Annotated in this window: 115 protein-coding genes and 3 tRNA genes (1 of these 118 only partly in view); 41 read left to right on the top strand and 77 right to left on the bottom strand. The window is 71.4% G+C overall.

From position 1 onward, the window contains the following. The 5 genes in view from xseA to BGO91_RS21805 are tightly spaced (at most 37 nt apart) and all read left to right on the top strand, a layout consistent with a single transcriptional unit that may run on beyond the window. Positions 1-36, top strand: partial view of an exodeoxyribonuclease VII large subunit gene (gene xseA / locus BGO91_RS21825; protein ID WP_290474833.1) — the final stretch only. It extends 1,254 nt beyond the left edge of the window; 36 of the gene's 1,290 nt are visible here — the last part of the coding sequence; its start codon lies beyond the left edge, outside the window; it ends in the stop codon at positions 34-36. Positions 37-46: 10 nt separating this feature from the next. Then, positions 47-298 carry an exodeoxyribonuclease VII small subunit gene (locus BGO91_RS21820; RefSeq protein ID WP_039922461.1) on the top strand — a complete coding sequence of 84 codons (252 nt, stop codon included), beginning with the start codon at positions 47-49 and terminating at the stop codon, positions 296-298. Next, positions 295-951: a DUF4245 domain-containing protein gene (locus tag BGO91_RS21815; protein ID WP_290474832.1), complete on the top strand. Its 657-nt coding sequence runs from the start codon at positions 295-297 to the stop codon at positions 949-951. Before BGO91_RS21820 ends, BGO91_RS21815 begins: the two co-directional genes overlap by 4 nt. Next, entirely contained in the window at positions 952-1,620 is a 669-nt protein-coding gene (locus BGO91_RS21810) for a carbonic anhydrase (protein WP_290474831.1), read from the top strand. Positions 1,621-1,657: 37 nt separating this feature from the next. Beyond that, positions 1,658-3,064: an aspartate ammonia-lyase gene (locus tag BGO91_RS21805; RefSeq protein ID WP_290474830.1), complete on the top strand. Its 1,407-nt coding sequence runs from the start codon at positions 1,658-1,660 to the stop codon at positions 3,062-3,064. Between the two features lie 101 nt (positions 3,065-3,165). Here the strand turns inward: BGO91_RS21805 and BGO91_RS21800 are convergent, their stop codons facing one another. The 4 genes from BGO91_RS21800 to BGO91_RS21785 form a co-directional block, all read right to left on the bottom strand. Then, entirely contained in the window at positions 3,166-3,963 is a 798-nt protein-coding gene (locus BGO91_RS21800; protein WP_290474829.1) for a hypothetical protein, read from the bottom strand. 113 nt (positions 3,964-4,076) lie between these two features. After that, entirely contained in the window at positions 4,077-5,420 is a 1,344-nt protein-coding gene (locus BGO91_RS21795) for a PhoH family protein (RefSeq protein ID WP_290474828.1), read from the bottom strand. A gap of 229 nt (positions 5,421-5,649) precedes the next feature. Further along, the gene (locus BGO91_RS21790) at positions 5,650-6,765 is read right to left on the bottom strand and encodes an aminotransferase class V-fold PLP-dependent enzyme (RefSeq protein ID WP_290474827.1); all 1,116 of its coding nucleotides are present in this window, start codon (positions 6,763-6,765) and stop codon (positions 5,650-5,652) included. A 347-nt stretch (positions 6,766-7,112) separates the two neighbouring features. Further along, on the bottom strand, positions 7,113-7,907 hold the full coding sequence (locus BGO91_RS21785) for an isoprenyl transferase (RefSeq protein ID WP_290474826.1): 795 nt from the start codon (positions 7,905-7,907) through the stop codon (positions 7,113-7,115). Between the two features lie 72 nt (positions 7,908-7,979). On the opposite strand from BGO91_RS21785, the gene BGO91_RS21780 reads away from it, so the two are divergent. Then, entirely contained in the window at positions 7,980-8,798 is an 819-nt protein-coding gene (locus BGO91_RS21780; RefSeq protein WP_290474825.1) for a hemolysin III family protein, read from the top strand. 33 nt (positions 8,799-8,831) lie between these two features. Here the strand turns inward: BGO91_RS21780 and BGO91_RS21775 are convergent, their stop codons facing one another. Further along, a complete protein-coding gene (locus tag BGO91_RS21775; protein ID WP_290474824.1) occupies positions 8,832-9,107 on the bottom strand; it encodes a hypothetical protein in 276 nt (91 codons plus the stop codon). A gap of 135 nt (positions 9,108-9,242) precedes the next feature. On the opposite strand from BGO91_RS21775, the gene BGO91_RS21770 reads away from it, so the two are divergent. After that, complete coding sequence (locus BGO91_RS21770) at positions 9,243-9,638, top strand: DUF4307 domain-containing protein (protein WP_290474823.1); 396 nt, start codon at positions 9,243-9,245, stop codon at positions 9,636-9,638. Positions 9,639-9,746: 108 nt separating this feature from the next. Then, a complete protein-coding gene (gene greA, locus BGO91_RS21765) occupies positions 9,747-10,238 on the top strand; it encodes a transcription elongation factor GreA (protein ID WP_290474822.1) in 492 nt (163 codons plus the stop codon). Positions 10,239-10,304: 66 nt separating this feature from the next. Here the strand turns inward: greA and BGO91_RS21760 are convergent, their stop codons facing one another. Next, a complete protein-coding gene (locus BGO91_RS21760; RefSeq protein ID WP_290474821.1) occupies positions 10,305-10,904 on the bottom strand; it encodes a TetR/AcrR family transcriptional regulator in 600 nt (199 codons plus the stop codon). A gap of 106 nt (positions 10,905-11,010) precedes the next feature. Between BGO91_RS21760 and BGO91_RS21755 the strand changes: the two genes are divergently transcribed. Next, the gene (locus tag BGO91_RS21755) at positions 11,011-11,973 is read left to right on the top strand and encodes a zinc-dependent alcohol dehydrogenase family protein (protein ID WP_290474820.1); all 963 of its coding nucleotides are present in this window, start codon (positions 11,011-11,013) and stop codon (positions 11,971-11,973) included. Positions 11,974-12,000: 27 nt separating this feature from the next. Here the strand turns inward: BGO91_RS21755 and ilvA are convergent, their stop codons facing one another. Together ilvA and BGO91_RS21745 are read right to left on the bottom strand one after the other, a co-directional pair. Beyond that, a complete protein-coding gene (ilvA, locus tag BGO91_RS21750; RefSeq protein ID WP_290474819.1) occupies positions 12,001-13,260 on the bottom strand; it encodes a threonine ammonia-lyase in 1,260 nt (419 codons plus the stop codon). Between the two features lie 56 nt (positions 13,261-13,316). Further along, a complete protein-coding gene (locus tag BGO91_RS21745) occupies positions 13,317-14,561 on the bottom strand; it encodes an AI-2E family transporter (protein WP_290474818.1) in 1,245 nt (414 codons plus the stop codon). 199 nt (positions 14,562-14,760) lie between these two features. On the opposite strand from BGO91_RS21745, the gene BGO91_RS21740 reads away from it, so the two are divergent. Then, positions 14,761-16,029, top strand: a complete 1,269-nt coding sequence (locus BGO91_RS21740) for a putative peptidoglycan glycosyltransferase FtsW (RefSeq protein WP_290474817.1) — start codon at positions 14,761-14,763, stop codon at positions 16,027-16,029. Here the strand turns inward: BGO91_RS21740 and BGO91_RS21735 are convergent. From BGO91_RS21735 to BGO91_RS21720, 4 genes are read right to left on the bottom strand one after another with little or no spacing between them, the layout of a single operon-like run. Then, entirely contained in the window at positions 15,992-17,071 is a 1,080-nt protein-coding gene (locus tag BGO91_RS21735; RefSeq protein WP_290474816.1) for an ABC transporter ATP-binding protein, read from the bottom strand. The genes BGO91_RS21740 and BGO91_RS21735 overlap by 38 nt on opposite strands. Positions 17,072-17,073: 2 nt before the next feature. After that, positions 17,074-17,898: an ABC transporter permease gene (locus BGO91_RS21730; protein ID WP_290474815.1), complete on the bottom strand. Its 825-nt coding sequence runs from the start codon at positions 17,896-17,898 to the stop codon at positions 17,074-17,076. After that, positions 17,886-18,866, bottom strand: a complete 981-nt coding sequence (locus BGO91_RS21725; RefSeq protein ID WP_290474871.1) for an ABC transporter permease — start codon at positions 18,864-18,866, stop codon at positions 17,886-17,888. The genes BGO91_RS21730 and BGO91_RS21725 overlap by 13 nt, the downstream gene beginning before the upstream one ends. Beyond that, positions 18,845-19,984: an ABC transporter substrate-binding protein gene (locus BGO91_RS21720; RefSeq protein WP_290474814.1), complete on the bottom strand. Its 1,140-nt coding sequence runs from the start codon at positions 19,982-19,984 to the stop codon at positions 18,845-18,847. The genes BGO91_RS21725 and BGO91_RS21720 overlap by 22 nt, the downstream gene beginning before the upstream one ends. 151 nt (positions 19,985-20,135) lie before the next feature. Between BGO91_RS21720 and BGO91_RS21715 the strand changes: the two genes are divergently transcribed. Beyond that, complete coding sequence (locus BGO91_RS21715) at positions 20,136-21,362, top strand: crosslink repair DNA glycosylase YcaQ family protein (RefSeq protein WP_290474870.1); 1,227 nt, start codon at positions 20,136-20,138, stop codon at positions 21,360-21,362. A 29-nt stretch (positions 21,363-21,391) separates the two neighbouring features. Here the strand turns inward: BGO91_RS21715 and BGO91_RS21710 are convergent, their stop codons facing one another. Both BGO91_RS21710 and BGO91_RS21705 read right to left on the bottom strand, forming a co-directional pair. After that, positions 21,392-22,303, bottom strand: a complete 912-nt coding sequence (locus BGO91_RS21710) for a M48 family metalloprotease (protein ID WP_290474813.1) — start codon at positions 22,301-22,303, stop codon at positions 21,392-21,394. 7 nt (positions 22,304-22,310) lie between these two features. Further along, positions 22,311-22,877, bottom strand: a complete 567-nt coding sequence (locus tag BGO91_RS21705; RefSeq protein ID WP_025158674.1) for a LemA family protein — start codon at positions 22,875-22,877, stop codon at positions 22,311-22,313. 162 nt (positions 22,878-23,039) lie between these two features. Between BGO91_RS21705 and BGO91_RS21700 the strand changes: the two genes are divergently transcribed. From BGO91_RS21700 to BGO91_RS21665, 8 genes are read left to right on the top strand one after another with little or no spacing between them, the layout of a single operon-like run. Further along, entirely contained in the window at positions 23,040-23,660 is a 621-nt protein-coding gene (locus BGO91_RS21700; RefSeq protein WP_290474812.1) for a TetR family transcriptional regulator, read from the top strand. Between the two features lie 46 nt (positions 23,661-23,706). Next, on the top strand, positions 23,707-24,483 hold the full coding sequence (locus tag BGO91_RS21695; RefSeq protein ID WP_290474811.1) for an ABC transporter ATP-binding protein: 777 nt from the start codon (positions 23,707-23,709) through the stop codon (positions 24,481-24,483). Then, positions 24,480-25,214, top strand: a complete 735-nt coding sequence (locus BGO91_RS21690; protein WP_290474810.1) for an ABC transporter permease — start codon at positions 24,480-24,482, stop codon at positions 25,212-25,214. The genes BGO91_RS21695 and BGO91_RS21690 overlap by 4 nt, the downstream gene beginning before the upstream one ends. Before the next feature lie 53 nt (positions 25,215-25,267). Then, positions 25,268-25,558 (top strand): WXG100 family type VII secretion target, encoded by a 291-nt coding sequence (locus BGO91_RS21685; protein ID WP_290474809.1) that lies wholly within the window; start codon positions 25,268-25,270, stop codon positions 25,556-25,558. Beyond that, complete coding sequence (locus BGO91_RS21680) at positions 25,549-26,088, top strand: hypothetical protein (RefSeq protein ID WP_290474808.1); 540 nt, start codon at positions 25,549-25,551, stop codon at positions 26,086-26,088. The genes BGO91_RS21685 and BGO91_RS21680 overlap by 10 nt, the downstream gene beginning before the upstream one ends. Continuing rightward, entirely contained in the window at positions 26,085-26,408 is a 324-nt protein-coding gene (locus tag BGO91_RS21675) for a hypothetical protein (protein ID WP_290474807.1), read from the top strand. The genes BGO91_RS21680 and BGO91_RS21675 overlap by 4 nt, the downstream gene beginning before the upstream one ends. Continuing rightward, positions 26,405-27,166 carry a hypothetical protein gene (locus BGO91_RS21670; RefSeq protein ID WP_290474806.1) on the top strand — a complete coding sequence of 254 codons (762 nt, stop codon included), beginning with the start codon at positions 26,405-26,407 and terminating at the stop codon, positions 27,164-27,166. Before BGO91_RS21675 ends, BGO91_RS21670 begins: the two co-directional genes overlap by 4 nt. 42 nt (positions 27,167-27,208) lie before the next feature. After that, a complete protein-coding gene (locus BGO91_RS21665) occupies positions 27,209-27,649 on the top strand; it encodes a hypothetical protein (RefSeq protein WP_290474805.1) in 441 nt (146 codons plus the stop codon). Positions 27,650-27,652: 3 nt separating this feature from the next. Here BGO91_RS21665 and BGO91_RS21660 read toward each other — a convergent pair whose 3' ends face one another. The 4 genes from BGO91_RS21660 to BGO91_RS21645 are packed head-to-tail and all read right to left on the bottom strand — an operon-like array spanning position 27,653 to position 32,173. Continuing rightward, entirely contained in the window at positions 27,653-28,975 is a 1,323-nt protein-coding gene (locus BGO91_RS21660; protein WP_290474804.1) for a D-arabinono-1,4-lactone oxidase, read from the bottom strand. Then, complete coding sequence (locus tag BGO91_RS21655) at positions 28,972-30,237, bottom strand: amino acid deaminase/aldolase (RefSeq protein WP_290474803.1); 1,266 nt, start codon at positions 30,235-30,237, stop codon at positions 28,972-28,974. The genes BGO91_RS21660 and BGO91_RS21655 overlap by 4 nt, the downstream gene beginning before the upstream one ends. Beyond that, a complete protein-coding gene (locus BGO91_RS21650; protein ID WP_290474802.1) occupies positions 30,237-31,493 on the bottom strand; it encodes an MFS transporter in 1,257 nt (418 codons plus the stop codon). Before BGO91_RS21650 ends, BGO91_RS21655 begins: the two co-directional genes overlap by 1 nt. Continuing rightward, a complete protein-coding gene (locus BGO91_RS21645; RefSeq protein WP_290474801.1) occupies positions 31,490-32,173 on the bottom strand; it encodes a TetR family transcriptional regulator in 684 nt (227 codons plus the stop codon). The genes BGO91_RS21650 and BGO91_RS21645 overlap by 4 nt, the downstream gene beginning before the upstream one ends. 130 nt (positions 32,174-32,303) lie before the next feature. On the opposite strand from BGO91_RS21645, the gene BGO91_RS21640 reads away from it, so the two are divergent. After that, positions 32,304-34,493 (top strand): hypothetical protein, encoded by a 2,190-nt coding sequence (locus BGO91_RS21640; protein ID WP_290474800.1) that lies wholly within the window; start codon positions 32,304-32,306, stop codon positions 34,491-34,493. 9 nt (positions 34,494-34,502) lie between these two features. On the opposite strand, the gene BGO91_RS21635 is transcribed toward BGO91_RS21640, so the two are convergent. The 3 genes from BGO91_RS21635 to BGO91_RS21625 all read right to left on the bottom strand — a co-directional run bounded on the left by BGO91_RS21635 (position 34,503) and on the right by BGO91_RS21625 (position 35,940). Continuing rightward, positions 34,503-34,973 (bottom strand): hemerythrin domain-containing protein, encoded by a 471-nt coding sequence (locus BGO91_RS21635; RefSeq protein WP_290474799.1) that lies wholly within the window; start codon positions 34,971-34,973, stop codon positions 34,503-34,505. Position 34,974: 1 nt separating this feature from the next. After that, positions 34,975-35,346 carry a YchJ family protein gene (locus BGO91_RS21630; RefSeq protein WP_290474798.1) on the bottom strand — a complete coding sequence of 124 codons (372 nt, stop codon included), beginning with the start codon at positions 35,344-35,346 and terminating at the stop codon, positions 34,975-34,977. A gap of 222 nt (positions 35,347-35,568) precedes the next feature. Next, positions 35,569-35,940 carry a VOC family protein gene (locus BGO91_RS21625; protein ID WP_290474797.1) on the bottom strand — a complete coding sequence of 124 codons (372 nt, stop codon included), beginning with the start codon at positions 35,938-35,940 and terminating at the stop codon, positions 35,569-35,571. 227 nt (positions 35,941-36,167) lie between these two features. Here BGO91_RS21625 and BGO91_RS21620 point away from each other — a divergent pair. The 3 genes from BGO91_RS21620 to BGO91_RS21610 all read left to right on the top strand — a co-directional run bounded on the left by BGO91_RS21620 (position 36,168) and on the right by BGO91_RS21610 (position 36,971). After that, a tRNA-Leu gene (locus BGO91_RS21620) sits at positions 36,168-36,241 on the top strand. 256 nt (positions 36,242-36,497) lie between these two features. Continuing rightward, positions 36,498-36,574: transfer RNA gene (locus BGO91_RS21615), tRNA-Asp, on the top strand. Between the two features lie 214 nt (positions 36,575-36,788). After that, positions 36,789-36,971 (top strand): hypothetical protein, encoded by a 183-nt coding sequence (locus BGO91_RS21610; protein WP_290474796.1) that lies wholly within the window; start codon positions 36,789-36,791, stop codon positions 36,969-36,971. Here the strand turns inward: BGO91_RS21610 and BGO91_RS21605 are convergent. From BGO91_RS21605 to BGO91_RS21585, 5 genes are all read right to left on the bottom strand, one after another. Beyond that, positions 36,968-37,600, bottom strand: a complete 633-nt coding sequence (locus BGO91_RS21605; protein WP_290474795.1) for a hypothetical protein — start codon at positions 37,598-37,600, stop codon at positions 36,968-36,970. The two genes, BGO91_RS21610 and BGO91_RS21605, sit on opposite strands and share 4 nt — an antisense overlap. Before the next feature lie 134 nt (positions 37,601-37,734). After that, positions 37,735-37,998 (bottom strand): hypothetical protein, encoded by a 264-nt coding sequence (locus BGO91_RS21600; RefSeq protein ID WP_290474794.1) that lies wholly within the window; start codon positions 37,996-37,998, stop codon positions 37,735-37,737. Between the two features lie 500 nt (positions 37,999-38,498). Beyond that, positions 38,499-38,660 (bottom strand): hypothetical protein, encoded by a 162-nt coding sequence (locus BGO91_RS21595; protein WP_290474793.1) that lies wholly within the window; start codon positions 38,658-38,660, stop codon positions 38,499-38,501. A 73-nt stretch (positions 38,661-38,733) separates the two neighbouring features. Beyond that, entirely contained in the window at positions 38,734-39,237 is a 504-nt protein-coding gene (locus tag BGO91_RS21590) for a hypothetical protein (RefSeq protein ID WP_290474792.1), read from the bottom strand. Between the two features lie 9 nt (positions 39,238-39,246). Continuing rightward, positions 39,247-39,759 (bottom strand): hypothetical protein, encoded by a 513-nt coding sequence (locus BGO91_RS21585; protein ID WP_290474791.1) that lies wholly within the window; start codon positions 39,757-39,759, stop codon positions 39,247-39,249. Between BGO91_RS21585 and BGO91_RS21580 the strand changes: the two genes are divergently transcribed. Together BGO91_RS21580 and BGO91_RS21575 are read left to right on the top strand one after the other, a co-directional pair. Further along, positions 39,758-40,177: a hypothetical protein gene (locus BGO91_RS21580; protein WP_290474790.1), complete on the top strand. Its 420-nt coding sequence runs from the start codon at positions 39,758-39,760 to the stop codon at positions 40,175-40,177. The two genes, BGO91_RS21585 and BGO91_RS21580, sit on opposite strands and share 2 nt — an antisense overlap. A gap of 214 nt (positions 40,178-40,391) precedes the next feature. After that, entirely contained in the window at positions 40,392-41,225 is an 834-nt protein-coding gene (locus BGO91_RS21575) for a M55 family metallopeptidase (protein ID WP_290474789.1), read from the top strand. Between the two features lie 38 nt (positions 41,226-41,263). Here the strand turns inward: BGO91_RS21575 and BGO91_RS21570 are convergent, their stop codons facing one another. Beyond that, positions 41,264-42,679 (bottom strand): MFS transporter, encoded by a 1,416-nt coding sequence (locus BGO91_RS21570; RefSeq protein ID WP_290474788.1) that lies wholly within the window; start codon positions 42,677-42,679, stop codon positions 41,264-41,266. Positions 42,680-42,719: 40 nt separating this feature from the next. Here BGO91_RS21570 and BGO91_RS21565 point away from each other — a divergent pair, with 40 nt between their 5' ends. Next, positions 42,720-43,163: a MarR family transcriptional regulator gene (locus tag BGO91_RS21565; protein ID WP_290474787.1), complete on the top strand. Its 444-nt coding sequence runs from the start codon at positions 42,720-42,722 to the stop codon at positions 43,161-43,163. A 29-nt stretch (positions 43,164-43,192) separates the two neighbouring features. Then, positions 43,193-43,777, top strand: coding sequence for a YigZ family protein (locus tag BGO91_RS21560; RefSeq protein ID WP_290474786.1), 585 nt, complete (start codon positions 43,193-43,195; stop codon positions 43,775-43,777). Between the two features lie 68 nt (positions 43,778-43,845). Here BGO91_RS21560 and BGO91_RS21555 read toward each other — a convergent pair whose 3' ends face one another. The 12 genes from BGO91_RS21555 to BGO91_RS21500 all read right to left on the bottom strand — a co-directional run bounded on the left by BGO91_RS21555 (position 43,846) and on the right by BGO91_RS21500 (position 56,359). Further along, a complete protein-coding gene (locus tag BGO91_RS21555) occupies positions 43,846-45,249 on the bottom strand; it encodes an FAD-dependent oxidoreductase (RefSeq protein WP_290474785.1) in 1,404 nt (467 codons plus the stop codon). Between the two features lie 39 nt (positions 45,250-45,288). Then, a complete protein-coding gene (locus BGO91_RS21550) occupies positions 45,289-46,611 on the bottom strand; it encodes a S8 family serine peptidase (protein ID WP_290474784.1) in 1,323 nt (440 codons plus the stop codon). Continuing rightward, positions 46,608-47,123, bottom strand: a complete 516-nt coding sequence (locus BGO91_RS21545) for a DUF501 domain-containing protein (protein WP_290474783.1) — start codon at positions 47,121-47,123, stop codon at positions 46,608-46,610. Before BGO91_RS21545 ends, BGO91_RS21550 begins: the two co-directional genes overlap by 4 nt. A gap of 10 nt (positions 47,124-47,133) precedes the next feature. Then, entirely contained in the window at positions 47,134-47,616 is a 483-nt protein-coding gene (locus tag BGO91_RS21540; RefSeq protein ID WP_290474782.1) for a septum formation initiator family protein, read from the bottom strand. A gap of 400 nt (positions 47,617-48,016) precedes the next feature. Next, positions 48,017-49,297 carry a phosphopyruvate hydratase gene (gene eno, locus BGO91_RS21535; protein WP_021762363.1) on the bottom strand — a complete coding sequence of 427 codons (1,281 nt, stop codon included), beginning with the start codon at positions 49,295-49,297 and terminating at the stop codon, positions 48,017-48,019. 128 nt (positions 49,298-49,425) lie between these two features. Beyond that, positions 49,426-50,037 (bottom strand): DUF1349 domain-containing protein, encoded by a 612-nt coding sequence (locus BGO91_RS21530; RefSeq protein ID WP_290474781.1) that lies wholly within the window; start codon positions 50,035-50,037, stop codon positions 49,426-49,428. Further along, on the bottom strand, positions 50,034-51,326 hold the full coding sequence (hisS, locus tag BGO91_RS21525) for a histidine--tRNA ligase (RefSeq protein WP_290474780.1): 1,293 nt from the start codon (positions 51,324-51,326) through the stop codon (positions 50,034-50,036). Before hisS ends, BGO91_RS21530 begins: the two co-directional genes overlap by 4 nt. 329 nt (positions 51,327-51,655) lie before the next feature. Continuing rightward, complete coding sequence (locus BGO91_RS21520; RefSeq protein WP_290474779.1) at positions 51,656-52,456, bottom strand: ABC transporter ATP-binding protein; 801 nt, start codon at positions 52,454-52,456, stop codon at positions 51,656-51,658. A 1-nt stretch (position 52,457) separates the two neighbouring features. Beyond that, positions 52,458-53,480 (bottom strand): iron chelate uptake ABC transporter family permease subunit, encoded by a 1,023-nt coding sequence (locus tag BGO91_RS21515; RefSeq protein WP_290474778.1) that lies wholly within the window; start codon positions 53,478-53,480, stop codon positions 52,458-52,460. Continuing rightward, positions 53,477-54,538 (bottom strand): iron chelate uptake ABC transporter family permease subunit, encoded by a 1,062-nt coding sequence (locus BGO91_RS21510; protein WP_290474777.1) that lies wholly within the window; start codon positions 54,536-54,538, stop codon positions 53,477-53,479. Before BGO91_RS21510 ends, BGO91_RS21515 begins: the two co-directional genes overlap by 4 nt. A gap of 4 nt (positions 54,539-54,542) precedes the next feature. Then, complete coding sequence (locus BGO91_RS21505) at positions 54,543-55,598, bottom strand: iron-siderophore ABC transporter substrate-binding protein (RefSeq protein ID WP_290474776.1); 1,056 nt, start codon at positions 55,596-55,598, stop codon at positions 54,543-54,545. 98 nt (positions 55,599-55,696) lie between these two features. Continuing rightward, a complete protein-coding gene (locus BGO91_RS21500; RefSeq protein WP_290474775.1) occupies positions 55,697-56,359 on the bottom strand; it encodes a MazG family protein in 663 nt (220 codons plus the stop codon). 61 nt (positions 56,360-56,420) lie between these two features. On the opposite strand from BGO91_RS21500, the gene BGO91_RS21495 reads away from it, so the two are divergent. Then, positions 56,421-56,789 (top strand): VOC family protein, encoded by a 369-nt coding sequence (locus BGO91_RS21495; protein WP_290474774.1) that lies wholly within the window; start codon positions 56,421-56,423, stop codon positions 56,787-56,789. Between the two features lie 104 nt (positions 56,790-56,893). Further along, complete coding sequence (locus tag BGO91_RS21490; RefSeq protein WP_290474773.1) at positions 56,894-58,039, top strand: Na+/H+ antiporter NhaA; 1,146 nt, start codon at positions 56,894-56,896, stop codon at positions 58,037-58,039. Positions 58,040-58,401: 362 nt separating this feature from the next. Here the strand turns inward: BGO91_RS21490 and mfd are convergent, their stop codons facing one another. Genes mfd through BGO91_RS21475 form a run of 3 tightly spaced genes read right to left on the bottom strand, consistent with a single transcriptional unit; the run spans position 58,402 to position 63,450 of the window. Beyond that, positions 58,402-62,019 carry a transcription-repair coupling factor gene (mfd, locus tag BGO91_RS21485; RefSeq protein ID WP_290474772.1) on the bottom strand — a complete coding sequence of 1,206 codons (3,618 nt, stop codon included), beginning with the start codon at positions 62,017-62,019 and terminating at the stop codon, positions 58,402-58,404. A gap of 10 nt (positions 62,020-62,029) precedes the next feature. Continuing rightward, on the bottom strand, positions 62,030-62,725 hold the full coding sequence (locus BGO91_RS21480; protein WP_290474771.1) for a 4'-phosphopantetheinyl transferase superfamily protein: 696 nt from the start codon (positions 62,723-62,725) through the stop codon (positions 62,030-62,032). Positions 62,726-62,745: 20 nt separating this feature from the next. Next, positions 62,746-63,450 carry an alpha/beta fold hydrolase gene (locus BGO91_RS21475; RefSeq protein WP_290474770.1) on the bottom strand — a complete coding sequence of 235 codons (705 nt, stop codon included), beginning with the start codon at positions 63,448-63,450 and terminating at the stop codon, positions 62,746-62,748. Between the two features lie 142 nt (positions 63,451-63,592). Between BGO91_RS21475 and BGO91_RS21470 the strand changes: the two genes are divergently transcribed. Further along, positions 63,593-64,210 carry a hypothetical protein gene (locus BGO91_RS21470; protein ID WP_290474769.1) on the top strand — a complete coding sequence of 206 codons (618 nt, stop codon included), beginning with the start codon at positions 63,593-63,595 and terminating at the stop codon, positions 64,208-64,210. 81 nt (positions 64,211-64,291) lie between these two features. On the opposite strand, the gene pth is transcribed toward BGO91_RS21470, so the two are convergent. From pth to BGO91_RS21425, 9 genes are all read right to left on the bottom strand, one after another. Next, the gene (gene pth, locus BGO91_RS21465) at positions 64,292-64,891 is read right to left on the bottom strand and encodes an aminoacyl-tRNA hydrolase (protein ID WP_290474768.1); all 600 of its coding nucleotides are present in this window, start codon (positions 64,889-64,891) and stop codon (positions 64,292-64,294) included. Positions 64,892-64,900: 9 nt separating this feature from the next. Next, the gene (locus BGO91_RS21460) at positions 64,901-65,512 is read right to left on the bottom strand and encodes a 50S ribosomal protein L25/general stress protein Ctc (protein WP_290474767.1); all 612 of its coding nucleotides are present in this window, start codon (positions 65,510-65,512) and stop codon (positions 64,901-64,903) included. A 178-nt stretch (positions 65,513-65,690) separates the two neighbouring features. Beyond that, complete coding sequence (locus tag BGO91_RS21455; RefSeq protein WP_290474766.1) at positions 65,691-66,260, bottom strand: gluconokinase; 570 nt, start codon at positions 66,258-66,260, stop codon at positions 65,691-65,693. Continuing rightward, entirely contained in the window at positions 66,257-67,336 is a 1,080-nt protein-coding gene (locus tag BGO91_RS21450; RefSeq protein ID WP_290474765.1) for a zinc-binding dehydrogenase, read from the bottom strand. Before BGO91_RS21450 ends, BGO91_RS21455 begins: the two co-directional genes overlap by 4 nt. Continuing rightward, on the bottom strand, positions 67,333-68,103 hold the full coding sequence (locus BGO91_RS21445; RefSeq protein WP_290474764.1) for an SDR family oxidoreductase: 771 nt from the start codon (positions 68,101-68,103) through the stop codon (positions 67,333-67,335). The genes BGO91_RS21450 and BGO91_RS21445 overlap by 4 nt, the downstream gene beginning before the upstream one ends. Continuing rightward, entirely contained in the window at positions 68,100-68,858 is a 759-nt protein-coding gene (locus BGO91_RS21440; protein WP_290474763.1) for a fumarylacetoacetate hydrolase family protein, read from the bottom strand. The genes BGO91_RS21445 and BGO91_RS21440 overlap by 4 nt, the downstream gene beginning before the upstream one ends. Next, on the bottom strand, positions 68,858-70,288 hold the full coding sequence (locus tag BGO91_RS21435; RefSeq protein ID WP_290474762.1) for an MFS transporter: 1,431 nt from the start codon (positions 70,286-70,288) through the stop codon (positions 68,858-68,860). The genes BGO91_RS21440 and BGO91_RS21435 overlap by 1 nt, the downstream gene beginning before the upstream one ends. Before the next feature lie 172 nt (positions 70,289-70,460). After that, positions 70,461-71,261, bottom strand: a complete 801-nt coding sequence (locus tag BGO91_RS21430; protein WP_290474761.1) for an IclR family transcriptional regulator — start codon at positions 71,259-71,261, stop codon at positions 70,461-70,463. A gap of 27 nt (positions 71,262-71,288) precedes the next feature. After that, entirely contained in the window at positions 71,289-72,341 is a 1,053-nt protein-coding gene (locus tag BGO91_RS21425; RefSeq protein WP_290474760.1) for a D-2-hydroxyacid dehydrogenase, read from the bottom strand. Between the two features lie 92 nt (positions 72,342-72,433). On the opposite strand from BGO91_RS21425, the gene BGO91_RS21420 reads away from it, so the two are divergent. The 3 genes from BGO91_RS21420 to BGO91_RS21410 all read left to right on the top strand — a co-directional run bounded on the left by BGO91_RS21420 (position 72,434) and on the right by BGO91_RS21410 (position 75,317). Beyond that, positions 72,434-73,357, top strand: coding sequence for an NAD(P)-dependent oxidoreductase (locus BGO91_RS21420; protein WP_290474759.1), 924 nt, complete (start codon positions 72,434-72,436; stop codon positions 73,355-73,357). A gap of 53 nt (positions 73,358-73,410) precedes the next feature. Further along, complete coding sequence (gene gndA / locus BGO91_RS21415; protein ID WP_290474758.1) at positions 73,411-74,868, top strand: NADP-dependent phosphogluconate dehydrogenase; 1,458 nt, start codon at positions 73,411-73,413, stop codon at positions 74,866-74,868. A gap of 104 nt (positions 74,869-74,972) precedes the next feature. After that, entirely contained in the window at positions 74,973-75,317 is a 345-nt protein-coding gene (locus BGO91_RS21410) for a hypothetical protein (RefSeq protein WP_290474757.1), read from the top strand. Here the strand turns inward: BGO91_RS21410 and BGO91_RS21405 are convergent. Further along, the gene (locus BGO91_RS21405; protein ID WP_290474756.1) at positions 75,286-75,957 is read right to left on the bottom strand and encodes a TetR family transcriptional regulator; all 672 of its coding nucleotides are present in this window, start codon (positions 75,955-75,957) and stop codon (positions 75,286-75,288) included. The genes BGO91_RS21410 and BGO91_RS21405 overlap by 32 nt on opposite strands. A gap of 71 nt (positions 75,958-76,028) precedes the next feature. Here BGO91_RS21405 and BGO91_RS21400 point away from each other — a divergent pair, with 71 nt between their 5' ends. Further along, the gene (locus BGO91_RS21400; RefSeq protein ID WP_290474755.1) at positions 76,029-77,354 is read left to right on the top strand and encodes a nucleotide disphospho-sugar-binding domain-containing protein; all 1,326 of its coding nucleotides are present in this window, start codon (positions 76,029-76,031) and stop codon (positions 77,352-77,354) included. On the opposite strand, the gene BGO91_RS21395 is transcribed toward BGO91_RS21400, so the two are convergent. The 3 genes from BGO91_RS21395 to BGO91_RS21385 all read right to left on the bottom strand — a co-directional run bounded on the left by BGO91_RS21395 (position 77,311) and on the right by BGO91_RS21385 (position 79,816). Further along, positions 77,311-78,288: a ribose-phosphate diphosphokinase gene (locus tag BGO91_RS21395; RefSeq protein WP_290474754.1), complete on the bottom strand. Its 978-nt coding sequence runs from the start codon at positions 78,286-78,288 to the stop codon at positions 77,311-77,313. The two genes, BGO91_RS21400 and BGO91_RS21395, sit on opposite strands and share 44 nt — an antisense overlap. Next, positions 78,289-79,713, bottom strand: a complete 1,425-nt coding sequence (glmU, locus tag BGO91_RS21390; protein ID WP_290474753.1) for a bifunctional UDP-N-acetylglucosamine diphosphorylase/glucosamine-1-phosphate N-acetyltransferase GlmU — start codon at positions 79,711-79,713, stop codon at positions 78,289-78,291. A 31-nt stretch (positions 79,714-79,744) separates the two neighbouring features. Then, positions 79,745-79,816, bottom strand: a tRNA-Gln gene (locus tag BGO91_RS21385). An 85-nt stretch (positions 79,817-79,901) separates the two neighbouring features. On the opposite strand from BGO91_RS21385, the gene BGO91_RS21380 reads away from it, so the two are divergent. Both BGO91_RS21380 and BGO91_RS21375 read left to right on the top strand, forming a co-directional pair. Further along, on the top strand, positions 79,902-80,414 hold the full coding sequence (locus BGO91_RS21380; protein ID WP_021757010.1) for a MarR family transcriptional regulator: 513 nt from the start codon (positions 79,902-79,904) through the stop codon (positions 80,412-80,414). A 139-nt stretch (positions 80,415-80,553) separates the two neighbouring features. Beyond that, positions 80,554-83,070, top strand: a complete 2,517-nt coding sequence (locus BGO91_RS21375) for a glycosyltransferase (protein WP_290474752.1) — start codon at positions 80,554-80,556, stop codon at positions 83,068-83,070. A 76-nt stretch (positions 83,071-83,146) separates the two neighbouring features. Here BGO91_RS21375 and BGO91_RS21370 read toward each other — a convergent pair whose 3' ends face one another. Continuing rightward, the gene (locus BGO91_RS21370; RefSeq protein ID WP_290474751.1) at positions 83,147-84,748 is read right to left on the bottom strand and encodes an acyl-CoA dehydrogenase family protein; all 1,602 of its coding nucleotides are present in this window, start codon (positions 84,746-84,748) and stop codon (positions 83,147-83,149) included. A gap of 37 nt (positions 84,749-84,785) precedes the next feature. Here BGO91_RS21370 and BGO91_RS21365 point away from each other — a divergent pair, with 37 nt between their 5' ends. Both BGO91_RS21365 and BGO91_RS21360 read left to right on the top strand, forming a co-directional pair. After that, entirely contained in the window at positions 84,786-85,322 is a 537-nt protein-coding gene (locus BGO91_RS21365; protein ID WP_290474750.1) for a GNAT family N-acetyltransferase, read from the top strand. A 29-nt stretch (positions 85,323-85,351) separates the two neighbouring features. Beyond that, a complete protein-coding gene (locus BGO91_RS21360; RefSeq protein WP_290474749.1) occupies positions 85,352-87,163 on the top strand; it encodes an ABC-F family ATP-binding cassette domain-containing protein in 1,812 nt (603 codons plus the stop codon). Between the two features lie 9 nt (positions 87,164-87,172). On the opposite strand, the gene BGO91_RS21355 is transcribed toward BGO91_RS21360, so the two are convergent. From BGO91_RS21355 to BGO91_RS21325, 7 genes are all read right to left on the bottom strand, one after another. After that, positions 87,173-88,195: an SIS domain-containing protein gene (locus tag BGO91_RS21355; protein WP_290474748.1), complete on the bottom strand. Its 1,023-nt coding sequence runs from the start codon at positions 88,193-88,195 to the stop codon at positions 87,173-87,175. Positions 88,196-88,209: 14 nt separating this feature from the next. Continuing rightward, positions 88,210-88,950, bottom strand: a complete 741-nt coding sequence (locus BGO91_RS21350) for an ATP-binding cassette domain-containing protein (RefSeq protein WP_021764311.1) — start codon at positions 88,948-88,950, stop codon at positions 88,210-88,212. After that, positions 88,947-90,173, bottom strand: a complete 1,227-nt coding sequence (locus BGO91_RS21345) for an alanine racemase (protein ID WP_290474747.1) — start codon at positions 90,171-90,173, stop codon at positions 88,947-88,949. The genes BGO91_RS21350 and BGO91_RS21345 overlap by 4 nt, the downstream gene beginning before the upstream one ends. A gap of 9 nt (positions 90,174-90,182) precedes the next feature. Further along, positions 90,183-91,163, bottom strand: a complete 981-nt coding sequence (locus BGO91_RS21340) for an ABC transporter permease (protein WP_290474746.1) — start codon at positions 91,161-91,163, stop codon at positions 90,183-90,185. Next, on the bottom strand, positions 91,160-92,095 hold the full coding sequence (locus BGO91_RS21335; protein ID WP_290474745.1) for an ROK family protein: 936 nt from the start codon (positions 92,093-92,095) through the stop codon (positions 91,160-91,162). The genes BGO91_RS21340 and BGO91_RS21335 overlap by 4 nt, the downstream gene beginning before the upstream one ends. After that, complete coding sequence (locus BGO91_RS21330) at positions 92,092-93,096, bottom strand: hypothetical protein (protein WP_290474744.1); 1,005 nt, start codon at positions 93,094-93,096, stop codon at positions 92,092-92,094. The genes BGO91_RS21335 and BGO91_RS21330 overlap by 4 nt, the downstream gene beginning before the upstream one ends. An 85-nt stretch (positions 93,097-93,181) precedes the next feature. Further along, the gene (locus BGO91_RS21325) at positions 93,182-94,306 is read right to left on the bottom strand and encodes a substrate-binding domain-containing protein (protein WP_290474743.1); all 1,125 of its coding nucleotides are present in this window, start codon (positions 94,304-94,306) and stop codon (positions 93,182-93,184) included. A gap of 228 nt (positions 94,307-94,534) precedes the next feature. Here BGO91_RS21325 and BGO91_RS21320 point away from each other — a divergent pair, with 228 nt between their 5' ends. Together BGO91_RS21320 and BGO91_RS21315 are read left to right on the top strand one after the other, a co-directional pair. Next, a complete protein-coding gene (locus BGO91_RS21320) occupies positions 94,535-95,707 on the top strand; it encodes an ROK family transcriptional regulator (RefSeq protein ID WP_290474742.1) in 1,173 nt (390 codons plus the stop codon). A gap of 111 nt (positions 95,708-95,818) precedes the next feature. Continuing rightward, a complete protein-coding gene (locus tag BGO91_RS21315; protein ID WP_290474741.1) occupies positions 95,819-98,671 on the top strand; it encodes a LuxR C-terminal-related transcriptional regulator in 2,853 nt (950 codons plus the stop codon). Positions 98,672-98,856: 185 nt separating this feature from the next. Here BGO91_RS21315 and BGO91_RS21310 read toward each other — a convergent pair whose 3' ends face one another. From BGO91_RS21310 to metG, 4 genes are read right to left on the bottom strand one after another with little or no spacing between them, the layout of a single operon-like run. Beyond that, complete coding sequence (locus BGO91_RS21310; protein ID WP_290474740.1) at positions 98,857-99,801, bottom strand: 4-(cytidine 5'-diphospho)-2-C-methyl-D-erythritol kinase; 945 nt, start codon at positions 99,799-99,801, stop codon at positions 98,857-98,859. A gap of 56 nt (positions 99,802-99,857) precedes the next feature. Then, positions 99,858-100,706: a 16S rRNA (adenine(1518)-N(6)/adenine(1519)-N(6))-dimethyltransferase RsmA gene (gene rsmA, locus BGO91_RS21305; RefSeq protein WP_290474739.1), complete on the bottom strand. Its 849-nt coding sequence runs from the start codon at positions 100,704-100,706 to the stop codon at positions 99,858-99,860. Further along, entirely contained in the window at positions 100,703-101,632 is a 930-nt protein-coding gene (locus BGO91_RS21300; RefSeq protein WP_290474738.1) for a TatD family hydrolase, read from the bottom strand. The genes rsmA and BGO91_RS21300 overlap by 4 nt, the downstream gene beginning before the upstream one ends. Beyond that, a complete protein-coding gene (metG, locus tag BGO91_RS21295; RefSeq protein ID WP_290474737.1) occupies positions 101,629-103,218 on the bottom strand; it encodes a methionine--tRNA ligase in 1,590 nt (529 codons plus the stop codon). The genes BGO91_RS21300 and metG overlap by 4 nt, the downstream gene beginning before the upstream one ends. Positions 103,219-103,451: 233 nt before the next feature. Between metG and BGO91_RS21290 the strand changes: the two genes are divergently transcribed. Further along, a complete protein-coding gene (locus tag BGO91_RS21290; RefSeq protein WP_290474736.1) occupies positions 103,452-104,048 on the top strand; it encodes a hypothetical protein in 597 nt (198 codons plus the stop codon). 43 nt (positions 104,049-104,091) lie between these two features. Here the strand turns inward: BGO91_RS21290 and BGO91_RS21285 are convergent, their stop codons facing one another. The 10 genes from BGO91_RS21285 to BGO91_RS21240 form a co-directional block, all read right to left on the bottom strand. Then, positions 104,092-104,367, bottom strand: a complete 276-nt coding sequence (locus BGO91_RS21285; protein WP_290474735.1) for a hypothetical protein — start codon at positions 104,365-104,367, stop codon at positions 104,092-104,094. Continuing rightward, positions 104,367-105,014: a hypothetical protein gene (locus BGO91_RS21280; protein WP_290474734.1), complete on the bottom strand. Its 648-nt coding sequence runs from the start codon at positions 105,012-105,014 to the stop codon at positions 104,367-104,369. Before BGO91_RS21280 ends, BGO91_RS21285 begins: the two co-directional genes overlap by 1 nt. After that, the gene (locus BGO91_RS21275) at positions 105,011-105,826 is read right to left on the bottom strand and encodes a hypothetical protein (protein ID WP_290474733.1); all 816 of its coding nucleotides are present in this window, start codon (positions 105,824-105,826) and stop codon (positions 105,011-105,013) included. The genes BGO91_RS21280 and BGO91_RS21275 overlap by 4 nt, the downstream gene beginning before the upstream one ends. A gap of 55 nt (positions 105,827-105,881) precedes the next feature. After that, positions 105,882-106,127: a hypothetical protein gene (locus BGO91_RS21270; protein WP_290474732.1), complete on the bottom strand. Its 246-nt coding sequence runs from the start codon at positions 106,125-106,127 to the stop codon at positions 105,882-105,884. 61 nt (positions 106,128-106,188) lie between these two features. Then, on the bottom strand, positions 106,189-106,575 hold the full coding sequence (locus tag BGO91_RS21265; protein WP_290474731.1) for a hypothetical protein: 387 nt from the start codon (positions 106,573-106,575) through the stop codon (positions 106,189-106,191). Beyond that, positions 106,572-107,459 (bottom strand): hypothetical protein, encoded by an 888-nt coding sequence (locus BGO91_RS21260; RefSeq protein WP_290474730.1) that lies wholly within the window; start codon positions 107,457-107,459, stop codon positions 106,572-106,574. Before BGO91_RS21260 ends, BGO91_RS21265 begins: the two co-directional genes overlap by 4 nt. Continuing rightward, positions 107,456-107,656, bottom strand: coding sequence for a hypothetical protein (locus BGO91_RS21255; protein ID WP_290474729.1), 201 nt, complete (start codon positions 107,654-107,656; stop codon positions 107,456-107,458). The genes BGO91_RS21260 and BGO91_RS21255 overlap by 4 nt, the downstream gene beginning before the upstream one ends. Positions 107,657-108,390: 734 nt before the next feature. Further along, positions 108,391-108,807 carry a hypothetical protein gene (locus BGO91_RS21250; RefSeq protein ID WP_290474728.1) on the bottom strand — a complete coding sequence of 139 codons (417 nt, stop codon included), beginning with the start codon at positions 108,805-108,807 and terminating at the stop codon, positions 108,391-108,393. A gap of 12 nt (positions 108,808-108,819) precedes the next feature. Beyond that, on the bottom strand, positions 108,820-110,145 hold the full coding sequence (locus BGO91_RS21245) for a TNT domain-containing protein (RefSeq protein WP_290474727.1): 1,326 nt from the start codon (positions 110,143-110,145) through the stop codon (positions 108,820-108,822). 7 nt (positions 110,146-110,152) lie between these two features. Next, a partial coding sequence (locus BGO91_RS21240; RefSeq protein WP_290474726.1) for a hypothetical protein occupies positions 110,153-110,565 on the bottom strand: 413 nt, incomplete at its 5' end.

Genomic DNA, 110,565 nt, shown 5'->3' with positions numbered 1-110,565 from the left:
GACGCGGACTCAGCGGGCACTCGGCCGGGCAAATAGAATGGATGCCATGCCGACCTCCCAGACCACCTCCGGCGTGGACCCCCTCAGCGATCTCAGCTACGAGGAGGCGCGCGACGAGCTGGTCCGTGTCGTCACCGAGCTCGAGCAGGGATCCGCGACGCTCGAGGAGTCGATCGCGCTCTGGGAGCGCGGCGAGGCGCTGGCCCGGCACTGCGAGGAGTGGCTGATCGGGGCGAAGGCTCGCCTGGACGCCGCGCGCGCCGGGTCCGCCGCAGCGGGAGCCGCTGACAGCGAATGAGCCCCCGAGAGAAGCCGCCGGCGGTCGTCGCCGAGCTCGGCCGCCCCGAGACGCCCGAGGAGACCGCCGCCCGCAAGGCGCAGAACTCCGCGAACCACCGCAACCGGCAGACGATCAACAACCTCGTCTACTCGCTGATCGCGACGGTCGCACTGGTCGTCGTGATCGTGCTGGTCGTGCCGCGCGGCAACCCCACGGCCTCGCAGCCTCCCGTCGACTACGCCAGCGTCGCCCAGGAGGCCCAGGGCAGCCAGGCGGACCGCCTCCTCGTGCCCAAGCTCCCCGCCGACTGGAAGTCGAACAGCGCCGAGCTGCGCACCAAGACGGCGGACGGCGTCGACTCCTGGTACATCGGGCTGATCACGCCGAAGGGCGAGTACATCGGCATCACGCAGGGCTTCAACGCCAACGACAGCTGGGTGGCTGACCAGGTGAACAAGTCCCGCATCGCCGGCACGCGCGACATCGACGGCGTCCGCTGGGACGTCTACGACAACCGGAAGTCCTCCTCCGACGTCGGCGACGTCGAGTACGGGCTCACCACGAACGCCGGCCACAGTTCCATCGTCGTCGTCGGCACCGCCGACGACGCCGAGTTCCGCACCCTGGCCGCGTCGCTCGCCGACCAGATCACCGCATTGAAAGGCGAATAGATGCCCACGACCCGCCCCGGACGTATCTGGAACGCCATGCTCGCGGGCAACGAGCGCTTCATCGCCGGCGCCCCGCAGCATCCCCGCCAGGACGTGGAGCGGCGCGAATCGCTCTCGAACGGCCAGACGCCGGTCGCCGCCATCTTCGGCTGCGCCGACTCGCGGCTCGCCGCCGAGATCATCTTCGACATGGGCCTCGGCGACGCGTTCGTCGTGCGGAACGCCGGCCAGGTGGCGTCGGAGTCGGTCATCGGCTCGCTGGAGTACGCCGTCGCCGTCCTCAAGGTGCCGCTGATCCTCGTGCTCGGCCACGACTCGTGCGGCGCGGTCGCGTCGGCGATCGCCTCGCAGGCGCCGGACGCCGAGCCGCTGCCGCCGCACATCGCCAACCTCATCGCGCCGATCGTCCCCGCCGTCCACCGCGTCAGCGGCACCCGAGACGCCGAGCCGGTCGCACCCGGCGCCGCCGACCCGATGGAGGTCGGCCGCGAGCACCTGCGCGACACCGTCGCCGAGCTGCTCGCCCGCTCGGAGATCATCAGCACCGCCGTGGCCGACAACGTCCTCGCCATCGTCGGGGCGAACTACCGTCTCCAGGAAGGTCGGGTCGTCCCCGACATCGTCGTCGGCATGACCGATCCGGTCGCCGAACAGCAGCCCGAACGCTGACCGCAGCGTCTTCGGCATCAGAAAGGAAGAACACACCGTGGTGGACACCCAGGCGGACGCCGAGTACCGCATCGAGCACGACACGATGGGCGAGGTCCGCGTTCCCGCGGCCGCGCTCTACAGCGCGCAGACGCAGCGAGCCGTCGAGAACTTCCCCATCTCGGGATCGGTGCTCGAGCCGACCCAGATCGCGGCGCTGGCCCGCATCAAGAAGTCCGCGGCCCTCGCCAACGCGCGCCTCGGCGTCCTCGACCAGGAGATCGCCGACGCCATCGCCGCCGCGGCCGACGAGGTCGTGAGCGGAGCGCACGACGCCGAGTTCCCGATCGACGTCTACCAAACCGGGTCGGGCACCTCGTCGAACATGAACATGAACGAGGTCCTGGCGACGCTCGCGTCGCGTCGCCTGGGCAAGCCGGTGCACCCGAACGACCACGTCAACGCGTCGCAGTCGTCGAACGACGTCTTCCCGACCTCGGTGCACATCGCCGTCACCGGCGCGCTCATCGACGACCTCATCCCCGCGCTCGACCACCTCGCGGTGTCGCTGGAGGCCAAGGCCGCCGCGTGGGCGACCGCCGTGAAGTCGGGCCGCACCCACCTCATGGACGCCACCCCCGTGACCCTCGGCCAGGAGTTCGGCGGCTACGCCGCGCAGATCCGCTACGGCATCGAGCGCGTGCGGTCGGCTCTCCCCCGCGTCGCCGAGGTCCCGCTCGGCGGCACCGCCGTCGGCACCGGCATCAACACCCCGCTCGGCTTCCCGCAGCTGGTCATCGAGCTGCTCACCGCCGAGACCGAGCTGCCGATCACGGAGGCCCGCGACCACTTCGAGGCGCAGGCCAACCGCGACGCGCTCGTCGAGGCCTCCGGCGCCCTGCGGACCATCGCCGTCAGCCTGACCAAGATCTGCAACGACCTGCGCTGGATGGGCTCCGGCCCGAACACCGGTCTCGGCGAGATCCACATCCCGGACCTGCAGCCCGGCTCGTCGATCATGCCCGGCAAGGTCAACCCGGTCATCCCGGAGGCCGTGCTCATGGTCGCCAGCCGCGTCGTCGGCAACGACGCCACCATCGCGTGGAGCGGCGCATCGGGTCTCTTCGAGCTGAACGTCGCCATCCCCGTCATGGGCACCGCGCTGCTCGAGTCGATCCGTCTGCTCACGCAGGCGAGCCGTGTGCTCGCCGACAAGACCGTCGACGGTCTCGAGGCCAACCTCGACCGCGCCCGCGCGTTCGCCGAGTCGAGCCCGTCCATCGTCACGCCGCTGAACCGCGTGATCGGCTACGAGGCCGCCGCCAAGGTCGCCAAGCACTCGGTCGCCCAGGGCATCACGGTGCGCGAGGCCGTCATCGACCTCGGCTTCGTCGACCGCGGCGAGGTCACGCTGGAGCAGCTGGACACCGCCCTCGACGTGCTGAGCATGACCCACCCGGGCTGAGCCCGCCACCGCACCACCCGCACCACCCAGTTGTCGCAACACGCCGCGCCCGGCACCTCCGGCGCGGCGTGTTGTGACGACCAGTTCGGTCGCCGCGCCCTCTACACGGCGATCACCACCATCCAGAACGCCCCGAGCATCGCCGGCCCGAAGGCGACCTCCCGCCGCCGGCTCCCCGGGCCCTCACTCCCCGGTGCCTCGTTCCCCAGGGCCTCACTCCCCCGGCTCTCACGCCCCAGGGCCTCACGCCCCAGGGCCTCACGCCCCCGGCTCCAGCGCCGCACCACGCCCTCGATGACGCCGTGCAGTGCGGCCGCGAGGAACACCGCCACCACCCACACCAGCACCGGCACCGCCATGCCCAGCGGCACCACCGCGTCCAGCGGACCCGCTGGCACCGCAGCCCCCGCCACGCCCACCGCACCCAACGCGCCCGCCGGCACCGCAGCCCCCGCCGCGCCCACCGGCGCCACCGCCCCCAGCGCGATCGCGAGCAGCCCGGCGAGCTTCGCATCCCCCATCCCGAGCCCGCCGGTCCACGCGAGCAGCACGAACAGCCCGAGCACGCCCACTCCCACGGCGACCACGGCAACCACGGCAACCGCCCCCGGCCCCGCGGCGACCACGGGCACCACGCCGACCACCGCCGCCCCCGCGTCAGCCCCCGGCGAGCCGCGCGCCAGCGCGTCCCACGCGAGCCCGAGCGCGGCGAACGCGTACCCTGGCAGCACGAGCGCGTTCGGCAACCTCTGCTCGCGCACGTCCGTGACGACCAGCGGCACCGTCACGGCGGCCACGTAGAACGCGGCCACCGCGGCCGGGCCGACTCCCCGCACTCCCCCCAGTGCGACGGCCAGCCCGACCGCGGTCAGGATCCGGATCCCTGTGTTTCCCCCCATGCCTCCACGCTAGGAGGCGGCCACTCTCACGGGAGAAACGCACAGAACATCTCGGTATCCCGCGACGATCCACACGCTGGGACGAGCGGCGTGCTCAGCGGGCGCCGGTCCGCTCACGCCAGCTCGTTGGCCTCCAGCATCTCCGTCACGAGCGCCGCGATCGCCGAGCGCTCGGAACGGGTCAGGGTCACGTGGGCGAACAGCGGGTGCCCCTTGAGCGTCTCGATCACCGAGGCGACGCCGTCGTGGCGGCCCACCCGGAGGTTGTCGCGCTGGGCGACGTCGTGGGTGAGGACCACGCGCGAGTTCTGCCCGATGCGGCTGAGCACCGTGAGAAGCACATTGCGCTCCAGGGACTGCGCCTCGTCGACGATCACGAACGCGTCATGCAGCGAGCGGCCGCGGATGTGCGTGAGCGGCAGCACCTCGAGGATGCCGCGGTCGAGCACCTCGTCGAGCACGTTCTGCGAGACGAGCGCGCCGAGGGTGTCGAAGACCGCCTGACCCCACGGGTTCATCTTCTCGCCCTGGTCGCCCGGCAGGTAGCCGAGCTCCTGGCCGCCGACCGCGTACAGCGGGCGGAACACCATGATCTTCTTGTGCTGCTGCCGCTCGAGCACGGCCTCGAGGCCGGCGCACAGCGCGAGCGCCGACTTGCCGGTTCCGGCGCGCCCGCCGAGGGAGAGGATGCCGATCTCGGGGTCGAGCAGCAGGTCGATGGCGAGCCGCTGCTCCGCCGAGCGGCCGTGGAGGCCGAAGACGTCGCGGTCGCCGCGGACGAGCTTGACCTCGCCCTTCGCCACCACGCGGCCGAGCGCCGAACCGCGGTCCGAGTGGATGACGAGACCGGTGTTGACGGGGAGGGCGTCGACGAGAGGGGTGCGCATCCCCTCCTCCTCGTAGAGGTCGCTCATCTGGTCGCTGCCGAGGGAGATATCGGCGAGCCCGGTCCAGCCGGAGTCGACGACCTGCTCGTGCCGGTACTCCTCGGCGGCGAGGCCGACCGAGGCGGCCTTGACGCGCAGCGGGAGGTCCTTGGAGACGACCGTGACGTCGAGTCCGTCGTTCGCCAGGTTGAGGGCGACCGCGAGGATGCGGGAGTCGTTGTCGCCGAGCTGCAGCCCGCTCGGGAGCACCGCCATGCTGGAGTGGTTCAGCTCCACCCGCAGCGAGCCGCCCTCCCCGATCGGGATCGGGAAGTCGAGCCGTTCGTGCTCCACCCGCAGGTCGTCCAGGTTGCGCAGCGCCTGCCGTGCGAAGTACCCGAGTTCCGGGTCGTTCCGCTTGCCCTCGAGTTCGCTGACGACGACCACCGGGATGACCACGGAATGCTCCGCGAACCGGTGGATCGCCTTGGGATCCGACAGGAGGACCGAGGTGTCGAGCACGTACGTGCGCTCGGCCTGCTTCGTTCCGTCGGGTGCCGCCTCGAACTGCCGGGTCTTTGATTCAGCCACGACCACTCCCACCCCGCCGCCCCCGCGAGGGCTGCGGATCAACTTGGCGAGTCGGCCGCTGGGTTCCGAAACGAACTTATGTGGCCGTCTCGACCGGGCGCCATGCCCGATGCCTTGAACCTACGCCGCACCTCCGACACGAAACGCCGGACGACCCGCGTGTCGCGTTTCCATCAGGTGAACAATCGCCCCCAGTAGTGGAGGCTGGACGCGCGCCTGAACGCGCGCGTCAGATCGCCGACGCGTACGAGGTGAAGGCCGCGCGCAGCATCCCGAGCGTCTCCTCCGTGGTCCCCGCGTGCACGCTGAACCGCACGGACGTCGGGCGCACGGACGCGGTCACGCCGTGGTTGAACAGGGAGGCGCTCAGCGCGGTCAGGCTCTCCGGCGGCTCCACGACGACGATCCCGGCGCGCTCGGCCGGGTTGCGCGGGGAGATGACCGGCAGGGCGAACTCGTCCGCCAGATCGATGACCCGCTCCACACCGTCCGCGACGGCGTCGGAGATCGCGGGCACGCCCGCCGCCGCGATGTCCTCGAGGGCGGCCGCGAAACGGGACTGCGCCACCGGGTCCGGGTTGGAAATGGAGAACGCCTTCGCACCGTGCGCCGGCTCGACGACCTCGTCCCAGGTGAGTCCCTCCGTCGTGCCCGTCCAGCCGCTGAACACCGGCGTGAGGTGGTCGATCGCCCGCTCGCTCAGCGCGAGGAAGCCGGTCCCCCAGCCCGCGCGCGCCCACTTCTGACCGCCGGCGAGCACGACGTCGGCGACCTCGTACGGCGCATCCACCACGCCGAAGCCCTGGATGGCGTCGACGATGAGCAGGCGATCGCCGATGACCTGCCGGATGCCGTCGATGTCGGCCAGGTAGCCGGTGCGGGAGTCGACGAGGCTCACCATCACGGCGCTCGTCGCCGGGGTGATCTGCTCGCGGATCTGCGCGGGCGTGACCCGGCCGTGGTCGGTCTCGAGCCAGGTCGGCGTGATGACGCGCATCGCCTGCGCGGCCCGGACGGCGGCGTAGGTGACCGAGGGGAACTCCGCGCGGGAGAGCAGGACCTCGCCTCCGGTGAGCCCGAACGCGGCGTGCATCAGGCCGATGGATGCGTTCGGCTGGAAGGCGATCCGGTCGGCGGGGAACCCGGTGAGGGCGGAGACGGCGTCGCGCACGCGGACGTCCTCGGCGTGCAGCCGGTCGACGGTCCCGTAGCGCGCCCGCGCGAGGAGCTCGTACTGGGCGGACGCCTCCACGCGCACCGCCTGCGAGATCGGGCCCACCCGGCCGTAGTCCAGGTAACCCGGCTCCTCGCCGAACCCGTGCGCGAACTCTTCGACAGACGTCATCCGAACCTCCCGTACGATTCTGCCGGTCGACGGGGCCCGCGGCGAGTCCGGCGGCGGCGCGCCGTCGGCCACGCGCCGTCGAGAGCGGAGGACCTGTCCGCGCGAGCGCCGGCCGCATCCTCCGTTCCCTGCTCGTTCACGGCGTGGCGGGGTGGATCTCCGCCCCTCGCCACCGGGCGGCCGGCCTGTCGGCAACGGAGGAGTTTCGGGGCTGCGCGCGGCGTGGCGGCAGGGAAGGGAGGGGAGTCCCGGATGGGAGCCGCGAATCTCCTCCGGTGGCGACAGCGCCCGGACATCGGCGCCCGGGATATCGGTGCCCGGGACATCGGTGCCCGGGACGATCTCGCTCAGCCGCCGAAGCGGCGCTGGCGGCGGGAGTAGTCGCGCACGGCGCGCAGGAAGTCGACCTCGCGCAGGTCCGGCCCGAGGGCCTCCACGAAGTAGAACTCGGAGTGGGCGCTCTGCCAGAGCATGAAGTCGCTGAGCCGCTGCTCGCCCGAAGTGCGGATGACGAGGTCGGGATCGGGCTGGCCGCCGGTGTAGAGGTGCTCGCCGATCATGTCCGGGGTCAGGAGGTCGGCCAGCGTCTCGAGGCTGCCGCCGTCGGCGTGGTGGGCGGCGACGATGCTGCGCATCGCGTCCGTGATCTCCTTGCGTCCGCCGTAGCCGACCGCGAGGTTGATGTGCATGCCGGTGTTGCCGGCCGTGCGCTGCTCGGCGGCCACGAGGGCGGCGACGAGGGGCTCCGGGAGGCCGGCGGTCGAGCCGACGTGTTGGACGCGCCAGTCGCGGTAGCGGGAGAGGTCGTCGGCCAGTTCGGCGATGATCTCGATGAGCGCGGACAGCTCCGTGCTCTCGCGGTTGGTGAGGTTGTCGCTCGACAGCAGGTACAGCGTGGCGACGGAGACGCCCAGGTCGTCGCACCATTCCAGGAACTCGCGCATCTTCGCGGCTCCGGCGCGGTGCCCGTGGGCCACGGTGGTGAGCCCGGCCTGCCGCGCCCAGCGCCGATTGCCGTCGATGATCATGGCGACATGCTTCGGGAGTGCCTGCTCGCCCAGTCCCGCCAGCTCACGGCGCAGCCGCTTCTGGTAGAGCCCGTAGAGCAGCCCGCTCCCCGGGACGGTACTGCGTTTGCTCACGGGGATACGTTAGCGCCCCGCACTTGGTGCGGCTCTCAGCATCCCGCCACCGGATTCCCCTACGCTTGGGCCATGTCGCCCCGTAACCGCCACGAACCCGAGGATGTCGCCGAGCTGCTGCACGAGCCCGCCTCGTCGCTCGACGCGTCGGACGCGGCCGTCCAGGCGGACGACGCCGCGGCGCGCGATCAGGGACGAGACCTGCCGAACATCCCGCTGCTGGATGCCTCCCCGGCCAATCCGGGCGAGATCAAGCCGACCTGGCGCGGCTGGATCCACGCGGGCACCTTCCCGTTCACCATCGCTGCGGGCATCGTGCTCATCTGCCTCGCGCAGGGCGCTCCCGCCAAGTGGGCGTCGGCCGTCTTCGTGCTCACCTCGATGCTGCTCTTCGGCAACTCGGCGCTGTACCACCGCTTCAATTGGAAGCCGCGCACCAAGGTCATCCTGAAGCGCATCGACCACGCCAACATCTTTCTGCTGATCGCCGGCACCTACACGCCGCTCGCGGTGCTCGCGCTCCCGCCGGCGAAGGGGGTCCTGCTGCTCTGCTTCGTCTGGGGCGGCGCCCTGCTCGGGATCGGCTTCCGGGTGTTCTGGATCAACGCCCCGCGCTGGCTGTACGTGCCGATCTACCTGCTGCTGGGCTGGGCGGCGATGATGTACATCGTCGACCTGGTGAACGCCAACGTCGCCATGATGGTGCTCGTGCTCGTCGGCGGCGTGTTCTACACGGTCGGCGCCGTCATCTACGGCGTGAAGCGGCCCAACCCGTTCCCGGGAAAGTTCGGCTTCCACGAGATCTTCCACACGCTGACCGTGCTGGCGTTCCTCTGCCACTGGACGGCCACGCTGCTGATCGCCCTGCACCCGGCCTACAACGTCGGCTGAGCGGAGCGGGCTGAGCGGAGCCGGCTGAGCGGGCTACGCCCGGTCGTCGTCCTCGGCGGCCTGCGCGGCACTCTGCTCGCCCGCCTGCTCGGCGTCGAGCTTCGCGGCGATCTCGGCGCGGTAGCGCACGCGGCGGATGCGGCGGACCATGTCGATCACCAGGAGCACCACGGCGACCGCGACGAGGAAGGTGACGACGAATCCGACGACGCCCGGGGTGACCTGATCCTCACTGGGGCCGCTCGACGGGGTCGGGGTCGGCGTCGCGGCCAGCCAGACGGAGGCGTGCAGGAGGGCGTCGGCGATCATCGTTCGGGGATCTCTTCTCTCGAGTCGGGAGGAAGCCGCGATTCTCAGCTTCGTCTCCTAGTCTTGACTCAGCCTACCGCCGCCCCGACGGCAGGCCTGAACGTGTACCGAGAGGCGGAACCGGCGAGCATGGCCGTGACGGAGACCATCGATCGCCGATACGGGCGTACCCCGCAGCGCAAGCGCCGCGACCGCTGGTTCCTCATCGGCGGGGCGGTCGCCGTGCTCGTGGTCGTCGTCGCCTGGGTCTTCTGGGCCGGCTGGGACAACAACCAGTCCGATCTGGAGGCCACCGACACCGCGTACACCATCACCGACGCCCACCACGTCGACATCAGCTTCACGATCAACGCGCCGAAGGGGACGCCCGTCACCTGCGCCATCCAGGCGCTCAACGAAGACTTCGCGATCGTCGGCTGGCGCATCGTCAGCTACCCGGGCTCCGACCTCCGGGTCACCCAGCACACCGAGACGATCCGCACCATCCAGCAGAGCAACACAGGTTTGATTAACACCTGCTGGCTGACCTAGCATTCTGTGGATACGCCCCGACCGAGGTCGGGGCGTCTACTTTACCCACCGGCCCCGGCCGGCCTATCTGCCCACGCGGCCATCGCCGCGGGCGCAAAGGAGCTCACCATGGCCCAGGAGACACCGGTCACCTTTCTGACCCAGGATGCCTACGACCGCCTCGCGGCGGAACTCGAGGAGCTCAGCATCAACGGCCGCAACGAGATCGCGAAGCGCATCGAGGCGGCCCGCGAGGAGGGCGACCTCAAGGAGAACGGCGGCTACCACGCCGCCAAGGACGAGCAGGGCAAGATCGAGGCCCGCATCGTGCAGCTGACCAACCTGCTGCGCTCCGCCACCGTCGGCGACGCACCGGAGAGCCACGGCGTCGTGGAGCCGGGCACGGTCGTGACCGCGACCATCGCGGGGGACGAGAGCGTCTTCCTCATCGGCAACCGCGAGATCGCGGCCGGCAGCGAGCTGCCCGTGTACAGCGAGCAGAGCCCGCTCGGTGCGGCCATCCTCGGCCTCAACATCGGCGACAAGACCGAGTACACGGCCCCGAACGGCCGTCAGATCGCGGTGGAGATCACCCAGGTCGAGACCTACGCCGGACAGTAACGACGTCTCAGCATCACGACGGGCCCGCGAGAGATCGCGGGCCCGTCGTCGTTTCGCCCGCGCGGCTCAGAGCGCGCCCTGCAGCCGTGGACGCGGCGGCAGCGGCCGATGCGCATCCGAGGCGCGGAACGCGTCGATGGCCAGAGCGGCGAAGCGCCGGGCGGCGGCCGCGCGGCCCTCGACCGGCGTGGTCGACAAGGCCCGACCGGTGAGCAGCACCAGCACGAGGTCGTCGAGAACGAAGTCGGGTCGCAGACTCCCTGCCGCCTGCGCCCGGAGTGCCAGGTCGGAGAGCATCTGGAGGAGGGCCGTCCGGTGGCCGGTGAAGCTCTGGTCCGCGGGGCTCGCGGAGAGGAACGCCTCGACGAAACCGTGGTTGCGACCGTTGAGCACGCTGATGCTCTCGATGATGGTGCAGAACCCGCGCCACGGGTCGGGATCGGCGCAGCCGTCGATCACGATCCCCCGGCACGCGCGGAGTTCCTCCGCGAACGCCTCGTCGACGAGGATCTGCTTGGTCGGGAACCGCCGGTAGAGGGTGGCCGGGCCCACGCCGGCGTGCCGGGCGACCTCCCGCATCGTCACGTCGATGCCGCGCTCGGCGAAGAGCCGGCGCGCCGCCTCCAGCACCCGGTCGCGATTGTCCTGGGCGTCGGCTCGGAGCATCTGAGGCAATCGTCCCGTCCTCGTTCTCACTTCGGGTAAGTGGACGGGGGCGTCCATTACCGTGGCTCTCAGTATCGCAGAGCGCGAGCAGGACGAGGAGACCACGATGCGAGCAGTGTCCATCCGCCGATTCGGAGACCCGAGCGGGATGGAGGTCGTCGAGGCGCCGTCACCGGTGGCCGCGCCCGGGCAGGTCGTGCTGCGCACCGAGGCGATCGGCGTCGGCGGGGTGGATGCCGTCATCCGACGCGGCACGCTCGGCGGTTTCGGGTTCCGGGAGGGGTTGATCCCCGGCAGCGAGGTCGCGGGCGTCGTGACGGCGACGGGCGACGGCGTGGCGGCGTCGTGGGTCGGTCGGCGCGTCTGGGCGTTCACGGGAACGGGCGGCGGCTACGTCGAGGAGGCGGTCGCGCAGGTCGATGACATCGTCGCCCTGCCCGACGGGCTCACGTCGATCGACGCGGTCACCCTCGGCAGCGCCGGCCCGGTCGCGCAGTTCGCGCTCGCCCACGCGCACCTGGCGCCCGGCGAGTCCCTGCTCGTCCGCGGCGCCGCCGGCAGCATCGGCATCGCCGCCGTGGAGCTCGCGGCGCGCGACGGCGCCCCGGCGATCGCCGTCACCACCTCCTCCCCCGCGCGCGGGGAACGGCTGCGCGAGCTCGGTGCGACGCACGTGCTGGATCGCAGCGGCGCGGGCGACGCCACCGCACCCGCGGCGTTCGACGTGATCGTCGACATCGTCGGCGGCGAGGACCTCCCCCTGTTCCTCGACCGGCTCGCCCCCAACGGCCGTCTGGTGCTCGTCGGGGCGGTCGCGGGGTTCCCGCCCGCCGACTTCGGCGCGCACCTCCTGCGCTCGTTCCAGCAGTCCCGCTCGTTCGCGACCTTCAGCCTCGACTCGGTGCCGCGGGATGCGCTGCGCACCGCGCGCACGGAGCTCTTCGCGGCCGCGACGCAGGGCGCCCTGCACCCGGTGGTGGAGGCCGTGCTGCCCCTGGATCAGGCGGCGGAGGCCCACCGGCTGATGGATGCCGGGCGGGTGTTCGGGCGGATCGTGCTGACCCCCTGATGGCCGACCGGCGGCGTCCCTGACCGTCTACTCGTAGTCGACGACGGCGTCGTAGCCCGCCGTGCGGAGCGCCTCGATGACCTGCTGACGGTGCTCGGTGCCGCGGGTCTCGACGCTCACGTCGAGACCGACCTGGCTGATCTGCAGGCCGCGGCCGTGCCGGGTGTGCAGCACCTCCACGACGTTCGCGTTGACGCCGGCGAGGATCTCGGCGATGCGCGCGAGCTGGCCGGGGCGGTCGGGCATCATGATCGAGAGCTTGAGGTAGCGGTCGGAGGCGGCGAGGCCGTGCCCGATGACGCGCTGCATGAGCAGCGGGTCGATGTTGCCGCCCGAGAGGATGGCCACCGTGGTGCCGTCGGCGGCGACCTTGTCGGCGAGGATGGCGGCGACCGCTGCCGCTCCGGCGGGCTCGACGACGAGCTTGGCGCGCTCGAGGAGCACCAGCATCGCTCGGGCGATGTCGTCCTCGGTGACGGTGACGACCTCGTCGACCGCGTCGCGGATGATCGAGAAGTTCAGGAGGCCCGGCTTGCTGACCGCGATGCCGTCGGCGATCGTCGGCACCAGTGAGATCTCGGTGGGCTCGCCGGCGGCGAGCGAGACCGGGTAGGCCGCCGCATTCGCCGCCTGCACACCGATCACGCGGATCGTGCGTCCCTCCAGCAGTGCCCGCTGCTTGACCGCGCTGGCGACGCCGGAGATGAGGCCGCCTCCGCCGATCGGGATGACGATGGTCGTCGCCTCCGGAGCCTCGTCCAGGATCTCGAGGCCGAGCGTGCCCTGCCCGGCGACGACGTCGCGGTGGTCGAACGGCGGGATCAGGACGGCGCCGGTCTCGGCGGCGAAGTCGGCCGCGGCGCGCAGCGTCTCGTCGACGATGCTGCCGCTCAGCACCACGTCCGCGCCGTACGCGCGGGTGGCCTGGAACTTGGGGATGGCGACGCCCACCGGCATGAAGATCGTGGCGTGGATGCCGAGCTCGCGGGCGGCGAAGGCGACGCCCTGCGCGTGGTTGCCCGCGGACGCGGCGACGACGCCGCGGGCGCGCTCCTCCGCGTCGAGCTTCGACATCCGGTTGTACGCTCCGCGGATCTTGTACGACCCGGTGCGCTGCAGGTTCTCGCACTTGAGCAGCACGGGGGCGCCGAGCACGTCGGTCAGGTAGCGCGAGCTCTCCATCGGCGTCGGCTGCGCCACGCGCGAGACGATGGCGCGCGCGGCTTCGATCTCGTCCAGGCCGGGGCCGGCGAAAGGAGTGCGCGTGGAGTCGGTCACGGTAGCCACTCGCACAGCCTACTCGCCGCCATATTCCGCACGGTGTATGCGGTGGAGCCGGGCGTTCAGGCCCGCGGGCGGCGCACCGCGCGCGGGACGGTCTCCCAGATCGCGCCGGCCGGCGGACTGTATTCGGCCCGCTCTTCACCGCGCCACGTCCCGCTGGAGATGTAGTGCACCATCACGTTCAGCACGGCGACGAACGGCACGGCGAAGAGGGCGCCCGGGATGCCCGCGAGCAGCGAGCCGCCGGCCACCGCCAGCACCACCGCGAGCGGGTGGACCTTCACCGCGGTGCCCATGATGAGCGGCTGCAGCACGTGCCCCTCCACCTGCTGCACCAGCAGGACGACGCCGAGCATGATGAGCGCGAACACCCAGCCCTTGAAGACCAGGGCGATGAAGACGGCGAGCGCACCGGTGACCACGGCACCGACGATCGGAATGAACGAGCCGAGGAAGACGAGCACGCTGATCGGGATGACCAGCGGCAGGCCGAGGAAGAACGCGCCGAGCCCGATGCCCAGGGCGTCGATCGAGGCGACCAGGATCTGCACCTTGGCGAAGTTGCGGAGCGTGACCCAGCCGGCCTGGCCGGCGCCGTCGAGCGCGGCGCGGGCGTTGCGCGGGAAGATGCGCACGATCCAGCCCCAGATGCTCTTGCCGTCGATCAGGATGAACAGGACGCTGAAGATCGTCAGCAGGGCGCCCGCGAGCACGTGGCCCAGCGTCGAGCCCAGGGACAGCGCGCCCGAGATGAAGACCTGGCTGTCCTGCTGGATCGAGGTCCAGAGCGACTGGAAGGCGCCGTCGATCTGACCCTCGCTGAGGCCGAGCGGGCCGGTCGTGAGCCAGGAGCGGAACTGGTCGAACGCGGCGACCGACTGCGTCCGGAGTTCGTGGCTCTCGCGGCTGACCTGCCAGATCGCCAGGTAGAGCAGGCCGCCGACCACGATCACGAGGGCGATCAGCGCGGCGACGATCGCCAGCCAGCGCGGCCAGCCGTGCCGGTGCAGGAAGTCCTTGAACGGCACGAGCAGGGCGGCGAGCAGCACCGCGATCAGCACCGGGATGACGATCAGGCGCAGCTGGACGATCAGGAAGACGACGACGGCGATGACGGCGCCGATGACGAGCAGGCGCCATGACCAGGCCCCGGCGAGCCGCACCCCGCGGGGCAGGGACGCGTCGACGGGTTCGAGGGTCTCGAGCGATTCCCCGAGCTCGCGCCGTCTGCGGAGGAACCAGGACCGCGCGGGTGCGCGATTCTCACCGGCGGGAGGGGGGACGGAGGTCTCGCTGTCGGCCATGCCCGCCAGTCTAAGCGGGGCCTTCCCGCTTCCTCAGGGTGCTCTCAGGAGGCGTCGTCGAAATCACAGGAAGCGCCCAGAGTGCCGCCTCCGCATCCCGTGAGATGGCTGGGGGCGCGGAGGGTCGCCCGGCGCGGCCGCGCTGCTCCTCTACCGTCGGAGGACAGCGACCGCCCTCGATCACAGCGAACAGCACCACATGACAGCACCTCCCTCCCCCGCGCCCGCGAACGGCGCCGGGCCCCGCCGCGTCCTCATCCGCCTGAAGGAGAGCGTCGCCCTGCCCTCCGCGTTCGGCACGCTGCTCGCCGCCGTCGTGCTCTTCCTCGTCGTGTTCGGCCTCGTGATGGTGCTGTCGGCCTCCTCGGTCGAGTCGTACACCGACGGCAACGGCTTCTTCGGGCGGTTCGGCTCGCAGGGCGGCTACGCGGTGTTGGGCGTCGTGCTCATGGTGATCGTCGCGCGCCTGCCGCGGCGGACGGTGCAGCGGGTCGCCGTCGTCGTGCTGGTGCTCTCGTGCGTGCTGCAGATCCTCGCCCTCGCGACACCGCTGGGGGTGAAGATCGGCGACAACACCAACTGGATCCGGATCGGCCCGATCGCCGGTCAGCCCTCGGAGGGCATCAAGCTCGGCCTCGTGATCTGGCTCGGGATGGTGCTCGGCCGCCGGCCGGAGGAGCTCCAGGACTGGCGCCTCCTCGCGCGCCGGATCGTCCCCGTCGCCGGCCCCTCCATGCTGCTCGTCGTGCTCGGCGGCGACCTGGGCACGACCGTGGTGATGGCGGCGTTCACGCTGGGCGCCCTCTACTTCGCGGGCGTCCGACTCAAGCACCTGGGCGTCGTGCTGGGCGCCGGCGCGTTCGCCGCCATCCTGATCGCCCTCTCCAGCGCCACGCGCCGCGGCCGGATCTCCGCCTTCTTCGGCGGGACCAGCGCGGTCAACCCCGATGTGAACTGGCAGGTCGACAACGCGCACTACGCGCTGGCGTCGGGAGGCCTGTGGGGCGTCGGGCTCGGCAACTCGCACGCGAAGTGGTCGTGGCTGCCCTCGGCCGACACGGACTTCATCTTCGCCGTGATCGGCGAGGAGCTCGGGCTGCTCGGCGCGTGCGTCGTGCTGCTGCTGTTCGCGATGCTGGCGGTGCTGATGGTGCGCCTCGTGCGGTCGACGCCGGATCCGGTCGTGCGCATCACCACCGGCACGGTGCTCGTCTGGCTGATCTTCCAGGCGTTCGTGAACATCGGGGTGGTGCTCGGGCTGATCCCGACCCTGGGCGTGCCGCTGCCGTTCATCTCGGCCGGCGGCACGGCGCTCATCGCGTCGCTGGTCGCGATGGGCGTCGTGCTGTCGTACACCCGGCGTCCGCCTCGGCAGCTCGACGGAGTGCACGTCGCCGCGTCGCGCGCGGGCGGCGACGTGCCCCCGTCGCTCAGGCGCTCGGGGAGACGGTGGCCGGCGCGCCGCTGAGCGCGATGCCCACCCGGTCGCCGAGGGCGAGCACGTCGCCCGCGGCGTGCTGCACGGCTAGTTCGGTGCCGTCGGCCAGCCGCACGGTGGTGCGGCGGAGCGCGCCGAGGAAGCTGGAGGTCAGCACCTCGCCGGGCAGCCCGGTCGCGGCGAACACGACGTCCTCGGGACGGATGTAGGCGGTGACCGGTCCGTCGGCGGCGGCCGACGCGAGCGGGACCTCCTGGCCGAGGACGGTGAGCCTCCCGCCCGCGACCGTGGCGGGGAGGCGGTTGGTGAGGCCGACGAACTCGGCGACGAACGCGGAGGCGGGCCGGCGGTAGAGCTCCTCCGGCCGGCCGATCTGCTCGATGCCGCCCGCGCGCATGACCGCGACGCGATCGGCGACCGCGAGCGCCTCCTCCTGGTCGTGCGTCACGAAGAACGTGGTGATGCCGAGCTCGGTCTGGATGCGGCGGATCTCCTCCCGCAGCTGCACCCGCACCTTGGCGTCGAGCGCCGAGAGAGGCTCGTCGAGCAGCAGCACGCGCGGCCGGGTGACGAGGGCGCGGGCGAGGGCCACACGCTGCTGCTGGCCGCCGGAGAGCTGGTGCGCGTAGCGCTGGCCGTGCTGGCCGAGCCCGACCAGTTCGAGCGCCTCGGCAGCGCGGCGGCGGCGTTCCGCGGCGGGGACCTTGCGCATCCGGAGCCCGAACTCGACGTTCTGGCCCGAGGTGAGGTGCGGGAAGAGCGAGTACGACTGGAACACCATGCCGAGGTCGCGCCGGTTCGCGGGTTCGTCGGTGACGTCGCGGCCGTCGACGAGGATGCTCCCCGCGTCGACGCGCTCGAGCCCGGCGAGCGCACGCAGGGCGGTGGTCTTGCCGCAGCCGCTCGGGCCGAGCAGGGCGATGAGCTCGCCGGGCTCGGCGGCGAGGTCGAACCCGTTCAGGCCGGCGCCGCCGCCGAAGTCGCGGACGAGGCCGCGCAGCTCGACGGTGCTGCCGTGCCCGGCGGCGAGGGTGGGGGCGACCGCCTCGACGGTCGACGGGAGTGCGGACATGGCTACCCTTTCGCGGTGCGCCGGCGGGCCGCCACCAGGCGGTCGACGACGACGAGGAGGACGAAGGCGAACACCAGCGCGAGGAGCGCGAAGATGACCGCGACGAACGGATCGGACTGCGAGACCAGGAGCAACGAGGTCTGCAGGTTCACGCGGCTGAGCAGCGACGCGATGGTGAACTCGCCGAGCACGACGGCGACCGAGAGGGCGGAGGCGGCGAGGATGCCGCGGCGCAGGTTGGGGACGATCGCGCGCCAGAACACGGTCCCCCAGCCGGCGCCGAGCGACCGCGCGGCCTCGCTTAGGGTGATGAGGTCGACGGCCGCGACGTTGCTCTGGATCGCCCGGTAGGCGTAGGGCAGCACCGTGATCCCGTAGGCGAACGCCAGCGTCCACGTGCCCGAGCCGAAGAGCTGCGTGACCACCGCGTAGGTCGGGGCCAGGCCGACGACCATCACGATCGCCGGGATCATGATCGGCAGCAGGCAGACGGCCTCCAGCACCCTCCGGAGCCGGGCGAACCGCAGCTCGACCAGCACCATCGTGGGTAGGAGGACGAGGAGCACGATCGCGACCGTCACGACCGCGAGCACCAGCGAGTTGCCGAGGCCCTGGTAGACGCGGTCGTAGCGGGTGGTCTCGCCGCTGAAGACGGCCTCCCAGCGGTCGAAGCTGTAGACACCGGGCTTCGCGGTGCGGAGGGTGAACTCCAGCATCGAGAGCAGGGGGATGAGGAAGAAGAGGCCCAGCAGGGTCCAGATGATCGTGCGCGCGACGGGGCCGGGGCCGAGCCGCAGCTGCGCGGCGCGCCGGCTCACCGCTGCCACCGGGCGGTCCGGCGCACGAGCGCCGAGTACGCGAGCATGACGACGACCATGACGATCAGCATCCCGAGCGCCATCGCACCGGCGAGATTGGACCGGCCGAGAACGGTCTCGCTGATGAGCGCCTGGCGGATCTGCAGGGACACGATGTTGTTCGCCTGGCCGACGAGCGCCGCCGCCGTCGCGTACGACGAGAAGGCGTTGGCGAACAAGAGCAGCAGGCTGCCCAGGAACGACGGCAGCAGGATCGGGCCGCCGACGCGGAGCCAGTAGGTCCAGCGGCTGCCGCCGAGCGTGGCGGTCGCCTCCAGCCACTGCGGGCGCAGCCCCTCCAGCGCCGGGAGGAACGTGATGACCATGAGCGGGATCTGGAAGTAGAGGTACGGGAGGATCAGGCCGGGCACCGTGTAGAGCCACACGCCGTTCTCGTAGATGTTGATGTGGAACTGGTTGCGGAGCAGCACCGTGACGAGGCCCTGGGCGCCGATCGTCGCGATGAACGCGAACGCGAGCATGACGCCGCCGAACTGGGCGAGGACGCTGCTGGCCGAGTCGACCAGGGAGCGGCCGAAGCCGCCTGGGCGCGAACCGAGGAGCGCGAAGCAGAGCGCGGCGCCGGCGATCGCGCCGACCACGGCGGTCACGGCGGAGAGCCAGAAGGCGCCGAAGAACGAGCCGGCGATGGCGGGCTCGGCGAGGCCGCTGAGGTTGGCCCAGGTGAACCGGCCCTCCCCGTCCACGAAGCCGCTGCCCACCGCGACGAGGGTCGGCACGGCGAGGAAGATCACGACGTAGAACGCGAAGGGGGTGAGCCCGAGCGCCGCGACGAGGCCGCGCGGCCGGCGGCGGGGACGCTCGGGCCGGGGGCCGGACGGCGGCTGCCGCCGGGTCGCCCCGGCGGCAGCGCTGTCGACCGCCGACGCCGGGGCGTCAGCGAGGGTGCGGGTCATCAGCCGACCGCGTTGGCCCAGGTGGAGTTGAGGAGCGTGCCGGCGTCGGTGGCCTGCTTCTCCGTCATCACGGCGACCTCGTCGAGCTTGCCGGGGAACTCCTTGGTGTCGAGCGTCTTGGCCTTCTCCATGGCGTCGACGCGGGCCGGGTACGCGCCGCCCTTCAGCCACGCGTTCTGAGCGGCGTCGCTGTAGAGGTACTCCTCCCACAGGCGCGCGGCCGCCGGGTGCGGGGCGTCCTTGTTGATGGCCTGGTTGTAGTAGCCGACGTACGCCTTGCCCGGGAGGACGACGTACTTCCAGTCGATGCCGCCCGACTTGATCGTGTCGGAGGTGGTGTAGCCCTTCTGGTTGAACGACCAGTCGAGCAGGACCGGGGTCTCGCCCGAGGCGATGGTGTTCGGCTTGCCGTCGGCGGCGTTCCAGTTGCCCGCGGCCTTCAGCTTGGAGAACCAGTCGACGCCCGTCTTCAGGTCGTCGAGGCTGCCGCCGGCCTGGAGGGTCGCCCACGCGACCGCACCGGCCGCGGCGGCCGCCTGGGTCGGGTTGCCGTTGAGCGCGACGGCGCCCTTGAACTCGGGCTTGAGGAGATCGTCGAACGACTTCGGCGGGGTCTTGATCTTGTTGGCGTCGTAGCCGACCGCCATCACGCCATAGTAGCCGACCTTCCAGAGGCCGTCCTTCTCCTTCTGGTCGGCGGGGATGTCGTCCCAGCCGGTGGGCTTGTACGGCGCGAAGTACTCGGTGTTGGCGAGCGCGACGGACGAGCCGATGTCGAAGGTGTCGGGCGCGGTGTCCTGGCCCTTGAGCTTCTTGGCGGCGTCGATCTCCTCCTGGCTGGAGGCGCTGTCCTGGCTCGGGTTGATCGTGATGCCGTACTTCTTGGTGAAGCCGTCGAAGATCTCCTGGTAGTTCGCCCAGTCGCCGGGAGTCGCGATGATGTTGAGGCTCCCCTCCTTCTTCGCGGCGGCGACGAGTGCGTCCATGCCGCCCGCGGAGGCGACGTCGGTGGCGGTGGCCGCCTTGTTGCTGTCGGCGGTGCTGCTTGCGTCCGCTCCGCCCGAGCAGGCGGCGAGCGAGAGGGCGACCACGGTGGCCGCGGCCGCGAGGCCGGCGACGCGTGCGCGCTTGTTGATCACGGAATATCCTCCAGTGCACGGGTTCGACCGGGCGTGCGCCCGGACCGACTGTCACGGTATGCAGCGCGGGAGACGCGCCGGCCAGCGAGCGGTGACGCGCAGGTGAACTCATGGTGTCGGCCGTCCTCGATAGGGTCGACCCGTGGTCGCACTGGTCTCCGCCGAACTCCGTTCCCCCGACGTCGTCTCCCCCGCCCTCGCGCGGCGGATCGCGCTCGGCGCCCAGGGCTTCGGGCGTCCCCGACCGGCCGTGGTCGGCACCCGGCAGCTGAACGGCCTCGTCGACCGGCTCAACCTGCTGCAGATCGACTCGGTGAACGTCTTCGAGCGCAGCCACTACCTCCCCGCCTTCGCCCGGCTCGGCGCCTACGACCGTTCGCTGCTCGACCGGCTGACGTTCGACGCCCGCGGCCCGCACACGGAGTACTGGGCGCACGAGGCCGCGTTCCTGCGCAAGGAGGACTGGCCGCTGTTCCGCTGGCGGATGGAGGCGTACCGCCGGCGGTACGGCGCCGCCGACGGCTGGTTCGAGGCCAACCGCGAGACGGTCGAGTGGCTGCGGCGGGAGCTGGCGGCGAACGGCCCCCTCGCCGCGAGCGAGATCGAGCACGACGCCAACACCCGCACCGGGCCGTGGTGGGGCTGGTCGGCGGTGAAGCGCGCGCTCGAGTACCTCTTCCTCTTCGGCGAGGTCGCCATCGCGGGCCGCACCCGCTTCCAGCGCCGGTACGGGCTCGTCGAGGATGTGCTCGACGCGCGCGTGCTCGACCGGTCCGTCCCGACCGAGGACGCGGTGCGCGAGCTCATCCGCCGCTCCGCCGTCGCGCACGGCATCGGCACCGCCAAGGACTTCGCCGACTACTACCGCATCAAGGTCGCGCCGGCGATGGCGGCGATCCACGACCTGGAGGACGCCGGCGAGCTGATCCCCGTCCGCGTGCCGGGGTGGGAGTCGACCGGCCGGCCCGCGGCGGCGTGGATGCACCGGGACGCGCGCAAGCCTCGGCACGTGGAGGCCGCGGCCCTGCTCTCCCCGTTCGACCCGGTGGTCTGGTACCGCGACCGCGCGCTGCGGATGTTCGGCTTCCACTACCGCATCGAGATCTACACGCCCGCGCCGCAGCGGGTCTTCGGCTACTACTCGCTGCCGATCCTGCTGGACGACGCCCTCGTCGGGCGCATCGACCTCAAGAGCGACCGTCAGGCCGGCGTGCTGCGCGTGCAGTCCGCGTGGACCGAGCCGGGAGCCCCGGAGGCCACGGTGGAGCGGCTCGCGCCGCTGCTCGCCGAGACCGCGGCCTGGCAGGGGCTCGGCGGCGTGGAGATCTCCACGGAGGCGCGCGGCGATCTCGTCCCCGCGCTCGCGACGGCGCTCTGACGCGTGACTCGCGCCGAATGTCGGCGGAGTTAGAAGCCGGCGCCCATCTTCTCGAGGCGCTCGACGCGCTCCGGGATCGGCGGGTGGGTGCTGAACAGGCGGCTCATCAGGCTCGGCTTGAGCGGCTCGGCGATCCACAGGTGCGCCATCGAGGTGTTCTGCTTGCGCATCGGCTGCGCGTACGTCTCCAGCTTGAGCAGGGCGCTGGCGAGGGCGTCCGGGTGACGGGTGGTCATCGCTCCCGTCGCGTCGGCCAGGTACTCGCGCTGACGCGAGACGGCGAGCTGGATGAGCGTGGCGAGCAGCGGCGCGACGATCGCGGCGATGAGGCCGAAGACGAGGATGACCGGGTTGCCGCCTCCCCCGCCGCCGTTGTTGTTGTTGCCGCCCCGGTTGTTGCCGCCGATGGCGCCGAAGAACGCCATGCGCATGAAGATGTCCGCGACGAGGCCGATCGCGACGGTCAGCCCGAAGACGATCATCGAGAGCCGGATGTCGTAGTTGCGCACGTGCCCGAGCTCGTGCGCCATGACGCCCTCGAGCTCGGCGTCGGTCATGATGTCGAGCAGCCCGGTGGTCGCCGCGACGGAGGCGTGCGCCGGGTCGCGGCCGGTGGCGAAGGCGTTCGGTGCCGGGTCGTTGACGATGTAGACCGCCGGCATCGGCGTGCCCGTCGTGATCGACAGGTTCTCGACGACGTTCCACAGGCGCGGGTTGTCGGCCTTCGTGATCTGCACGGCCCCGGACATGCTGAGGGCCTGGCTGCTCGCCATGAAGTACTGGAACACCGAGAACAGCACGGCGACGATCACGATGACGATGAAGATCGTCCAGCTGTTGTAGAGATAGGCGGCCAGCCAGCCGAGCGCGCCGATGATGATCAGGAACAGCAGGATGATGAAGACGGTGTTGCGCTTGTTCCTGGCGATCGCCCTGTACATCGAGACCCTAGAACTGGACGCGCGGAGGTTCGGCGATCGCGGCGAGGTTCTCCACCTCGAAGAAGTCGCGCTCGCTGAAGCCCAGGCGGCGGGCGAAGAGGTTGTTCGGGAACACCTTGATCTTCGTGTTGAACTCGCGCACGCCGCCGTTGTAGAACCGGCGGGACGCCTGGATCTTGTCCTCGGTGTCGACCAGGTCGGCCTGCAGTCGGAGGAAGTTCTGGCTCGCCTGCAGCTGCGGGTACGCCTCGGCGACCGCGAAGATGCTCTTCAGCGCGGACTGCATGTGACCCTCGGCCACGGATGCGTCGGCCGGTCCCTGGGCGGACAGCGTCTCGGCACGCGCCTGCGTGACCGCCTCGAAGACGCCCTTCTCGTGCGCCGCGTAGCCCTTGACCGTCTCGATGAGGTTCGGGATGAGGTCGGCACGACGCTTGAGCTGCACCGTGATATCGCTCCACGCCTCGTCGACGCGCACCTTGAGGGTCACGAGGGAGTTGTACGTGGCCCACAGGTAGATCCCGATGATCGCGACGATCACGACGACGATGATGACCGGAATGAGCCATTCCATTTTCGGGTACTCCTTGCGTGGGGGCGCGGACGGTTCAAGCGCACGATCATCCTAACGGCGCTCCGGGGGCCTCTCACCGCCTTCCCATGACTCTCAAAGCTAGGTGGCGGCCACCTCCGAGATCGCGGCGGCGGGATGCGCGCCGGGGTGCACAATGGACGCGTGAGCGAGGTGGCCGAACGGCGCGGCAGGGGCCGTCCGCGCAAGGTGCGCGGTGCGGCGTCCGCGCGGGACGCGATCGTGCGCGCCGCGGCGGAGGAGTTCGTCGAGCGCGGCTACGAGGCGACCTCGCTGCGGGCGGTCGCCCGGCGGGCGGGCGTCGACTCCGCCCTGGTCCACCACTACTTCGACGGCAAGGCCGACCTGTTCGCCGCCGCTCTGGAGGCTCCGCTGCGGCCGGACCGGGTGCTGGACGTCGTGCTCAGCGCCCCGCGGGAGGAGATCGGCGAGCGGCTCGTCCGGTACCTCTGCGAGCAGCTCGACGACGGCCCGGCCGCGGGACGGATGGTCGTGGTGCTCCGCACGGCGCTCGGCAGCGGACCCGGCACGCGGATGGTGCGCGAGTTCCTGACCCGCGAGGTGTTCTCCCGTCTCGCCGCGCTCAACGACGGCGCCGCGGACGCCGAGCTGCGCGCCGATCTGGCCGCCGCGCAGATCGTCGGCCTCATCATGACCCGCTACGTGCTGAAGCTGGAGCCGGTGGCCGCCGCCTCGGCCGACGAGCTGGCGCACCGGGTGGGGCCGGTGCTGCAGTGGCACCTGTTCGGGACGCCGCTCGACTGAACCGGGCTCTTGACCCGGCAGTGCGCGCAGGCGAATAATTCACCACATGATGAATTACTCGTCCGGCGGAGACCCGAGGGCGGACGCCGCCGTCGTCGTGGACGGGCTGCGCGTGAAGCGCGGCCGGAGGATGGTGCTCGACGGGCTGTCGATCAGCGTGCCGCGCGGCCAGGTCGTCGGGCTGCTCGGGCCGAGTGGATGCGGAAAGACGACCCTCCTGCGCTCGATCGTCGGTGTGCAGCGCGTCGCCGGAGGCGTCGTGACCGTGCTCGGGCAGCCGGCCGGGACGGCGGCGCTGCGGCACCGCGTCGGCTACGTGACCCAGGCCGCCAGCGTCTACGACGACCTGACCGTGACGCAGAACCTGCAGTATTTCCGCCGCGTGCTGGGTGCGGGCGCCGACGACGTCGCGCGGGCGATCGAGGCCACCGACCTCGGAGCGAACGCCGCCCAGCTCGTCTCCACGCTCTCCGGAGGGCAGCGCAGCAGGGTCTCCCTCGCCGCTGCCCTGCTCGGCTCCCCCGACGTCCTCGTCCTGGACGAGCCGACGGTCGGCCTCGACCCGCTGCTCCGCGCCGACCTCTGGGACCTGTTCCACCGGCTGGCGGAGGGCGGCACCAGCCTCCTGATCTCCAGCCATGTGATGGACGAGGCGACCCGCTGCGATCGGCTCCTGCTGATGCGCGAGGGCGCCGTCATCGCCGACAGCACGCCCGCCGAGCTCCTCGCCGAGACCGGTGCGGTGGATGCGGAGGGGGCGTTCCTCGCGTTGCTGCGCCGTCGGCATCCTCGCCACCAGCTGCCGGACGGGGACCACCGATGAACCCGACCCGCACCCTCGCGACCACCGGCCGCGTGCTCACGCAGATCCGGCACGATCCGCGGACCGTCGCCCTGCTCGTCCTCGTCCCGGCCCTGCTGACCGGGCTCGTCGCGTGGATCTTCACCGACACGACCGTGTTCCAGACCATCGGCCCGGCGCTGCTCGCGCTCTTCCCCTTCATCGTGATGTTCCTCGTGACGAGCATCACCACCCTGCGCGAGCGGCGGACCGGAACGCTCGAACGCCTGCTCTCCATGCCGCTCGGCAAGGGCGACTTCCTCCTGGGCTACACGCTCGCCTTCGCACTGCTGGCGATCGTGCAGTCGTGCGTCGCCGTCGGGTTCGCCGTGTGGGTCTGCGGGCTGGACATCGCGGGGAGCGTCTGGCTGCTGCTCGCCGTCGCGGTCGCCGACGCCATCCTGGGCACGACGCTCGGGCTGTTCGTCAGCGCCTTCGCGCGCACGGAGTTCCAGGTGGTGCAGTTCATGCCCGTCATCGTGTTCCCGCAGATCCTGCTCGGCGGGATCTTCCTCCCGCGCGACCAGCTGCCGGACGTGCTGCGCGCGATCAGCGACTGGCTCCCCCTCTCCCACGCCATCGACGCCCTGAACGCCGTGGCGACCGATTCCCACGACGCGGCGTACGTCGGCGGCGAGCTGCTGATCATCGGCGCCTGGGCTGCGGGAGCCGTGGTGCTGGGCGCGTTGACGCTCCAGCGCCGAACACCCTGAACCGTGCTGGCACGGATGGGCAGCGCCCGAGGCTCCGGTCTAGGGTGAGAGACGTGAGCGTCGAGTACGGAATGCAGCTCGGCGGCATGGGGGCTCTTGTGGACAAGCTGCGCTCTGCCGTCCGGGACATCGAAACGGAACTGTCCACCCTGGACGAGGAAGCCGCGCGGCTCCGCTCCTCCTGGACCGGCGAGGCCTCGGCGGCCTACGACCGGGCGCACGCCGAATGGACGGCCTCGTTGAGCGCGCTGAACGCGGCGCTCGACCGGTCCGCCTCCGCCGCGGAGAACGCGGTCAACCGGCACCTCGCCGCGCGTGCGGAGGTGGCGGCCCTGTGGAAGTGAGGCCCGGACTCGACACGGACCCGGCGGAACGGGCCCGGCGACTGCTCGCCGAGGCGCGCGCCGTGCAGGCCGACCTCACCGCCTTCCTGGCGTCGTCGCGCGCCCAGCTCGCCGAGGGCTTCGGCCCGCCGGCGGTCTCCGCCGAGTACGGCGAGGACGGCGTGCTCGCCTACCTCCGGATCGACAGCGAGGTGCGCAAGCAGCTCACGGAGGCCCAGCTCCTCGCCCAGCTCGAGGCGGCGCTCATCGTGAGCCCGGCCATCGGGGTCAGCGGCGACCCGCGCGCGCTCGCCGCCCGGCTGAACGCGCTCGTCGCCTCCGCGACCGCACACGCGCAGCGTCGACCGCGCGACGAGTTCTCGACCCGCGACGGCGCCCTCACGCTGCAGAGCGTCGACGGCCGGCCCGTCGGCGTGACGACCCGGCCCGGCTGGGTGCTGTCCGAACCGTCGACGGAGCTCGGCTCGGCGATCGTCCAGCTCGCACGACAGGCGGCCGTGGCCGCAGAAGACGAAAGGGGGACGGTGTGACCGACACCGTGGTCATCAACGGGGCCGTTCTCGAGAAGGACGCCGAGGCGGTGTGGCAAGCCGGGGCGGACAGCCTCAAGGGCATGTCGGACGCGCTGCCCGTCATCGCAGCGCCCGATTTCTCCGTCATCCCCGGCGGGCAGGAGGCCGCGAAGCTCTACGAGACCGCGCGGCAGGCGCTCGCCGACTACATCGACGGCGGCCGGGACGAGTTCCTGACCTTCGAGCACCTGCTGCTCCAGACCGCGATCACCTACGGCAAATCCCACGGCGCCACCGTCGAGGACATCACCCGCATGGAGAAGGAGCTCGAGTCGTGAGCTACGTCGACACCATCCGCGATCAGATCGAGGAGCAGCTGAAGTCGGGCAAGGACGGCCTCGACTGGATCGACAAGAACGGCCCGGGGATCATCCGGACCGTCATGAACGTCTACCTCGACACGATCCTGCACCTGCCGATCCCCGGCTTCATCTCCGACAAGTTCGCCGATGAGGCCATCTCGAAGCTGCACGAGGGGACCGCCGAGCTCCGCAAGGCGCTCGACCAGGCCGAGAGGGGCATCGCCTACGTCGGCAGCCCCGACAGGCTGCGGCAGGCGGCCTCCCTCATCGGCGACAAGGTGGTCACGCCCTCGCGCGACCTCGCCACCACCGTGACCCTCGGCAAGCTCCCCTCGACCCTCTCGTCGAACTGGGACGACGGCGAGGCGAGCGAAAGCTATGTGCACGCCGTCGATGGACGCGATGACGCCGTCACGGCGATCGCCACCTACGCCGACCCGATCTCGTCGGCGCTGGGCGACATGGCCGACGCCATCGAGAACTTCTACCTCTCGTTGCTGGCCGCGGTCGTCGGAATCGTGGTGGTGATCGTGAGCGTCGTCGAGCTGATCATCACGCTCGCGGGCGTCGTGACCGCTCCGGCCGCGATCGTCGGCGTCATCGGCACGCTGCTCGGCGGCGTGACCGCCGCGATCGCGCTCTTCCAGCTGTTCGTCACGGCCGAGCAGACGCAGCGCTCGATCAGCGGCAGCCTGAGCGGCGCGATCCCGGAATGGCCCCGGGCGCTGGCGTGAGCGCCGCCATCGTGTCACCCAGGAAGCCAGGAGGTCGCGACCGTGCAGCCCGCTAGCAGCGGCGTCTCCCTGCCGGACCGGCAGGGATCCGCCATCGTGACCTGGAAGGCCATCGGCATCACCGCTCTGGCCCTGGGTCTCGTCGCCTTCCTCTCGTTCTTCGCGCTGATGTTCGCCGCCCTCTACGGCGGCGGCACCGTGGGGACGGCGACGATCCTCCTCGTCCTCGCGGCGGTGCTGATCATCCTCGGCTTCGTCGGGGTCGCGATCGTCTACAACCAGCAATCCGCTCAACGCAACGATCTCGCCGACGCCCTCACGCGTGCCGGGCATCCCGGGGTCGACGTGCGTCGGCTCCAGGTCGGACGCCCCGTCCCGTCGCCGCAGGGCGTCGAGCTCCGCCTGCGCAAGGCGCGCGACGACAGCGGCGCCCGCTGGCTGCTCGTGGACGCCTACGCGTACGCGGCACCGCCCGCGCGCTGACCCCTACTCCCCCAGCACCCGCCGCAGGTAGGTGTTCTCGAAGCGGCGCTGCGGGTCCAGCCGATCGCGCACGGCGAGGAAGTCGTCGAAGCGCGGGTACACGGTGCGCAGCGAGTCCGCGTCGCGGTAGTGCATCTTGCCCCAGTGCGGGCGGCCGCCGTGCGCCATCATGATCTCCTCGACGGCGTGGAAATACGCGGCCGGGTCCTCCCGGTAGTACCGGTGCACGGCGATGTAGCCGGTCTCGCGGCCGTACGCGGTCGAGAGCCAGTTCTCGTCGGCGGCGGCCGAGCGCACCTCGATCGGGAACGAGATGCGCCAGCCGCGCTTCTCGATGAGGGCCTTCACCTCGGCGAGCGCCTCGGGGACGGCCTCGCGCGGGATCGCGTACTCCATCTCGCGGAAGCGGACGGTGCGGTTCGTGACGTAGACCCGCGGCGAGTGGTCGGTGAAGTCGCGGTTGCCGGTGAGCTTCTGCGCGAGCCCGCTGAACGGCGGCACGATGGCGGGCACCACGGTGCCGACCGCGCACACGCCGCGGTAGAGGCCGTTGGCGAGGAGCTCGTCGTCCATCCACCGCCCGACCGCGGAGAGCGGGGCGCGCCGCTCGGTGAGGGGCAGCCGCGTATTGGTCTTGGTCAGCGCGGTCTCGGTGTGCGGGAACCAGTAGAACTCGAAGTGGTCCTCGCCGGCCGACCGTTCGAGGTAGCCGTCGATCGCGTCCTGCAGGGGCTCGGGCCGCTCGACCGCCTGGAGCAGGAACGCCGGGACGCACTGGAGGGTGAGGTCGAGGATGACGCCCAGCGCGCCGAGCCCGAGGCGTGCGGCCGGCAGCAGCTCGGCGTTCTCGGTCTCGCTGATGCGCAGCACCTCCCCCTCGCCGGTCACGAGCGTGAGGGCGACGATCTGGGTCGCGAGGCCGCCGAACGACCCGCCGGTGCCGTGCGTGCCGGTGGAGGTCGCACCGGCGACGGTCTGCCGGTCGATGTCGCCCATGTTCTGCAGGGCGAGGCCGTGCGGGCGCAGCAGTGCGGGCAGCTGGTGCAGGTGCGTCCCCGCGGCGAGCGTGACGCGGGCGCGCTCGAGGTCGACGTCGAGGACGCCGCTCAGCGCCTCCAGGTCGAGGAGCACGCCGGGGGCGGCCGAGATCGCGGTGAAGCTGTGCCCGGCGCCGATCGCCTTGACGCGCATCCGCTGCTTCGCGGCGGCCGCGACGGCCCGCTGCACCGCCTCCGGGGTCGCGGGGCGCTCGATGCGCTGGGGGCGGATGGACTCGCTGCGGCCCCAGTTGCGCCAGACGCCCGTGCGCGGGTCGACCGCCGTCACAGGAACACCTTGCCCTCGCCGCGGTAGCTCGGGGTCTCGCCGACGACCGTCGCGCGGCCGTCCACGACGTCCACGAGGTGGAAGACGTCGACGTGCTCGCTCAGCTCGCCCGACTTGGTGTGGCGCAGCCAGACGCGGTCGCCGACGCGCATCACGCTGGCGGCGGCGCCGGTGAGCGGCGTCTGCACCTCGCCGGCCATCTCGCGGTCCACCATCGTCAGGCCGGTGGGCCAGACGACCTTCGGCATCCGGTCGGCTCCGGGAGGCCCGGACGCGATCCAGCCGCCGCCGAGGAGCGTCGCGATGTCCGGTCCCGGACGACGAACGACCGACAGGGCGAAGGAGGCCGCCGGCGCCGGCCGGAACCCGCGATAGGTGTCGAACAGGTGGCCGCCGAACAGCCCGCTGCCGGCGGCGATCTCGGTGACCGCGTCGTCGCGGGAGGTGAACTCCAGCGAGCCGGTCCCGCCGCCGTTGACGAACTCCAGGTCGGCGAGCGCGCGAACCGCTGCGACGGCCTCCCCGCGGCGGGTGAGGAGCTCGTCCTGCGAGTTCTTCTGCATCCAGCGCAGGGTGGCGCCCCAGGCGGGACGCCCGGCCGGGTTGTCCCCCTGGCCGGCGATCTGCGCCTCGTAGCCCATCATCCCGACCAGCTGGAAGCCCGGGCGGCGCACGATCTCCTCGGCGACCGCCCGCACCTGCTCGACGGTGTGCAGCGGCGACCGGAAGACGCCGATGTGGCCGAGCACCGGGGCGTCCCACGAGGAGTCGAGCTCGAGGCAGAGCCGGATGCTCTCGCGGTCGGCGGGCGGCACGACCGCGTCGATGAAGTCGAGGTGGGCGACGGAGTCGACCATCAGCGTGACGCGCGCAGCGAGCTCGGGCGACTGCGCGAGCCGGGCGATGGCACCGCGGTCGGCCGTCGGGTAGCCGACGACGACGTCCTCGATCGGCGGGTGCTCGGCGTCCCCCTCGGCCAGCCAGAGCGCCTCCGGGAGGGTGTAGGCCAGCACGCCCGCGTAGCCGGGCAGGGCGAGCACCGCGTCCAGCACCGAGCGCACGCGCACCGATTTGGAGGCGACGCGGATGGTCTTCCCGCCCGCTCGCCGCAGCATGTCGTGCGTGTTGTGGCGCAGCGCCGGGAGGTGCAGCACGGCGAGCGCCGGGTCCAGCCGCGTGGTGGCGGCGGAGAGGGACGGCCAGAACACGTCGGGCGTGGTCCAGGTGCGTTGGGCGGGGGTGGGCGGGGTGGTCAGATCCATCAGCGCACCGCTTTCACTCGGGCGACCGCGAGAGCACCCGCGAACGCGAACAATCCGGACAGGATGAAGAGGCCCATGAACCCGCCGAGCGCGGCGACGATGCCGGCGCCGATCAGCGGCGCCATCGCCTGGGGGACGGCGGTGGCGATGTTCATGATGCCGAGGTCTTTGCCGCGGCTCTCCGGGTCGGGGAGCACCTGGGTCGCGAGCGCCTGGTCGACCGACAGGAAGCAGCCGTAGCCGAGTCCGAGGAGGCCGGCGGCGATCATCGCGGCGGTCAGCTCGGGGACGAACGCCAGCAGCAGCGCGGCGACGCCCTGGATGGCCGACGACAGGAAGACGAACGCCTTGCGCCGCCCCAGCCGGTCCGACAGCCGCCCGAAGACGAGCGACGCGATGATGACGAACACCATGTAGATGAGGATCAGGATGAGGAGGTCGTCGTCGGCGTCCGGATCCTTGAGGCCGAACTCGAGGAAGTAGAGCAGCAGCGAGGTGCCGAAGGCGTTGCCGAAGTTCACCAGGATGCGGCTCAGCAGGGTCCAGCCGAAGTCGGGGTGCTCGCGCGGGCTGATCCAGAGCCCCTCGATGAGGCTGCGCGCCGTCATCGCCTGGCGCAGCTCCTTCGGCAGCACGGCGTCCGGCAGGAAGAGGAACGGCAGCACCAGGACGAGCAGGAGCACCGCCATCGCCGCGTAGCCGACGACCGCGCCCACGAACACGTAGGTGACGAGCGAGACGCCGAGGATGATGCCGATGGCCTGCGGGGCGCTGATCCAGCCCGAGACGTAGCCGCGCTGGGCGACGGGGACCTGGTCGCTGATCGTCGCCGTGAGCGCCGCGGTCAGCACGCAGAACCCGGTGAGGGCGAGGGACCAGAAGACGCCGATGCCGACGATCGAGGTCTGCAGCCCGAGCAGGAGGAGCGAGGCGGCGAACAGCAGTGCGCCGCCCGCGATCCAGGGGCGCCGCCTCCCGAACCGGCTGGTCGTGCGGTCGGAGAGGGCGCCGGTCAACGGGTAGGCGATGATCGCGCACACCCCGGAGATGCCCGAGATGATGCCGAAGACGACGACGTTGTCGACCCAGTACGTGGTGTGCAGCTGCGTCTGCACCTGGTCGGGCAGCAGCTTCTGGATGGGCGCGAGCTGCGCCATCCACACCCCCAGCCAGGCGATGGCGAAGAAGGCGATCCAGCGGCCCGGAATGCGGCGCGTGGGTTCGGCGAAGACCGCCGGGGTGGATGTGTCGGTCATCGGGCACCTGCGTTCGGGAGGAGGGATGCGGAGGGTGACGCGGGTGGTGCAGGCGGTGCGGATGGTGCAGGCGGTGCGGATGGTGCGGTCGTCGCGAGGGCGGCGAGCGCTCCGGCGGCGAAGTCGATGGTGGCGGCGGCAGCGCGGTCGTCGCGGGTGGCGAGCCAGGCGACGGTGAGGCCGTCCGTCAGGGTGACGAGCAGACGGGCGACGTCCGCGGTCGGGAGGGACCAGGTGCTCCCGGTGAGCCGGGCCGCGTCGACGGCGGCCCGCTCGGCGACTTCGTAGTAGCGCTCGTACTGCCGCCCGGCGAGGGGCGCGAAGGCCGCGTCGCGCAGCGCCCACTGGGTGAGCTCGAACATCGCCTTCTCGCGGTCCGGATCGGCGCGGACGCCCTCGAAGTAGTGCTCGAGCCCGCTGCGGATCGCGTCGCGCAGGTCGGCGGGCGGCGGGTCGAACGCCGGCTCCAGGTCCGACTGCTCCCCCGCCACCGCGAGTTCGACCAGCTCGGCCATCAGCTCGTCGCGGGAGGAGAACACGTAGTGGAAGCTGGCCAGCGGCATCCCGGCCTCGGCCACGATGCGTCGGGTGGTGGCGGCGGCCACGCCGTCCCGGGCGACCACCCGGAGGGCAGCCTGGACGAGGGCGGTACGACGAGCGGCGGGCGGGATGCGCGTCATCGGAGTCTCCTCGGGATGCCTCGTGCGACGGTGCGCGAGAAAGTGGGACGGTTGACCCAGATGTCAGTATGCCCCAAATCCGGCCCGGTGGTTTGACACGCCCCGGCCCGGCCCCCTGGAATGGGGTGGAATGCGGGTGTACTTCTCTGATACTTCTCCTCCAGTCCGGTCGCGGGGGGCGACCGGACTGCGCCGCCGTGCACTCGCCTCCACCACCATCGCCGCGATCCTCCTCGCCGCCGCGGGCGTCCTGGGCCTGGCCCTCCCCGCGACGGCCGCCCCGGACGGCACACCGGCCCCCGATCGGCCGTCCGCGACGGTGCCCTCATCCGGCACCCCCACCCCGCCCGCGTCGCCCGTCACCCTCGACGCCCCGGGCACCGACCTCGTCACCCGCTTCCCGTTCACCGTCCGCGGCAGCGGCGAACCCGGGGACACCATCGCCGTCTCCGCCGGTGGCGCCGGTTCGGCCGCGAACCGGTGCGAGGCGACCGTCGATCCGTCCGGCCGGTTCTCCTGCGATCTGCGCGCACTGCCTGACGGCCCCAGCGTCACCATCCGTGCCGAGTCGGCCGCCACCGGGCAGGCCGACACGGCGCGCGTCGCCGTCCTCTCCCCTCCGGTGCTCCTCTCGGACGGCTCCCCGTCCGGCGGAGGGGTGCGCGGGACGGCGTACCCCGGCGCCCGGGTCACGGTCACCGCCGACACCGGCGCGACCTGCCAGTTCCCCGCCGACTCGACCGGGGCCTGGGGATGCGTGCTGACCGGTTCGCTGCCCGACGGCCGGCACACCGTCACCGCCACCCAGGTCGCCCCGTTCTCCGGCACCCGCAGCGCCGCGAGCGCGCCCGTGGCCATCACGGTCGACACGTCCGCGCCTCCCGCGCCCACCATCACGTCGCCCGCGCCCGGCACCACCGTGAACCCGGGCGAGTCGATGACGTTCGGCGGAGCCGGTGAGGACGGCGGAACGGTCACCGTCTACGCCAACACCTCCGCGGGCACCAGCGTCGCCTGCACGGCCCCGGTGGCGGGCGCCGCGTGGTCGTGCACCGGGACCCTGCCCGAGGGCGGGTTCCTGATCACCGCGCTCCAGCGCGACGCGGCCGGGAACATCAGCGCGGGCAGCAACTCGGTGGCGATCACCGTCGCCCCCGCCGGCGCACCCGCCGCCCCGCCGGCCACGCGTAAGCCCAAGCCGACGCCGACTCCGACGCCCGCACCGACCACGGTGGTTCCACCCGGGACGACCAACCCGGTGCCGCCCGCGGCCGGCGGCCAGCTCCCCGGCGCCAAGGACTGGATCGACACCCCGTTCAGCACGGCCTCCGCCCCCGTGGTCTCGGCCGAGGCCTTCCCAGGCTGGCTGCGGTCCGTGCTGCTCGCGCTCTCGGCGCTCGTGCTGCTGGTCCTTCCCGCGCGCCTGCTGGCGGCCACCATCTCCCGCAGCCGTGCCGCGCGGGCAGCCGCCGGTGACGTGCCCCGCGCGCGCTCCTCGATCTTCGGCCGCAACCGGGCGCGCGGCGAACTGGGCGAGGCCGAAGCCCTCCTCGGCCGTCGCACGGCGGACGCGGAGCCTGCTGCGCCGGCCGCTCGCCGGCCCGTCTGGCTGGTGCCGCTCACCGGCGTGCTGGCCGCCGCCCTCGTGACCCTGTCCACCTCGGTCCGGGATCCGGGCGCCTACGTCCGCCTGCTGATCGCGGTCGTCATCGCGATCGTGGTCGTCAACGCGGTCTGGGTGCTCTCGGCCCGCGGGCTCGCCCGACAGCTCCACCTGGCGGTCCCCCCGGTGGTCGTGCGGCCCGGGATGTTGGTGCTCGTCGCCGTCGCCGCCCTCGGTTCGCGGGTGTTCGGCCTGGAGCCCGCCCTCCTGTTCGGGCTGGTGCTCGGGGTGACGATCGCTCCCGAGCTGGGCCGCGTCGCGCGCGGACGCATCTCGGCGGTGCAGGTCTCCGCCACGGCCGCCCTCGGGGTGCTCGCCTGGCTGCTGACCGGTGTCCTCCCGGCGCCGTCGGGCGCGGTGTCGGCGTTCGTCGTGGAGTGCGCCAACGCTCTCGCCATGGTGGGCCTCGGGTCCAGCGCGATCGCCCTGCTGCCGCTGGGCGGACTGGCCGGCCGGGCGATCTTCCAGTGGAGCCGCCTGATGTGGACGGGGTTGAGCCTCGTCGTCTACACCCTGCTCTTCGCGCTGCTTTTGCCCGTCGCCTCGCTGGTCGAGACCGGCGGGGGGATGATCGCCGCGACCGTCGTCGCCCTGGCGTTCGCCGTGCTCAGCGTGTCGGCGTGGCTCTGGGAGCGGTACGTGGAGCCCGCGCGCTAGGAGCGCTCCTCACAGCGGCCCGAGCACGCGCTCCGGGTCGGCGTCCAGCGCCAGCGTCTCCAGCACCGTGAGCAGCCGGCGCTCCTCGTAGCGGAAGTGGTTCTCCATGATCGCGGCGATGCCCTCGACGTGCCGCTCGAGCTCCTCCTGGGTGGCCGCGGCGTCGACGGCGGACTGCAGCCCTCCGATGAGGTGCGCGATCATCGTGTGATCGTGCGTCAGCTGCGCCAGGGTGTCGCGGAGCTCCGGGTGCGCGGCCGCGATCGCCGGGAAGAGCTCGCGGTCCTCGCCCTCGTGGTGCCCGGTGAGCGCCGTGCAGAAGCCGTGGCAGTACAGGAGGAGGTCGCGGCTGGCCGCCTGCGCGGGCTCCCCCGCCGCGAGCGCATCCTGCACGACGGACAGGGTCCGGCGGAGCCGCGTGTGCACGCCGCGCAGTTCGTCGGTCCAGGCGATCAGCCGGTCCGTCTCGCCGCCGCCCACGCTAGAGCGCCTCCACGTAGAACCAGTCCCGCCCGTCCTTCACGAAGCGGGAGGTCTCGTGCAGCTCGCCGCGCTCGGAACCGCGGTAGAACGCGCGGAACTCGACCACGCCCTCCCGGTCGAACGGTCCCCCGCGCTCGGTCCGCTCGATGTCGAGCCGGTACCAGCGGAGGCCGTCGTCGAGGTCGAGCTCGTCGGGCCGGGTGGAGGGGTGCCAGCTGCGCCGCAGATAGGGTGCGTCGCCGAGCGCGAAGGCGCTGAACCGGGACCGCATCAGGCGCTCGGCCGTCGGGGCCGGCTCCCCGCGATGGAGAGGCCCGCAGCACTCGTCGTACGTCTGGCCGCTCAGGCACGGGCACCGCTCGGAAGTCACCCGACGAGCCTAGCCGGGCCGCGCTCCCGGCGCCGGAGACGGAGAACCCGGCCGAGGCGGGAAATCGGGGGATCGCAAGCCTCGGCCGGGGGGAGGACACCTCACCAGAAAGGGTGCCTGCGAATAGTGTGCGACGCCCACGTGAGTGTGAGCTATGGACGGCCTGAAGGACCTCTCACAACGCTCGTCGCACGCCCGCGCGTGTCGCCGCCCCGCCGCCGCTCAGGCCGGTTCGCGGGCGGCGGGCCCGGCCGCCACCACGCAGAACCGGTTGCCGTCCGGGTCGGCGAGTACGACGTAGTCGGCGCCGTCCTCGTAATCCCACTCCACCTCGGACGCGCCCAAGCCGATCAGCCGAGCGACCTCCGCCTTCTGATCGTCCGCGTACAGATCGAGATGGTGGTGCGGCGACCGGTTCGTCTCGGTCCCGACCTCCTTCAACGCCAGCCGGGGACCGTGCCCCGCCACCGGCGCGAGCAGCGCCCAATCCGTGTCCGGCTCGTACACCGGCTCATAGCCGAGCACCGCCGTCCAGAACGCGATCCCGCGCTGCACATCCCGCACACCCCACACCACCGAGCCGATCCGGATCATGCGCCCACCCTCCCCCGCCGGCGTGCCGCTGGCAAGGCCCGCGCGGGTGTACCGTTGACCTCATGTCAGGCGTTCTCATCGGAATCATCTCGCTCGTCGTCCTCGTCGGTGGCATCACCGCGCTCGCGGCGATCGTGCAGATGGTCAAGTCGCCGTACCGCGGCAAGTAAGGCCGCCTCTTCTCATCCGCACGCCGCCTCCGCGGCGCTCGCTACGATGGTCGCCGGGCCCCCATAGCCCAATTGGCAGAGGCAGGCGACTTAAAATCGCCTCAGTGTGGGTTCGAGTCCCACTGGGGGTACGCGCCTCGATGCCGATCTCCCCTTGAAAAAGCTTGTGGGTGGAAGGTTGCCGTGTTAGTCGACGGACCAGATCGCCCGCAAATCGCACGCTATTGAACTAGCCCGTGCGTCATCGAGACCCGTCGAAACGGAGTAAAGGTCGTCGCCGAACGGGTGCCGTCATACGTCGAGGGTCGTAGCCGCGGAGGCGTGACCGAGCATCCGCTGTCACAAGTGGACAGAGCAGCGTGGCCCCGCTGGCACAACGGGGCACGTGGATGTGTAGCTCAGCAGAGTAGAGCGCCCGCCTGTCGAGCGGGAGGCCGCGGGTTCGATCCCCGTCACGGCCGCCACCCTCGCGCGCGTTCCGCCGGTCTTGTCCTGTCGCCCGTTAGGGACGCCCACAATCGCGTGGCTTCTCCACTCGAGGCGCACCTGCGCGCGGAGGACCTCCGTCGCCCTGGAGCTGGACCGGCTCCTCTTCCCAGGCAAGGGCGGCAGCGCGGAGATCCAGGTCACGCCGAGTTCCCCTCGACGTAGCAGTCCGATCCCGAGAAGGACGCCCGCGTGGTCAGCCTCCTCGACGCCGCTAAGGCGATCAACCTCGACACGAAGGTGCGCCGCGCGAACCCCGACTGGGGCGAGCCACGCATCGCCGAGGAGGTCGCGAAGCTGCGCGCCGAGCACGGCACGCCTGCGCCCGACCCGGCGCACTTCGACGGCATCGGCGACGAGGAGCCGGCCGCCTAGGTTAGCTCGCGGTCCTCCGGTTGTCCTGCCCCGGTGCGCCAGGGGACCCCAGCGTCCTCGCTGGTGTCCCCGTAGCGAACGATCATCGGCATAAGCAGCCGCCATCCGGTTCCGGGAAACCGCCCGGTGTACGTGAGCGAGAACTCGTCGGTACCGCTGATTCGGCCCGGGCTCGGGATGAGCACAGGATCGTAGCTGCTGCTCGGGTTCCCGAAGAGAAGGTTGGGGACGTGGGGTGCGGCGTCGAGCGGGCCGAGCACGCGCGAGCCTTTGGAGCCGTCGCGCAGCCGCCAGCGAAGCTCGGCGCTCTCCACGCGGTGCGGCGATGTGTTCCGCACGAGAACGCGGACCTGCTCAGTGTGAGGCTCGTCTACCCAGACGATCTGTGGCTCCACGATCAACTGCGGCTTGGTGGAGAGCGCCAATGCGCGTGAGGCGTCACGTGCGGTCGAAGAACTCTGAACCGCGGCGACCATGGCGGCAACGGCAGACACCGCACCAGCGGTCGCCGAGACCGCGCCAGCGTCAACCCCGAGCGGGGCCAGGAGCGCCGGTAGACCGAAGATCGCGAGCACGCCGGCGGCGACCAACGTGACTGGCTTCCAGTTCCGCCTCAGCCATTGCTTCATCCCTGGAGCGTATCGGCCCACCACTCTTCTCGGCACGACGCCGGGCAGGCCGCGACATGCGGCGAAGACAGAAGGGGCACCATGCCCAACGAACAGATCAACCACGGTCAGCCGGTCCTGCTCACGCCGCCCGCCTACGAGGGGCTCCCGTCGCCTCTCAGAACGAGCCCTACGAGGACGGCGAGCCGCCGGCCGGTTCCGTGATCGTCACCGAGCCAGAGCTGTACGTCCACTGGACCCGCCGCGACCACGAGGTCGCCGCCCCCTGTCACGCCCAGGTCAGCCTTACCCTCGACCGCGCTGACCTTCTCCGCATCGCGGCCGAGGTCGACGCGGACCAGGCGATCACTCGCCGCGGCGTATTCACGGGAAGCCTCGGCCGCGCCGAGCTGAACCACCTCATCCGCACGCTCAAGCGGGCGCGGGATGCCGCTTACGGGAGGACGAGTAGATGGCCGTCGAAATCGGAGAACTCCAGGTCAGCTTCAACGTCGACATTGTGGGGTCTCTGGCGGAAGGCATCCGCCAAGCGCTGACGCCCGAAGGGGGTGCGCGAGCTTGCGTCCGCGCTCACCCGGTTCGACGACGAATTGGGCGACGCCGCGGTTACGACCAGTGAACTGGCGGCCGTGCTCGCCGAGCCCGCCGGCGACGAGTAGCGAGAAGGAAGCACCCATGCTCACAATCATCGACTGCTCCATGCCTGGCGGCGACGCGTCCGTGAGGACGCCGCCCGCCCCCCAGGACGCCGTCGACCGCGCGCAGGCGGCGCTCGCTCCGAGCACCCTCTACGCCGATACCATCCCCGGCCGGACGGTCGAGTCAGCGGCCGCGAGTTCGTTATCGTGCATCACGCCTACGACAAGGAGCTGCGCACCGTGACGCTCTCTGTGCGGAGTCAGCTCGGCGGCCGGTCGGCAGGAGAGTGATCGGTCGTCTCTGCGGGCAGCGGCTCGTCGATTCCGTGATCGCGACCGATCGCGCACGTGCACACGAACTGCTCGCGTTCTCCGTCCTGGCCGAAACGATACAGCCAGTGCGGGGCTTGGTCCTCGCTCATGACGAGAAGGTACCGCCCGTGGAGGCATTGCAGCAATGCTGACGCTCGCTCCTAGATCGACCGTCGGGGGTCGTCACTCTATGCGTTGACTCGACTCGATCAAGACCTTCGCTGACACTTCATGGAGCCGGCCGCCTTCGTGCCACGACACGGTGGCGCTCCCAAGAGACCAGAACACGTCAGCCATTGGCGGCGCATCCCGCGCCGCCTTCATGACCAGTCGCCCATGCCCGTTGAGTGCTCCCGAGCCGGCGAGGCTGTATGTCTCGCCGAAAGGCCCTTCCACACGCGCGGTCGGGGTGAGAATCGACCCCTCGCCTGCGTTATGGAGAGTCCAGAGTTCCTCCGTGCGGGTCCGAGGCGATGAGCGCGAGAACACCTCCACCAGGGAGCCGACCAGCACCAGCGAAACGCGCTTCTTGTCCGCCCGGTTCCACCAGTTCACCAGAGCCGAGATGCCGGTGAATAGGGCGGCGCAGATCGACACCCCCAGCGCGATCCAGGCCACGACCGAACTCCCCGACGACGCGGACGTAATGACGTCTGGCGCGGGCGATGGCGTGGTTGCAGTGAACACGACCAGAGGCTATCGAAGGGGTTTCCCGATGGCCGCTGTCGACTGCGACGCTGGCGCTGCTGAGATCCACAGTGCTACGAGCGCGCGTCGCCCCCTCCGCGTTCGCGACATTTCGATGATGTGCCGCTCGCGACGGACACGGAGCAGGTCAAGGCTGCTGAGCACACTCTCCGCCCTGGTCTCAAACCGAAGTCCGTACATCATCCCGAGAACTATCAAGAAGAAGAGCACGCCAAGGGCGAGCGCGACCATGTTGGTGCTGTCCGCAAGCTTCGGCACCGAGACAGAGATCGCTAGCAGGCCCACGAGGACCGTGACGATTAGCCCGGCTAGGACTGACGCCGCGTCGGCGATGTTGCGTCCCTGGCTTGCCTCGCGAGTGAACGCTGCGGCAATCGCCTCCAGCTCCATCTCAGTCAGCCGCTCCGGCTCTGCTTCGTAACGCAACAGCAGCGATAGCGCCACTTTCGGCGACTGGATCGCTTCGCCCAGCTCGGCCTCGCGCAGTGTCATTCCCCCCATGGCGAAGATCCTATCGAGAGAAGCAGCCGTGCCGGTCTACCTCCAGGACCCGGACGTCGCCGCAGCGACCCTCGTGGAGGAGCTCGGCGCGATCATCGCCGACACCTACAACGGCATCGAGATCCGCCCGCAGCAGTACCTCGCCCGTTGCATCCGGCGCGCCATGGACGTCTACCCCGACCTGCCCGAGCGTCTCCGCGCCATCACCGAGCTGCAGCAGCCCGCCGCCGACCAGATCGCACGGTACCCGCCTCCACAGCTCGCCGAGGAGCTGATCCGCCTGGTCGCCGGGTCTGGCACCGCGGCCGCCCTCGCCCGCCTCGCGCTCGCACCCCGTCTCTCCCGCTCGCTCGGCCTCGCGGTGCCACTGCCGTCACGGAACCGAGATCCGGCGCTACCACCCGACAGGGTCCGTTAACTGATTCTGTGCGGGAGGTGGGACACTGGCAACGGTGGCGGCGGCGCGGCCGCCCGTTATCCGGCTTCACCCGCCAGGAGCGGGGACTAGGGTGAGTGCTCCTGACCGACTGCGGACAAATGGGCGAGCAATTCCTTGCGGACTCGCTGTCCCAACCTGGAGCTCCCAGCCCCGGCCCCCATCCCCGCCCGTTTCGCGGGAGTAGGGTGGCGCCGTGGACGTGCTGATATCGGTCGATCTGGAGGGTGTCGCGGGGATCGCCGCGCGGCAGCAGCTGCATTCCGGCGGGCGTGACTATCCGGCCGCCCGCGCGCTGATGACGGCCGAGGCGAATGCGGCGGTGGCCGGTGCGTTCGACGGCGGCGCCACGTCGGTCGTGGTGAACGACAGCCACGCGGCGGGCGACAACCTGCTCGCCGAGGAGCTCGATCCGCGGGCCGAGTTCGTGATCGGGGACCCGAAGCCGCTCGACATGCTGCAGGAGCTCTCACCGCAGACCGGGGTCGTGCTGTTCGTCGGCTACCACGTGGGCCCGGCGAGCCGGACCGGGGTCCTGGGGCACAGCTTCAGCGGCGCCGCGTTCGCGGATGTGCGACTCAACGGCGACTCGCTCAGCGAAGCGGAGCTGAACGCGCTGGTCGCGGCCGAGCTGGGTGTCCCGGTCGGGCTGGTGACCGGCGACGACGCGATCTGCGCCCTCGCGGCCCGGACGTTCCCCGGGGTGGTGACGGTGCCGGTGAAGACGGCCGTGGGCCGGACCGCGGCACGCAGTCTGCATCCGGCTTCAGCGCGGACGGCGATCGCGACGGGAGCCCGCGACGCCGTGAGGAACGCCGCCGACGGCCGGCTCGCACCGGTCGCCATCCCACCGGAGCTGGTGGTCGAGGTCGAGCTGCGGGTCAACGGCGCCGCCGACCTCGCCGCACTGGTCCCCGGGACGGAGCGGACGGACGCCCGCACGATCCGCTACCGCGCGAGCACGCCCCGCCAGGCTTTGGACCTGCTCATCGTCTGGTCGACGCTGGCGAGCCAGTACGCGGCCCGGTAAGGCGCAGCCGCGCGCGACCGCCGGGCGCTCGGACCCTCCTACGCCCGCTCCCCCGCCGTCTCGCGCGGGATGCGCCGATCCAGCCCCGTGATCACGAGCAGCGCGACGCCGATGCCGGCCATCACCCAGGCGAGAGTGTGGAGGCCGGCGTCGGTGGCGGCCTCGCCGAAGGTGATGCCGATGAGGCTGGAGGAGAAGATCGCGCCGATGTACGCGAAAGTGCGGTAGAGGCCGGAGGCGACGGCGATCTCCCCGGCGGGGGCCTGCACGTAGAGGCTGGCCTGGTTGGCGAAGCCGGTGAGGCCGTTGGCGACGCCGAGCAGCGCGGCCATCAGGAGCAGGAGCCAGACGCTCGTGTGCGCATCCATGAGCAGCAGCAGCGTGGCGGCCGCCGCGATGGCGAGGGCGCCGAGCAGGAGGGGGCTGCGCACCCAGCCGCGGTTCGACACTATGCGGGCGAGCACGATGCTGATGCCGGAGAGCGGCAGCAGGATGAGACCGACCTGCGTCGGCGTGTATCCGGCCGACTGCTCCATCCACTGGCTCACGCCGTACAGGGTGGAGTAGCTCACGAGGGCGGAGAGCGTCTGCCGCAGGTAGGTGCGCTGGAGCGGGCCGTTGCTGCCGAGCATGCGCACGTCGATGAGCGGGCGGGACGCACGGCGCTCCCAGAGGATCAGGAGGGCGGCGCACACGACGACGATCGGGAGCAACCACCAGATCGGCGCGGAGAGGCTGGAGAGGAAGAGCAGGAGGCTGACGATCGTCGCGGCGAAGAGGCCGATGCCGGGCAGATCGACGGAGACGAGCAGCGACCGCACCCCACCGCGCTCGCGCGGCGCATCCTTCTCGACCCCGAGCAGGGTGAAGGTGAGCACGATGAGCGCGAGCGGGACGTTCACCAGGAACAGTGCACGCCAGCCGAACGCGCCGGCGAGGATGCCGCCGAGCGGGAGCCCGACGACCGCCGTGATCTGCGCGGCGATGGAGAAGTTGCCGAGCACGCGCGACGGGACGCCCACGCCCTGCTCGTCGGCACGCCGCCGGACCATCGCCATCGCGGTCGGGTAGGCGGCCGAGCTACCGATCCCGATCAGCGCGCGCGAGACGAGGAGGAAACCGAAGTCAGGAGCGGCGGCCCCGACCACGCCCGCGATCAGCAGGATCACGATGCCCGACACGAACACCCGGCGCGGCCCGAACACGGTCGACAGCTTGCCCATCGTGGGCTGCATGATCGCACTGCACAGATACAGCACCGAGATCAGGCTCGCCGTCTTGCCCGGCCCCAGGTGGAAGTCGAGGCCGATGGCGAGCAGGCCGGTGGCGAGCATCGAGCTGTTGATGGGGTTGAGGGTGGACCCGAGCAGCAGGGGTGCGGTGAAGCGCCAGCCGAAGGGCTTGGTGGCGGCGGCGGTGCGGTCGGTGGTGGCCGTGAGGACTCCCGAGATCATTCAGACGTGTTAACTACTTCTTTAGGTATACTAAAGACTTATGGAGGCAGACGCAACCGGCACCGACGCCCTTCGGGATCTCGACGAGAAGCTCACCCGCGCGGTCGCCCGGATCTACCGGCGGTTCCGCACCGAGCGCGCGAACGGCGAGCTGGGCGACGCGGCGATGTCCGCGCTCAGCCACCTCCATCGCTCGGGTCCGACCTCCCTCGGCGGTCTGAGCGAGAACGATCGCGTCACCCCGGCCTCCATGAGCCAGACGGTGAATCGCCTCGTCTCGCTCGGCCTCGCGGTGCGCACGCCGGACCCGGAGGACGGCCGCCGCGTGCTGTTCGCACCGACCGAGGAGGGGCACGCGCTGGCCGCGGTCGCGCGCGAGGAGCGGCACCGGTGGTTCCGCGAGCGCCTGGCCGCGCTCACCGATGAGGAGCGGGACGTGCTGCGCCGTGCGGCCGACCTCCTCGGCGGCATCGCCGAGGACTGACGCCCGGCCCCATCCCGTAGCGTGGAGGCATGCCGCACACGCTCGCCGCTCCCGCCCAGGCGGTGCTGGAGGTGCGCCGCAGCCGGTTCCTCGCCTTCGCCCTCCCGGTGGCGGGCCGGGACGAGGCGGCCGAGCAGATCGCCCTGCTGCGCGCGCAGCATCCCGGCGCCACGCACGTCTGCTGGGCGCTGCTGGCCGGGGGCCACTCCGGGATGTCAGACGACGGTGAGCCGAGCGGCACGGCAGGCCGCCCCATCCTCGAAGTGCTGCGGCATCACGACCTCGAGGGCGTGCTCGGCGCGGTCGTCCGGTACTTCGGCGGCGTCAAGCTCGGGGCGGGTGGACTCGTCCGCGCTTACACCGACGCGATCGCCACCGCGCTCCTCGACGCCGAGGTGATCGAACGCATCCCGGAGACCACGCTCGCCGTGACCGCCGACTACGCGGACGCCGAGCGCATCCGGCGCTGGGCGGACGGTGAAGGTCTCACCGTGCCCGACGTGGCCTACGGCGAATCGGTGCGCCTCACCCTCGTGCTGCCGGAGGCGCGGAGCGCCGAGGCCGTCGACGCGATCCGCGACCTCACCGGCGGACGCGCGCAACCCGAAGATTGACGGAACCAACGCCGAAGGCCCGGCCCCGCAGCTGCGGGAACCGGGCCTTCGAGACGAGACGGGTCGTGCTACTTGGCGGCGACCTCGGCCGGCTCCTTGGCGGGAGCCTTCGCGGCCGGGGCCTTCGCGGGCTCGGCCGGAGCCTCGACGGCCGGCTTCGGACGGGAGGCGAACTCCTCGAAGACCGCACGCGGGGTCTGCACGGCCTCGAGCGACACGATGTCGCGACCGAGCCAGAAGTTGTTCCACCAGCCCCAGATGACGCGCCACTTGCGCTCCCAGCTCGGCATGGCGAGACCGTGGTAGCCACGGTGCGCGAGCCAGCCCAGGACGCCCTTGAACGCGAGCTTGCCGGACTGGAGCACGCCGATGCCGAGACCGAGGCCGGCGACGGCGCCCAGGCTCTTGTGGACGTACTGGCGGGGGAGCTCGCCGCGGAGGTCCGCGACGATGTTCTTGGCGAGCAGCTTGCCCTGGCGGACGGCGTGCTGCGCGTTCGGCACGCAGTAGCCGCCGACGCCGGCGCCGGTCAGGTCGGGGACGGCCGAGACATCGCCGGCGCCCCAGGCGTCCTTGATGATCTCCTCGTCGGTGCCGACGCGCAGGTCCGCACGCACGCGCAGACGGCCGCGCTCCTCGATCGGGAGGTCGGTGTGACGCACCACGGTCGGGTTCGCCATGACGCCGGCGGTCCAGACGATGAGGTCGGTCTCGAACGACTCGCCGGTCGAGAGCTGGATGACGCCGTCGACCGCGCTGGTGAGCTGCGTGTCGAGGTGGATCTCGGCGCCGCGCTCGGCGAGGTTCTTGATGACCCAGTGGCTGGTCGGGAGGCTGACCTCCGGCATGATCCGGCCCATGGCCTCGATCAGGTGGAAGTGGGTGTCCTCGAAGGACAGCTCCGGGTAGTTCTTCAGCAGCGCGCTGGCGAACGAGCGCAGCTCGGCGAAGATCTCGATGCCGGCGAAGCCGCCGCCGACCACCACGGTGGTGAGCAGGCGGTCGCGCTCGGGGCCGGCCGGGAGGGTCGCGGCCTTGTCGAAGTTCGTGAGCATCGTGTCGCGGATGTACACGGCCTCTTCGATGGTCTTGAGACCGACGGCCTGATCGGCGACGCCCGGGATCGGGAACGTGCGCGAGACCGCGCCGGCCGTGACCACGACGACGTCGTACGCGAACTCGTACGCCTCGCCGACGGGCGGCTGGATGGTGGCGGTCTTCTTGGCGTGGTCGATGTAGGTGACCTTCGCCGTGATGACGTTCGTGCTCTTCAGGTGGCGGCGGTGCGCGACCACGGCGTGACGCGGCTCGATGGAGCCTGCCGCGACCTCGGGGAGGAAGGGCTGGTACGTCATGTAGGGCAGCGGGTCGACCATGGTGACCTCGGCTTCACCCTTGCGCAGCTGCTTCTCGAGCTTCCACGCCGTGTAGAAACCGGCGTAGCCTCCGCCGACGATCAGGATTTTGGGCACAGTGATGCGTCTCCTCAACACGAAACAATGGGTGTTAATCTACCCCCTGCGCACCCTTCGCCTGAAATGCAGCCACGCGCCCGTGCCGCCGAGGGCGACGAGGGCCACGAAACCCGTGATCAGTGCGAACGGAATCCAGAAGGTGGTGAGGACGCTCCATTGCGGCCAAAAGAACCGCGTCCATTCTACCGCGCGTTCGGGTGCGAGCTTCGCCGGGGCCGGAATCGCCTGCGGATCACTGGTCGGGGCGGGTGTCGTCGGCATCTCCGCCCGGCGGTGCACGCGGATCCACTCGCTCAGATCGCCCATCGGATTCGCCGTCACATGCGGCACGGAGGCGGTCACGGCGGCCGCAGCGTCCAGCAGCCCGAACCCGTAGATCGGGCTGGGCACGGCTCCCGCGACCGGGCGCGCCGTCTTGATGATCCGCTCGATGACGTCGGCCGCCTTCAGCTCGGGATGCGCGGCCCGCACGAGCGCGACGGCGCCCGACACGAGGGGCGCCGCCCCGCTCGTGCCCGCCCACTGCACGTACCCGCCGCCGGGGTTCGCCCCGACGAGCTGCTCGCTCGGCGCGGAGACCCCGATGGTGATGCCCTGCGACGACGCGTCGAAGCTCGCCTGCCCCTGCCGGTCGACGCCCGCCACCGTGAGGACGCCCGGGATGGTCGCGGGCGCGCCGACCTCGGTCGTCCCGCTCCCCCGGTTGCCGGCCGCGGCGACGATCACGACGTCGTGCTGGAACGCGTACTGGAAGGCGTCGTCCCAGCTCGTCGGCCAGTCGAGGGTGTTGCGGGTGAGGGACATGTTGATCACGCTGGCGCCGTTGTCCACCGCCCAGCGGACCGCCTGAGCGATCTGGTCGTCGCTGCCGATCGATCCCATCGCCTTGCCGAGCGCCACCGACGCCGGGAGGATCGTCGCCTCCGGGGCCGCGCCCAGAACGCCGTTGCCGTCGCCAGTGCCGCGCCCCGCGAGCAGCGAGGCCACCCAGGTGCCGTGGTTCGCGGCGTCGCCGTCGCCGAGCGGTTTCTGGCCGTTGGCGGCGCCGACGCCGGAGACGTCCGTCCCGGCACCCAGCGCTCCGGCCAGGTCGGGGACGCTCCCGTCGACGCCGGTGTCGATCACGGCGACCTTCACCCCGGCGCCGCGGGTGGTCTGCCACGCCGTGGTGAATCCGTAGTCGGAGAGCCAGTACTCGAGATCGCGGACCTGATCGGCCTGGGCCGGCGCGGGCGCGACCAGAGTGAGCGCCACGGCGGCCGCTACGGCCGCGAACGAGCGGCGCGCCCGCCCCGCCCCGCGCGTGCCGCGTCGCGCCCGTCCCCGGCGCGTACGGCCTCCCCCCAGGCCTGCGCTCATTCCGTCACGTCGACCTGACACTCGCAGACCTCGGGCGACCAGTCGCCGCGGGCGAGCGCGAGATCGCCGATCGGGTTCACACCCGGGCCGGCCGCGAGCGCGTGCGCCGCGAGCGCGTGGAGGCACTTCACCCGGGTCGGCATGCCGCCCGACGAGATGCCCGCGATCTCCTCGACGACGCCGATGGACTCCCGGTCGGCGAGGAACTGCTCGTGCGCGGCGGCGTACCGGGCGCGCACCTCCTCGTCCTCGGCCAGGAGGTCGTTGTACTCGTTCATCACCTGCGTCGCCTCGAGCGTCGACATCGCCGCGGTCGCCGCCGGGTGGGTCAGGTAGTAGAACGTCGGGAACGGCGTGCCGTCGGCGAGGCGCGGAGCGGTCGACACGACGGTGGGGCGCCCGCAGACGCAGCGCGCGGCGATGCCGACGACGTCGCGGGCGGGCCGGCCGAGCTGGCGGCTGACGGTGGCGATGTCCTCGTCGGTCACGGGGTCGAACGGCGGTCTGGTCATGGTGCGGTGCTCACTTGGTCGGGGTGGGTGTCGGGGCCGGGGTGCCGGTCTGGCCGCTCAGCTGCGCCGGGGTCGCCTCGGTGAGGCCCGCCCCCATGAACGAGCCGAACAGGGAGCCGGCCCAGTCGGTGTGCGTCTGCTGGATCTTGGAGCTCACGGGCGCATCGGTCGACGCGGCGGCGGGCGGGCGGTCGTCGATGACCAGGTAGCTCGTCTCGCCGGGCATCACGTAGTAGAGCCGGTCGCGGGCCTGGGCGCGGATGTAGCTGGGGTCGTTCCAGCGGGCGCGCTGCGCCTTCGCCGCATCGACCTGGCTGTTCAACGTGTCGACGATGGCCTGCTGATCGGCGATCTGCGACCGCTGCTGCGCGAACGCCTGCAGCGTCGGGGCCAGGATCACGACCGCCAGCACCAGGATGCCCATCATCACCAGCGAGAACGCGGAGAAGTGGATGCCGCGCAGCCAGCGGCCGGTGCCGGTCGGCGCGGACATGACCGGGGCGACCGTGTGCGTCGTGGGCTTCGGCGCGGACGACCGGTTCCGCGGCGCCGTGGATGGCTGAGCGGCCTTCGCCTGGGCGGAGCGTTTCGCCGGTTTCGTCGGTTTCGTCGGCGAACCCGCCGACGCGGCCTTCGCGGTCGGGGCCGTCGCGGGCGCCGGGCGCTTCTCTGGCGCGGGCGTCGTGTTCGGGAGCGTTGGCCGCTTCGGCATGGCACCTCCCGGCTGGACGGACGACACGGACGCGGAGCCTGCCGGCCCCTCATTCATCGTAGGCGATCACCTCCCACCACCCCGTGCGCGCCCCTCCCGCGTCGCCGCCTGTGAGCAACTCCACAGTGAACGCACGAGGGCCCCCGTCTCGCGACGGGGGCCCTCGGGTGCTGCGGGTGCGTTACGCGGTGAAGCGCGGGAAGGCGCTGCGGCCGGCGTAGACGGCGGCGTCGCCCAGCTCCTCCTCGATGCGGAGCAGCTGGTTGTACTTCGCGACGCGCTCGGAGCGGGCCGGGGCGCCGGTCTTGATCTGGCCGGCGTCGGTGGCGACGGCGAGGTCGGCGATGGTGGTGTCCTCGGTCTCGCCGGAGCGGTGCGAGAGCACGGCGGTCATGCCGGAGCGCTGCGCGAGGGAGACGGCGTCGAGCGTCTCGGTCAGGGTGCCGATCTGGTTGACCTTGACGAGGATGCTGTTCGCGGCCTTCGCGGCGATGCCCTGGGCGAGGCGCTTCGGGTTGGTGACGAAGAGGTCGTCGCCGACGAGCTGCAGCTTGGAGCCGATCTCGGCGTTCAGGTGGGCCCAGCCCTCCCAGTCGTCCTCGGCCAGCGGGTCCTCGATGGAGACCAGCGGGTAGGCGGCGGCGAGCTCGGCGTAGTAGGCCGACATCTGGGCCGCGGTGCGGTCCTGGCCCTCGAAGCGGTACACGCCGTTCTCGAAGAACTCGGTGGAGGCGACGTCGAGGCCGAGCGCGATGTCGGTGCCGACGGTGAAGCCGGCCTTCTCGATCGCCTCGGAGATCAGGTCGAGCGCGGCACGGTTGTGCTCGAGCTCGGGCGCGAAGCCGCCCTCGTCGCCGAGGCCGGTGTTGAGGCCCTTCGACTTCAGCAGCGACTTGAGCGAGTGGTAGGTCTCGACGCCCCAGCGGAGGGCCTCGGAGAAGGTCTCCGCGCCGATCGGCAGGACCATGAACTCCTGGATGTCGACGCCGGTGTCGGCGTGCGCGCCGCCGTTGATGATGTTCATCATCGGCACCGGGAGCACGTGCGCGTTCGGGCCGCCGACGTAGCGGAAGAGCGGCAGGTCGGCGGAGTCCGCGGCGGCCTTGGCGACCGCGAGGCTGACGCCGAGGATGGCGTTGGCGCCGAGGCGCTTCTTGTTGTCGGTGCCGTCGAGGTCGATCATGGCCTCGTCGACGAGACGCTGGTCGCTGGCCTCGAAGCCCTCGATGGCCGGGCCGATCTCGTCGAGGACCGCGTCCACGGCCTTCTCGACGCCCTTGCCCAGGTAGCGGTCCTTGTCGCCGTCGCGAAGCTCGTAGGCCTCGAAGGCGCCGGTGGAGGCTCCGGACGGGACGGCGGCACGGCTGACGGTGCCGTCCTCCAGGAGCACCTCGACCTCGACGGTCGGGTTGCCGCGCGAATCCAGGATCTCGCGAGCGCCTACAGCTTCGATCTGAGCCACAACAGTCTCCTCAGTGGTAGTTCATGGGTTTCATCGCAAGTCTAGTGAAGCCGGGTGAACAGCCCGTGCCCGCGGCTGGATGCTTGCGATGAATGGCGGGACCGCCGGAGCGCCGCCGCCCGGAGCGGCTAGTGGAGGGACGGGTCGGCCGGCCCGATCGTCCACGACGCGAAGCGCACGACGAGACCGGCGCGGGTGGGTGCGCAGAGCATCGGGCCGGCCTCGGCGGTGGCGTCCGGGTCGAGGTAGGCGACCCGCACGAGGCGGAACGGCTCCTCCCCCGAACGCGCCCGGATCGTGAGCGCGTCGCCCGAGCGGCTGACCCGCACCGTGATGGGCGCTCCCGACCACGCCGCGACCGGAGCGACCGACCAGTCCGAGAACCGGTGCGTGACGACCGCGCCGAGCTGGAGGGCGCCGTCGGCGAACTCCACGCCCGCCTTGGTCCACTCCTCGTCGGAGACGCGCACGAAGAGCCCGGCCTGGTCGAACTGCTGGGAGAAGTCGCCGGTGAACGACACCTCCATCGCCGTTCCGGAGGGGAAGGGCGCGAGGAGGGCGTGCTCGGTGTCGTGGACGAAGCCGTACGAGGTGGTGCGCCACGCGTCGCTCGACTCGACGGCGGTGACGACGAGGGCGTCGCCGTCGTGCTCCACGGCGGCGGGCGGCGTGGTCCACGCTCCGTCGTCCCAGGCGACCGGATGCATCGCGAGCGGGCTGTCCGCCTCCCAGCCGCTCATCCCAGCGGCTTGATCTCGAGCGCCGCCGCGTCGGCCGTGTCGGCGTTCACGAACGCGAAGGAGCGGTATCCCGAGGCGGCGGCCCGGTCGAGCACGCCCTTCAGGTTCTTCGCGCGCCGGTCGAGCCGCACCCGGCGTCCCTCGGCGACGAGGGCCGACTTGACCGCCATCAGCCGGTCCAGTGGGACGGCCGCGTCGTAGACGAGCACGACCGAGTCGGCGCCCTCGTCGTCGGGCAGCTCGATCAGGTCGACGACGCGCTCGAACCCGATCGAGAACCCGCACGCGGGCACGTCGGTGCCGAGGAACCGCCCGATCATGCCGTCGTAGCGTCCACCGCCGCCGACGGAGCTGCCGGAGCCGGGGTGCGCGATCTCGAAGATCGTGCCGGTGTAGTAGCCCATCCCCCGCACGAGCGTCGGGTCGAAGCGCAGGCGCACGCCGTCCGGGAGGGTGTCGAGCGCGTGGGCCAGCGCCTCCAGCGCCGCGACGGCATCCGCGTCGACGCCCGTCGGCAGGATCTGCGAGATCGCCTCCACCGTGAGTTCCACGCCGCCGTCGGCCAGGTGCGGTTCGAGGCCGGCGAGGATGCCGCCGAGCACGGCCGCCGCGTCGGCGCCGCCCTCGCTCAGCTCGGCGACGACGCCCTCGGCGCCGATCTTGTCGAGCTTGTCGACCGAGATCAGCACCTGCGGCCAGCGCGACTCCTCGAAGCCGCAGTACTCGAGCAGGCCGTTCAGGATGCGGCGGTCGTTGATGCGGATGGTGCAGTTCTGCAGACCCAGGGCGTCCAGCGTCGCGGCGGTCGCCGTGATCAGCTCCACCTCGGCCAGCTGGGAGCCCTCGCCGATGATGTCGATGTCGCACTGCACGAACTGCCGGTACCGGCCCTTCTGCGGCCGCTCGGCGCGCCACACCGGCGCGATCTGGATGGAGCGGAACACCGGGGGGAGCTCCCCGCGGTGCGTCGCGTAGAAGCGGGCGAGCGGCACGGTCAGGTCGAAGCGCAGCCCGAGGTCGCAGAGCGCGAGGGTGTCGCCCGACTCGAGCGCCGCGCGCAGGTCGTCGGCGTCGAGGCCGCGCTTGAGCACGCTGAAGGCGAGCTTCTCGTTGTCGCCGCCGAGGCCGGAGTGGAGGCGCGCCGCATCCTCGACGACCGGCGTCTCGATCTCGTCGAACCCGTGGGAGGCGAAACTGCGGCGGATCACGCCCAGCGCGTGCTCCCGTCGTGCCTTCTCGGCGGGGAGGAAGTCGCGCATGCCACGGGGCGGGGTGATCGGTGAGGCCATGCCTCGATTCTTCCACGAGCGGCACGGCGACACCTCCCGGGGGGATGGCCGGGCGAAGGGGCCCGGACGTAGACTCCAGGCGTTGCCACCCTGATGCCGCGCCCCCGGCGCGACTCGGTGGTGTCCCGCTGGACCTGGCATGAGCCGCATCCGTCCGACCACGGTCGCGATGTTCGCTGCCAGACACGACGAGGCTGGCAACGCGTCCCCGCTCGCCGGTCGAGACCCAGGCCAGGAGTGGAGCCGATAGGCGCCCTCACCCGAGTGGCAGCCGGCACCGGGCGGGACGCGCTGCCGGCTACGCCGAGCCGTTCCGCACTCTGCCCGCGCTACACGCGGTGGTGCCGCCCGAGCGGGACGACGAGCGGCGTGGCCGTCACCGGGTCGCTGGCGATGACCGACTCCACGCCGAACACGTCCCGCACGAGCTCCGCCGTCACGACCTCGGACGGGTCCCCCGCGGCGACGATGGAGCCGGCGCGCATCGCGACCAGGTGGTCGGCGTAGCGGGCGGCGAGGTTGAGGTCGTGCAGCACCATGACGACGGTCGCACCGCGAGCGGCGTTCAGGTCGAGCAGCAGGTCGAGCACGTCGATCTGGTGGCTGATGTCGAGGAAGGTCGTCGGCTCGTCGAGCAGCAGGATGTCGGTCTGCTGCGCGAGCGCCATCGCGATCCACACCCGCTGGCGCTGGCCGCCGGAGAGCTCGTCGACGGAGCGCTCCGCCAGCTCGGTGATCCCGGTGGCGGCCATCGCCTCCGACACCGCCGTGTCGTCCTCCGCCGTCCAGCGCCGGAACCAGCCCTGGTGCGGGTAGCGCCCGCGCGACACCAGGTCGGCCACGGTGATCCCGTCCGGCGCGACCGGGGTCTGCGGCAGCAGCCCGAGCCGGGTGGCGACCTGCTTCGTCGGCAGGGAGTGGATGTCGGCGCCGTCGAGCAGCACGGATCCCCCGGCCGGCGCGAGCAGCCGGGAGAGACCGCGCAGGAGGGTGGACTTGCCGCAGGCGTTGGGCCCGACGATCGCCGTCACCCGCCCGGGCGGGATGGTCAGGTCGAGGCCCTCCACGACGACGCGGCCCTCGTACGAGAGGGTCAGGTCGCGAGCGACGAGCTCGTGTGCAGCGGTCATGTCAGCCTCCTCGGCCGATTCGGTTGGTGCGGGTGAGCAGCCAGAGCAGGTAGGGGGCGCCGACGATGCCGGTCACGACCCCGACCGGGAACACGACGCCGGGCACGGCGAACTGGGCGACGATGTCCGAGAGCAGGAGCACGAGGGCGCCGACCAGCGCCGACGAGACGAGCGCCAGGGAGCCGCGGCCGACGAGCCGCCGCGCGATCGGGGCCGCGAGGAACGCGACGAAGCCGATCGGCCCGGCGACGGAGACGGCGAGCGCGGCGAGCGCGACCGCCACCGCGACGACGAGCAGCCGGGTGCGCTCGGCGCGCACGCCGATCCCGGCGGCGGTGTCGTCGCCGAGGCCGAGCGCCGCCAGCGGCCTCCCGAGCAGCAGGGCGCACGGCAGGAGGATCACAGCGCCGACGGCGAGAACCACGAGGGAGACGCCGCCGACGGTGTTGAGGCTGCCCGTGATCCAGACCAGCGCGCTCTGGACGTCGCTGAGGTCGGCCTTGGTGAGCACGTAGGAGACGACGCCGGAGGCGATCGCGGCGAACCCGATGCCGACGAGCACGAAGCGGTACCCGCTCACGCCGCGGCGCCAGGCGAGCGCGTAGATCAGCAGGGCGGCCACCAGCGTCCCCACGAGGACGACGCCCGACAGGGCGAGGCCGGTGAGGCCGAACCAGACCAGCGCGACCGAGCCGACCGCACTGGCGCTGGCGGTGATGCCGATGATGTCGGGGCTCGCGAGCGGGTTGCGGGCCACGGACTGGATCAGCGCACCCGACACGCCGAGGCAGGCGCCGACCAGCGCGGCGGCGAGCAGGCGTGGCAGACGCAGGTCCAGGATGACGAAGGAGGTGAGCCGGTCCGCCCGGCCGACGAGCGCGGCGAGCACGTCCTCCGGCGCGACTCCCGCGTCCCCGAGGGTGAGGGAGACGGCGGCGGCGACGAGCAGCAGCGCGCCGAGGATCACGGCCACGCGGGTGGCGCGACCGGCGCGGCGGCGCCGGTCGACGGTGACGGCGCTCACAGGCTGACCAGCTTGCGCCGGCGCACCAGGGCGATGAAGAGCGGGGCGCCGACGAAGGCCATCACGACGCCGACCTGCAGCTCGCCCGGCATGGCGACGACCCGGCCGATGATGTCGCACGCCAGCAGGAGGGTCGGTGCGACGACGGCGGAGAAGGCGAGGATCCAGCGGTAGTCGCCGCCGACCGCCCACCGGGCGATGTGCGGGACGACGAGGCCGACGAAGGCGATCGGACCGACCGCCGCGGTCGCCGACCCGCACAGGAGCACGATGGCGACGGCACTGGCTCCGCGCGCCACCCCGACGCGCTGGCCGAGACCGCGGGCGACATCGTCGCCGAGCGCGAGACCGTTGAGCACGCGGCCGAGGCCCAGGGCGATGACGGCGCCGACCAGGAGGGTGGGCAGCACCTGCCAGAAGACGTCGAAGCCGCGACCGGCCAGGGCGCCGACCTGCCAGAACCGCATGGCGTCGAGCGAGACGCGGCTGGTCAGCAGCACCGCGGTGATCAGCGAGCCGAGCGCCGCCGACACCGCGGCTCCCGCGATCGCGAGCTTGATCGGGGTCGCGCCTTCGCGTCCCGCCGAGGACACCGCGTAGACGAGCGCCGAGGCCAGCGCCGCCCCGGCGAACGCGAACCAGACGTAGCCGGAGGCGCTCGTGACGCCGAGGTACGCGATCGCCACCACGACGGCGAGGGAGGCGCCGAAGTTGACGCCCAGGATCCCCGGATCGGCGAGCGGGTTGCGCGACAGCCCCTGCATCACGGTGCCGGAGAGCCCGAGGGCGAGACCGGCGGCCAGGCCGAGCAGGGTGCGCGGGAGCCGGCTGCCGATCACGACGAGGTGCTCGGGGTCGCTCGCACGGTAGTGGAACAGCGCGTCGAGCACGTCCGCCGGCGCGATCGTGCGCGCTCCGACCATGAGGCTCAGCACGCTCACCGCGACCAGGGCGACCGCGGCGACGACGAAGCCCACGAGCAGACGCCGACGGCGCCGGCCGTGCGAGGAGATCCCCTCGGCACGGCCGGCGCTGGCGGCGATGACGCTCGCGGGCATCCGCCTACTTGACCTTGTCGGCGGCGGCGGCCAGCTGCGGCACGTACTTGTCGAGCATCCACGGGATGGCGAGGACGCTGGGCGCGCTGGTGGCGGCGACGAACGACTCGCCGACGATGGGTGCGAAGCGGCCCTCCTTGATCGTGGGCATCGCGGCGACCAGCGGGTCGGCCGTGAAGGCGTCGACGGAGGACTGCTTGTCGAAGTACATCACCAGCAGATCCGTGTCGATCTTCGAGAGGTTCTCGTAGCTGAGCTGGAAGAAGAAGCTGCCGTCGTCCTTGGTCGTGTCCAGCGCGGCGATGCTCGGCGAGTTCTTCAGGCCGAGCTCGTTGAGCAGCTGCACGCGCGGGTCCTCGGCGCGGTACACGTTGAGCAGGCCCGGCTCGTTGGCCGCGGCGTAGAAGAACGTCTTGTCCTTCAGCACCGGGTACTTCGCGGCGAGCGACGACACGTTCTCCTTCGTCTTCGTGACGAGGGCGTCCGCCTTGTCGGAGAGGCCGAGCGCCTTGCCGACGATGGCGGTCTGGTCCTGCCAGCTGGTCGCCCACGGCTTGTCCGGGTACGCGACGACGGGGGCGATCTTGCTGAGCGTGTCGAACTCGGTCTGGGTCAGGCCGGAGTACGGGGCCAGGATCACGTCGGGCTTGGCCTTCACGAACGCCTCGAACGGCACCTCGCCGGTGTCGGAGGCGATGATCTGCGGGGTCGTGCCCTTCAGTTCCTTGATCTTGTCGGCGTCCCACGGCAGCACGCCGTCCTTGTCGCCGCCGTACGTGAACGCGGGCATGGCGACCGGGACGATGCCGAGCGCGAGCACCACATCCTGCGCACCCCAGCCCCACGTCGCGACGCGCTTCGGCTTGGAGTCGATCGTCGTCTTGCCCAGCGCGCTGTCGATGGTGACCGGGAAGGCTCCCGCGTCGCCGCCGGAGGTGCTCTCGGTGCCGGAGCTGCCGGCGCTGCAGCCGGTGAGGACGAGCGCGGCGGAGGCGACGACGGCCGAGGCGATCAGGGCGACACGCGACCGGCGACGGCCGCGGCGAGCGGTTTCGAGCATGGCTCTCCTGGGTTCGGGAGGGGTGGAAGGCGTGTCGATCGACACATTAGGGAAGCCTAACCTAAGCATCCCGCCGTCACCACCCGAGGGCGGCCGATTCAGGCGTCGAGCGCCTCCTGCTCGCGGATCTCGCCCTGCAGATCCCGCAGCGTCGACCGCAGCGCCCGCTCGGCGTCGAGGCCCTGCGCCTTCGCCGACGCGACGATGGCGAGCAGCAGCGGGCCGAGCTCGTCCTCGCTGCTCACCGGCACTCCCCCGCCCTCGGCGAGATCGATGAGCCCGACCTTCTGTGCGCGGCCCAGCAGCTTGTCGGCCAGGGCCAGTGAAGGCATCGCCTGCGGGATGCCGTCGAGCACGCTCGTGCGGCCCGGCTTCTCGGCCTTCTTGAGGTCGTCCCAGAACCCGACGACGTCGTCCGCCGTCTCGGCCGTGCGTTCGCCGCCGAACACGTGCGGGTGACGGCCGACCATCTTGGCCGCCATCTGGGCCGCGACATCCTGCAGGTCGAAGTCCTCACCCGGGGTGTGCGCGGCGATGTCGGCGTGGAACAGCACCTGGTAGAGCACGTCGCCGAGCTCCTCGATCATGTCCTCGCGGGTGCCGTTCTCGATGGCCTCCACCAGCTCGTACGTCTCCTCGATGAGGTACTGCACGAGCGATTCGTGGGTCTGCTCGGCATCCCACGGGCAGCCGCCGGGAGCGCGGAGCCGTGCCGTCACCGCGACGAGCTCGTCGAGTTTGCTGGGGGCCGTGTCGGTCATCGGTGCTCCTCCTCAGGACTCCCCCATCCTCTCACCGTCGCGCCCGGACTACGCTGACGGCATGGCCAGCCGCATCGCCCGCGTCACCGTCTCCGTCACCGACCTCGCCGCCTCGCTCGCCCTGTACCGCGACGTGATCGGCCTCGCCGAGCTCTACGCCGCGGACGACCTCACGATGCTGACGACCGACCCGGACGACACGACCGGCGCGGCGACGCAGGTGCTGCTCCACCGACGCACGCCGACGCCCGGCGACGCCGGTGTCGCCGTCAGCTTCGGGGTGCCGGATGTCGACGCGGCGACCGAGGCCGCCGTCGCGGCCGGAGCCACCGTGCTCGACCCGCCGGCCGACCAGCCGTGGCGCGAAAGGCAGTCCGTGCTGCGGGACCGCGACGGCCACCTCCTCTGCCTCGTCGCGCCCCTCCGGTAGACTCGGGGCCTGGTGTGCCGGGAAGTCTGGTCGGCGGGTGACGTGATCGCGTCGCTCCTCCGCCCCACCCACCCCGCACCCGGTGCGAGAAGGGCCTCACCCCGATGAGCATCATCCGATCCGAACGCACCGCCGCCGGCCTCCTGCTCGGAGCCGCCGCCCTCGGCCTCCTGCTGGCGAACACCGCCGCCGGCCCCGCCCTCGTCGACCTCCAGCACGCACACCTCGGCTTCGGCCCGGTCGACCTCAGCGTGGGCCATTGGATCAGCGACGGGTTGCTCGCGATCTTCTTCTTCATCGTCGCGGTGGAGCTGAAGCACGAGCTGGTCGCCGGCGAGCTCAACTCGTTCGCGAAGGCGATCCATCCCGCCATCGCCGCAGTGGCCGGCGTCGCCGTGCCCGCCCTGGTCTACCTCGCGTTCAGCGCGGGCAGCGGGCTGGAGGCGGGCTGGCCCATCCCCACCGCGACGGACATCGCGTTCGCGCTCGGGGTGCTCGCCGTGTTCGGCCGCGGGCTGCCCAACCGGCTGCGCGTGTTCCTGCTGGCCCTCGCGGTGCTGGACGACCTGATCGCCATTCTGATCATCGCCGTCTTCTTCACCACCGACCCGAACATCCTGGAGCTCGTGCTCGCGGCCGTCACCGTGACCGCGTTCGGGCTGCTGAGCCGGATGCTGCGCGGCCGGATGCGCGGACCCGTCGCGGTGCTGATGGTGCTGATCGCCGTGCTCACCTGGTGGCTGGTCTACGACTCGGGCGTGCACGCGACGATCGCCGGCGTCGCCCTCGGCCTGGTGATGGCCCGCCGGCCCGCCGGCCGGGTCACGCACGCGCTGGAGCCGTGGTCGAACGGGCTGATCCTGCCGCTGTTCGCCTTCTCGGCGGCGCTCGTCGTCATCCCTTCGGTCGCGCCGTCGGAGCTCTCCCCGGCCTTCTGGGGCATCCTGATCGCCCTGCCGGTCGGCAAGCTGATCGGCATCACGCTCGGCGGCTGGCTGGGCTCCTTCACCCGCAGCAAGGAGGAACGCGCCCGCATCTCCCTCTTCGGCCTGGTGGCGATCGGCGCGCTCGGCGGAATCGGCTTCACCGTCTCGCTGCTGATGAACGAACTGGCGTTCGCCGGCGACGACCTCGTGCGGTCGGAGGGCACGCTCGCCGTGCTCCTCGGCTCCGGCGTCTCGATCGTGCTCGCCGGCATCCTGGTGTCGCTGCTCGCACGCCGCTACCGCCGCCTCCACCCGCGCGCGTAACCCCGTCCCGCGCGCAACCCCGTCCCGCGCGCAACCGGAGCCGCGCGCAACTCCGGCCCGCGCGCAATTCCGGCCCGCGCGCAATTGCGGCCCGCGGCGCAATTCCGGCGATTCCGGCGATCTAGGCGCGGAACGCCGTCGGAACGGCGAACTGAGCGGCGCGCCCTCCCGAATCTCCGGAGTTGCCGGGCGGCTAGCCTGGGAAGTGGGACGTGCGTGGCGATTTCCGGAACTCCGGTCACCCGGCCGGACGCGCCGCTCATGTCGCCGGAGTTCCGGCGATCTGCGGGTTTTGGCCGCAGATCACCGGAATTGCTGGCGCGGGAGCGGGCGCGCAGCGCGGCAGCGGTCGGGTGCGCCGGTCAGGCGGCGGGCTCGGTGGCGGGTTCGGGGACGGGGAAGAGGGCGCCGAGGAGGGTGGCGACCCACTCGATGAGGTCGGCGTCGTCGACGGGCTCGCCGTTGACGCGGGGCAGCGGGACCATCGCGACCTTGGGGGCCGCGTGGTACTTCGACCCCGGGTACATCCGCTGCAGCCGCACCTGGAGCGAGTCGGGCAGGAGCGCGGGCGCGAGCCGCAGGTTGGAACCCATGGCGACGACCTCTCCCAGTCCGGCCTTCTGTGCGGCACGGCGGAGGCGGGACACGGCGACGAGGTTGAGCACCTGCACGGGCGGCTCGCCGTAGCGGTCCGTCATCTCCTCGAGGACGAGGTCGATCTGGCCGTCCTTCGAGGTCGGCGCGCTCGCGGAGGACAGCTTCTGGTAGGCCTCGAGGCGCAGGCGCTCGCTGTCGACGTACTCCTCGGGGATGTGCGCATCCACCGGCAGCTCGAGCCGCAGCTCGGTCTGCCCCTCCGCGACCTCACCGCGGAACGTCGAGACGGCCTCGCCGATCATCCGCAGGTAGAGGTCGAAGCCGACGCCGGCGATGTGGCCGGACTGCTCTCCGCCCAGGAGGTTGCCCGCGCCGCGGATCTCGAGGTCTTTGAGGGCGACCTGCATGCCGCTGCCGAGGTCGTTGTTGGCCGCGATGGTGGAGAGACGGTCGTGCGCGGTCTCGCTGAGGGGCTTGTTCTCGTCCCAGAGGAAGTACGCGTACGCCCGCTCGCGGCCACGGCCGACGCGGCCGCGCAGCTGGTGGAGCTGGCTCAGGCCGTACTTGTCGGCGCGGTCGATGATGATCGTGTTCGCGTTCGAGATGTCGAGTCCGGTCTCGATGATCGTCGTCGAGACGAGCACGTCGAACCGGCGCTCCCAGAAGTCGACCACGACCTGCTCCAGGGCGTGCTCGTTCATCTTGCCGTGGGCGACGCCGATGCGCGCCTCCGGCACCAGTTCGGCCAGCTTCGCCGCGGTCGCCGAGATCGAGCCGACGCGGTTGTGCACGAAGAACACCTGGCCCTCCCGCAGCAGCTCGCGCCGGATGGCGGCCGCGACCTGCTTGTCGGAGTACGGCCCGACGAACGTGAGGATGGGGTGGCGGTCCTCCGGGGGCGTCGCCAGCGTCGACATCTCGCGGATGCCGGTGACGGCCATCTCGAGCGTGCGCGGGATGGGTGTCGCGCTCATCGCCAGGATGTCGACGTTGGTCTTGAGCTTCTTGAGCTGGTCCTTGTGCTCGACGCCGAAGCGCTGCTCCTCGTCGATGATGACCAGGCCGAGGTCCTTGAACGTCACCCCCTCGGCGAGGATGCGGTGCGTGCCGATGACGATGTCGACGGTGCCGTCGGCCATGCCCGCCAGCGTCTCCCGCGCCTCCTTGTCGGTCTGGAACCGACTCAGCTGGCGCAGGTGCACCGGGAAGCCGGCGAAGCGCTCGAGGAACGTCTCGGCGTGCTGCTTGACGAGCAGCGTGGTCGGCACGAGCATCGCGACCTGCTTGCCGTCCTGGATGGCCTTGAACGCCGCCCGCACCGCGATCTCGGTCTTGCCGAAGCCGACGTCGCCCGAGATCAGCCGGTCCATCGGGATGGGCCGCTCCATGTCGGCCTTCACCTCGTCGATGGTCTGCAGCTGGTCCAGGGTCTCCGCGAACGGGAACGCCTCCTCCAGCTCGTGCTGCCACGGGGTGTCGGGCCCGAACGCGTAACCCTTGCTGGCCATGCGCGCCGAGTAGAGCTTGACGAGCTCGACCGCGATGTCGCGGACGGCCTTGCGGGCGCGCCCCTTCGCGGCCGACCAGTCGCTGCCGCCCATCTTGCTCAGCTGCGGAGCCTCCCCGCCGACGTAGCGGCTCAGGAGGTCGAGCTGATCGGTCGGCACGAAGAGCTTGTCGCCAGGGTAGCCGCGCTTGGAAGGGGCGTACTCCAGCACGAGGTACTCGCGCTTGGACTTGACCGCGTTGCGACCGCCGCTCGACACCTCGCGCTGCGTCAGCTCGACGAACTTGCCGATGCCGTGCGTCTCGTGCACGACGTAGTCGCCGGGCTTGAGCTGCATCGGGTCGACGACGTTCTTGCGGCGCGCGGCGAGCTTCTTCACCTGGCGCGAGTCGTAGCCGATGGTGCGGCCGTAGAACTCGCTCTCGCCCACCACCGCGAGCTTGATCTCCGGCACCTCGAAGCCGTGCTCGACATTGGCCTTCAGGAGGTACGCGATACCGGGCTCGGGATCGACCGGGAACTCGTCGACCGGGCGCGCGGGCAGCTCGGCCTCGCCGAGCACCTGGGCGGCGCGTTCGACCAGGCCGTTGCCCTCGGCGACGACGGCGACGCGCCAGCCGTCGCGCAGCCGCGCGGCCACGCGGCCGACCGCGCCGGAGACGTTGCCCTGGAAGCTCGGGACGGCCTCCGCCGCGATGCGGACCTGGAGGTGCTCCTCGATCTCGCGATGCTCGGGCAGGATGTCGTCCGCCTGGAACCCGCTCATCGTCCACCACGGGTGGTCCTGCGCGGGCGCCCCGGGACGGCTGAACTTCACCGAGTCGTGCAGCTTCTGCAGCGTGAGGAAGTCGCCCGCGGCCAGGTCGATCGGGGCCGCGGCGCCCACGGTCGCGGCGCTCCACGCGGCGGAGAGGAACTCGCGGTTCGTCTCCGCGAGGCTGACGGCACGGGAGGCGACCCGCTCCGGGGAGAATACGGCGACGGCCGCGCCGTCGGGCAGGTAGTGGGTGAGCGGGACGAGCCGGTCGACCAGGGCGGGAGCGAGCGACTCCATCCCCTCGACCGGGATGCCCTCGCCGATCTTGGCGAGCATCCCGGACAGGCTCGGGAACTCGTGCTCCATCTCCCGCGCGCGCTGGCGGACCGACTCGCTGAGCAGCAGCTCGCGGCTCGGCGGCAGCGCCACCGACGGGATGGGCTCGGGCAGGGAGCGCTGGTCGGCCACCGAGAAGGCGCGGATCTGCTCCACCTCGTCGCCGAAGAAGTCGACGCGGTAGGGGTGGTCGGCCGTGGGCGGGAAGACATCGAGGATGCCGCCGCGCACCGCGAACTCGCCGCGGCGCGTGACCATGTCGACGCGCGCGTAGGCGAGGTCGACCAGCTGCGAGGCGAGGCCCGCGAGGTCGAAGCCGCGGCCTCCCGCGACGAGGTCGGTCGTCGCATAATCGGTCAGGTTGTCGGCCAGCGGCTGCAGAGCGGCGCGCACCGAGGCGACGAGGACGAACGGCTTCGTGCGGTCCCCGGTGCCCCAGTCGGCGAGGCGGCGCAGGGCGGTGAGGCGCTTGCCGACGATCTCGGCGCTCGGGCTGAGGCGCTCATGCGGGAGCGTCTCCCAGGCGGGGAACTCCACGATCTCGGCCTCGGGCAGCACGCAGGGCAGCGCGGCGCGGACGGCCTCCGACTCGCGGCCCGTGGCGGTGATCACCAGGACCGCCTGCGACGCGTTCTGCTCGGCGCGGCGGCGCACGAGACCGGCGAGCAGCGGGGCGCGCAGTCCGTCCGTGAGCGAGAAGTCGGCGTCGCGGCCGGCGTACGTGAGTGCGTCAGCGAACGTGGAGGCGCGCTGAAGCGCCGTGATCAAGCCCTGGAGTATCACTCGGCAGAGTCTACGCGGCGCCCCCGACAGTGCCCTCGGGCAGCGGCGTGAGGTGCCCGGAGTCGTCGATCGTCCGCCACAGCGCCGGTTGCGGCGTCGCGGCCGACGCGGTGGAGCCGGAGAATCGGCGACACGCAACGGCGAGGCCGCCGTGGCGCGGAACGACCTCCCCGTCGCCCGCGAGGACGGTCAGCGCGGCGAGCGCGTCGAGGTCGGCGGCCCCGGCCTTCACCAGCGCCTCCTTCGCCGTCCAGGCCAGGAGGAACACGGCATCCGGATCCGCGGACGCGGCCACGATCCGGCGCTCGGTGGGCGAGAGCGTCTGCGCGAGCAGCGCGCCCGACGGCCGGACGGGAGCGTCGACGTCGACGCCGAGCCGGTCGAGCGCCGCGGCGGCGGCCACCCGTCCGTGCGCGTGCGACCAGGAGAGGTGGATGCCGACGGCGCTCGGCAGCGGGCGCCCGTGCGGGCCACCGCACGCGTCGCACCGCTGCACGATGTCCCCGGCCGCGAGCGGCGCGCCGGTCAGAGCGCAATGGGCGACGGCGGCCAGCAGGCGCGCGGCGGTGAAGTCGGCGCGGTCGCCGGCGTGGCGCAACCGGGCGCGGCGGTCGTCAGCCTCCCGGCCGAGCGGCTCGTCGGGAATCGCCGCGAGCACGCGCGCGGTATCCGCGACGAGCACGAGGGCAGAACCGGGCCGGACCACGCCTTCACTGTAGGCGAGCGTCAGATCCAGCCGTCGAGCGCGCGCATGAAGCCGTCGTGGTCGTCGCGATTGATGACGTGCCCCGACCCGGCGACCACCCGCACGTCGAAGCCGGTGTCGCGGAGGCGCTCGGCGACCTCCGGCTTCACCAGGTGGGAGTTGTCGGCGAGCATCACCAGCGACGGCACCATCATGGTCGTCGGCGCGCGCATCACGCTCGGCGCGAGCACGCTCGGGATGGCGGCGCGGTCGAACGCGCGGAACGACTCGACCTCGATCGCGACGTCGGCCGGATCCCACCGCGGGTTGCGCTTCGCGATGCGCGCGGCGGACTGCCGGGCGAGCGTCTTGAGGAAGGCCGGCGCGAGCATCAGCTGGAACCAGTTCGCCGCCGGGCAGGAGAAGGCCGGGTCCACGTAGACGACGCGCTCCGGCCGCAGCCGCTCGACGGCGAGGCTCACCGTGAGGCCGCCGAGCGAGTGGCCCATCACGAGCTCGGGTTCGGCCGGGACCGTGTCGACGATGTCCTGCGCCATCAGCTCCGCCGAGTACTCCCCGGTGCGTGGGCTGTGGCCGTGACCGCGGAGGTCGACGGCGATCACGTGGTACCCGTGCTCGGCGAGCACCGGGCCGACCCGGCGCCAGGTGCGGGAGTCGGACATCACGCCGTGGACCAGGACCGCGTAGCGGTCTCCGTGACCCCACTCGCGAGTGAACAGCTCCATGGCCGACACGGTACGACCGCGCGCTGTGCGGCGACTGAGCGAGTACCGCGCGCGACCTGTGACCCGCCGGACGCGAGCCCGACGCCGGCGTCCGCTATTCTTCGGCTCGACGGCGCACCAGACGCCGCGCAGAGGAGCCAGAATGTCCGACATTCCCGAGCAGCACGCTGCTCCCCCACAGCCGTTCGTCCCGCCGGTCGCGCCGCCGCCGGTCGCCGCCCCGCTGGCGGCCCCCGCGCACCCGGTGCACCCGCCGGCGCAGGCGTACCCGCAGCAGGCGTACCCGCAGCAGGAGTACCCGCAGCAGCTGTACGCGCCTCAGGCGTATCCGCAGCCCTACCCCGCAGCCGGCGGATTCGGCTGGGCTGCCGCACCGGAGCCCGCACGATCCCGGGCGCTCGGCATCGTCTCGATGGCGCTCGCGCTCGTCGTGTTCCTCCTGTCCGTCGTCGCCTCGATCATCGTCGGGTCGGCGGCCGGACCGCTCGCGCAGCGCAGCGCCGACAGCTTCTCGTTCGACTCCGGCTCGCTCTCGCCCGAGCAGGCGGAGTCGTTCGCGCCGGTCGCCGTGCTCATGGGGGCGCAGATGCTGTTCGGCACCGTCCTCGGGCTCGTCGCCCTGGTGCTCGGGATCGTCGCCGCGGCCACCAAGCGCGGCCGCGCCTTCGGCGTCGTCGGGATCGTCGCCGCAGCGGCGGCGCCGATCGTGTCGTTCATCGTGTACACCGCGGTGCTCGCGGTCTCCGCGCCGGGGCTGTAGCCGCCGCACATTCGGCACAAATGTCGGGAATGCGCCGCGCTTTCCCGACATTTGTGACGAATGTCGGAGGGAGCGGAGCCGTCAACGGGCGGTGTGGAACCGGTTCTGCGCGGCCGTGAGGCCCTCGCTCGCGATCTGCTCCACGGCGTCCGCGGCGTCGCCGACGAGGATGGGCAGGTTCTTGCGCTCCTCGGCGCTGAAGGCCTTGAGCACGTGGTCCGCCGCGGCCTGCGAACCGGGAGGGCGGCCGACGCCGACGCGCACGCGCGTGAAGTCGCCGCTGCCGGTCGCCGCGATCACGTCGCGGACGCCGTTGTGACCGCCGTGGCCGCCGCCGTGCTTGAGGCGCACGGTGTCGAACGGGATGTCGAGCTCGTCGTGCACCACGATCAGGCGCGAGGGATCGAGCGAGTAGAAGCGCAGCAGCTGCGAGACCGGCCCGCCGGACACGTTCATGAACGTGTTCGGCTTGGCCAGCACGAACCGCGGCCCGCCCGGGGCGAGTCGCCCCTCGGCCACGGTGGAGTTCGTCTTGTGGGTCTTGAAGGTGAGGCCGCCGCGCGAGGCGAGCTCGTCCAGCACCATCTGACCCACGTTGTGACGGGTGGCGGCGTAGCCGGGCCCGGGGTTACCGAGCCCGACCACGAGCCAGGGTCCGTCCGTCGGACGGGATGATTCCATCGGGAGTGACTACTCCGCGGCCTCGGCGGCGGCAGCGTCGTCCGCAGCCTCGGCGGTCTCGTCGTCGTCGGCGCGCACGGCGGCCGGGACGAGCACGTTGAGGATGAGGAGGTCCTCGTCCTCGGCCAGGGCGGCACCCTTCGGCAGGGTGAAGTCCTTGGCGTGGAACTGCGTGCCCTCGGCGGCGCCCTCCACGTCGAGAACGATGTTCTCGGGGATGTGGGTGGCCTCGACCTCGAGACGGAGGGTGTTGACCTCGAGCACCGCGATGGTGCCCGGGTAGGGCTCGCCCTGCACGTGCACGGGGACCTCGACCGAGACCTTCTCGCCGCTCTTGATGACGATGAGGTCGAGGTGCTCGATGATCTGGAGCACCGGGTCCTTCTGGACGTCCTTGACGAGGACGAGCTGGTCCGTGCCGGCGATGTCGAGCTGGAGGACGGCGTTCGCCTTGCGGAGCAGCAGGCCGACCTGGTGCGCCGGCACGGTGACGTGCTGCGGGTCGGTGCCGTGGCCGTAGATGACGGCGGGGATCTTGCCGGCGGCGCGGATCTTGCGGGCAGCGCCCTTGCCGAAGCTGTCGCGGACCTCTGCGACGACCTTGTTGGACTCGTCAGCCATGTTGTTCTCCTTGCCGGCCGGGGCCGGGGATCGGGGCGAGCGGTGCTCGCAGTGTGGGATTGTCGACTCGAGCGCATCGAGGTGCGCGAGGAAAGACTGCGAAGCCTGCTCCACCGCGTCGATCACGGAAGCCTGCGGAACACCGCCCGCTTCCCTCGCCGAAGTTCAGTGACCGAGTCTACCGGAATTCTGCGCGGGCGCGGTCCGCGATCGTCGCGGCCAGCGCCTCCGGGGTCTCGGCGACGTCGAGGCGCAGTCCGGGCTCGTCGTCCTGGAGCGGCTGGAGGGTCGCCAGCTGCGAGGCGAGGAGGGACGGCGGCATGAAGTGCCCGGGCCGCACCATGCGCGCGGCCAGCTCCGCCTCCGTGCCGTCGAGCTCGGCGAACAGGGCCGTCGGTGCGTGCGAGCGGATGCGGTCGCGGTAGGCCCGCTTCAGCGCCGAGCAGGCGACGACGAGCCCCTCTGCCCGCGCATCGGCGAGCGTGCGCCCGACCGCGTCCAGCCACGGCTCGCGGTCCGCGTCCGTCAACGGGATGCCGGAGGCCATCTTCGCGACGTTGGCGGCGGGATGCAGCGCGTCCCCGTCCACGAAGACCACGCCGAGCTCCGCGGCGACGAGGGCGCCGACCGTGCTCTTGCCCGAGCCCGAGACGCCCATGACCACCACCAGCGGACCCACGGTCGCCCCTTCCGTTCGCGATGCCTCCAGTATGGTGCCGCGCGACGGGAGGCTCTGCGCGGCGCTCATCCGGCGACGCCGTCGCCGTCGCTCACGGCTCCGAACCGCAGCAGCACCTTGCCCGAGACGGACGCGTCGCGGGCGATCCCGAAGGCGTGCAGCGCCTCCTCGGCCGCGAACTCGTGCGTCACGATCGCCGAGACGTCGAGGGAGCCATCGGCGAGCGCGGCGATCACCTCGTCGATCTCGTCGGTGAACCGGAACGAGCCGACCAGCTCGAGCTCGCGCGCGATCGCCCGCGCGACGGGCACGGGCTGGTCCCCGGGTGGGAGCAGGCCGACGAGCACGATGCGGCCGCCGCGGCTCGCGCCCGCGATCGCCGCGGCGAGGCCGGGGACGGTGCCCGAGGATTCGATCACGATGTCGGCGTCGACGGCGGCGACGGCCTCCCCGTCCCGCGCGTCGATGGTGCGCGTCGCCCCCGCAGCCGTGGCGATCGAGCGCGGCAGCTCGTGCAGGTCGGTCGCGACGATCTCGGCGGCTCCGGCGCGGTGCAGGACGGCCACGGCGAGCGCTCCGATGGGCCCGCTGCCGATCACGAGCACCCGCTTGCCGCGCACCTCCCCCGCCCGGCGCACGGCGTGCCACGCGACGGCCGCGGGCTCGGCGAGGGCGGCGGTCCGCAGCGGCAGGTCCGTCGGCAGCGCCCGGAGCATCCGGGTCGGGAGGACGACCCGGTCGGCGAACGCGCCGGCGGTGTGCGGGATGCGCGCCGCGCTGCCGAGGTAGGTCGCCCCGGGCGCGAGGTTCGGCCGGTCCTGGGGATAGCGGGAGCCGTCGCCTGGCAACGGCGTGGCGGGATGCACGGCGACCGGAGTCCCGGCGGCGGGGCCGGATCCGTCCGCCGCGGCGACGTCGACCACCCCGACGACCTCGTGGCCGAGCACCATCGGCGCACGGAGGATCGACTCCCCCGCCGCGCCGTGGGTCCAGTAGTGCAGGTCGGAGCCGCAGACACCGCCGTAGGCGATGGCGATGACCGCCTCGTCCGGCGCCGGGGCCGCGAGGGCGATCTCCTCGACGCGCAGGTCGCCCGCGCCGTGGGCGACGACGGCCCGGGTGGCGCCGGTCGTCCCCACGGTCACACCACCACCGTCATGCCGCCGTCGACGAAGACGACCTGGCCGTTCACATAGTCGGAGGCCGGGGACGACAGCCACACGGCCGGGCCGACCAGATCGGCGACCTTTCCCCAGCGCCCGGCGGGCGTGCGCCCGACGATCCAGTCGTTGAACACGGCGTCGTCGACGAGGTTCTGCGTCATCTCGGTGTGGATGTAGCCGGGAGCGATCGCGTTGATCTGCAGCCCGCTCGCCGCCCACTCCGCCGTCATGGCGCGGGTCAGGTTGCGCAGCCCGCCCTTCGCGGCCGTGTACGGCCCGATGGTCCGTCGGGCGAGGTCGGCCTGCACGGACGCGATGTTGACGATCTTGCCGTGGCCGCGCTCGATCATCCCCCGCGCGACGGTGCGCCCGACGAGGAACGCGCTGGTGAGGTCGGTGCGCAGCACGCGGTCCCAGTCCTCGCGGCTGACGTCGAGGAGCGGCTCGCGGTGCTGGACGCCGGCGTTGTTGACCAGGATCTCCAGCGGCCCGACCTCGGCCTCGATGCGGTCCACGGCCGCCACGACAGCGCTCTCGTCCGTGATGTCGAAGGGGACGGCGTGGATGCGGTCGCCGTGCTCGGCCGCGAGGGCCTCACGGGTCGCCGCGAGGCGGTCGGGGTCGAGCCCGTTGAGCACGACGGTCGCGCCGGCCGCGGCGAGGCCCTCGGCCAGCGCGCGTCCGATGCCGCGGCTCGAACCGGTCACGAGCGCCACGCGTCCCGTGAGATCGAAGGGGTTGCCTGTCATTCTGATCCTCTCTGCAGCACTCCGGCGGCGACCACCGGGTTGGCCAGTTCGCCGAGCCCGTCGATGCGGAGGCGCGCGGTGTCGCCCGCCTCGATCGGCACGCCCGTGCCGGGGCAGCCCGTGAGCACCACGTCTCCCGGGCCGAGTTCGAGCACGCCCGTCAGATAGACGAGCAGCTCGACGACGCCGCGGGCGAGCCCGTCCACGGAGCCCGTCGCGACCCGGTCGCCGGCCTCGGCGCGGATGCCGAGCGCCTCCGGGTCGAGGTCGGTCTCGATCCACGGCCCGAGCGGGGTGAACCCGTCGCCGTTCTTCGCCTGGGTCAGGAGGGAGTCGCGGCCGAGCTGGTCGACCGCCGTGACGTCGTTGCCGATCGTGAAGCCGAGCACGTGGGAGGCCACGTCCTCCGCCCGCAGATGGCGAGCGCTGCGGCGCACCACGACCGCCAGCTCCCCCTCGGCGACCACCGCGCCGACGGCCAGGTCGAGCACGATCGGCTCCCCCGGCCCGACGACCGTGCGGGCGGACTTGGCGAACGCCTGCGGCGGCAGCTCGGCGTCGGCGGGACCGGAGTTGTGCGCCATCCCGAGCACGATGCGCGGCTCGACGGGGGCCGCGAGCGGGGCGTCGGCGGCGAAGCGCTCGCCGGTGCGGCGCGGAGCCTCGGCGAACAGGTCGTCGATCGCGTGCCATTCCCCTCCCGACCACTCGGCCGGGACGGCCCCGCGATCGGTGCGGACGCGGGCGAGCCGCATCAGCGGGTGCGCGTCGCGGCGAGCGTGCGCTGGTGCTCGCGGCGCGACACCGTCGGCGAGGGCCGGCTCGTGACGTCGACGTACGAGTCGTCGATGGCGTCGGTGAGGAGGTTGAGGTCGCGGGCCCGCGTCTCCGGCGTGACGAAGGTCGCCCAGAGGGTGATCGCGGTCAGCACCAGCACGTAGATAGCGAGGGGCCACCAGGAGTTGCCGAAGGCCCCGAGGAGCACGGCGCCGATCAGCGGCGCGATGCCGCCGGCGAGCACGGCGCTGAACTCGCGCGAGATCGCGACGCCGATGTAGCGGCGGCGGTTGCCGAACAGCTCCGGGAGGGTGGCGCACTGGGCGCCCAGCATCACGTTCACGCCGACGCCGTAGGTGATGGCGAGCACCGGGATGATCAGCCAGACCGAGCCCATCGACATCAGCCACCAGGCCGGGATCGCCAGGACGAGCTGGATGATCGCGCCGACGCGGTAGACGCGCATCCGGCCGAACCGGTCGCTGAGCGAGCCCGCGAACGGGATGACGACGATGCCGAGGGCGGCGCCGATGGCGATCGCGAGCGGCCCCATCCACGGCTCGGCCCCGACCACGGTGGTCACGAAGGTCACCGCGAGGGTCTGGTACAGCGCGGATCCGCCGTTCTCGGCCATCCGCAGGCCGATGCCGCGGATGATGGTGCGCCACGACTTCGTGAACGCCTCGCCGAGCGGGTTCTTCGCGACCTGCTCCTGCGCCTCGAGGGTGATGAAGGCGGGCGACTCGCGGAGGCGGAGGCGGATGAAGATGGCGACGATGATCAGCAGCACCGAGGCGAGGAACGGGATGCGCCACAGCCAGTCGTGCACGATCTTCGGGTCCACCAGCCCGAGGAGGAAGAAGACGACCGAGGCGAGGATCGTGCCGATCATGATGCCGACGAACGGCAGCGAGGCGAAGTAGCCGCGGCGGCGCACGGGCGCGTACTCCGCCATCAGCGTGGTCGCTCCGGCCTGCTCGGCGCCGGCCCCGAAGCCCTGCAGCAGGCGCAGCAGGACGAGGAGGATGGGCGCCCAGACGCCGATCTGCTCACCGGTCGGCAGCACGCCGATCAGCGTGCTGGCGCCGCCCATGAGCGCGATCGTGACGATCAGGACGGCCTTGCGGCCGATCTTGTCGCCGAGCGCGCCGAAGAACAGCCCGCCGAACGGCCGGGCGAAGAAGCCGACGGCGTAGGTGGCGAAGGCGGCCGCGACGGCGGCGCCGGGGCCGAGCGCCGGGAAGAAGAGCTGCCCGAACACCAGGGCCGATGCCAGCCCGTAGAGGGCGAAGTCGTAGTACTCCAGCGCGCTTCCGACGCTGGAGGCCAGGGTGGCGCGGCGCAGATTGGCCGCGTAGTCGGGATCGTTCGAGCCGCGCAGTTCGCTCGCAGAGCGGTCAGTGCTCATCGGGGTGTCCTCCTGCACAGGACCCCCTCGGCTCGTCGCGTGACGTGGTCGCGTGACGTCGTCGTCCGGGGGTCGGCTTGCACGGGCGTCGTCGCCCGCTGACGTCGACCATAACACTCTGCTGAACGCGGTTCAACCCACTGAACACATTTCTCGCGGTCGAGACACCGGTTCAGGTGACGATGTGGCCCGTCAGCGCCTCGGTCGCCAGGTTCATCGGGTTCGACATCCGGCGCCCGACGATGTGCAGCTCCGTGAGCAGCTGGGCGAGCACCTCGTCGGTGAAGGCCGACTCCAGCAGCGAGGCGCCCAGGGCGAGCGAGACCTCGCCGCTCGACTGCGGCGGCACGACGATCGCGAACCCCGCGAGCCCGGGATAGACCTCGCCGTGGTCGAGGCTGTACCCGCGTTCCCGCGTCGCGTCGATCTTCGCGATCAGCCCGTCGAGGGAGGTCGTGGAGCGGTCGGTGAACCCCGGCCGCGTCTCGTCGGCGGCGAAGCGCCGCGCGATCTCGTCGTTGTCGAGCTCGGCGAGCAGCGCGTTGCCGACGGCCGTGATCGAGGCCGGGTAGCGGGAGCCGATGCCGGCCGAGAGCCGGAACGGCGCGCGGCCCACGTGCGCACCGACGTAGATCACGTGCGTGCCGTCCAGCACCGCGAGCTGGGTGCGCTCGTGACGCAGGGTCTCCGACTCCGAGCAGGCGCGGTAGAACTCGAGCACCGGGTCGAAGGCACGGAGGTAGGCGCCGCCGAGCTCGACGACCTTGCGCCCGAGCACGTACCCGGTGTCGTTGCGGCGCACGAGGCCGCCCTCCTCCAGCGCGGAGATCACGTTGAGGGTCGACGACTTCGCGGCGCCGAGGCCGCGCGCCAGCTCGCTCAGGGTCAGCGGCTCACCGAGCGCGTCGCCGAGCAGGTCGAGCACCCGCACGGCCCGCGCGACCGCGGGAGCCTTCTCTGCGGCATCGGACATGTCGGCTCCTCATCGGTCGTCGCCGCGTCAGTAGAAGTCGACGGTGTCGACCCGGTTGCGCAGCGGGCGCCCATCCAGCAGGCGCGTGGCGTTGTCTGCGAACAATTCTGCGATGCGCCGCTCCTCGCCGGTCGTCAACGCGGCCGTGTGCGGGCTGATCAGCACGCGCGGGTGCGTCCAGAGCGGGCTCTCCTGCGGCAGCGGCTCGACGGCCGTGACGTCGAGCGCGGCGAAGCCGACCCGCTCCGCGTCCAGGGCGGCGAGCAGGGCGTCCTCGTCGATCACGGTGCCGCGGCCCACGTTCACGACGGTCAGCCCGGGTCTCGCCGCCTCGAAGAACGAGGCGCCCAGCATCCGCTCGGTCGCGGCCGTCCCCGGCAGGGCGACCACGACGGCGTCGACCCGGGAGGCGACCTCGGCGATCGCGGACGGGCTCACCACCTCGTCGACGTCGGCCACGGCACGCTCGTGCCGGGAGGTCCCGATCACGTGGGCGCCGAACGCCTTCAGCAGCCGGGCGACCTCCGCTCCGATGCCGCCGAGGCCGAGGACGAGCACGCTCTGCTCGGCGAGCTGCCCCATCCCCCAGCGTCCTGGCCACCGGCGGTCGCGCTGGTCGCCCAGGAGGCGCGGAAGGTTCTTCGCCCCGGCCAGCAATCCGAACAGGGCGAACTCGGCGAGGGGGCCGCCATGCACGCCGGCGGAGGTCGTGAAGGCGACGCGCTCCAGCTCGGCCGCGGTGAGGCCCGCGGCCTTGACGCTTCCGCCGCCGCCCGCCGCCATCGTGTGCATCCAGCGGAGGCCGGGGTTCGCCCGCACGGTGCGGGCGATCTGGGCGGCGTCGAGGTCGGGCACGCCGTAGACGGCGTCGGCGGCGTCGATCATCGCCTCGAAGCGCTCCTGCTGCTCGGGCGTCCGCCGGAAGGCGGGGTCGCCGCCGAAGTCGGCCGGATGCCGCATCGGCGGCAGCAGCTCGGGGTCGTAGTCCAGGCGGATGCGCGGCTCGCGCTCCACCAGGAGGTCGGCGTGCTCGGGCTTCAGGGGCGTCGCCACGGCGACGCGGAGCTCGGAGATGGTCACCTTCGTCCTCACTGTCTGCGGGTAGAGTCCGGTAGACGGACCCAGTCTATCAAGGATTCACTCTGCTGAACCATGTTCACTATACTGATCACATGACGAGCCAACGACAGCCTCGCTCCACCGTCGGCGTACTCGGCCTGGGCAACATGGGCCGGCCGATGACGCTCAACCTCCTCCGCAGCGGAGTCGCCTCCGTCGTGGTGCACGGACGCACGCGCGCGACCCTCGACGAGGCGCAGGCCGCGGGCGCGACCGTCGCCCCCACCGTCCGGGAGCTCGCCGCGCAGAGCGACATCGTGCTCTCGATGCTCCCCGACCTCCCGCAGCTGCGCGCCCTGCTCGACGGCCCGGACGGCCTCCTCGCCGGGGCCGACCATCCCCTGCTTCTCGTCGTCGGCTCCACCTCCGCCCCCGATGGCATCCGCGCACTCGCCGCCGAGCTCGCCGACCGCACCGACGGGCTCGTCCGCGTGCTCGACGCCCCGGTCAGCGGAGGCACGGACGGCGCCGAAGCCGCAACGCTCGCCATCATGGTCGGCGGCGACCCCGACGACTTCGCCCGCGCGGAGCCCGTGCTCGCGACGATCGGGACGCCCGTCCTGCTCGGCCCGCTCGGCTCCGGCGAGGTCGCCAAGGCCTGCAACCAGATGATCGTCGCCTCCACCATCGTCGCCCTCAGCGAGGCCACCGTGATCGCCGAACGCGCGGGCCTCGACGTAACGCGACTGCTCGACCTGCTCGGCGGCGGCTACGCTGGAAGCCGTCTGCTCGAGTCGCGCAAACAGCGTCTGGCCGAGAAGGACTACTCGGTCTCCGGGCCGGCGAAGTTCATGGTGAAAGACCTCGGCTTCGCCCGCGCGGAGGCGGAGCGCACCGCGACGGCCACTCCCCAGCTCACGACGCTGCAGGACTTCTTCCGCCGACTGGTGGAGGCCGGCCTCGGCGACGACGACATCACGGTCGCGCAGGGCTTCATCGCCGCCTCCTCCCCCGCCACGGAGCACACCCTCCCCTGACCTCCCGTCGCGGCACCCGCCGCAGCAGACCACCGAGCACGAAGGAGCACCACGTGTCACAGGAAGCAACCGCCAACATCGGAGTCGTCGGACTGGCGGTGATGGGGTCCAACCTGGCCCGCAACCTCGCGTCCCGCGAGGGCAACACGGTCGCGGTCTACAACCGCACGTACGCCCGCACCGAAGAGTTGATCGGCGCCCACCCCGAGGCCGGGTTCGTCGCCTCCGAGTCCATCGACGACTTCGTGGCCTCGCTGGCGAAGCCGCGCACGGCGATCATCATGGTCCAGGCCGGGAAGGGCACCGACGCCGTCATCGACCAGCTCGCCGAGCGCTTCGAGCCGGGCGACATCATCGTCGACGGCGGCAACGCCAACTTCCTCGACACCATCGAGCGCGAGAAGCGGATCAGCCCCTCCGGCATCCACTTCGTCGGCACCGGGATCTCCGGCGGCGAGGAGGGCGCGCTCAAGGGCCCGTCGATCATGCCCGGCGGTTCGGCCGAGTCGTACGAGACGCTCGGCCCGATCCTGGCGTCGATCGCCGCGGTCGCCGAAGGCGAGCCGTGCGTGACCCACGTCGGCACCGACGGCGCCGGCCACTTCGTGAAGATGATCCACAACGGCATCGAGTACGCGGACATGCAGCTCATCGCCGAGGCGTACGACCTCCTGCGCACCGTCGGCGGCCTGGAGCCGGCCGCCATCGCCGACGTGTTCACCGAGTGGAACAAGGGCTACCTCGAGTCGTACCTGATCGAGATCACCGCCGAGGTGCTCCGCCAGGTGGACGCCGAGACCGGCAAGCCGTTCGTCGACATCGTGCTCGACCAGGCGGGGTCGAAGGGTACCGGCGTCTGGACCGTGCAGAACGCCCTCGACCTGGGTGTGCCCGTCGGCGGCATCGCCGAGGCCGTCTTCGCGCGCGCCGTCTCGTCCAAGCCGAACCAGCGCGCCGCCGTGCAGGCGACCATCCAGTCGCGCCCGGAAGTGCAGAAGGCCGACGACGTCGCCGCCTTCGCCGACGACGTCTCGAAGGCGCTCTACGCGTCCAAGGTCGTCGCCTACGCCCAGGGCTTCGACGCCATCATCGCCGGCGCCGAGAAGTACGGCTGGGACATCAACAAGGACAAGATCGCCAAGATCTGGCGCGGCGGCTGCATCATCCGCGCCCAGTTCCTCAACCGCATCGCCGACGCGTACGACGAGAACCCGGACATCGCCACGCTGCTCGAGGCGCCGTACTTCGCCGACGCCGTGCGCGAGGGCGAGGCCGCCTGGCGCCGCATCGTCGCCACCGCCGCGCTCTCGGGCGTGCCGGTCCCCGGCTTCGGCGCCGCGCTGTCGTACTACGACTCGCTCGCGTCGAAGCGCCTGCCGGCCGCCCTGGTGCAGGGTCAGCGCGACTTCTTCGGCGCGCACACCTACAAGCGCGTCGACAAGGACGGCACCTTCCACACCCTGTGGTCCGCCGACCGCACCGAAATCGAATCCGAAGGCTCCAGCCACTGACGCCCTGACCCCCCAGCCGTCGAGCACAGGAAAAGTGCTCCGAATCCGCCCGATTCGGAGCACTTTTCCTGTACTCGGGGGCTGCGGGCGACGAGACTCGGTAGGTGACGTTCGATGAGCATCCGGAGCTGGCCGAGTATGAGCCGCTCGACCGCTCGCCGCGGCAGCGGCGGGTCGTCCTCACGCGCGTGTTCGTCGTGCTCGCGCTGTCGGCGCTCGTGCTGCCCGGCATCCTGCTGACCGTCGGGATGCAGACCGCCACCGCCGAGAACACCTGCGCCGTGTACGTGCGCCACTACGAACCGAACGCGACGGACTCGTCGGCGCGGTTCGAGTTCACCGGCCCGACCGGACCCGGCTGGCAGTGCTACGCGCTCAACACCGAGGGGGACGCGACGTACGTGGCGCCGCTGGGCCTCATCCCCTCGACGCCGCACCGGCTTCCCTGACGAGCAGCCGCACGGTCGCGAGCAGCCAGGACGCGTAGCGCTCGAAGGTCCACCCGCTCTCGCCGACCAGCTGCTGATGCCCCTCCGGCGACATGACGAACGAGAGCGCGTCCGCCAGCTCGCGGCGCCCGGCCTCGTCGAGGGCGCCCGCACCCTCCGCTCCGCGCGCGGCCAGCAGCTCGACCAGGCGCCCGTAGTCGGCGTGGCGACGCTCCAGAAGGCCGGCCATCGCCGCTCCCACCTCGGCGTCGTCGCGCGCCGCCGAGGTGAAGGCCGCCCACAGGCCTCCCGTGCGGGCGTTCGCGTCGGCGATAAAGGGGACGAGCTCGCCGAGCATCCGGTCGGGGTCGTCGAGAGCGGCGATCGCGGCCACCTCCGGGCGGTCGGTGAGGGACTCCTCCCCCGCCTCCCCGGCGAACGTGCGCTCGAAGGCCCCCAGCAGCAGCGCGCGCTTCGGCCCGTGCACCTTGACGCTCTCGACGGAGACGCCCGCGGTGGTCGCGATCTCGGCGAGGGAGGCTCCGGCGTAGCCGCGCGCGGCGAACACGGCGGCGGCGGCGTCGAGGATGCGCTCGCGCGTCTGACGGGCCTGTTCCTGCCGCAGAGACGAGCGGTACGGGCGCGTGGTCGGCTCCGGCACTATTGACTACCTTTCACGTGTAGTGAATACTGTTGACGTTTACTCGACTCTAACCCGAAATGCGAGCACCCATGAACATCCTTCTCTGCAGCACCCCGGTCCACGGCCACGTCACCCCGCTCCTCGCGGTCAGCGCGGCTCTCGTCGAACGCGGCCACCGCGTCTTCTTCCTCACCGGCGCGCGCTACGCCGGCCGGGCGGCCGACACCGGCGCGACCGTCCTCCCGCTCCCGGCCGAGGCCGACTACGACGACACCGACATGGATGCCGCCTTCCCCGGACGCGTCGGCCTCACCGGCCCCGCGGGCATCCGCTACGACATGCGCGCCATCTTCCTGGCGCCTGCCCGGGCCCAGCTCGCGGCGGTCGACACCGCGATCGCACGGCACGGGATCGACGTCGTGCTCGCCGAGAGTCTCTTCCTCGGCGCCGCCCTCCTGACCGCGCGCCCGCGCGCATCCCGCCCGGCGGTTCTCAACCTCGGCATCGTCCCGCTCGGCCTCAGGAGCCGCGACACCGCGCCGTTCGGCCTGGGGGTCGCGCCGAAGCCCGGCCCGACCGGCCGCCTTCGCAACGCCGCGCTCACCCTCGTCGCCGAGAAGGCGATCTTCGCGCCGGTGCAGAAGGAGGCTGTGCGGATCGCCCTCGAGGCCGGCGCGCCCCTCGGCGGCTTCATCCTCGACTGGCCGTCCCACTCGGACGGCGTCGTGCAGTTCACGGTGCCGTCGTTCGAGTACCCGCGACCGGACGTCACGGTCCCCGTGCACTTCGTCGGCCCGGTCTCACGAACGCAGCGCTCGGACACTCCGCTCCCCGCCTGGTGGGGCGACCTGGACGACGGCCGGCCGATCGTCCACGTCACCCAGGGCACGGTGGCGAACCGGGAGCTCGGCGACCTTGTCCTCCCCACCATCCGGGCCCTCGCGGACGCGGACGTCTGGGTGATCGCGAGCACCGGGGGCCGCCCCGTGCTCGATCTCGGGGAGAGCCTGCCTGCCAACGCGCGCGTGGCGCCGTACCTCCCGTACGACGATCTCCTGCCGCGCACGGCGGTGTACGTCACCAACGGCGGATACGGCGGCGTGCACTACGCCATGGAGCACGGCGTCCCGATCGTCATCGCCGGGACCACGGAGGACAAGACGGAGGTCTCCGCCCGCGTCGCGTGGACGGGCGCGGGAGTCAGCCTCCGCACCAACCAGCCGACGCAGGAGGCGATCGCCGCCGCGGTGCGGACGGTGCTCGCCGACCGCCGCTACGCCGAGGCGAGCGCGCGGATCGGCGCGGACATCCGTTCGTCGTCGGGGCTCGACGGCGTCGAACGAGCCGTGGTGGAGGCGTGTGCTCCCGGGGCTACGCGGCCCCGTCGAACATCGACGTCACCGAGCCGTCGGTGAAGACCTGCTCGATCGCGTCCGCCAGCAGCGGTGCGATCGGGAGGACCGTGAGCTTGTCCCAGCGCTTGTGCTCCGGGAGGGGCAGCGTGTCGGTGACGACGACCGAGTCGATGACGTCGGACTGCAGCAGCTCGACGGCCGGGTCGCTGAAGACGGCGTGGGTCGCGGCGACGACGACGCCGGTCGCGCCGGCGGCCTTGAGGGCCTCGGCGGCCTTCACGATCGTGCGGCCGGTGTCGATCAGGTCGTCGACCAGGAGGCAGACGCGGCCCTTCACGTCGCCGACGATCTCGTGCACCGAGACCTGGTTCGGGACGAGCGGGTCGCGGCGCTTGTGGATGATCGCGAGCGGCGCGCCCAGCTTGTCGCTCCAAATGTCGGCGACGCGCACGCGGCCCATGTCCGGCGAGACCACGGTGAGGGTGGATGGGTCGAGCTCGCGCTTCATGTGCTCGAGGAGCACCGGCATCGCGAAGAGGTGGTCGACCGGGCCGTCGAAGAAGCCCTGGATCTGCGCGGCGTGGAGGTCGACCGACATGATGCGGTCGGCTCCCGCCGCCTTGAACAGGTCGGCGACCAGACGGGCCGAGATCGGCTCGCGGCCGCGGCCCTTCTTGTCCTGGCGGGCGTACGGATAGAACGGCGCGACCACGGTGATCCGCTTGGCGGAGGCGCGCTTGAGCGCGTCCACCATGATCAGCTGCTCCATGAGCCACTCGTTGATCGGCGACGTGTGCGACTGGATGACGAACGCATCCGAGCCGCGCACGCTCTCGTCGAACCGGGCGTAGATCTCGCCGTTGGCGAAGGTGCGGGCGTCGGTGGGGACCAACTCGCTGCCGAGGCACTCGGCGATCTCCTCGGCCAGCTTCGGATGAGCGCGCCCCGAGATGAGGACGAGACGCTTCTGGCCGTTGGCGGTGATCCCAGACACTTATTCTCCGCTTTCTTCCGCAGCTCGGGCGGCGTCGGTGCCCGGTCGCTTCTGCGCGACCCAGCCTTCGATGTTGCGTTGCGGGGCGACCGTGATGGCGAGCGAGCCCGCCGGGACGTCCTTGCGGACGACCGTGCCTGCACCCGTGTACGCTCCGTCACCCATCCTAACGGGCGCCACGAAGACCGTGTTGGTGCTCGCACGGACGTGCGACCCGATCTCGGTGCGGTGCTTGTTCACGCCGTCGTAGTTGGCGGTGATGACACCCGCGCCGAGGTTCGACTTCTCGCCCACCTCGGCGTCGCCGACGTAGTTGAAGTGCGCCAGCTTGGTGCCCGCGCCGATGGTCGCGTTCTTGGTCTCGACGAACGTGCCGATCTTGCCGCCCTCGCCGAGGACGGTGCCGGGACGGAGGTAGGCGAACGGGCCGACGGTGGCTCCCGCGCCGATGACCGCCAGGGTGGCATCCGTCCGCTTGACGGTCGCGCCCGCACCGACCTCGCAGTCGAGCAGGGTGGTGTCCGGGCCGATGACCGCGCCGGTCTCGACCACGGTGGCGCCGCGCAGCTGGGTGCCCGGGAGGATGGTGACGTCGGGCGCGAGCTTCGCCCGCACGTCGATCCAGGTCGTCGCCGGGTCCTGCACGGTCACGCCGGCGAGCTGCCAGGTGCGCACGAGGAGGGCGTTGAGCTTGGCGGCCATCTCGCTGAGCTGGGCGCGGTCGTTGATGCCCTCGACCAGCCAGGAGTCGGTCACCGGTAAGGCGTCGACGTCGAAGCCCGCCTCGCGGAGCAGGCCGATCACGTCGGTGAGGTACTTCTCGCCCTGCGCGTTGTCCGTCGTGATCGCGGCGAGCTCGTCGCGCAGCGCCGCCGCCCCGAACAGGTAGATGCCGGCGTTGATCTCGCCGATGGCGCGCTCGTCGTCGGTCGCATCCTTGTGCTCGACGATGCGGTCGAGGGTGCCCGCGGCGTTGCGGACGATGCGGCCGTAGCCGGTGGCGTCGGCCGGGAAGCTGGAGAGGATGGTCGCCGCCGAGCCGCTGTCGCGGTGGGCGGCGATGAGCTCGCGCAGGGTGGCCGCGTCGAGCAGCGGCACGTCGCCGTTCACGACGAGCACGTCTCCGGCGAAGTCGGCGGGCAGCGCCGCGACGGCCTGCTCGACCGCGCGGCCGGTGCCGGGGACCTCGTCCTGGTCGACGATCACGGCCTCGGGGAGGTCGGCCTCGATGACCGCGGCGAGGCGGTCGCGCTCGTGCCGCACGACGGCGACGACGTGCGCCGCGTCGAGCTCACGGGCGGTCGCCAGCACGTGGCCGACGATCGGGATGCCGCCGAGCTCGTGCAGCAGCTTCGGGGTCGAGGACTTCATCCGCGTGCCCTGGCCCGCCGCCAGCACGACGATGGCGAGATTCTGGTCGGTCATGTCCCTCCCGGGGTCGGTTCGGCCTGTGCCGCTCCGCCTCCAGGACTCGAACCTGGACCTAACAGCTCCAAAGGCTGTCGTGCTGCCATTACACCAAGGCGGAACACGCGGAAAACGCGCACGTGACAGTCTGCCAGACGCGTCGTGTGCGGACGGTGAACAGGTCCGGCGGTGCATACGATGGAGGGATGGGTGACGCACGCGACGGTGGACCGCGCGACGAAGTGGACCGCATCGTCGGGGCCTGGCTGCGCGAGCGCCCCGATCTCGACTTCTCGCCACTGCAGGTGCTCTCCCGCGTCGACCGGCTCTCCCGGCACCTCGACCGCGCCCGCCGCGCGGCGTTCGACCGCTCGGACCTCGACTCGTGGGAGTTCGACGTGCTCTCCGCGCTGCGCCGCGCCGGGTCGCCGTACCAGCTGAGCCCGAAGTCGCTCCTCCAGCAGACCCTCGTCTCCAGCGGCACGATGACGAACCGCATCGACCGGCTCGTCGCGCGGGGCCTCGTGGAGCGTCGCACCGACCCCAACGACGGCCGCGGCATCCTGGTGCAGATGTCGGCGCAGGGCCTCGCCCGGGTGGACGCCGCGATCACCCGCCTCGTCGACGCCGAGGCCGACCTCCTCGAGGCGCTCTCCCCCTCCGACCAGGAGCGCCTCGCCGCCCTGCTGCGCAAGCTCAGCCTCAGCTTCGACTCCTGACCCCTCCCACATTTGTGACGAATGTCGCGAAAGCGCGCGCCTATCGCCACATTTGGCACAAATCTGCGGAGCATCGCACGCAGGGAGCTCGTGTCGCACTCCCAGGAGACCGTTATCCCGCTCTCATAAACTGGCAGCGATGAGACTCTCCCGACTGAAGCGCCTGCCGTCGCGGGTGAAGCGCGCCGCCCGTTTCGAGATCCACGCGCACTGGCGCCGTCAGCCGCTGGTCGCCGGCAGCGTCTTCTACGAGTCCTTCTCGGGCAACGGGATGCTCGACAACCCCGAGGCCGTGTTCCGCGCGCTGCTCGACGCCCCCGACCTCCAGGGCCTGACCCACATCTGGGCGCTCTCCGACCTCGAGCTGTACCGCGCGGCCGTCGAGGAGTTCGCGGGCGACAGCCGGGTGAGCTTCGTCCGCTACGGCTCCGCCGCCTACTACCGCGCGCTCGCGACGAGCGAGTATCTGGTGAACAACGCCACCTTCCCGCCCGACTTCTCCAAGCGTCCCGGCCAGGTGTACCTGAACACCTGGCACGGCACCCCCCTGAAGCGGATGGGCTACGACATCGAGGACGGCGCGCTCGGCACCGCCAACATCATCCGCAACTTCGTGCAGTCCGACTACCTGCTCTCGGCCAACCCGTTCATGAGCGAGCAGATGTACGAGACCGCGTACAAGCTGACCGGCATCTACCGGGGCGCCATCGTCGAAGAGGGCTACCCGCGCATCGACCGCCAGTTCCTGGACGACGCCGAGCGCGAGGCCGTGCGCGGCCGGCTCGTCTCCGCCGGCATCCCGCTCGGCGACCGCAAGGTCGTGCTCTACGCGCCGACCTGGAAGGGCGCCACCTTCGGCCGGCCCACGGACGACCTCGACGAGCTGCTGGACCACATCCACCGCATCGAGGAGCAGATCGACACCAGCCGGTACGCCGTGCTGCTCAAGACGCACCAGTCGGTGCACAAGCTCGCCGCCGACCGGCCCGAGCTGAAGCGCCTGCTCGTGCCCAACGAGATCCCGACCAACCTGGTGCTGGGCGCCTCCGACCTGCTCGTCTCGGACTACTCGAGCATCTTCTTCGACTTCCTCCGGACCGGCCGGCCGATCGTGTTCTTCACGCCCGACCTCGCCGACTACGCCGGAACGCGCGGGCTCTACTTCGAGCCCGAGGAGTGGCCGGGCCCGGTCTACGAGTCGGCCCGCGAGGTCGGCGAGCAGATCGCCCGCATCGCCGCCGACGACGACCGCGTGCCCGAGGAGGCCCGCGAGCGGTACGCCGCCATGCAGGAGCGCTTCACACCCTACGAAGACGGCCACGCCGCCGAGCGCGTCGTCGACATCGTCTTCCGCGGCGCCCGCGACGGCTACCGCCTGCGCACCGGCCTCGACCAGGACGGCCGCCGGAAGATCCTGCTCTACCTGGGCGGCATGCGGCCGAACGGCATCACGACCTCGGCCCTCAACCTCCTGAACAACATCGATCACGACCGGTACGACGTCTCCGCGCTGTTCTCGCAGAGCCGCTCGGGTGCGTCGATCGCCAAGCAGAAGCAGATCAACCCGGCCGTGCGGCAGTTCCCGCGGGTGGGCGGGATGAACGGCGCGAAGCTCCTCCACCTCGCCCGGCACCTGCACTTCCGCCGCGGCCGGATCGCGGAGCACGCCGACATCCCGGCGCAGAACCAGCTGTGGGACGACGAGTGGTACCGCTGCTTCGGCGACAGCCGGTTCGACCACGTCGTCGACTTCTCGGGCTACGGCCCGTTCTGGGCGGCCCTGCTGCTGCACTCCCCCGACGCGCAGCGCGCCATCTGGCTGCACAACGACCTCGCCTCCGATGCGCACCGCGAGGTCAACGGCGAGAAGAAGATGCTGCACAGCCTCACCCAGATCTTCACGCTCTACGGCCAGTACGACCACCTCGTGTCGGTGTCGCCGACCCTGTCGGACATCAACCGGGAGGCGCTCGCCGAGTACGCGGCGCCGGAGAAGTTCCTCTCCGCGCTGAACACCGTCGATGCCGCGCACATCCTCGAGTACGCGCAGGCCGACCTGCACGAGATCACCTTCGACGAGGAGACGGGCAGCATCCCGGACTGGGCGGAGGCGCTCCTCGCCGACGACGACGTGACCACGTTCGTGAACGTCGGCCGGCTCTCGCCGGAGAAGAACCAGGGCCGTCTCGTGCGCGCCTTCGCCGCCGTGCACGCCGAGAACCCCAACACACGTCTGGTGATCGTCGGCGACGGTCCCCTCGCCGGGGAGCTGGAGGCGCTGGTCGCCGAGCTGGGGCTGGCCGGCTCCGTCTTCCTCACCGGGATGCAGCGCAATCCGCACGCGATCATGGCGAAGGCCGACTGCTTCGTGCTCTCCAGCGACTACGAGGGGCAGCCGATGGTGATCCTGGAGGCGCTCGTGCTCGGACTCCCGATCGTGACGGTCGAGTTCGCGTCGGCGAAGAACGCCCTCCCCGCCGGCAGCGGTCTGGTCGTTCCGCAGACGGACGATGGCGTCGCCGCCGGGCTGCGCGCCTACCTGGCGGGCGACGTGCCGGAGAGCCGGTTCGACCCCGAGGCGTACAACCGCAAGGCCGTCGGCGAGTTCTACCGCGCCATCGGCGCCGCCCCCGTCCTCGCCGAACAGACCCCGTAGCCCGCGAGCACAGGAAAAGGGCTCGATCCGCGCCGATTTTCGAGCACTTTTGCTGTGCTCGGCGGCGGGGAACGGCTCAGGCGCGGGCGACGATGGCGGCGGTGTCGAGGCCGGGCGGCAGCTCGCCGTAGAGCGAGCCGCGGTCGGGGCCGAGCCGCGCGGCCACGAAGGCGTCGGCGACCGCGGCCGGAGCGTGCCGGAGGAGCAGCGACGCCTGGAGCGCGACGGCGAGCGCCGCGACGAGCGGGCGCGCCGACGACTCGTCGGCCGTGGCGAGAGCGGCGCGGAGGCGGTCGTGGTGGACGTCGTAGGCGGCATTCGTACCGCGCGCGGCGGACAGCTCGCCGTCGAAGGCCTCGCGACTGGCGGGCTCGCGGCCGAGCGCGCGCAGCACATCGAGGGCGATGACGTTGCCGGAACCCTCCCAGATCGCCATCACGGGCTGCTCGCGGTACCGCCGGGCCAGCGGGAACGCTTCGGTGTAGCCGTTGCCGCCGAGGCATTCGAGCGCCTCGTAGGCGTGGCCGGGGCCGCGCTTGCACACCCAGTACTTGGTGACCGCGGTGGCGAGGCGGCGGAAGGCGACGTCGGTGTCGGGGGCGTCGGCGTCATGGGCGCGCGCGAGCCGGAGCGCGACGGCGGTCGCGGCCTCCGACTCCAGCGCGAGGTCGGCGAGGACCGCCGTCATCGCGGGCTGGTCCACGAGCCGGGCGCCGAAGGCCGAGCGGTGGCGCGCGTGCCAGGTCGCCTCGGCGACGGCCTGCCGCATCCCCGCCGCGCTGCCCAGGATGCAGTCGAGCCGGGTGCGGTTGACCATCTCGAGGATGGTGCGCACGCCGCGCCCCTCCTCCCCCAGCAGGTATCCGACGGTCCCGTCGAACTCCACCTCGCTCGACGCGTTGGAGCGGTTGCCCAGCTTGTCCTTCAGCCGCTGGATGAGGAACACGTTGCGCGTGCCGTCCTCCAGCACGCGCGGGACGACGAAGCAGCTGAGGCCGCCCGCCGTCTGGGCGAGCACCAGGAACCCGTCCGACATCGGCGCCGAGCAGAACCACTTGTGGCCGGTGAGCAGCCAGCGCCCGTCGCCCGCGGCGATCGCCTGGGTCGTGTTGGCGCGGACGTCCGAGCCGCCCTGCTTCTCGGTCATCGCCATCCCGAACAGCGCCGAGGTCTTGCCCGCCTCGAGCCGTCCGTCGTATTCGCGGCTCAGGAGGCGCGGCACCCAGGCCTCCGCCAGCTCGGTGTTCGCGGCGAGGGCCGGGACGGCGGCGTGCGACATCGAGATCGGGCAGGCGTGGCCGGGCTCGACCTGCGCGAACAGCATGAAGGTCGCGGCGCGGGCGACGTTCGCTCCGGGGCGCGGCTCCGCCCAGGCCGCGGTGTGGGCGCCGGCGGCGACGGCCGAGCGGATGATGCGGTGGTAGCTCTCGTCGTAGTCGACCTCGTCGACCCGGTTGCCCCAGCGGTCGAAGGCGCGCAGCTGCGGCTCGCGCACGTTGGCGCGCTCCGCGTCGGCCTGGAACGCGGCCGTGCCGACGTGCCGGCCGACCTCCCCGAGGTCCGCCGCCGCCCAGCCGGCGTCGTGGCGTTCGACGGCCTCCTGCAGCGGAACGTTGGCGGCGTACTCGTCGAGGTCGACGCGCGCCGGAGGCTGGTTCACGACGGTGTGGGTGCCCATGCGGAGGGAGTCTACTGCGCGCGTCTACGATGATCCGGTGCGCATCCCGGACCTCAACACCGACCGCCTGCTCCTGCGGCGGTGGAGCCCGGACGACGCGCCGTTCGCGTTCGCCCTCTATTCGCAGTGGGAGGTTCAGCGGTTCCTCGGCCGTGCGCCGCGGGTGATGACCGACCCCGCCGAGGCCGAGACGCTCGTGCGCCGGTTGCGGCGCCGGGAGGACGCGCACCGGGCGTACCGCGTGGTCGCGCTCGCGGACGGCGGGGAGGCCGTCGGCACCGTCATGCTCCAGCCGCTGCCCGCCTCCGGTCCGGCCGAACCCCTGCGGCCCAGCGGGGACACCGAGATCGGCTGGCACTTCCACCCCGTCCACTGGGGCCACGGCTACGCGAGCGAGGCGGCCGGCGCGCTGCTGCAGGCCGCCCTCGACGGCGGGCTCCCGCGCGTGCTCGCGGTGACGTATCCGGACAACGCCGCGTCCCAGCGCGTGTGCGAGCGGATCGGGATGCGCAGCCTCGGTAGCAGCGACGCGTACTACAACAGCACGATGGAGTTGTTCGAGCGGACCGCGTGACCCCGTCGCCTCGGTACCCTTGAGAGGACATGGCACATCTTCTCGGGGCCGAGGCCCTGCATCTCGAATATCCGACCCGTGTGGTCTTCGACTCCGTCTCGCTCGGCGTGAACGAGGGCGACCGCATCGGCATCGTCGGCCGCAACGGCGACGGCAAGTCCAGCCTGCTCGGGATGCTCGCGGGGCTGCGCTCCCCCGACTCCGGCCGGGTCACCGTGCGCAGCGGCGTCCGGATCGGGGTGCTCGACCAGGCCGACACCCTCGACGACGACGACACCGTCGGCCACGCCGTCGTCGGTGACGCCCCCGAACACGAGTGGGCGGGCGATCCCCGTGTGCGCGACGTCATCGCCGGTCTGCTCGGCGACCTCGACTGGGAGGCGCGTCTCGGCACGCTCTCGGGCGGCCAGCGCCGCCGCGTCGCCCTCGCGCGGCTGCTCGGCGGCGACCACGACATCCTCGCGCTCGACGAGCCGACCAACCACCTCGACGTGGAGGCCATCACCTGGCTGGCCGAGCATCTGAAGCGCCGCTGGGCGGCCAGCTCCGGCGGCCTCCTGGTCGTCACCCACGACCGGTGGTTCCTCGACGAGGTGTGCACGATCACGTGGGAGGTGCACGACCGCGTCGTCGACGCCTTCGAGGGCGGCTACGCGGCGTACATCCTGCAGCGCGTCGAGCGCGACCGGCAGGCGGCCTCGATCGAGCAGCGCCGCCAGAACCTCGCCCGCAAGGAGCTGGCATGGCTGCGCCGCGGCGCCCCTGCCCGCACCTCCAAGCCGAAGTTCCGCATCGACGCGGCGAACGAGCTCATCTCCGACGTGCCCGAGATCCGCGACCGGGTCGCGCTGCAGTCGCTCGCGGTCGCCCGTCTCGGCAAGGACGTCGTCGACCTCCTCGACGTCTCGGTCTCGTACGGCGAGAAGCCGGTGCTGCGCGACGTGGAGTGGCGCATCGCCCCGGGCGAGCGCACGGGCATCCTGGGCGTCAACGGCGCCGGCAAGTCCACCCTCCTGGACCTGGTGTCCGGGACGCTGGAGCCGTCGAGCGGCCGGGTCAAGCGCGGCAAGACCGTGCGGGTCGCGACCCTCACCCAGCGGCTCGACGAGCTGGAGCAGCACCTCGACGACCCGGTGCGCGTCGTGATCAGCAGCCTCCGCACCGAGTACACGATCGGCACGGGGTCCAAGGCGCAGGCGCTCACGCCGGCGCAGCTGCTCGAGCGCCTCGGTTTCTCCTCCGCCCAGCTCTCCACGCCGGTGAAGGATCTCTCGGGCGGCCAGAAGCGCCGCCTCCAGCTGCTCCTCATCCTGCTCGACCAGCCCAACGTGCTGATCCTCGACGAGCCGACCAACGATCTCGACACCGACATGCTGGCGGCGATGGAGGATCTGCTCGACTCGTGGGCCGGGACACTGATCGTCGTGTCGCACGACCGGTACTTCCTCGAACGCGTCACCGACCAGCAGTTCGCGATCCTCGGCGGGCACCTGCGCCACCTCCCGGGCGGAGTGGACGAGTACCTGCGGCTGCGCAAGCTGGAGGGGCAGCACGCGGGCTCCGGCGCGGCCCCCGCTGCGGGCGCATCGGCAGCGAGCGGTTCGGCCGCTCCCGCGCTCGGCGGCGCCGACCTGCGCGCCGCCCAGAAAGAGGTCTCGGCTCTGGAGCGCCGGCTCGGCAAGCTCCAGCAGCAGATCGACAAAGCCCGCACGGCGCTCGCCGACCACGACCAGGCCGACTACGTCGGACTCGGCGCGAAGATGGAGGCCATCAGCGCCCAGGAGCGCGAGGTCGAGGAGCTCGAGACCCGCTGGTTCGAGCTGACGGAGGCGCTGGGATAGTCGTCCCGTTCAGGTCGTGAGCGTGACCTTCCGCAGCCCCTCCGGCTGATCCGGGTCTTTGCCCGACGCGATGGCGAGCACGAGGGCCAGCCGCTGCAGGGGAACGATCTCGGCGAGCGGAGCCCACGTGTCCTCGACGGCCGCCACGGGCAGACGCACGCGAGCGGACGGGACGATCCCCGGGCCGACCTCGACGACGACCGCACCGAGGTCCGCCGCGCGCTCCCCGAACTCCAGAACGGACGCCCGTCCGGCTTCGGCGCCCGTAAGCAGCACGACCGCCGTTCCGGGGACGACCTGCCCCAGCGGTCCGTGGATCGCGTCGGCGGCGCTCCAGCCCGATGCCGCGATCGCGTTCGTCTCCATGAGCTTGAGCGCTGCCTCCTTGGCCGAGGACATCGAGAGCCCCCGCCCCGCGACGAGCACGCGGTCGCGCCCGGTGAGCTCGTCGGCAGCGGCGAGGATGTCCGCATCCTCCCGCAGGTCTGCAGCCACACCGTCCGCGAGCCGGTCGATCGCGTCGTCCAGCTCGGACCAGTCGCGGCCGGCTGCGCGCAGGATCGTCAGGGCCAAGGCGAGGAGTTCGGCCGTGTAGGTCTTCGTCGCTGCGACGGCGAGTTCCGTGCCGGCAGCGAGGTCGACCGAGACGTCGCCCGAAAGCGCGAGGGCGCTGGTCCGGTCGTTGGTGTAGGACACCACCGGAACGCCGGCATCGGAGATCGCGTGGACCGTCGCCAGGAGGTCCGGCGACCGGCCCGACTGCGAGACCGCGAGGGCGACCGTTCGTGGGTAGCGCAACCGCGCCCCGTGCACGGTCACGCTGGCCGGCGTGGTGAGCGCCGCCGGAACTCCGAGCACCGTGTGGACCAGATATTGCGCGTACATCGCCGCGTGGTCGCTGGACCCGCGCGCCGCGAGGAGGATCAGCTCCGGATCGACGCGTGCGATGACGGCAGCAGCTGCGTCGATCTCGTCGCGCCGGGCGACGAGATCGCGCCAGCGGGCGGGCTGCTCCGCGATCTCGGCCCGCATCCACTCTCCCCCGGTCACGAGCGCAGACCGGTGATCATGGCGACGAGCTCGTTGTGCGAGACATCCGCGACGTCGTGCGTCGCCACCTGGGTCCCTCGTCGCAGCACGGTCACCCGGTCCGCGATCCGGAACACCTGCTCCATGTTGTGGCTCACGATCAGCACGGCTGCGCCGCGCTCCTTGAGCTTGAGGATGAGCTCCTCGACCTTGGCGGTCTCGGCGACGCCGAGCGCGGCGGTCGGCTCGTCCATCAGCACCAGGCTGCTGGCCCAGTGCGTCGCGCGGGCGATCGCGATCCCCTGACGCTGGCCGCCCGAGAGATCGCTGAGCGTGGCACGGGCCGAGGGGATGCGCACGTCCAGCTGATCCACGAGGGTCTGGGTCTCCGCGGCCATCCGCTTGCGGTCGAGCGTGCCGAACGGCGGTCGCCGCAGCTCACGGCCGAGGAACATGTTCATGTAGACCGGCTGCAGGTCGACGAGCGCCAGATCCTGATACACGACCTCCACGCCCTTCGCTCGGGCGTCGGACGGGTCGCGGAACGCGGTCCGCTCGCCGTTCAGCCGGATCTCGCCCGCCGTGGGCTGGTAAAGGCCGGAGATGATCTTCACGAGGGTCGACTTGCCGGCCCCGTTGTCGCCGACGAGGGCCACGATCTGACCGGCCTCGACCTCCAGGTCGAAGCGCTTGATCGCGACGATGCCGCCGAAGTGCTTGGTGATGCCGTCCAGACGGAGCGGTGCGGGTGCGGTCATGCTTTCCTCCCGGTGCCGGCGAGAGCGTCGCCGATGGTGAGCGGTGCGGAGCCGTCGGCCGACCAGATGCCGGCGACGGAGGGGGTGCCTGTCGAGAGGCCGGCGATCCCGGCGGTGAGACCACGGGTGACGAAGACCTGCGGACGGAAGCCGAAGAGCACGGTGTCGCCGGGTACGACGGCGCGACCATCGAGCGGCACCGTCGCGTAGTAGTCGATCGCCTCGGCCGCGGGCATGTCGACCCGCAGGGCGGGAGCGTCCACCGGGTCGACGCCGTCGCCGACGAGGAGCGCGTCGGTCCTGCCGTCTCCGAGAACGGGGTCGACGTAGAGGCCGCCACCGAACACGTAGGCATCGCCCTGGTAGAGGTGGGAGACCTCGGAGACGTAGGCGATGGCGGGGTCTTCGGCGAGATCCTGCACCGCGTGCAGCGGAGTCGTTCCCGTGAGCCCGTGCCCCGGCTCCACTTGGGTCGCCCCCGCCTCCGCGAGTGAGGAGAGGATGCTCGCAGAGGTGGTGCCGGGTGCGTTCACCTGCACGCCGGTGCGGCCCGCGGCCTCCAGTGCCCGAAGTGCCCGCGTGAGGGTGCCGAGGTTCGGGGTCGGCCGGGCCGTCCCCGAGCCGGCGTCGAACAACGTCGCCGGGAAGGTGGTGACGCCGGCGAACCGGATACCGGGCACCGCGTCGAGCCGATCCGCGACGGCCACGATGTCGGCCGCATCGAAGCCGCCCTCGTGCCCGCGGTAGAACCGGTCACCCGGGGCCGCGATGCGGGCCAGGACGTCCTGCTCGCGCCCCGAAGCCAGGGCGGCCGCGCCCGCTTCCGCGGCCTTCCGGTCGTCGAAGACCGTCCAGTAGAGCGGTGCCAGCGCATCGGCTTCCCGGGCGCGGTGCCGCGGGATCTGAACCAGATGCCCGAGGTGGCCCGTCCGCAATCCGCCCGCTGCCGCAGCCACGGCGCACTCGAGGTCGACCCCGACAGCGTGGTCGATGCCGCCCGCAGCGATCGCGCGCGACGCATCGGGGTTGCGCCCGATCTGCTTGGTCATCGCGAAGGGGGTCAGGTCGAGCCGAGCGGCCTCGGCCGCGAGCACGGCGCTGTTGCGAGTGACGGCATCCAGGTCGATGACGTAGGTGTTCGGCGGGATCTCGCCGGAACGGTGGAAGCGGGCCGCGGCTCGGAGGAGGTCTGGGTTGCGGCGGCGGAGGAGGTCGAGGAACATCCTGCGGTCCTAACTGCTCTTCTTGGCGCGGAGCGACAGAGACACCGCGATGAGGATGATGACGCCGCGCACGATCATCTGCTGCGCCACCGTGAGACCGCCGAGGAGGAGGCCGTAGTTGATCATGCTCATGAACAGACTGCCGACGAGGGCACCGATCATCGAGCCTTTGCCACCGGTGAGGGCCGTGCCTCCCACGATGACCGCGGCGAGCACGCTCATCAGGTCGGACCCGCCCAATGTGTACGTGGCACCCGAGAGACGGCCCGCGTAGAGCAGACCGGCCAGGCCGGCCGTCGCACCCGAGATCACGAACACGATCATCGTGATGCGTGTCGTCCGGATGCCACTGACCGACGCCGCAGCCGCCTTGTTGCCCACCGCCAGCACGTGCGCGCCGAACCGCCGCTGCCGGAGGACGTGCCAGCCGACGGCCACGACCGCCGCGCTCCACCACACCAGTATCGGGATGCCGAGCAGCGTGCCGCCGCCGAAGATCCAGGTGAACACCGGCTCGGTCACCGGGACGGACTGCAGATTCGTCGCCTGCTGCGCGAGTCCGGCGACGAGCCCCATCGTCGCGAGGGTGACCAGGAACGAAGGCAGACGCACCAGCGTGACGAAGATGCCGTTGACGAGCCCGACCACCGCACCGGTGGCGAGTCCGGCGAGCGCAGCGAGCCACCACTGATGGGTGCCCTGCAGGGTCACCGCCGCCGCGAGCGCCGCCAACGCGACGACCGACCCGATCGACAGGTCGATCTGGCCGAGACTGAGGACGAAGACCGCGCCGACGGCCATGACGGTGATCGGTGTGGCCTGGGTGACGATGTTGACGAGGGTCGTGGCGTTGAGGAAGTTCGCGCCCTGGGTGACCGCGAAATACGCGAACACGACGACGAATCCGATATAGACGACGTACTGCCGCCAGTCCGTACGACGGAGCCGCTCGGCTACCGCCGGTTTCCCATCGCGCTGGGTCACGGTCATGATGCTTCTCTTTCTGTGCTGGTCACGAGGGTGTCGATGGCGAGTCGGACGGCCCCGAGGATGGGGGCGGCCGACCCGAGCGCGCTGACGCGCACGCGGAGCGCGGGGCGGCCGAGGCGGGCGAGCCAGGTGTGGAGCGGAGGGAGCAGCTCGACCCGGCCGCCGATGCCGCCTCCGAGCACGAACAGGCCGGGGTCGACGACGGCGTCGAGGGCGACGAGTGCATGGGCCAGCCAGCGGGCCTCCTCATCCAGGGCCGCGAGCGCGTCCGGGTCTCCTGCGCCGGCGCGCTCGAAGACGTCGTGGGCCGTGATCTCCCCCGTCGCGCCCGCGGCCTCCGCGTAGCGGCGGGCGAGCACGTCGCCGGCGAGTTTCTCCTCGAGCGCCCCGCGACGCTGGTTCCGGGGGTCGAGCGGGTCGGTCCCGATCGGGAGGTACCCGACCTCCCCCGCTCCGCCCGACGCACCGCTCCAGAGTCGGCCGTCGAGCACGAGTCCGACCCCGATCCCGGTGCCGACGGCGACGAACGCGAAACTGGACTCGCCCCGGCCGACCCCGTCGGTCAGCTCGCCGAGGGCGGCGATGTTCACGTCGTTCTCGATCACCACAGGGTGGCCGAGCCGGGCCTCCAGCTCTCCGACCAGACCGACGTCATCCAGCTCTCCGAGGTTCGGTGCCAGGCTGAACGTGCCCTCCTGGTCATCCGGGACTCCGGCACCGCCGATCGCCGTCGCGACGACGCGTGCACCGCCGACGGATCCGGCGAGCCGCTCCACCAGCCGCTCGAGTTGGCCGAGCAGTTCCGGGCCGCGCCGGGTCGGCTCGACGAGCTCGTTCAGCACCGCTCCGTCGACTCCTGCGATCCCGGCCCGGACCTTCGTGCCACCGAGGTCGATGCCAACCACGACCTCGCGTGCGCCGCCCGCGCTCATGCCGCTCCCAGCACAGTCGCCGGGTTCACCGCGGTCAGCTGATCGATGGCGTCCTCCGCGACGCCGCGTTCTCGCAGCAGCGGCAGGAACACGGCGCCGAGATAGGAGTAGCCGTGCATGCCGTGAGTGCCGGGATTCAGCCAGACTTCGGCCCCGGTGAGGTCCTGCGCGAGCAGGACGCGGTCCGCCAGGCCGTCCTCCACGAGGCCGGCGACGAGGTCGGCACGCCCTGCGTCCGAGCGGTGGAAGGAGCGCTTGCCGTACTCGCCGTCGGCCCGATCCCCATCCGGACCCAGGAAGAAGTCCCAGTCCTCTTTGCCGATGGTGTCGACGGCGATGCGTGCACCCGCGTCGATCACCCGGCGCGGAAGCTCGGTCGTCAACTGCGTGTCGACATGACCGACGACGACGCGATCGAGGTCGACGCCCTCCTCGCGCAGGATGTCCAGCTGCTCGATGGCCTGCGTCCCATGGGTGGTGTGGGTCATGATGGAGAGCCCCGTCTCCCGCTGCGCGCGGGCCACGGCCCGCAAGCACTTCTCCTCGTGCGGGGTGATCTCGCCGAGGCCGGTCGCCTGTTCGCCGAAGACTCCCGCTCGCACCCCCGAGCGCCCGATTCCTGTCGTCGCGTCGGCGACCAGTCGTGCCGTCAACTCGTCGATTCCCGCCTCCCGTGCCCAGGCGGGCGCGTAGGACTGCAGATACAGCGCCGTCCCCGAGACGATGTGGAGCCCGGTGCGCTCGGCGATCTCGACGAGGAGGGAGACGTTGTCCCCGTCGGCGTCGCGGCCGACGACGTTGTAGGGGCTGAGGTCGACGACGGTGCGGAAGCCCAGCTCGGGGAGGCCGGCCAGGGCCTCGACGGCGCGCTCGACGGCATCGGGCCGCGTTCCACCTGTCAGCCAGGGGCCGGGGACGAGCGAGAGCAGATGTTCGTGGGGCATGACCCGGCCGAGCTGGTCGGCGGGGACGGGCCCGAGGACGGTGGTGACGTACGTCATCGGGTTCTCTTCCTGTGGTGCGGAGCGTGCATGTGGGAGAAGAAGGCGGGCGGCCGACGGGGGAGATCGGCCGCCCGCCGGTCGGTCAGCCGCCGGTGACGGACGACGGCGGCTTCGTGCCGTAGTCGGCTTCCCAGCCCTTGTCCAGATCGGCCTTGGTGACCTTGGTCGGATCGGAGGCGACGAGTTCGGGGGCGGCCTTGCCGATCACGCCGTATGCTCCGGCCAGCGCGAGGCCCTTGCCGATGCCGAGCGATCCGTTGCCGACCATGCCCGCGACGGTGTCTCCAGACACCATCGCCGCACCGAGGGTGGTGTCCAGGTCGTTGGTGACCACCTTGATGTCGGTGCGCCCGGAGGCCTTGATCGCGGCGACCACTCCCTGGGCGGCGGTCGCCCACGAGACGTAGATCCCCTTGAGGTTCGGGTGCTTGGCGATCATGGCTGCGGCGATGCTCTGGGTCGCGGTCTCGTCGGCGAATCCCTCGTCGTCGACGATCTTCACGTCGGGGTACTCGTAGGCGAGCCAGTTCTTGAAGGAGGTGTCCCGCTGGTTCGTGAACCAGAAGTTCGCGTTGTACGAGAGGTAGCCGATCTCGCCCTTCTTGCCGAGTGCGTCACCGAGGATCTCGGCGTTGTCGCGCCCGGCCTTCGCGAGATCCTCGGTGACGATCGAGACGAAGTCCGTGCCCGCCTTGTACCCTGCCGGCGGCGTGGTCATGATGACGAGCTTGATGCCGGCGTCGACGACCGGCTTGAACGCCGTCGCGGCCGACGTGGGGTCGACGGCGATGGCGACGACGATGCTCGGGTGCAGGGCCAGCACGGTCTGGACGTTGTTGGCCTGGGTCGCAGCGTTGAACCCGGCCTGCGTGCTGGCCACCACCTTGATGCCGAGCTTCGCGAACTCCTGCCGCGCGCCCTTCTCGACCGCGGTGACGAAATCGGACGACGTGTGCCAGACGAAGGCGGCCGTGTACGTTCCCGCCTTCACCTTCGCCTCCTCGTCCGGCGTCAGGGTGAGGTCCGAGAGCGGGCCGGGCTTCTCGCCATTCGGACCGGTGAATTCGAGGCTCGGCTTGGCGGCCGGGGTGGAGGAGCCGGCCGGGGTGTCGGCTGCCGAGCAGCCGGAGAGAGCGAGGATCACGGTGACGGCGCCGACGAGCGCGGCGCGCAGGCCGCGTCGTCGCAGGGGGTGTGCTGTGTTCATGGGTTACCTTCCGGGAGCGGTTTGTGGACTCCTGTCGCGGTGATGTCCCCCGGGTAAGCGCACCCCGTCACCGTTGACTTGTTGAATCATTTTGATTTCAACAAGCAATCAAAGTCAAGAGGAATTTTGTGTCAGGCGTGTTTCGGGGGCGTGAAATGCGAATTACCATCCCTCCGGGCGCGAATTCGGCTAGATTTGAGTTCACTCTGACGAGAATGGGGATGGTGAATGGTGCAGGACACCCGTCAGCTCAATCGAGAAGCCGTGCTCACGGCACTTTTCGCCTCCCGCCCGGCCAGCCGCAAACTCATCGCCGAACGATCCGGCATCTCGCCCGCCACGGTCACCCGCTCGGTCGAGCAGCTCCTCGCGGAGGGCATCGTCACCGAGACGAGCGAGATCATCTCGGAGTCACGCGGGCGACGGGCCGTCGAACTCGACATCGTCGCCGACCGCCATTTCGCCATGGGCATCGACTTCGGAGCGACGAACACGCGCATCCTCGTCATCGATCTGCTGGGCCGCACGATCGTGCGCCGGTCCGTGCCGACGCCGACCCACGAGGACGTCGAGCTCCTCACCGAGTGGCTCGCCCGCGAGGTGACGGCGACCGCCGGGGACGCCTGGGATCGGGTCGCCTCCGTCTGCCTCGGCATGCCGGGCGCCGTCGGGCGGCAGCGGACCGTCTCCAATGCCCCGAATCTGCCGCAGGTCGAGACGCCGGGCTTCCTCGACGGCGTGGAGGAGGCCCTCGCGCGCCCGATGGGATTCGACAACGACGCCAACTACGCCCTCCTCGGCGAGCTGCACTACGGCGCGGCGACGAACTCTCCGAACGCCGCCATGCTGACGATCGGATTCGGCCTCGGAGCCGGCCTCGCGATCGACGGTCGCATCCTCCAGGGCGAGCGCGGGCTCATCGGCGAGTTCGGTCAGCTCCCGATCGGTCCGCTCGGAGCGCGCCTCGAGCACATGGTCACCGGGAGCGGGATCATGCGGCGCGCGGCGGAAGCCGGGGTGGCTCTCGCCGAGCCGGCCGAGCTGTTCGCCGCCGACGCACCGCCTGCCCTCCTCGGCCTCCGCGCCCAGTTCGATCAGGCCCTGAGCATCGTGCTCGCAGCGGTGACCGTCGCGTGCGATCCCCAGACCATCGTGCTGGGCGGCGGGATCGCGACCTCGCTCGCGCCGGCACTGGATCGATACCGGATCGCACTCGAGCAAAGTCTGCGGGTGTCGCCGGCGATCGTCACGGCCCGCCTCGGCGCCTACTCGGGCGCCGTCGGCGCAGCGGTCGCCGCCGTCCACCGGATCTACGCACAGCTCGGAGTCCATCCCGACACCATCGTCCGCTTGCCGGGCGGGGACGCGATCGTCGTGGATCTCCCTCCCCTCGGCGGGTGATCGCCCCCTGGACGGGTGATGCTGAGAGGCTCTCACGATATGGGAGGATCGAACAGATCGGCTGTCCCGCCCCGACCCGCCCGCGGCAGCCGGTCGGAGACGGGGACCCACGTGAGCAGCGACGATCAGCCGGTGGCCACCAGGCCGCTCTTCGGCCGTGAGCGCGCCCGCGAGACCGTGCTGCTGGTCGCCCACCGCGCGATGGACCGCGGCGGCGCCGTGCTCGTCACCGGGGAGGCCGGTCTCGGCAAGACGACCCTCCTGACCGACATCGCGGAGCGGCTCGCCGGCTGGACGGTGCTGCGGGTGCACGCCGACTCCTTCGAGTCCGACCTCGCCTACGCCACCGTGGAGACGCTGGTGCGCGGGCTGAACACCATCAGCGGTGCGCGCATCCGGCCGCCCGCGCCCGGCGACGACCCGCTCACCGTCGGGCGTCTGCTGCTCGACGCGATCGACGGCGTGTCCGGGCCGGTGTGCCTGATCGTCGACGACTCGCAGTGGGTCGACGAGCCCTCGGCCCGCGCGCTGCGCTTCGTGGTGCGCCGCCTGACCGACCAGAGCTTCCTCTTCGCCGCCGCGACCCGGCCCCAGCCGAACAGCGTCGTCGCCCTGTTCGACGACGTCGCCGCGTCGACCGTCAACCACGCCCGCGTGGAGCTCACCCCGCTGACCGTCGCCGACACCCAGGACCTCGCTCAGCACCTCCTCGGCCACGCGATCTCCCGCCGCACCGCCACCCGCCTCACCGAGGCGACCCAGGGCTCTCCGCTGCTGCTCAGCGTGCTGCTCGGCCAGCTGCGCGACACCTTCGCGCAGGCGCTGCACCCGGCGGGCTGGGACCTCCCCGTCGCCGCGATCACCCCGCTCACCACCGCCATCTCGTCGGCGCTCGAGGGCGCCGACCCGGCCGTGCGCACCGCGGCCGAGATCGTCGCCGTGCTGCGCGATCCGCTCCCGATGCCGGTCGTCGGGACGATCGCCGACCGCCTGGGCGTCTCCGCCGACGTGCACGGGGCCGTGTCGCGCGGGCTCGTCCTCGCCGCGCCCCGCGACGGCGTGGTGTGGGTCGAGCCGGCGCACGCCATCCTCGCCGACGCGCTGGCCTCCGAGCTCACGCTCGACCGCCGCGTCGCCCTGCACCGCATCGCCGCCGACGTGCTCACCGGTCACCGCGCGCTGCGGCACCGGGTGGAGGCGGCCGACCGCACCGACCCGACCCTCGTCGACGAGCTGCTCACCGCCGCGCTCGACGCCGCGGAACTCGGTCGCGCCGAGCAGGCCCTCAGCTACGCCCGCTCGGCCGTCCACCTGGCGACGGGTGCGGAGCGCGATCGCGCCCTCCTGGAGATCGGGCTGCTCGCGATGCGGTTCCGGATGCACGAGCGCGTGCTCGACCTGCGCGACGCGATCGAGGCCATCCCGCCGTCTCCCGTGCGCGACGCCGTGCTGCTGGAGCTGCGGACGCTCTCCCGCGACGCCCCCGGCGCGCTCGCCCTCGGGCTCGCGCTGGAGGCCGCCCCGGCGACCACCCCCGACGAGCGCGCCATCCGCACCCATGTCGCGGAGGCGCTCCCGAAGGTCTACATGGCGATGGGCGACTTCGCCTCCGTCCTCGACCACCTGGACCGCGCCCGCGAGCTGATCGCCGACTGCCCGCTGCCCGAGGAGGTCGCCGACCGGGCGCTGCGCTGGATGGCGCACCCCGAGGAGCACCTCGTGCGCCTCCTGGGCTGGTCGCTCAACTCCGCCGCTCACGCCGGGCGCCCCGACCTCTACGGTCCCCTGACGCAGGAACTCGACGAGCTCCTGGCCCGCCACGAATCCCCCGCCGCGGTGGACGCCCTGGTGTCGCGCTCGCGGGTGTCGGTGCTGGGCGGCGACATCGAGCGCGCCCGCGTCGACCTCAGCGCCGCGAACGAGCTCGTGCGCCGCTACCCGTCGAGCTGGACCGCCGGCTTCGCCCGCACGATCTTCGCCCACATCCTCTTCCTCGTCGGCGAGTGGGAGGAGTCGGTCACGCTGGCCGACACCGCGGTCGCGCTCGCCCTGGACGAGACGGACCTCTCCTGCTGGCCGATCGCACTCTGGGCGTCCGCCCTCATCCGCGCCGGCCGCGGCGAGACCGAGGCCGTCGAGGAGCGGCTGCGTGCCGCGGCGCAGGCCGACCCGCGCATCACCGGCTCGTACGACGGCGACCTGCCGTTCATCGCCCGCGCCGAGCTCGCCCGCGCGACCGGCCGGCCCGAGGACCAGCTGGTGGCGACCGAGGACGCCGAGAAAGCCGCGACCCGCGCCTCCACCCTCGGCTGGCTCACCTACCGGGTCGACGCGCTCGCCGCCCTCGGCCGGGCCGCCGACGCCCGCTCCGCCTACGAACGCTGCACGGTGGCCGCGCTTTGGAGGCCGTACTACGGCTCCCTGCGCTGGCTCGAGGGCCGCGTGCTCGAGGCGGAGGGGCACCCGGACGACGCGGTCGCCGCGTACATCGAGAGCGTCGGCGACCCGGCCGCCGCCACCTTCCCCTTCCCGCGCGCCGTCGCCTCCCTCGACGCCGCCCGCCTGCTCGTCGCCTCCCGCGCCGACGACGATCGCGCCACTCGCCTGCTGAGCGACGCCGCCGCGACCTTCCGCCGGCTCGGCGCGGCCGGCTACCTCGCCCGCTGCGCCCACCTGCTCGACGCGCTGCAGGCTGCGGCTCCGGCGACCGAGGCGGCCGACCCGCTCGCGGCGCTGACGACGCGCGAGCGGCAGGTCGCGCACGCCCTCGCCGCCGGCATGACCAACAAGGAGATCGCCGAGCGCCTGTACGTCTCGGTGACGACCGTCAACTTCCACGTCCGCAACATCCTGTCGAAGCTGGGCCTGCGCTCACGCCGCGACCTGCGCTCGCTCGGCATCGCGCGACGCCGCCCGACCCGCACGAACAGCGGCGGCGGCACGGCCAGCACCGTGCGCGGGTGACCCGTCAACTGTTGACGGTTTCCGCCGCTACCCCTCGTTCTCGGGTCGTCGCGCCAGTAGGTTGAGGGGACCCGGGATGCCCGGTCCGGGTGCGTGGATACGTTTCCGTCCGACGAATCGTCTCAACCCGACATGCGCACGGCCGGGCATCCTCGGGCGCCGCTGCGCCCGTTCTCCGCGATCGTTCAGTCGCCCATGATGCGCGCGCCGTGAACCGGCCCGGTCGCCCGTACGGCGGTGATGCGGGAGGCGCTCAGCGCGATCTGCAGGTCGAGCGCCGAGTCGAGGTCGGCGGCGAGGAACGCCACGGTCGGCCCGGAGCCGGACACCATCCCGGCGAGGGCGCCGTTCAGCTCGCCCAGCTCGAGCACGTCGGCGATCGGCGGGGCGAGGTGGATGGCCGGAGCCTGGAGATCGTTGGCGAGCGCTTCCGCGAGCATCGTCGGATCCCCGGCCCGCAGCGCCTGTAGCACCTGCGCGTCCACGCTCGGGGCGAGCTGGGCCGGGGCGATGTCGCCCGCGTGCCGCTCCCGGTGGCGGTCGAGCTCGCTGTAGACCTGCGGGGTGCTGAGCTCCGTCTCGGGGAGGGCGAGCACCCAGTGGAACGTCCCCGTCGCCAGCGCCGGGCTGAGCCGGTCGCCGCGGCCGGTGCCGATCGCGGTGCCGCCCACGAGGGCGAACGGCACGTCGGCGCCGAGGCGGGCGGCCAGGGCCAGCAGCTCGTCGCGGCCGACGTCGGTCCCCCAGAGCGCGTCGCAGGCCACGAGGGTCGCAGCGGCGTCGGCGGAGCCCCCGCCCATCCCCCCGGCGATGGGGACGCGCTTGTCGATGCGCAGCCGCACGCCGCCGGTGTAGCCCGTGCGCTTGGCGAGCAGCCGGGCCGCCTTGATCGCGAGGTTCGAGCCGTCGGTGCGCAGGCCGCTGGTGTCGATCGGACCGCCGAAGCTCACCGAGAAGTCGTCGGCGGGATAGGCGCGGACGTCCTCGTACAGCGACACCGCCTGGTACGCGGTCGCGACGTCGTGGTAGCCGTCGTCCATGACAGCGCCGACCCGCATGAAGACGTTGATCTTGCCGGGCGCCCGCACGTGCACGGCGTCCCCGTCACCTCCGCGTTCGCGCTCGACCATGCCTCCAACCTACAGGGGTGCGACGGCCTCTCAGAGCACCGGCCCGGCCGATCGGGTCAGGCGCGTGCGGCGCCCAGCCGGGCGAAGTCGTCGAACGACAGCTGCTCGCCCCGGAGCGACGGGGAGAGGCCCGCAGCCTCCAGCGCCTCGGCGGCCGAGGTCGGGTCCCCGTAGACGCGGGAGAGCGACTGACGCAGCGTCTTGCGGCGCTGCTGGAAGGCCGCATCCACGAGCTCGAACGTGCGCTTGCGCAGCTCCTCGTCGCCCGGGGGCGTCTCGTGGCGGTCGAACGCGACCAGCACGGAGTCGACGTTCGGGATCGGCCAGAAGATCTGCCGGCTGACGTTGCCCGCGGTGCGCCAGACGCCGTACCAGGCGGCCTTCACGCTCGGAGCGCCGTACACCTTCGACCCCGGCTGCGCGGCGATGCGGTGGCCGACCTCGGCCTGCACCATCACGACGCCGGAGCGCAGCGACGGGAAGTGCTCCAGCAGGTGCAGCAGCACGGGCACGGAGACGTTGTACGGGAGGTTGGCCACCAGCCGGTCCGGCTGCTCCGGGAGCTCGGTGATCGCCAGCGCGTCGCGGTGCACGACCGTGAGCCGCTCGGCGGCGGCGGGCGCCATCTGCGCGACCGTCACCGGCAGCTGCGCGGCCAGGCGGCCGTCGATCTCGACCGCGACCACGCGCGCGCCCGCCTCCAGGAGGCCGAGCGTCAGGGAGCCCAGGCCCGGGCCGACCTCGACGACCACATCCCCCGCCTCCACTTCGCCGACGCGCACGATGCGGCGCACGGTGTTGCCGTCGATGACGAAGTTCTGGCCGAGCTTCTTGGTCGGCGTGACGTCGAGCAGCTCGGCCAGGTCGCGGATCTCGGCCGGGCCGAGCAGGCGCAGGTCGCTCACGCGATGCGCCCGATCGGCGTGGTCGGCGGCGCGGAGACGGGCTCGCTGTCCCAGCGGCCGTAGACGAGCTCGGTGTTCGAGTTGATCTGTGCGGCGAGGGTGGAGGCGTCGGTGTCGATCGTCTCGGCCATCGCGCGCAGCGTGAGCGGGATCAGGTAGGGCGCGTTCGGCCGGCCGCGGTACGGCGACGGCGTGAGGAACGGCGCGTCCGTCTCGACCATGATGAGGTCGCGCGGAGCCGAGCGCAGGGCCTCCCGGAGCGCCGGCGCGTTCTTGAACGTCACCGTGCCGGCGAACGACATGTACCAGCCGTTCTCCGCGCAGACGCGCGCGAGCTCGACGTCGCCGGAGAAGCAGTGGAAGACCGTCCGCTCGGGGGCGCCGACGCGCTTGAGCGTGGCGACGACCTCGGCGTGGGCGTCGCGGTCGTGGATCTGCAGGGCGATCCCGTGCCGATTGGCGATCTCGATGTGGGCCTCGAAGGAGCGGAACTGCGCGTCGCGGCGCGGCCCCTCCTCGGTGCGGAAGAAGTCCAGGCCGGTCTCGCCGACGGCGCGTACGCGCGGCCGGCCGGCCAGCTCGTCGATCACCGCGAGGGCGTCGTCCAGCTCGCCGCGCTCGGCGTAGTCCGGGGCGTCGTTCGGGTGCAGCGCGACGGCGGCCAGCATCCGCGGCTCGACGGCCGCCATCTCCGCCGACCAGCGGGAGGTCTCCACGTCGTTGCCGACCTGGACCACGCCGCGCACGCCGACGCTCGACGCCCGGTCGAGCTGCTCGCGGTAGTCGAGCGGGTCGTCCCCGTCGGCGATCTCGAGGTGCGTGTGGTTGTCGTAGACGGGGACGACCAGCGCCTCCGGGAGCGGCGGGTACGCCAGGTCGCGGCCGTCGGTGACGTGCCGCTGCCGGATGAACGCCGGGTCGGTCATGCTCCGGGCACCGCGTCCGCGTCGATCCGGGGGAAGAGCGCCTCCAGCCCGTTGACCGTCGTGCCGGGCGGCAGCTGGCCCCAGTCGCCCGCGCGCCGCAGCGGCTGCGCGGTCACCGGGCCGAGCTCGCCTGCGACGCCCAGCGCCTCCCACAGCTTCGCCGTCGCCTGCGGGACGACCGGCGAGAGCAGCACGGCGAGGGCGCGCAGGCCCTCCGCCGCCGTGTAGAGCACCGTGCCGAGACGCTCGCGCTGCGCGTCGTCCTTCGCGAGGCTCCACGGCTCCTGGAGGGTGATGTAGCCGTTCAGCTCGTCGACCACCGTCCACACCGCGGTGAGGGCGTCGTGGATCGCGAGCCGCTCGATCGCCGCATCGGCGTTCGCCGTCGCCTCGGCGACCGTGCGCCGGACGCGCAGGTCGGCCTCCGCGTACTCCCCGGCGGCCGGCACGACACCCTCGAAGTAGCGGGTGACCATCGCGATGACCCGGGACGCCAGGTTGCCGAAGCCGTTGGCGAGCTCCGCCTGGTAGCGGGCCGCGAGGTCCTCCCAGCTGAACGAGCCGTCCTGGCCGAAGTTGATCGCGCGCATGAAGTAGTACCGGAACGCGTCAGAGCCGAAGGTGTCGGTGATCTGCGTCGGGGCGATGCCGGTGAGCTTCGACTTCGACATCTTCTCGCCGCCGACGAGCAGCCAGCCGTGGCCGTACACGCGGTGCGGGACGTCGACGCCCGCGGCCATCAGCATCGCGGGCCAGATCACCGCGTGGAACCGCAGGATGTCCTTGCCGACGATGTGGGTGGCCGGCCAGCGCCGCTCGAAGTTCTCCGGGTCCTGGCCGTAGCCGACCGCGGTCGCGTAGTTGAGCAGCGCGTCGAACCACACGTAGACGACGTGCGACTCGTCCCACGGCACCTTGATGCCCCAGTCGAAGCTGGACCGGGAGATCGACAGGTCGCTGAGGCCCTGCCGCACGAAGCTCACGACCTCGTTGCGGGCCGACTCCGGCTGGACGAACTCCGGCCGCTCCTCGTAGAGGGCGAGCAGCTTGTCCGCGAACTGGCTCATCCGGAAGAAGTAGTTCTTCTCCTGCAGCAGCTCCAGCGGCTTCGAGTGGATGGCGCAGACCTTCTGGCCCTCGTACTCCCCCGTGCCGTCGACGATCTCGCTCTGCGGCTTGAACTCCTCGCAGCCGACGCAGTACAGCGCCTCGTACTCGCCCGCGTAGATGAAGCCGTCGTCGTACAGCTTCTGCAGGAACTTCTGCACGTTGGCCTCGTGACGCTCGTCCGTGGTGCGGATGAAGTCGTCGTTCGCGATGTCGATCGTCTTCAGCAGCGGCAGCCACTCGTTGGTCACCAGGCGGTCCGCCCACTCCTTCGGCGTGGTGCCGTTGGCGGTCGCGGTGCGCAGGATCTTCTGGCCGTGCTCGTCCGTCCCGGTCAGCAGCCAGGTGTCGTCGCCCGCCTGGCGGTGCCAGCGCGCGAGCACGTCCGCGGCGACCTCCGTGTAGGCGTGGCCGATGTGCGGGACATCGTTCACGTAGAAGATCGGCGTGGTGATGTAGAACGAAGAGCCGTCGGACATGCTGACCATCCTACGGGCGCGGGAGGGTGTGGCTCGTTGTGTGTCGGCGTTCATGGCCGATCCGGCTCACGGAGGAGCCACGGCGCCTCTGCGGCGTCGCCGACGCTCGCGAAGCGGTGCCGTGCCTCGTTTTCCCCGGGGCCGGAATGGTGGATATGTTCATTGAGACCGGCGAGGTGACGCAGTCTCCAGTCTTCGGTCGAAGGTCGATCGGACGGTAGGAGCTCGTACTCATGTCCCACGCTGGTGCTCGCGGTGACTTCCTGAGCAGTGACGAACTCTCCTCGATCGCCGAGAGGAACACGGTTCTCGACCTGCACTCGGTGCTCGTCAGCCGGTTTGCGACCCTTGGCGAGGGGAACACGCTGTACCCGGGGGTCGTGATCCAGGCGGATGATCGCTCCGAGCTCACCATCGGTTCCGACAACGTGTTCTATCCCGGTGCCTTTCTGCTCGCCGAGTCAGGGGGTCGCCTCCGGATCGGCTCCTCCGGTGACTACGGTCCTGGCGGTGTGCAGGTCAAGGCCAACGCCGGCTCGTCTGAGATCCGTATCGGTGACGGAGTGCGAATCGCGAATGGTCCTGAGATCGTCGGACTCACGTCGATCGGCGACGGCGGTCAAGTCATCGGCCCGATCCGCGCGCAATCGGTGCAACTCGCCGGCGGCGGTGATCACCAGGAGCCCGATCCGGACCGCAGAGCCGGTGTGCTGAAAGGCGTCGGGCTCGCTCGCGGGCTCGTCGTCGGTGTGGGTGAGGTCGTCAACGGCCTGGGCGACTTCGCCGTCGCCCCCATCGAACGTCAGCGGTTCTACCACCCGGGCGCGTAATGGAGGCACGGCCGGCCGAACGTGAGCCGGCAGCCGGTCCGGTTCAGCGCCACTCCCAGCTCAGGAGGTCGCGCAGCGCGCGGACCGCCTCCGGCGCGAGGTCGCCCGACTCCGCGGCGACGGCGGTCGCCTGCCTGTCCGCCCAGGTCAGCAGCTCGCGCGCCGTCTCGTCGGGCCGGATCGCGTCGAGGCGATGGATGACCGCCTCGACCCGGGTGCGCAGCTCGGCGTCGGGCACGCGCTCGGGATGGCGGCCGGGGAGGGCCGTGCCCTCGTCCCGGATGTAGGCGACGATCGCCGCGCTCAGTCGACGATCCATCAGCGGAGATTGAGGAAGGCCCAGCGCCAGCCGAGCGCCTCCACGGCCGTGGGTCCGAGGTACGGGAGGAGTGCGCGGAGGCGCTGGTAGAGACGTTCCCGCAGCTCCGTGTCAAAGGGGGCGACCTCGTCGAAGGTGATCGTTTCCGAGACACGCGCCGCCTCGTTCACCGCGTCCAGGAGGGCGGTGCCCACGGTGGGGCTCAGAGCGAGAACCGCCTCCTGATCCGCCGTGGGGATCTTCCGCCGTCCGAAGCCGGTGAAGGCGACGACGGCGCCGTCGAGGTTCGCCTGGAACTCTGCCCACCGTCGGTGGACCTCGTCACCGGCTGCCACGTCACGGGCCCGCTGGTCCGGGTCCATCGGTGGACGGGGTGCGCGCGCCTCCTGGATCTTCTCCCAGGCCCACTCGCAGGCGGAGTCCTCGTCCGGGAACCGGAGCTCACGGCCCTCCGCATCCGTCACGGGCGTCGTCTTCTCTCGATTGTCTCCGTACGTCGCCGTGTAGGTGCCGCCGCGATGTGCCACCAGCCCGAGAGCGGAGGGACTGGGATCACCCCACCGTGATCGCGTGATCAGGTACGGCACCGACGCTCGATCCATCCCCGGCATGGCCGCGACCCTGTCGACGAGTTCCTTGTACTTCACGACCGGGATCCCGTCCCCCGCCGGGGCTCGGTCCGGAGGACGGTGCCCTGGATCTCGCCGGGAGCGAGGGACGTGATCTGCCAGTCGATTCCGCGGCCGAGCAGCAGGATGCCGGCTCCGGATTCGCCCGGGCCGGGCGGTGTGTACAGCGCTGGGGTGCCCTTCGTGACGCGGAGGATCAGCGTGATGGGGGCGTCGATCCGCGTCTGGCCCGTCAGGAAGGTCGAGGTCAGGAAGGTGGGCTCGTGCACCACCGTCCCGACCGCGGCCCCGGCGGGGAGGGTCGCGGGATCGTAGGCGAGAGCGACGAGGACGTCCTCCGGAGCAGTGCGCACCTGCGTGGCCTCATCGAGGGCGGCGATGCGCGCCTGGATCGCGGGAGTGGGGCGGGCCCGGCCGCGCAGGACGGCATCGATCTCGTCGCGCGTTGGTCCCGCGCCCGGGTTGAGACGTTCGACGATGGCATCCGTGTTCTCGAACCGCTCGGTCTGGGCCGACACTCGACCTGCACCGTCCGGGCCCTCCGTCCCGAGGAGCGCACGGAAGGCTTCGTGAGCCGGAACCCGCTGGGCTCCCGCGCGGGCGATCCGGTCGCGCCAGAAGCGCGAACCGTCGTTGAAGTAGTCGGAGTCAGACGCCGAGGTGAAGAGCTTGAGCACGTTCTCGGCGGCGTCGACCGAAGTCGCGAGATAGCCGACCAGATCGGCGCCGACGTGAACCGGGGCCGCGTCGACCGGATGGTCGCTCCGCCAGCCGTACTCCGGGTCGCCCGACACCACCCGCGGCGCGAGGTCGAAGTCTTTCCAGCTCACGGGATCACCTCCATGGCAGCCGTGGCGACACCCGCACGCTCCTGTGACGATTCCGTCATCGTTCCTCCTCGATGAGACGACGCGCGCGCTCATCATCGATCTGCTCCGGAAAGCTGAAGGCGTTCTCGAGCCAGTAGCTCCCGCAGTGCCGGCAGCGCCGAAGGGTCAGTACGCCATCCTCGAACGCGGCGACCACGTCGGGCGCGTCGTTCGACCAGGCATAGTAGAACCCACGACACCAGCCGCACCCCTTCTCCGCAGGGGTCGGCGCGGACGCGTCATCCGACGAGTGCGATGACATCCCGCACACCTCCCTCCAGAAGCTGGAACACGATCGTCCTTCGGCCGTTGACGGTGAGACGTCAGTCTCGGTCGGCGGCTCGGCTCCTGTCGAGTATGGCTTGTACGCGCTCCATCTGCGCCCGCCCGCTACGCAGGGCTCTCTCCGTCTGCTCCCTGGTGTAGTGCGGCGAGTACGTCAGCGACGGCGCAAGATTCTCCCAGGCCCAATCGCACGCCTCGTCCTCGTTCGCGAACACACGGATGCTCCCGTCCTCGTTGGTCAACGGTTCGGCCTTCTCGCGCAGATCGCCGACCGTGGCCGTGACCGTGCCGTCTTTCTGAGGAATCAACGCGACGAGGGTGGGGCTCGGTCGACCGCTGGGAACCCAGGCGATCGCGTAGCGCACGAACGACTCGCCGCTTTTCGCCGTCGCCGCCACCCGCTGCTGAAGCTCTGCGTACTTCATCGTCGAACCTTTGTCTCGAGCGGACCCGCTTCGCGATCCCGACGGAGGACGGTGCCCTGAAGCTCGCCGGGAGCGAGGGAGGTGATCCGCCAGTCGATCCCACGGCCCAGGAGCAGGACGCCGGCACCGGATTCACCCGGGCCGGGCGGTGTGTAGAGAGCAGGGGTGCCCTCAGTGACGCGCAGGATCAGCGTGGTGAGCGCGTCGATCCGCGTCTGGTCCGTCAGGAACGTCGAAGTCAGAAAGGTGGGCTCGTGCACCACCGTCCCGACCGCAGCATTTGCGGGCAGCATCGCGGGATCGTAGGCGAGAGCGACCAAGACATCCTCCGGAGCGGTGCGCACCTGCGTCGCCTCATCGAGTGCGGCGATGCGCGCCTGGATCTCCGGAGTCGGACGAGCCTCACCGCGCAGGACCGCGTCGATCTGGTCGCGCGTTGGCGCCGGGACGGCGGCTCCCCGTTCGGCACGTTCGGCACGAGACGACTCCTGAGCGCGACGACGGGCGACGTCCGGGTTCAGCCGGGCGAACACGGCATCGGTGCTCTCGAACCGCTCCGTCGTCGCCGAAACACTCCCGGCTCCAGCCGGCCCCTCCGCCCCGAGAAACGTCCGGAAGAGGTCCACTGCGGGCACACCCTTCTCCGCGCCGCTGTTGATCAGGCCGGTCCAGTGCCGGGATGCACCGTTCACATAGTCCTCGTGCTCGTAGGACAGCGTCAGAGCGAGGACGTTCCGAGCGGGGTCGAGCGCCGTCACCAGATACCCCATGACGAGACCGTCCCGCAGGACGGCTGCGGCCAGAACCGGCTCCGCGGAGCGCCACTCGTAACGGGGAGGCCCTCCCACGACGTTCAGCTCGAGGTCGAAGTCATTCCATCTCACGGGATCACCTCTTCCGGATTCCGATCTCGTGCCTGGATCCTCCGCCTCTGCCGCTCGGCGCTGCGCGCGTCCTGCTCGTCCTGCTCGGGCGTGTAGTGGGGCCTGTCGGTCAGGGATGGCGCCAGGTGATCCCACGCCCAATCGCACGCCGCGTCCTCGTTCGCGAACACGCGGACACTCCCATCGGCGTTCGTCACCGGTTCGACCTTTTCCCGCAGGTCACCGACCGTGGCCGTGACCGTACCGTCACGGTGCGGAATGAGGGCGACAAGCGTCGGCTCGGCCTGCCGTCGGGGACCCAGGCGATCGCGTAGGGCATGAACGACGGGCTCACCGCGGGGAGCGCAGACTCATGATCAGACGCTGAGGCGCGATCGAGGGTGGCCTGAGCCCTCCGCAGCTGGTCCTGAGCACTGCGCTGCGCCCGCTCATCTTCTTCCGGCGAATAGTGCGGCGAGGTGGAGAGCGAAGGCGCAAGGCGCTCCCACGCCCAGTCGCATGCAGCATCCTCGTTCGCGAAAACACGGATGCTTCCGTCGTCGTTCGTCACGGGCTGGACGTCCAGCCGGAGGTCGCCCACCGTGGCGGTGACCGTACCGTCCCGATGTGGAATCAAGGCGACGAGAGTCGGGCTCGGTCTGCCATCGGGTACCCAGGCGATGACGTACGGCAAGAACGATGTGCCCACCTTCGGAAGTGCAGCGAGCCGCTGCTCGAGTTCTGCGTAATTCATCGAGAGATCATCCCCTTCCCCTCTTCCGTCGATCCCACACGCCGCAGGCCGTGACCGTGCCGCCTTACTGAGGAATCAACGCGACGAGGGTGGAGCTCGGTCGACCGGTGGGAACCTAGGCGATCGCGGCGGGCGGCAATGAGGTTCACACTTTCGAGAGCGCGGCGAGCCGCTGCTGAAGCTCTGCGAACGTCATGGTCAAACCTTCCCGTGACCGGACTCTCCGTCGCCGCGCTCGCTGGACGTGGTCTGGCTGCGCACGAACTCGTCCCAACGGCGCTGTACCTCGGCGCCGGCCGCCTCGTCGCGGGCCCGCTGGTCGGCGTCGTACGACGGAATTCGGCCGCGAGCCTCCTGTAGGTATTCCCACGCCCAGTCGCACGCCGAATCCTCGTCGGGGAAACGGAGCTCGCGCCCGTTCGAATCCGTCATCGGGGAGGCCTTGGTTCGGAGGTCGCCATGGGTCGCCGTGTAGGCACCATCAGGGTGGGCGATCAGCGTCAGCAAGGACGTGTTGGGGTGACCGCCGAACACGCGCGTGACAAGGTACGGCACAGACGCGCGATCCATGCGCGGCAGGGTCGCCGCTTTCTCGACCAACTCGTCATATTTCATACGACCATCCTCCTATGACACGGGCTTCAAGTAGTCCAGCCATCGTGAGATCCCGCCCGGGAAATGAAGCTGCGTCCCGCCACCGGGTTGTTGGAAATCACGCGCGATGTTGCCCACCTGCACCTCGGGCGGAAGAGGCTTGATGATCTCGTAGGTGTATCGGTTGAACGCCGGCCCCAGCCGATCAGGCGGGAGGCTCTGGGCGGGAAACCGCGTGCCCACGGGCGAAGCGAACTCCCCCGAGTCCTCGATCCCCTCGGCGACGGAGATCCGATCGATCCGTGTGCCGGGGGGAAAGAACTCTGCGGCCGGCTTGACAGGCAGATCCATGTCGAAACCGTTGTCGTGGGGCCAACGCCAATCCGCATACCCTTCCGGCGTGAAGCGCTTCAGATGCGTGTCGATGAAGTCCGTGCCGCTCAGGTCGCCGAACGGCTTGTATCCCGGTATCCCCGCGTCATCCGCCCATTTCTGCATGTTCGCGATGAGCTCGTCCCGGCGGGGATCCAGCCGGCGGATGCCCGGAAGGCCGACCACGCCCTCCTTGGCGTTGTGCAGGCCGGTGGCCGCGGCCTCCTTCCCACCCGACAGCACCGACGCGAACAGGTCGTCCGCCTGCCGCAGCAGGCCGCGCAGCTCGTCGAGGAGCTTCGAGAGCGCCTTGACCGAGCGCACGAGGGCGGTCATCTTGGAGCCGATCTTCGCGACCCAGGAGGCGACGCGGGTCGAGACCTGCTCGACGATCCACGGCGTCGCGAGTCCCAGGGTGAGCACGGCCTCCGATGCCCACGAGATCGCCGAGCCGACGAGCTGCGAGAGCACGTCGCGCACGATGTCGTGCACCACCTGCACGATCGTGGACGCGACGCTGAGCCCGGTCGCCATCGCGCCGGCCCAGGTCGCCGCACCGTGCAGGTGCTGCGCGGAATCCTGCTGGAACCGCCGGTAGGCGTCCATCGCCTCGCCGGTCAGCTCGTCGACATCGCCGAGGATGCGCGTGAGCTCGTCGCCCGACTGCTGCAGCTGCGTCTGGATGTTGGTCCAGGTCTGCGCGAAGGCCTGCACCTCGCCCGCGTCGCCGGTGAGGTCGTCGAACCATCCCTTGAGCGGCTCGAAGTGGTCGATCAGCCAGCCGAGACCGGCCGCGATGAGCGAGCCGAGAGGGTCCGAGACGGTCGCGATCGTGTCGGCGGCGGCCGAGAACGCGGCCATGCCGCCTTCGACCCAGTCACCGGATTCGATGGCCGAGACCAGCTGCGAGCCGGAGTCGAGGAGGCCCGCGCCGCTGAACGGCGTCGCTGTGTCGACCGGGGCGGCGACGAGTGCGTTCGTGGTCACCGGCGCGTCACCCCAGCCCCTTCTCGAGCGCGCGCACCGCCTGGACGATGTCCTCCTCGACCGCGGCCATGTCCGTGGCGACCCCGCGGACCTCCCGCGCGCTGCGCGTCAGCATGCCTTCCGCGGCGCCGATCGCCGAGGCGGCCATGGAAGCCGCGAGGGTCGCCGGCGGCACGAGGAAGGCGCAGATCACGCCGAAGGCGCCCCCGCCCATGTTCGTGGCGGCCGCCGCCTGCCTGGCCACCCCCACATCGGCCGCGACCCGCTCGACGCGTGCGGCGTGCGCGTGGATGAGCTCGGCATCCACCGCGATCTTCTTCGCCATCGCGCCGGCCCAGGTCGCCGCACCGTGCAGGTGCTGCGCGGAATCCTGCTGGAACCGCCGGTAGGCGTCCATCGCCCCGGTAGGCGTCCATCGCC

This window comes from Leifsonia sp. 71-9, assembly GCF_001898805.1.
Lineage (GTDB): Bacteria > Actinomycetota > Actinomycetes > Actinomycetales > Microbacteriaceae > Leifsonia.
This window is presented reverse-complemented; position numbering and strand designations above follow the sequence as displayed.

What these genes read in the sequence shown, in the direction of transcription:
- BGO91_RS21820 (WP_039922461.1), top strand. Translation starts at nt 47, where the DNA reads ATGCCGACCTCCCAGACCACCTCCGGCGTGGACCCCCTCAGCGATCTC.
- BGO91_RS21815 (WP_290474832.1), top strand. Translation starts at nt 295, where the DNA reads ATGAGCCCCCGAGAGAAGCCGCCGGCGGTCGTCGCCGAGCTCGGCCGC.
- BGO91_RS21810 (WP_290474831.1), top strand. Translation starts at nt 952, where the DNA reads ATGCCCACGACCCGCCCCGGACGTATCTGGAACGCCATGCTCGCGGGC.
- BGO91_RS21800 (WP_290474829.1), bottom strand. Translation starts at nt 3,963, where the DNA reads ATGGGGGGAAACACAGGGATCCGGATCCTGACCGCGGTCGGGCTGGCC.
- BGO91_RS21790 (WP_290474827.1), bottom strand. Translation starts at nt 6,765, where the DNA reads ATGACGTCTGTCGAAGAGTTCGCGCACGGGTTCGGCGAGGAGCCGGGT.
- BGO91_RS21780 (WP_290474825.1), top strand. Translation starts at nt 7,980, where the DNA reads ATGTCGCCCCGTAACCGCCACGAACCCGAGGATGTCGCCGAGCTGCTG.
- BGO91_RS21775 (WP_290474824.1), bottom strand. Translation starts at nt 9,107, where the DNA reads ATGATCGCCGACGCCCTCCTGCACGCCTCCGTCTGGCTGGCCGCGACG.
- greA (WP_290474822.1), top strand. Translation starts at nt 9,747, where the DNA reads ATGGCCCAGGAGACACCGGTCACCTTTCTGACCCAGGATGCCTACGAC.
- BGO91_RS21760 (WP_290474821.1), bottom strand. Translation starts at nt 10,904, where the DNA reads ATGCTCCGAGCCGACGCCCAGGACAATCGCGACCGGGTGCTGGAGGCG.
- BGO91_RS21755 (WP_290474820.1), top strand. Translation starts at nt 11,011, where the DNA reads ATGCGAGCAGTGTCCATCCGCCGATTCGGAGACCCGAGCGGGATGGAG.
- BGO91_RS21745 (WP_290474818.1), bottom strand. Translation starts at nt 14,561, where the DNA reads ATGGCCGACAGCGAGACCTCCGTCCCCCCTCCCGCCGGTGAGAATCGC.
- BGO91_RS21740 (WP_290474817.1), top strand. Translation starts at nt 14,761, where the DNA reads ATGACAGCACCTCCCTCCCCCGCGCCCGCGAACGGCGCCGGGCCCCGC.
- BGO91_RS21735 (WP_290474816.1), bottom strand. Translation starts at nt 17,071, where the DNA reads ATGTCCGCACTCCCGTCGACCGTCGAGGCGGTCGCCCCCACCCTCGCC.
- BGO91_RS21710 (WP_290474813.1), bottom strand. Translation starts at nt 22,303, where the DNA reads ATGTACAGGGCGATCGCCAGGAACAAGCGCAACACCGTCTTCATCATC.
- BGO91_RS21705 (WP_025158674.1), bottom strand. Translation starts at nt 22,877, where the DNA reads ATGGAATGGCTCATTCCGGTCATCATCGTCGTCGTGATCGTCGCGATC.
- BGO91_RS21695 (WP_290474811.1), top strand. Translation starts at nt 23,707, where the DNA reads ATGATGAATTACTCGTCCGGCGGAGACCCGAGGGCGGACGCCGCCGTC.
- BGO91_RS21690 (WP_290474810.1), top strand. Translation starts at nt 24,480, where the DNA reads ATGAACCCGACCCGCACCCTCGCGACCACCGGCCGCGTGCTCACGCAG.
- BGO91_RS21655 (WP_290474803.1), bottom strand. Translation starts at nt 30,237, where the DNA reads ATGGATCTGACCACCCCGCCCACCCCCGCCCAACGCACCTGGACCACG.
- BGO91_RS21650 (WP_290474802.1), bottom strand. Translation starts at nt 31,493, where the DNA reads ATGACCGACACATCCACCCCGGCGGTCTTCGCCGAACCCACGCGCCGC.
- BGO91_RS21645 (WP_290474801.1), bottom strand. Translation starts at nt 32,173, where the DNA reads ATGACGCGCATCCCGCCCGCCGCTCGTCGTACCGCCCTCGTCCAGGCT.
- BGO91_RS21640 (WP_290474800.1), top strand. Translation starts at nt 32,304, where the DNA reads ATGCGGGTGTACTTCTCTGATACTTCTCCTCCAGTCCGGTCGCGGGGG.
- BGO91_RS21625 (WP_290474797.1), bottom strand. Translation starts at nt 35,940, where the DNA reads ATGATCCGGATCGGCTCGGTGGTGTGGGGTGTGCGGGATGTGCAGCGC.
- BGO91_RS21605 (WP_290474795.1), bottom strand. Translation starts at nt 37,600, where the DNA reads ATGAAGCAATGGCTGAGGCGGAACTGGAAGCCAGTCACGTTGGTCGCC.
- BGO91_RS21595 (WP_290474793.1), bottom strand. Translation starts at nt 38,660, where the DNA reads ATGAGCGAGGACCAAGCCCCGCACTGGCTGTATCGTTTCGGCCAGGAC.
- BGO91_RS21580 (WP_290474790.1), top strand. Translation starts at nt 39,758, where the DNA reads ATGGCGAAGATCCTATCGAGAGAAGCAGCCGTGCCGGTCTACCTCCAG.
- BGO91_RS21585 (WP_290474791.1), bottom strand. Translation starts at nt 39,759, where the DNA reads ATGGGGGGAATGACACTGCGCGAGGCCGAGCTGGGCGAAGCGATCCAG.
- BGO91_RS21570 (WP_290474788.1), bottom strand. Translation starts at nt 42,679, where the DNA reads ATGATCTCGGGAGTCCTCACGGCCACCACCGACCGCACCGCCGCCGCC.
- BGO91_RS21565 (WP_290474787.1), top strand. Translation starts at nt 42,720, where the DNA reads ATGGAGGCAGACGCAACCGGCACCGACGCCCTTCGGGATCTCGACGAG.
- BGO91_RS21560 (WP_290474786.1), top strand. Translation starts at nt 43,193, where the DNA reads ATGCCGCACACGCTCGCCGCTCCCGCCCAGGCGGTGCTGGAGGTGCGC.
- BGO91_RS21550 (WP_290474784.1), bottom strand. Translation starts at nt 46,611, where the DNA reads ATGAGCGCAGGCCTGGGGGGAGGCCGTACGCGCCGGGGACGGGCGCGA.
- BGO91_RS21545 (WP_290474783.1), bottom strand. Translation starts at nt 47,123, where the DNA reads ATGACCAGACCGCCGTTCGACCCCGTGACCGACGAGGACATCGCCACC.
- BGO91_RS21540 (WP_290474782.1), bottom strand. Translation starts at nt 47,616, where the DNA reads ATGTCCGCGCCGACCGGCACCGGCCGCTGGCTGCGCGGCATCCACTTC.
- BGO91_RS21530 (WP_290474781.1), bottom strand. Translation starts at nt 50,037, where the DNA reads ATGAGCGGCTGGGAGGCGGACAGCCCGCTCGCGATGCATCCGGTCGCC.
- hisS (WP_290474780.1), bottom strand. Translation starts at nt 51,326, where the DNA reads ATGGCCTCACCGATCACCCCGCCCCGTGGCATGCGCGACTTCCTCCCC.
- BGO91_RS21520 (WP_290474779.1), bottom strand. Translation starts at nt 52,456, where the DNA reads ATGACCGCTGCACACGAGCTCGTCGCTCGCGACCTGACCCTCTCGTAC.
- BGO91_RS21510 (WP_290474777.1), bottom strand. Translation starts at nt 54,538, where the DNA reads ATGCCCGCGAGCGTCATCGCCGCCAGCGCCGGCCGTGCCGAGGGGATC.
- BGO91_RS21505 (WP_290474776.1), bottom strand. Translation starts at nt 55,598, where the DNA reads ATGCTCGAAACCGCTCGCCGCGGCCGTCGCCGGTCGCGTGTCGCCCTG.
- BGO91_RS21500 (WP_290474775.1), bottom strand. Translation starts at nt 56,359, where the DNA reads ATGACCGACACGGCCCCCAGCAAACTCGACGAGCTCGTCGCGGTGACG.
- BGO91_RS21495 (WP_290474774.1), top strand. Translation starts at nt 56,421, where the DNA reads ATGGCCAGCCGCATCGCCCGCGTCACCGTCTCCGTCACCGACCTCGCC.
- BGO91_RS21490 (WP_290474773.1), top strand. Translation starts at nt 56,894, where the DNA reads ATGAGCATCATCCGATCCGAACGCACCGCCGCCGGCCTCCTGCTCGGA.
- BGO91_RS21475 (WP_290474770.1), bottom strand. Translation starts at nt 63,450, where the DNA reads ATGGAGCTGTTCACTCGCGAGTGGGGTCACGGAGACCGCTACGCGGTC.
- BGO91_RS21470 (WP_290474769.1), top strand. Translation starts at nt 63,593, where the DNA reads ATGTCCGACATTCCCGAGCAGCACGCTGCTCCCCCACAGCCGTTCGTC.
- pth (WP_290474768.1), bottom strand. Translation starts at nt 64,891, where the DNA reads ATGGAATCATCCCGTCCGACGGACGGACCCTGGCTCGTGGTCGGGCTC.
- BGO91_RS21460 (WP_290474767.1), bottom strand. Translation starts at nt 65,512, where the DNA reads ATGGCTGACGAGTCCAACAAGGTCGTCGCAGAGGTCCGCGACAGCTTC.
- BGO91_RS21455 (WP_290474766.1), bottom strand. Translation starts at nt 66,260, where the DNA reads ATGAGCGCCGCGCAGAGCCTCCCGTCGCGCGGCACCATACTGGAGGCA.
- BGO91_RS21445 (WP_290474764.1), bottom strand. Translation starts at nt 68,103, where the DNA reads ATGACAGGCAACCCCTTCGATCTCACGGGACGCGTGGCGCTCGTGACC.
- BGO91_RS21440 (WP_290474763.1), bottom strand. Translation starts at nt 68,858, where the DNA reads ATGCGGCTCGCCCGCGTCCGCACCGATCGCGGGGCCGTCCCGGCCGAG.
- BGO91_RS21435 (WP_290474762.1), bottom strand. Translation starts at nt 70,288, where the DNA reads ATGAGCACTGACCGCTCTGCGAGCGAACTGCGCGGCTCGAACGATCCC.
- BGO91_RS21430 (WP_290474761.1), bottom strand. Translation starts at nt 71,261, where the DNA reads ATGTCCGATGCCGCAGAGAAGGCTCCCGCGGTCGCGCGGGCCGTGCGG.
- BGO91_RS21420 (WP_290474759.1), top strand. Translation starts at nt 72,434, where the DNA reads ATGACGAGCCAACGACAGCCTCGCTCCACCGTCGGCGTACTCGGCCTG.
- BGO91_RS21400 (WP_290474755.1), top strand. Translation starts at nt 76,029, where the DNA reads ATGAACATCCTTCTCTGCAGCACCCCGGTCCACGGCCACGTCACCCCG.
- glmU (WP_290474753.1), bottom strand. Translation starts at nt 79,713, where the DNA reads ATGACCGACCAGAATCTCGCCATCGTCGTGCTGGCGGCGGGCCAGGGC.
- BGO91_RS21380 (WP_021757010.1), top strand. Translation starts at nt 79,902, where the DNA reads ATGGGTGACGCACGCGACGGTGGACCGCGCGACGAAGTGGACCGCATC.
- BGO91_RS21375 (WP_290474752.1), top strand. Translation starts at nt 80,554, where the DNA reads ATGAGACTCTCCCGACTGAAGCGCCTGCCGTCGCGGGTGAAGCGCGCC.
- BGO91_RS21370 (WP_290474751.1), bottom strand. Translation starts at nt 84,748, where the DNA reads ATGGGCACCCACACCGTCGTGAACCAGCCTCCGGCGCGCGTCGACCTC.
- BGO91_RS21360 (WP_290474749.1), top strand. Translation starts at nt 85,352, where the DNA reads ATGGCACATCTTCTCGGGGCCGAGGCCCTGCATCTCGAATATCCGACC.
- BGO91_RS21355 (WP_290474748.1), bottom strand. Translation starts at nt 88,195, where the DNA reads ATGCGGGCCGAGATCGCGGAGCAGCCCGCCCGCTGGCGCGATCTCGTC.
- BGO91_RS21350 (WP_021764311.1), bottom strand. Translation starts at nt 88,950, where the DNA reads ATGACCGCACCCGCACCGCTCCGTCTGGACGGCATCACCAAGCACTTC.
- BGO91_RS21345 (WP_290474747.1), bottom strand. Translation starts at nt 90,173, where the DNA reads ATGTTCCTCGACCTCCTCCGCCGCCGCAACCCAGACCTCCTCCGAGCC.
- BGO91_RS21340 (WP_290474746.1), bottom strand. Translation starts at nt 91,163, where the DNA reads ATGACCGTGACCCAGCGCGATGGGAAACCGGCGGTAGCCGAGCGGCTC.
- BGO91_RS21335 (WP_290474745.1), bottom strand. Translation starts at nt 92,095, where the DNA reads ATGAGCGCGGGCGGCGCACGCGAGGTCGTGGTTGGCATCGACCTCGGT.
- BGO91_RS21330 (WP_290474744.1), bottom strand. Translation starts at nt 93,096, where the DNA reads ATGACGTACGTCACCACCGTCCTCGGGCCCGTCCCCGCCGACCAGCTC.
- BGO91_RS21325 (WP_290474743.1), bottom strand. Translation starts at nt 94,306, where the DNA reads ATGAACACAGCACACCCCCTGCGACGACGCGGCCTGCGCGCCGCGCTC.
- BGO91_RS21320 (WP_290474742.1), top strand. Translation starts at nt 94,535, where the DNA reads ATGGTGCAGGACACCCGTCAGCTCAATCGAGAAGCCGTGCTCACGGCA.
- BGO91_RS21310 (WP_290474740.1), bottom strand. Translation starts at nt 99,801, where the DNA reads ATGGTCGAGCGCGAACGCGGAGGTGACGGGGACGCCGTGCACGTGCGG.
- BGO91_RS21300 (WP_290474738.1), bottom strand. Translation starts at nt 101,632, where the DNA reads ATGACCGACCCGGCGTTCATCCGGCAGCGGCACGTCACCGACGGCCGC.
- metG (WP_290474737.1), bottom strand. Translation starts at nt 103,218, where the DNA reads ATGTCCGACGGCTCTTCGTTCTACATCACCACGCCGATCTTCTACGTG.
- BGO91_RS21290 (WP_290474736.1), top strand. Translation starts at nt 103,452, where the DNA reads ATGTCCCACGCTGGTGCTCGCGGTGACTTCCTGAGCAGTGACGAACTC.
- BGO91_RS21285 (WP_290474735.1), bottom strand. Translation starts at nt 104,367, where the DNA reads ATGGATCGTCGACTGAGCGCGGCGATCGTCGCCTACATCCGGGACGAG.
- BGO91_RS21270 (WP_290474732.1), bottom strand. Translation starts at nt 106,127, where the DNA reads ATGTCATCGCACTCGTCGGATGACGCGTCCGCGCCGACCCCTGCGGAG.
- BGO91_RS21265 (WP_290474731.1), bottom strand. Translation starts at nt 106,575, where the DNA reads ATGAAGTACGCAGAGCTTCAGCAGCGGGTGGCGGCGACGGCGAAAAGC.
- BGO91_RS21250 (WP_290474728.1), bottom strand. Translation starts at nt 108,807, where the DNA reads ATGAAATATGACGAGTTGGTCGAGAAAGCGGCGACCCTGCCGCGCATG.